This window comes from Methylophilus sp. 14 (assembly GCF_015354345.1).
Lineage (GTDB): Bacteria > Pseudomonadota > Gammaproteobacteria > Burkholderiales > Methylophilaceae > Methylophilus.
The window spans coordinates 115,344-226,908 of record NZ_JADKYS010000002.1; the positions used below are offsets into that span (position 1 = coordinate 115,344).

122 protein-coding genes, 1 tRNA gene and 1 other RNA gene (2 of these 124 only partly in view) are annotated in these 111,565 nt (G+C 50.3%); 79 read left to right on the forward strand and 45 right to left on the reverse strand.

Annotated features, from left to right (window positions below):
* From INP78_RS05650 to INP78_RS05660, 3 genes are all read left to right on the forward strand, one after another.
* Nucleotides 1–761: the 3' portion of a dicarboxylate/amino acid:cation symporter gene (locus tag INP78_RS05650; RefSeq protein WP_194741237.1), read on the forward strand. It extends 475 nt beyond the left edge of the window; only the last 761 of its 1,236 coding nucleotides appear in the window; the start codon falls outside the window, past its left edge; its stop codon occupies nt 759–761.
* A complete protein-coding gene (locus tag INP78_RS05655; protein WP_194741238.1) occupies nt 758–1,321 on the forward strand; it encodes a GNAT family N-acetyltransferase in 564 nt (187 codons plus the stop codon). Before INP78_RS05650 ends, INP78_RS05655 begins: the two co-directional genes overlap by 4 nt.
* A gap of 989 nt (nt 1,322–2,310) precedes the next feature.
* Nucleotides 2,311–3,252 (forward strand): DMT family transporter, encoded by a 942-nt coding sequence (locus INP78_RS05660; protein WP_194741239.1) that lies wholly within the window; start codon nt 2,311–2,313, stop codon nt 3,250–3,252.
* Here INP78_RS05660 and ampD read toward each other — a convergent pair.
* Nucleotides 3,249–3,809, reverse strand: coding sequence for a 1,6-anhydro-N-acetylmuramyl-L-alanine amidase AmpD (gene ampD, locus INP78_RS05665; RefSeq protein WP_194741240.1), 561 nt, complete (start codon nt 3,807–3,809; stop codon nt 3,249–3,251). The two genes, INP78_RS05660 and ampD, sit on opposite strands and share 4 nt — an antisense overlap.
* Before the next feature lie 126 nt (nt 3,810–3,935).
* Here ampD and INP78_RS05670 point away from each other — a divergent pair, with 126 nt between their 5' ends.
* Nucleotides 3,936–4,946, forward strand: coding sequence for a sodium:calcium antiporter (locus INP78_RS05670; RefSeq protein ID WP_194741241.1), 1,011 nt, complete (start codon nt 3,936–3,938; stop codon nt 4,944–4,946).
* A gap of 51 nt (nt 4,947–4,997) precedes the next feature.
* Here the strand turns inward: INP78_RS05670 and INP78_RS05675 are convergent, their stop codons facing one another.
* Nucleotides 4,998–6,497, reverse strand: a complete 1,500-nt coding sequence (locus INP78_RS05675) for a sigma-54 dependent transcriptional regulator (RefSeq protein WP_194741242.1) — start codon at nt 6,495–6,497, stop codon at nt 4,998–5,000.
* Complete coding sequence (locus INP78_RS05680; protein WP_194741243.1) at nt 6,498–8,102, reverse strand: nitrogen regulation protein NR(II); 1,605 nt, start codon at nt 8,100–8,102, stop codon at nt 6,498–6,500. It abuts the gene before it with no gap.
* Between the two features lie 285 nt (nt 8,103–8,387).
* Between INP78_RS05680 and INP78_RS05685 the strand changes: the two genes are divergently transcribed.
* The 3 genes from INP78_RS05685 (at nt 8,388) to INP78_RS05695 (ending at nt 9,908) form a co-directional block, all read left to right on the forward strand.
* Nucleotides 8,388–8,969 carry an RNA polymerase sigma factor gene (locus INP78_RS05685; RefSeq protein ID WP_194741244.1) on the forward strand — a complete coding sequence of 194 codons (582 nt, stop codon included), beginning with the start codon at nt 8,388–8,390 and terminating at the stop codon, nt 8,967–8,969.
* A complete protein-coding gene (locus INP78_RS05690; RefSeq protein WP_194741245.1) occupies nt 8,966–9,337 on the forward strand; it encodes a DUF3619 family protein in 372 nt (123 codons plus the stop codon). Before INP78_RS05685 ends, INP78_RS05690 begins: the two co-directional genes overlap by 4 nt.
* A 73-nt stretch (nt 9,338–9,410) precedes the next feature.
* Nucleotides 9,411–9,908 (forward strand): DUF3106 domain-containing protein, encoded by a 498-nt coding sequence (locus tag INP78_RS05695; protein ID WP_194741713.1) that lies wholly within the window; start codon nt 9,411–9,413, stop codon nt 9,906–9,908.
* Nucleotides 9,909–10,003: 95 nt separating this feature from the next.
* Here INP78_RS05695 and pbpG read toward each other — a convergent pair whose 3' ends face one another.
* Nucleotides 10,004–11,080: a D-alanyl-D-alanine endopeptidase gene (gene pbpG / locus INP78_RS05700; RefSeq protein ID WP_194741246.1), complete on the reverse strand. Its 1,077-nt coding sequence runs from the start codon at nt 11,078–11,080 to the stop codon at nt 10,004–10,006.
* A gap of 214 nt (nt 11,081–11,294) precedes the next feature.
* Here pbpG and INP78_RS05705 point away from each other — a divergent pair, with 214 nt between their 5' ends.
* Nucleotides 11,295–11,666: a glycine cleavage system protein H gene (locus tag INP78_RS05705; protein ID WP_194741247.1), complete on the forward strand. Its 372-nt coding sequence runs from the start codon at nt 11,295–11,297 to the stop codon at nt 11,664–11,666.
* Between the two features lie 20 nt (nt 11,667–11,686).
* Here INP78_RS05705 and INP78_RS05710 read toward each other — a convergent pair whose 3' ends face one another.
* Nucleotides 11,687–11,893, reverse strand: a complete 207-nt coding sequence (locus INP78_RS05710) for a hypothetical protein (RefSeq protein ID WP_194741248.1) — start codon at nt 11,891–11,893, stop codon at nt 11,687–11,689.
* 129 nt (nt 11,894–12,022) lie between these two features.
* On the opposite strand from INP78_RS05710, the gene INP78_RS05715 reads away from it, so the two are divergent.
* From INP78_RS05715 to yegQ, 8 genes are all read left to right on the forward strand, one after another.
* A complete protein-coding gene (locus INP78_RS05715; protein WP_194741249.1) occupies nt 12,023–12,289 on the forward strand; it encodes an FmdB family zinc ribbon protein in 267 nt (88 codons plus the stop codon).
* A 12-nt stretch (nt 12,290–12,301) separates the two neighbouring features.
* Nucleotides 12,302–12,901, forward strand: a complete 600-nt coding sequence (locus tag INP78_RS05720) for a DUF502 domain-containing protein (RefSeq protein ID WP_194741250.1) — start codon at nt 12,302–12,304, stop codon at nt 12,899–12,901.
* Between the two features lie 32 nt (nt 12,902–12,933).
* Complete coding sequence (gene aspS, locus INP78_RS05725; protein WP_194741251.1) at nt 12,934–14,724, forward strand: aspartate--tRNA ligase; 1,791 nt, start codon at nt 12,934–12,936, stop codon at nt 14,722–14,724.
* A 112-nt stretch (nt 14,725–14,836) separates the two neighbouring features.
* Nucleotides 14,837–15,364: an adenine phosphoribosyltransferase gene (locus tag INP78_RS05730; protein WP_194741714.1), complete on the forward strand. Its 528-nt coding sequence runs from the start codon at nt 14,837–14,839 to the stop codon at nt 15,362–15,364.
* 68 nt (nt 15,365–15,432) lie between these two features.
* Complete coding sequence (locus INP78_RS05735) at nt 15,433–15,864, forward strand: VOC family protein (RefSeq protein ID WP_194741252.1); 432 nt, start codon at nt 15,433–15,435, stop codon at nt 15,862–15,864.
* A gap of 96 nt (nt 15,865–15,960) precedes the next feature.
* Nucleotides 15,961–16,752: a quinoprotein dehydrogenase-associated SoxYZ-like carrier gene (locus INP78_RS05740; protein ID WP_194741253.1), complete on the forward strand. Its 792-nt coding sequence runs from the start codon at nt 15,961–15,963 to the stop codon at nt 16,750–16,752.
* A gap of 103 nt (nt 16,753–16,855) precedes the next feature.
* Nucleotides 16,856–17,275 (forward strand): secondary thiamine-phosphate synthase enzyme YjbQ, encoded by a 420-nt coding sequence (locus tag INP78_RS05745; RefSeq protein WP_024930884.1) that lies wholly within the window; start codon nt 16,856–16,858, stop codon nt 17,273–17,275.
* Nucleotides 17,276–17,281: 6 nt separating this feature from the next.
* Nucleotides 17,282–18,628, forward strand: a complete 1,347-nt coding sequence (gene yegQ, locus INP78_RS05750) for a tRNA 5-hydroxyuridine modification protein YegQ (protein WP_194741254.1) — start codon at nt 17,282–17,284, stop codon at nt 18,626–18,628.
* A gap of 52 nt (nt 18,629–18,680) precedes the next feature.
* Here yegQ and INP78_RS05755 read toward each other — a convergent pair whose 3' ends face one another.
* Complete coding sequence (locus INP78_RS05755) at nt 18,681–19,112, reverse strand: CBS domain-containing protein (protein ID WP_194741255.1); 432 nt, start codon at nt 19,110–19,112, stop codon at nt 18,681–18,683.
* A 124-nt stretch (nt 19,113–19,236) separates the two neighbouring features.
* On the opposite strand from INP78_RS05755, the gene INP78_RS05760 reads away from it, so the two are divergent.
* The 22 genes from INP78_RS05760 (at nt 19,237) to xerD (ending at nt 34,873) form a co-directional block, all read left to right on the forward strand.
* Nucleotides 19,237–19,755: a MarR family winged helix-turn-helix transcriptional regulator gene (locus INP78_RS05760; protein WP_194741256.1), complete on the forward strand. Its 519-nt coding sequence runs from the start codon at nt 19,237–19,239 to the stop codon at nt 19,753–19,755.
* Between the two features lie 23 nt (nt 19,756–19,778).
* Nucleotides 19,779–20,156 (forward strand): nuclear transport factor 2 family protein, encoded by a 378-nt coding sequence (locus INP78_RS05765; RefSeq protein ID WP_194741257.1) that lies wholly within the window; start codon nt 19,779–19,781, stop codon nt 20,154–20,156.
* Between the two features lie 36 nt (nt 20,157–20,192).
* Nucleotides 20,193–21,095, forward strand: a complete 903-nt coding sequence (locus INP78_RS05770) for a DMT family transporter (RefSeq protein ID WP_194741258.1) — start codon at nt 20,193–20,195, stop codon at nt 21,093–21,095.
* 143 nt (nt 21,096–21,238) lie between these two features.
* Entirely contained in the window at nt 21,239–21,967 is a 729-nt protein-coding gene (locus INP78_RS05775) for a YebC/PmpR family DNA-binding transcriptional regulator (RefSeq protein WP_194741259.1), read from the forward strand.
* A 41-nt stretch (nt 21,968–22,008) separates the two neighbouring features.
* On the forward strand, nt 22,009–22,569 hold the full coding sequence (gene ruvC / locus INP78_RS05780) for a crossover junction endodeoxyribonuclease RuvC (protein WP_194741260.1): 561 nt from the start codon (nt 22,009–22,011) through the stop codon (nt 22,567–22,569).
* Nucleotides 22,566–23,141, forward strand: coding sequence for a Holliday junction branch migration protein RuvA (gene ruvA, locus INP78_RS05785; RefSeq protein WP_194741261.1), 576 nt, complete (start codon nt 22,566–22,568; stop codon nt 23,139–23,141). The genes ruvC and ruvA overlap by 4 nt, the downstream gene beginning before the upstream one ends.
* Nucleotides 23,142–23,280: 139 nt before the next feature.
* Complete coding sequence (gene ruvB / locus INP78_RS05790) at nt 23,281–24,327, forward strand: Holliday junction branch migration DNA helicase RuvB (protein ID WP_194741262.1); 1,047 nt, start codon at nt 23,281–23,283, stop codon at nt 24,325–24,327.
* A gap of 1 nt (nt 24,328) precedes the next feature.
* Nucleotides 24,329–24,724, forward strand: a complete 396-nt coding sequence (gene ybgC / locus INP78_RS05795) for a tol-pal system-associated acyl-CoA thioesterase (protein WP_194741263.1) — start codon at nt 24,329–24,331, stop codon at nt 24,722–24,724.
* Nucleotides 24,721–25,395 (forward strand): protein TolQ, encoded by a 675-nt coding sequence (gene tolQ / locus INP78_RS05800; protein WP_194741264.1) that lies wholly within the window; start codon nt 24,721–24,723, stop codon nt 25,393–25,395. Before ybgC ends, tolQ begins: the two co-directional genes overlap by 4 nt.
* An 11-nt stretch (nt 25,396–25,406) precedes the next feature.
* Nucleotides 25,407–25,799, forward strand: coding sequence for a biopolymer transporter ExbD (locus INP78_RS05805; protein WP_194741265.1), 393 nt, complete (start codon nt 25,407–25,409; stop codon nt 25,797–25,799).
* 21 nt (nt 25,800–25,820) lie between these two features.
* A complete protein-coding gene (gene tolA, locus INP78_RS05810) occupies nt 25,821–26,651 on the forward strand; it encodes a cell envelope integrity protein TolA (RefSeq protein ID WP_194741266.1) in 831 nt (276 codons plus the stop codon).
* A 58-nt stretch (nt 26,652–26,709) separates the two neighbouring features.
* Nucleotides 26,710–28,044, forward strand: a complete 1,335-nt coding sequence (tolB, locus tag INP78_RS05815; protein WP_194741267.1) for a Tol-Pal system beta propeller repeat protein TolB — start codon at nt 26,710–26,712, stop codon at nt 28,042–28,044.
* A 46-nt stretch (nt 28,045–28,090) separates the two neighbouring features.
* Nucleotides 28,091–28,645 (forward strand): peptidoglycan-associated lipoprotein Pal, encoded by a 555-nt coding sequence (gene pal, locus INP78_RS05820; protein ID WP_194741268.1) that lies wholly within the window; start codon nt 28,091–28,093, stop codon nt 28,643–28,645.
* Nucleotides 28,632–29,495 (forward strand): YbgF trimerization domain-containing protein, encoded by an 864-nt coding sequence (locus tag INP78_RS05825; protein WP_194741269.1) that lies wholly within the window; start codon nt 28,632–28,634, stop codon nt 29,493–29,495. Before pal ends, INP78_RS05825 begins: the two co-directional genes overlap by 14 nt.
* An 84-nt stretch (nt 29,496–29,579) precedes the next feature.
* A complete protein-coding gene (gene queE / locus INP78_RS05830; RefSeq protein WP_194741270.1) occupies nt 29,580–30,221 on the forward strand; it encodes a 7-carboxy-7-deazaguanine synthase QueE in 642 nt (213 codons plus the stop codon).
* Nucleotides 30,222–30,223: 2 nt separating this feature from the next.
* Nucleotides 30,224–30,925 carry a 7-cyano-7-deazaguanine synthase QueC gene (gene queC, locus INP78_RS05835; protein ID WP_194741271.1) on the forward strand — a complete coding sequence of 234 codons (702 nt, stop codon included), beginning with the start codon at nt 30,224–30,226 and terminating at the stop codon, nt 30,923–30,925.
* Between the two features lie 81 nt (nt 30,926–31,006).
* Nucleotides 31,007–31,459 carry a 30S ribosomal protein S16 gene (gene rpsP, locus INP78_RS05840; RefSeq protein WP_194741272.1) on the forward strand — a complete coding sequence of 151 codons (453 nt, stop codon included), beginning with the start codon at nt 31,007–31,009 and terminating at the stop codon, nt 31,457–31,459.
* Nucleotides 31,460–31,496: 37 nt separating this feature from the next.
* Nucleotides 31,497–32,033 (forward strand): ribosome maturation factor RimM, encoded by a 537-nt coding sequence (gene rimM / locus INP78_RS05845; RefSeq protein ID WP_228522695.1) that lies wholly within the window; start codon nt 31,497–31,499, stop codon nt 32,031–32,033.
* Between the two features lie 17 nt (nt 32,034–32,050).
* Nucleotides 32,051–32,791 carry a tRNA (guanosine(37)-N1)-methyltransferase TrmD gene (gene trmD, locus INP78_RS05850; protein WP_228522748.1) on the forward strand — a complete coding sequence of 247 codons (741 nt, stop codon included), beginning with the start codon at nt 32,051–32,053 and terminating at the stop codon, nt 32,789–32,791.
* 168 nt (nt 32,792–32,959) lie between these two features.
* Nucleotides 32,960–33,349: a 50S ribosomal protein L19 gene (rplS, locus tag INP78_RS05855; protein ID WP_194741275.1), complete on the forward strand. Its 390-nt coding sequence runs from the start codon at nt 32,960–32,962 to the stop codon at nt 33,347–33,349.
* Nucleotides 33,350–33,407: 58 nt separating this feature from the next.
* On the forward strand, nt 33,408–33,929 hold the full coding sequence (locus INP78_RS05860; protein WP_228522696.1) for a methylated-DNA--[protein]-cysteine S-methyltransferase: 522 nt from the start codon (nt 33,408–33,410) through the stop codon (nt 33,927–33,929).
* 8 nt (nt 33,930–33,937) lie between these two features.
* Nucleotides 33,938–34,873 carry a site-specific tyrosine recombinase XerD gene (gene xerD / locus INP78_RS05865; RefSeq protein ID WP_194741276.1) on the forward strand — a complete coding sequence of 312 codons (936 nt, stop codon included), beginning with the start codon at nt 33,938–33,940 and terminating at the stop codon, nt 34,871–34,873.
* A gap of 706 nt (nt 34,874–35,579) precedes the next feature.
* Here xerD and folB read toward each other — a convergent pair.
* A complete protein-coding gene (gene folB, locus INP78_RS05870) occupies nt 35,580–35,930 on the reverse strand; it encodes a dihydroneopterin aldolase (protein ID WP_194741277.1) in 351 nt (116 codons plus the stop codon).
* Between the two features lie 114 nt (nt 35,931–36,044).
* On the opposite strand from folB, the gene plsY reads away from it, so the two are divergent.
* Nucleotides 36,045–36,656: a glycerol-3-phosphate 1-O-acyltransferase PlsY gene (plsY, locus tag INP78_RS05875; RefSeq protein ID WP_194741278.1), complete on the forward strand. Its 612-nt coding sequence runs from the start codon at nt 36,045–36,047 to the stop codon at nt 36,654–36,656.
* Nucleotides 36,657–36,759: 103 nt separating this feature from the next.
* On the opposite strand, the gene tsaD is transcribed toward plsY, so the two are convergent.
* Entirely contained in the window at nt 36,760–37,779 is a 1,020-nt protein-coding gene (tsaD, locus tag INP78_RS05880) for a tRNA (adenosine(37)-N6)-threonylcarbamoyltransferase complex transferase subunit TsaD (RefSeq protein ID WP_194741279.1), read from the reverse strand.
* A 148-nt stretch (nt 37,780–37,927) separates the two neighbouring features.
* Here tsaD and rpsU point away from each other — a divergent pair, with 148 nt between their 5' ends.
* From rpsU to INP78_RS05915, 7 genes are all read left to right on the forward strand, one after another.
* Nucleotides 37,928–38,140 carry a 30S ribosomal protein S21 gene (gene rpsU / locus INP78_RS05885; protein WP_018987466.1) on the forward strand — a complete coding sequence of 71 codons (213 nt, stop codon included), beginning with the start codon at nt 37,928–37,930 and terminating at the stop codon, nt 38,138–38,140.
* Nucleotides 38,141–38,269: 129 nt separating this feature from the next.
* Nucleotides 38,270–38,713: a GatB/YqeY domain-containing protein gene (locus tag INP78_RS05890; protein WP_194741280.1), complete on the forward strand. Its 444-nt coding sequence runs from the start codon at nt 38,270–38,272 to the stop codon at nt 38,711–38,713.
* Nucleotides 38,714–38,791: 78 nt separating this feature from the next.
* On the forward strand, nt 38,792–40,531 hold the full coding sequence (dnaG, locus tag INP78_RS05895) for a DNA primase (RefSeq protein ID WP_194741281.1): 1,740 nt from the start codon (nt 38,792–38,794) through the stop codon (nt 40,529–40,531).
* Between the two features lie 151 nt (nt 40,532–40,682).
* Nucleotides 40,683–42,632 carry an RNA polymerase sigma factor RpoD gene (gene rpoD, locus INP78_RS05900; protein ID WP_194741282.1) on the forward strand — a complete coding sequence of 650 codons (1,950 nt, stop codon included), beginning with the start codon at nt 40,683–40,685 and terminating at the stop codon, nt 42,630–42,632.
* Between the two features lie 20 nt (nt 42,633–42,652).
* Nucleotides 42,653–42,731: transfer RNA gene (locus tag INP78_RS05905), tRNA-Ile, on the forward strand.
* A gap of 95 nt (nt 42,732–42,826) precedes the next feature.
* On the forward strand, nt 42,827–43,285 hold the full coding sequence (locus INP78_RS05910) for a hypothetical protein (protein ID WP_194741283.1): 459 nt from the start codon (nt 42,827–42,829) through the stop codon (nt 43,283–43,285).
* 60 nt (nt 43,286–43,345) lie between these two features.
* Complete coding sequence (locus INP78_RS05915; protein WP_194741284.1) at nt 43,346–43,978, forward strand: hypothetical protein; 633 nt, start codon at nt 43,346–43,348, stop codon at nt 43,976–43,978.
* 158 nt (nt 43,979–44,136) lie between these two features.
* Here the strand turns inward: INP78_RS05915 and INP78_RS05920 are convergent, their stop codons facing one another.
* Nucleotides 44,137–44,469, reverse strand: coding sequence for a hypothetical protein (locus INP78_RS05920; protein WP_194741285.1), 333 nt, complete (start codon nt 44,467–44,469; stop codon nt 44,137–44,139).
* A gap of 209 nt (nt 44,470–44,678) precedes the next feature.
* On the opposite strand from INP78_RS05920, the gene INP78_RS05925 reads away from it, so the two are divergent.
* Both INP78_RS05925 and INP78_RS05930 read left to right on the forward strand, forming a co-directional pair.
* Complete coding sequence (locus tag INP78_RS05925; protein WP_194741286.1) at nt 44,679–45,020, forward strand: hypothetical protein; 342 nt, start codon at nt 44,679–44,681, stop codon at nt 45,018–45,020.
* A 401-nt stretch (nt 45,021–45,421) separates the two neighbouring features.
* Complete coding sequence (locus INP78_RS05930) at nt 45,422–46,090, forward strand: hypothetical protein (RefSeq protein WP_194741287.1); 669 nt, start codon at nt 45,422–45,424, stop codon at nt 46,088–46,090.
* 235 nt (nt 46,091–46,325) lie between these two features.
* Here INP78_RS05930 and INP78_RS05935 read toward each other — a convergent pair whose 3' ends face one another.
* The 6 genes from INP78_RS05935 to INP78_RS05960 all read right to left on the reverse strand — a co-directional run bounded on the left by INP78_RS05935 (nt 46,326) and on the right by INP78_RS05960 (nt 49,776).
* Entirely contained in the window at nt 46,326–46,730 is a 405-nt protein-coding gene (locus INP78_RS05935; protein ID WP_194741288.1) for a hypothetical protein, read from the reverse strand.
* Nucleotides 46,731–46,916: 186 nt separating this feature from the next.
* Nucleotides 46,917–47,348, reverse strand: coding sequence for a lysozyme inhibitor LprI family protein (locus INP78_RS05940; RefSeq protein ID WP_194741289.1), 432 nt, complete (start codon nt 47,346–47,348; stop codon nt 46,917–46,919).
* 102 nt (nt 47,349–47,450) lie between these two features.
* Entirely contained in the window at nt 47,451–47,996 is a 546-nt protein-coding gene (locus INP78_RS05945) for a cytochrome b (protein WP_194741290.1), read from the reverse strand.
* Nucleotides 47,997–48,187: 191 nt separating this feature from the next.
* Nucleotides 48,188–48,721, reverse strand: coding sequence for a cytochrome b (locus tag INP78_RS05950; protein ID WP_194741291.1), 534 nt, complete (start codon nt 48,719–48,721; stop codon nt 48,188–48,190).
* Between the two features lie 42 nt (nt 48,722–48,763).
* Nucleotides 48,764–49,174, reverse strand: a complete 411-nt coding sequence (locus tag INP78_RS05955; protein WP_194741292.1) for a hypothetical protein — start codon at nt 49,172–49,174, stop codon at nt 48,764–48,766.
* Between the two features lie 266 nt (nt 49,175–49,440).
* Nucleotides 49,441–49,776: a hypothetical protein gene (locus tag INP78_RS05960; protein ID WP_194741293.1), complete on the reverse strand. Its 336-nt coding sequence runs from the start codon at nt 49,774–49,776 to the stop codon at nt 49,441–49,443.
* Nucleotides 49,777–49,900: 124 nt separating this feature from the next.
* On the opposite strand from INP78_RS05960, the gene INP78_RS05965 reads away from it, so the two are divergent.
* Both INP78_RS05965 and rnk read left to right on the forward strand, forming a co-directional pair.
* The gene (locus tag INP78_RS05965; protein ID WP_194741294.1) at nt 49,901–50,806 is read left to right on the forward strand and encodes a LysR family transcriptional regulator; all 906 of its coding nucleotides are present in this window, start codon (nt 49,901–49,903) and stop codon (nt 50,804–50,806) included.
* A gap of 152 nt (nt 50,807–50,958) precedes the next feature.
* Entirely contained in the window at nt 50,959–51,318 is a 360-nt protein-coding gene (rnk, locus tag INP78_RS05970) for a nucleoside diphosphate kinase regulator (RefSeq protein ID WP_194741295.1), read from the forward strand.
* 201 nt (nt 51,319–51,519) lie between these two features.
* Here rnk and INP78_RS05975 read toward each other — a convergent pair whose 3' ends face one another.
* Nucleotides 51,520–52,158: a hypothetical protein gene (locus INP78_RS05975; protein WP_228522697.1), complete on the reverse strand. Its 639-nt coding sequence runs from the start codon at nt 52,156–52,158 to the stop codon at nt 51,520–51,522.
* A gap of 225 nt (nt 52,159–52,383) precedes the next feature.
* Here INP78_RS05975 and INP78_RS05980 point away from each other — a divergent pair, with 225 nt between their 5' ends.
* The gene (locus tag INP78_RS05980) at nt 52,384–52,725 is read left to right on the forward strand and encodes a PilZ domain-containing protein (protein ID WP_194741297.1); all 342 of its coding nucleotides are present in this window, start codon (nt 52,384–52,386) and stop codon (nt 52,723–52,725) included.
* A gap of 91 nt (nt 52,726–52,816) precedes the next feature.
* Here INP78_RS05980 and INP78_RS05985 read toward each other — a convergent pair whose 3' ends face one another.
* Nucleotides 52,817–53,020, reverse strand: coding sequence for a hypothetical protein (locus tag INP78_RS05985; RefSeq protein ID WP_194741298.1), 204 nt, complete (start codon nt 53,018–53,020; stop codon nt 52,817–52,819).
* Between the two features lie 255 nt (nt 53,021–53,275).
* The gene (locus INP78_RS05990) at nt 53,276–53,680 is read right to left on the reverse strand and encodes a helix-turn-helix domain-containing protein (RefSeq protein ID WP_194741299.1); all 405 of its coding nucleotides are present in this window, start codon (nt 53,678–53,680) and stop codon (nt 53,276–53,278) included.
* A gap of 82 nt (nt 53,681–53,762) precedes the next feature.
* Here INP78_RS05990 and INP78_RS05995 point away from each other — a divergent pair, with 82 nt between their 5' ends.
* Genes INP78_RS05995 through INP78_RS06005 form a run of 3 tightly spaced genes read left to right on the forward strand, consistent with a single transcriptional unit; the run spans nt 53,763 to nt 55,094 of the window.
* On the forward strand, nt 53,763–54,251 hold the full coding sequence (locus INP78_RS05995; RefSeq protein ID WP_194741300.1) for a DUF2938 family protein: 489 nt from the start codon (nt 53,763–53,765) through the stop codon (nt 54,249–54,251).
* Between the two features lie 13 nt (nt 54,252–54,264).
* On the forward strand, nt 54,265–54,504 hold the full coding sequence (locus tag INP78_RS06000; RefSeq protein WP_194741301.1) for a DUF2798 domain-containing protein: 240 nt from the start codon (nt 54,265–54,267) through the stop codon (nt 54,502–54,504).
* Nucleotides 54,505–54,539: 35 nt separating this feature from the next.
* Nucleotides 54,540–55,094 carry a pyridoxamine 5'-phosphate oxidase family protein gene (locus INP78_RS06005; protein WP_194741302.1) on the forward strand — a complete coding sequence of 185 codons (555 nt, stop codon included), beginning with the start codon at nt 54,540–54,542 and terminating at the stop codon, nt 55,092–55,094.
* Between the two features lie 3 nt (nt 55,095–55,097).
* On the opposite strand, the gene INP78_RS06010 is transcribed toward INP78_RS06005, so the two are convergent.
* Both INP78_RS06010 and INP78_RS06015 read right to left on the reverse strand, forming a co-directional pair.
* The gene (locus tag INP78_RS06010; protein ID WP_194741303.1) at nt 55,098–55,433 is read right to left on the reverse strand and encodes a multidrug efflux SMR transporter; all 336 of its coding nucleotides are present in this window, start codon (nt 55,431–55,433) and stop codon (nt 55,098–55,100) included.
* A 16-nt stretch (nt 55,434–55,449) separates the two neighbouring features.
* The gene (locus INP78_RS06015) at nt 55,450–55,719 is read right to left on the reverse strand and encodes a hypothetical protein (protein ID WP_194741304.1); all 270 of its coding nucleotides are present in this window, start codon (nt 55,717–55,719) and stop codon (nt 55,450–55,452) included.
* A gap of 207 nt (nt 55,720–55,926) precedes the next feature.
* On the opposite strand from INP78_RS06015, the gene INP78_RS06020 reads away from it, so the two are divergent.
* Together INP78_RS06020 and INP78_RS06025 are read left to right on the forward strand one after the other, a co-directional pair.
* Nucleotides 55,927–56,376 carry a hypothetical protein gene (locus tag INP78_RS06020; protein WP_194741305.1) on the forward strand — a complete coding sequence of 150 codons (450 nt, stop codon included), beginning with the start codon at nt 55,927–55,929 and terminating at the stop codon, nt 56,374–56,376.
* Nucleotides 56,377–56,514: 138 nt separating this feature from the next.
* Nucleotides 56,515–57,306, forward strand: coding sequence for a hypothetical protein (locus tag INP78_RS06025; protein ID WP_228522698.1), 792 nt, complete (start codon nt 56,515–56,517; stop codon nt 57,304–57,306).
* 66 nt (nt 57,307–57,372) lie between these two features.
* On the opposite strand, the gene INP78_RS06030 is transcribed toward INP78_RS06025, so the two are convergent.
* Entirely contained in the window at nt 57,373–59,562 is a 2,190-nt protein-coding gene (locus INP78_RS06030; RefSeq protein WP_194741306.1) for an EAL domain-containing protein, read from the reverse strand.
* Between the two features lie 536 nt (nt 59,563–60,098).
* On the opposite strand from INP78_RS06030, the gene INP78_RS06035 reads away from it, so the two are divergent.
* Nucleotides 60,099–60,554, forward strand: a complete 456-nt coding sequence (locus tag INP78_RS06035; protein WP_194741307.1) for a hypothetical protein — start codon at nt 60,099–60,101, stop codon at nt 60,552–60,554.
* Nucleotides 60,555–60,667: 113 nt separating this feature from the next.
* Here INP78_RS06035 and INP78_RS06040 read toward each other — a convergent pair whose 3' ends face one another.
* Nucleotides 60,668–62,263 carry an EAL domain-containing protein gene (locus INP78_RS06040; RefSeq protein ID WP_194741308.1) on the reverse strand — a complete coding sequence of 532 codons (1,596 nt, stop codon included), beginning with the start codon at nt 62,261–62,263 and terminating at the stop codon, nt 60,668–60,670.
* Nucleotides 62,264–62,810: 547 nt separating this feature from the next.
* Here INP78_RS06040 and INP78_RS06045 point away from each other — a divergent pair.
* From INP78_RS06045 to INP78_RS06070, 6 genes are all read left to right on the forward strand, one after another.
* Nucleotides 62,811–62,975, forward strand: a complete 165-nt coding sequence (locus INP78_RS06045; protein ID WP_194741309.1) for a DUF3309 domain-containing protein — start codon at nt 62,811–62,813, stop codon at nt 62,973–62,975.
* Nucleotides 62,976–63,122: 147 nt separating this feature from the next.
* Nucleotides 63,123–64,481, forward strand: a complete 1,359-nt coding sequence (locus INP78_RS06050; protein ID WP_228522699.1) for a diguanylate cyclase — start codon at nt 63,123–63,125, stop codon at nt 64,479–64,481.
* Between the two features lie 89 nt (nt 64,482–64,570).
* Nucleotides 64,571–65,329, forward strand: a complete 759-nt coding sequence (locus tag INP78_RS06055) for a hypothetical protein (protein ID WP_228522700.1) — start codon at nt 64,571–64,573, stop codon at nt 65,327–65,329.
* Nucleotides 65,330–65,446: 117 nt separating this feature from the next.
* Nucleotides 65,447–66,106 (forward strand): pyridoxamine 5'-phosphate oxidase family protein, encoded by a 660-nt coding sequence (locus INP78_RS06060; protein ID WP_194741310.1) that lies wholly within the window; start codon nt 65,447–65,449, stop codon nt 66,104–66,106.
* A gap of 198 nt (nt 66,107–66,304) precedes the next feature.
* Entirely contained in the window at nt 66,305–68,953 is a 2,649-nt protein-coding gene (locus INP78_RS06065; RefSeq protein ID WP_194741311.1) for an EAL domain-containing protein, read from the forward strand.
* Nucleotides 68,954–69,078: 125 nt separating this feature from the next.
* Nucleotides 69,079–70,005, forward strand: a complete 927-nt coding sequence (locus INP78_RS06070) for a choice-of-anchor A family protein (RefSeq protein ID WP_228522701.1) — start codon at nt 69,079–69,081, stop codon at nt 70,003–70,005.
* Between the two features lie 65 nt (nt 70,006–70,070).
* On the opposite strand, the gene INP78_RS06075 is transcribed toward INP78_RS06070, so the two are convergent.
* From INP78_RS06075 to pip, 7 genes are all read right to left on the reverse strand, one after another.
* Entirely contained in the window at nt 70,071–71,534 is a 1,464-nt protein-coding gene (locus tag INP78_RS06075) for a porin (RefSeq protein WP_194741312.1), read from the reverse strand.
* 193 nt (nt 71,535–71,727) lie between these two features.
* Nucleotides 71,728–72,987, reverse strand: coding sequence for an OmpP1/FadL family transporter (locus tag INP78_RS06080; RefSeq protein ID WP_194741313.1), 1,260 nt, complete (start codon nt 72,985–72,987; stop codon nt 71,728–71,730).
* A gap of 97 nt (nt 72,988–73,084) precedes the next feature.
* Nucleotides 73,085–75,160 (reverse strand): EAL domain-containing protein, encoded by a 2,076-nt coding sequence (locus INP78_RS06085; protein WP_194741314.1) that lies wholly within the window; start codon nt 75,158–75,160, stop codon nt 73,085–73,087.
* 6 nt (nt 75,161–75,166) lie between these two features.
* Entirely contained in the window at nt 75,167–75,694 is a 528-nt protein-coding gene (locus INP78_RS06090) for a YfiR family protein (RefSeq protein WP_194741315.1), read from the reverse strand.
* Between the two features lie 266 nt (nt 75,695–75,960).
* Nucleotides 75,961–77,466 (reverse strand): tetratricopeptide repeat protein, encoded by a 1,506-nt coding sequence (locus INP78_RS06095; RefSeq protein WP_194741316.1) that lies wholly within the window; start codon nt 77,464–77,466, stop codon nt 75,961–75,963.
* Nucleotides 77,467–77,611: 145 nt separating this feature from the next.
* The gene (locus tag INP78_RS06100; protein WP_228522702.1) at nt 77,612–78,877 is read right to left on the reverse strand and encodes a YhjD/YihY/BrkB family envelope integrity protein; all 1,266 of its coding nucleotides are present in this window, start codon (nt 78,875–78,877) and stop codon (nt 77,612–77,614) included.
* Nucleotides 78,878–78,904: 27 nt separating this feature from the next.
* The gene (pip, locus tag INP78_RS06105) at nt 78,905–79,855 is read right to left on the reverse strand and encodes a prolyl aminopeptidase (protein ID WP_194741317.1); all 951 of its coding nucleotides are present in this window, start codon (nt 79,853–79,855) and stop codon (nt 78,905–78,907) included.
* A gap of 305 nt (nt 79,856–80,160) precedes the next feature.
* Between pip and INP78_RS06110 the strand changes: the two genes are divergently transcribed.
* The 5 genes from INP78_RS06110 (at nt 80,161) to INP78_RS06130 (ending at nt 85,912) form a co-directional block, all read left to right on the forward strand.
* Complete coding sequence (locus INP78_RS06110) at nt 80,161–82,026, forward strand: PQQ-dependent dehydrogenase, methanol/ethanol family (protein WP_194741318.1); 1,866 nt, start codon at nt 80,161–80,163, stop codon at nt 82,024–82,026.
* Between the two features lie 244 nt (nt 82,027–82,270).
* Nucleotides 82,271–83,149: a quinoprotein dehydrogenase-associated putative ABC transporter substrate-binding protein gene (locus INP78_RS06115; RefSeq protein ID WP_194741319.1), complete on the forward strand. Its 879-nt coding sequence runs from the start codon at nt 82,271–82,273 to the stop codon at nt 83,147–83,149.
* A gap of 226 nt (nt 83,150–83,375) precedes the next feature.
* Nucleotides 83,376–83,858 carry a cytochrome c gene (locus INP78_RS06120; RefSeq protein ID WP_194741320.1) on the forward strand — a complete coding sequence of 161 codons (483 nt, stop codon included), beginning with the start codon at nt 83,376–83,378 and terminating at the stop codon, nt 83,856–83,858.
* Between the two features lie 150 nt (nt 83,859–84,008).
* On the forward strand, nt 84,009–84,512 hold the full coding sequence (locus tag INP78_RS06125; protein ID WP_194741720.1) for a cytochrome c: 504 nt from the start codon (nt 84,009–84,011) through the stop codon (nt 84,510–84,512).
* A 68-nt stretch (nt 84,513–84,580) separates the two neighbouring features.
* Nucleotides 84,581–85,912, forward strand: coding sequence for an NAD(P)/FAD-dependent oxidoreductase (locus INP78_RS06130; protein WP_194741321.1), 1,332 nt, complete (start codon nt 84,581–84,583; stop codon nt 85,910–85,912).
* A gap of 57 nt (nt 85,913–85,969) precedes the next feature.
* Here the strand turns inward: INP78_RS06130 and lplT are convergent, their stop codons facing one another.
* From lplT to moaA, 8 genes are all read right to left on the reverse strand, one after another.
* Nucleotides 85,970–87,136 carry a lysophospholipid transporter LplT gene (gene lplT, locus INP78_RS06135; RefSeq protein ID WP_194741721.1) on the reverse strand — a complete coding sequence of 389 codons (1,167 nt, stop codon included), beginning with the start codon at nt 87,134–87,136 and terminating at the stop codon, nt 85,970–85,972.
* 20 nt (nt 87,137–87,156) lie between these two features.
* Nucleotides 87,157–88,551 carry a PhoH family protein gene (locus tag INP78_RS06140; RefSeq protein WP_194741322.1) on the reverse strand — a complete coding sequence of 465 codons (1,395 nt, stop codon included), beginning with the start codon at nt 88,549–88,551 and terminating at the stop codon, nt 87,157–87,159.
* Nucleotides 88,552–88,563: 12 nt separating this feature from the next.
* Nucleotides 88,564–89,025, reverse strand: coding sequence for a peroxiredoxin (locus INP78_RS06145; RefSeq protein WP_194741722.1), 462 nt, complete (start codon nt 89,023–89,025; stop codon nt 88,564–88,566).
* A gap of 70 nt (nt 89,026–89,095) precedes the next feature.
* Nucleotides 89,096–90,577, reverse strand: a complete 1,482-nt coding sequence (locus INP78_RS06150) for a HAMP domain-containing sensor histidine kinase (protein WP_194741323.1) — start codon at nt 90,575–90,577, stop codon at nt 89,096–89,098.
* 2 nt (nt 90,578–90,579) lie between these two features.
* On the reverse strand, nt 90,580–91,368 hold the full coding sequence (locus INP78_RS06155; protein WP_194741324.1) for a TonB family protein: 789 nt from the start codon (nt 91,366–91,368) through the stop codon (nt 90,580–90,582).
* An 87-nt stretch (nt 91,369–91,455) separates the two neighbouring features.
* Complete coding sequence (gene glp / locus INP78_RS06160; RefSeq protein WP_194741723.1) at nt 91,456–92,721, reverse strand: gephyrin-like molybdotransferase Glp; 1,266 nt, start codon at nt 92,719–92,721, stop codon at nt 91,456–91,458.
* Nucleotides 92,714–93,310, reverse strand: coding sequence for a molybdenum cofactor guanylyltransferase MobA (gene mobA, locus INP78_RS06165; protein ID WP_194741325.1), 597 nt, complete (start codon nt 93,308–93,310; stop codon nt 92,714–92,716). The genes glp and mobA overlap by 8 nt, the downstream gene beginning before the upstream one ends.
* Entirely contained in the window at nt 93,310–94,320 is a 1,011-nt protein-coding gene (gene moaA / locus INP78_RS06170; protein WP_194741326.1) for a GTP 3',8-cyclase MoaA, read from the reverse strand. Before moaA ends, mobA begins: the two co-directional genes overlap by 1 nt.
* A gap of 130 nt (nt 94,321–94,450) precedes the next feature.
* Here moaA and INP78_RS06175 point away from each other — a divergent pair, with 130 nt between their 5' ends.
* The 5 genes from INP78_RS06175 to INP78_RS06195 are packed head-to-tail and all read left to right on the forward strand — an operon-like array spanning nt 94,451 to nt 100,591.
* Complete coding sequence (locus tag INP78_RS06175) at nt 94,451–94,930, forward strand: formate dehydrogenase subunit gamma (RefSeq protein WP_194741327.1); 480 nt, start codon at nt 94,451–94,453, stop codon at nt 94,928–94,930.
* Nucleotides 94,923–96,488: an NADH-quinone oxidoreductase subunit NuoF gene (locus INP78_RS06180; protein ID WP_194741328.1), complete on the forward strand. Its 1,566-nt coding sequence runs from the start codon at nt 94,923–94,925 to the stop codon at nt 96,486–96,488. Before INP78_RS06175 ends, INP78_RS06180 begins: the two co-directional genes overlap by 8 nt.
* Before the next feature lie 20 nt (nt 96,489–96,508).
* On the forward strand, nt 96,509–99,430 hold the full coding sequence (gene fdhF, locus INP78_RS06185) for a formate dehydrogenase subunit alpha (protein WP_194741329.1): 2,922 nt from the start codon (nt 96,509–96,511) through the stop codon (nt 99,428–99,430).
* Nucleotides 99,431–99,445: 15 nt separating this feature from the next.
* A complete protein-coding gene (gene fdhD / locus INP78_RS06190) occupies nt 99,446–100,357 on the forward strand; it encodes a formate dehydrogenase accessory sulfurtransferase FdhD (protein ID WP_194741724.1) in 912 nt (303 codons plus the stop codon).
* Between the two features lie 15 nt (nt 100,358–100,372).
* On the forward strand, nt 100,373–100,591 hold the full coding sequence (locus INP78_RS06195; RefSeq protein WP_019883512.1) for a formate dehydrogenase subunit delta: 219 nt from the start codon (nt 100,373–100,375) through the stop codon (nt 100,589–100,591).
* A gap of 70 nt (nt 100,592–100,661) precedes the next feature.
* Here INP78_RS06195 and INP78_RS06200 read toward each other — a convergent pair whose 3' ends face one another.
* The 4 genes from INP78_RS06200 to trxA form a co-directional block, all read right to left on the reverse strand.
* A complete protein-coding gene (locus INP78_RS06200; RefSeq protein WP_194741330.1) occupies nt 100,662–102,359 on the reverse strand; it encodes a glycosyltransferase family 39 protein in 1,698 nt (565 codons plus the stop codon).
* Between the two features lie 119 nt (nt 102,360–102,478).
* Nucleotides 102,479–102,679, reverse strand: coding sequence for a 50S ribosomal protein L31 (gene rpmE, locus INP78_RS06205; RefSeq protein WP_019883509.1), 201 nt, complete (start codon nt 102,677–102,679; stop codon nt 102,479–102,481).
* Between the two features lie 104 nt (nt 102,680–102,783).
* Nucleotides 102,784–104,043, reverse strand: coding sequence for a transcription termination factor Rho (gene rho, locus INP78_RS06210; protein WP_194741331.1), 1,260 nt, complete (start codon nt 104,041–104,043; stop codon nt 102,784–102,786).
* A gap of 80 nt (nt 104,044–104,123) precedes the next feature.
* A complete protein-coding gene (trxA, locus tag INP78_RS06215) occupies nt 104,124–104,450 on the reverse strand; it encodes a thioredoxin TrxA (RefSeq protein WP_194741332.1) in 327 nt (108 codons plus the stop codon).
* Nucleotides 104,451–104,653: 203 nt separating this feature from the next.
* On the opposite strand from trxA, the gene INP78_RS06220 reads away from it, so the two are divergent.
* Nucleotides 104,654–105,157, forward strand: a complete 504-nt coding sequence (locus INP78_RS06220) for a TlpA disulfide reductase family protein (protein WP_228522703.1) — start codon at nt 104,654–104,656, stop codon at nt 105,155–105,157.
* A 9-nt stretch (nt 105,158–105,166) separates the two neighbouring features.
* Here the strand turns inward: INP78_RS06220 and INP78_RS06225 are convergent, their stop codons facing one another.
* The 3 genes from INP78_RS06225 to INP78_RS06235 form a co-directional block, all read right to left on the reverse strand.
* Nucleotides 105,167–105,454 (reverse strand): DUF3579 domain-containing protein, encoded by a 288-nt coding sequence (locus INP78_RS06225; protein WP_019883505.1) that lies wholly within the window; start codon nt 105,452–105,454, stop codon nt 105,167–105,169.
* Nucleotides 105,455–105,483: 29 nt separating this feature from the next.
* A complete protein-coding gene (locus INP78_RS06230) occupies nt 105,484–106,068 on the reverse strand; it encodes a BON domain-containing protein (protein ID WP_194741334.1) in 585 nt (194 codons plus the stop codon).
* Between the two features lie 75 nt (nt 106,069–106,143).
* Entirely contained in the window at nt 106,144–106,500 is a 357-nt protein-coding gene (locus tag INP78_RS06235; protein ID WP_194741335.1) for a YraN family protein, read from the reverse strand.
* Nucleotides 106,501–106,595: 95 nt separating this feature from the next.
* Between INP78_RS06235 and rsmI the strand changes: the two genes are divergently transcribed.
* Genes rsmI through INP78_RS06250 form a run of 3 tightly spaced genes read left to right on the forward strand, consistent with a single transcriptional unit; the run spans nt 106,596 to nt 109,023 of the window.
* Nucleotides 106,596–107,456, forward strand: coding sequence for a 16S rRNA (cytidine(1402)-2'-O)-methyltransferase (gene rsmI / locus INP78_RS06240; protein WP_194741336.1), 861 nt, complete (start codon nt 106,596–106,598; stop codon nt 107,454–107,456).
* 11 nt (nt 107,457–107,467) lie between these two features.
* The gene (gene pyrC / locus INP78_RS06245; RefSeq protein WP_194741337.1) at nt 107,468–108,502 is read left to right on the forward strand and encodes a dihydroorotase; all 1,035 of its coding nucleotides are present in this window, start codon (nt 107,468–107,470) and stop codon (nt 108,500–108,502) included.
* Nucleotides 108,503–108,528: 26 nt separating this feature from the next.
* A complete protein-coding gene (locus INP78_RS06250) occupies nt 108,529–109,023 on the forward strand; it encodes a BON domain-containing protein (protein WP_194741338.1) in 495 nt (164 codons plus the stop codon).
* Here INP78_RS06250 and ung read toward each other — a convergent pair whose 3' ends face one another.
* Nucleotides 109,024–109,710 carry a uracil-DNA glycosylase gene (gene ung / locus INP78_RS06255; RefSeq protein WP_194741339.1) on the reverse strand — a complete coding sequence of 229 codons (687 nt, stop codon included), beginning with the start codon at nt 109,708–109,710 and terminating at the stop codon, nt 109,024–109,026.
* 66 nt (nt 109,711–109,776) lie between these two features.
* Between ung and rnpB the strand changes: the two genes are divergently transcribed.
* Nucleotides 109,777–110,141: RNase P RNA component class A (rnpB, locus tag INP78_RS06260), an RNA gene on the forward strand.
* 170 nt (nt 110,142–110,311) lie between these two features.
* Nucleotides 110,312–111,565, forward strand: partial view of a diguanylate cyclase gene (locus INP78_RS06265; protein WP_194741340.1) — the 5' portion only. 372 nt of this gene lie beyond the right edge of the window; only the first 1,254 of its 1,626 coding nucleotides appear in the window; it begins with the start codon at nt 110,312–110,314; the stop codon falls past the right edge of the window.

Genomic DNA, 111,565 nt, shown 5'->3' on the forward strand with positions numbered 1-111,565 from the left:
TGCTGGGCATTGCGTTAGTGGTGTCTGCCGAGCGTTATCCGCATTTGCTTGCCGTGTTTGAGGAAGGCATGGCGGTGGCGATGCAAATGATTAACTGGATCATGCGCCTGGCACCGTTCGGCATTGCGGCCTTGCTGTTTAAACTGGTCGCCACGCAAGACGTGAGTTTGTTTGCGAACTTGGCCAAATTTATGCTGGTAGTCACAGGCACGACCTTGTTGCACGGCATGGTCGTGTTGCCCCTGTTGCTGTTTCTGCTCACCGGCAAGCGCCCGTGGTGGTTTCTGCGGCAAGCCAAAGAGGCATTGTTAACTGCGTTCGCCACCAGTTCGAGTAACGCCACCATGCCGGTGACCATGCGCTGCACCACGCAGAATATGCAAGTCAAACCCGAGATTGCCGGTTTTGTGGTGCCATTAGGGGCCACCGTGAATATGGATGGCACCGCATTATACGAAGCTGCCGCCGCCCTGTTTGTGGCACAGCTGGCAGGCATAGAGTTGTCACTCGGCCAGCAACTGGTGGTGTGCTTTACCACCATGATTGCCGCCATGGGCGCGCCCGGCATCCCCAGTGCGGGCATGGTGACCATGGTCATGGTCTTGCAAAGCGTCGGTTTGCCCGCTGAGGCGATTGCCATTTTGCTGCCGATAGACCGTTTGCTGGATACCGTGCGTACCGCAGTCAATGTCGAAGGTGACATGATAGGCAGCCTGGTAGTACAGCACCGCATAGAAAAATTAGCAAAACAAACGTCATGACTGAATTAATCATCAGACCTGCCCAGGTGCAAGATGCCGATGCGATTGCGGCGCTGGTCAATCGTGCTTATCGCGGCGACAGTAGTCGGGCAGGCTGGACCACAGAGGCAGACTTGCTCGATGGCAAACGCACGACCACAGAGGCAGACTTGCTCGATGGCAAACGCACGACCATAGAGAATGTCTTGGCATTGTTAAATCGTCAGGATGTGTTGATCCTCACTGGCTGGGTCGCGGAAATGCTGATGGTCACGCTCTGTGCTGAATGGCATGCGGAAGAACAGGTCGCGCATCTAGGCATGATTGCGGTAGAGCCCACGGCACAAAACCAGGGTTATGGGAAAAAGATGATTCTGGCGGCGGAGCAGTTAGCGGTTGAGCGCTGGGGAGTGCGTGCCAGTCAAATGGCTGTGGTCAGTGTACGGGAAACACTGATTGCTTTTTACCAACGCTTGGGCTATCAGGCTACGGGAGAGTTAAAGCCCTTTCCGCACCTGCCGGAGATGTGGCAGGCGAAGGTGGAAAATATGCAGTTGATGACCTTACAAAAGGACTTGTGATTCAAGTCGTGTTGTTGATTTAAGTTGTGAAGGTCATTCTTTTTGCTTCTCGCCCATATTCATTCACTCTGCGTCATTCCGGCGTAGGCCGGAATCCAGGCAAGGTGAGATAGCCGTAAAAAGTTGTTCTTTAGGTTATTCGTTGTAGGGTGGGCAATTATGCCCACGCGGTTGTGGATGTTTGTTAGTTTTTTTCGCTTTTACAGCGAGTTACTTTTCTTTGCTTGCACAAAGAATAAGTAACCAAAAGAAAGTGCACCCCAGCTTCCGCTTGTTCCCTGCGTTGCTCGTCAAAATAAGCGGTCACGAAACTCAACCTTGTAGCTCACACAGAACGTGAGCTACTGCGGGATTCGGACAGTCGCTCCCTTTTTCCTTATTTTGCCTGCGCTACTCGGCGCGTCAGATGGGGACCCCGAACACCATGCGACTGCCACCGCTCCTAAATTAAACAAAGAAGAAAAAAAGAATCTAGTTTTTAACCGTCCAAACTGTGGTGTCGCTACTTAAATGAGAATAATCCCATCCCATCACGCTGAGTAGCGGAAACAAAATAAGAGTAGAGGGAGCGACTGTCTGAGCTCCGCAACAAGCCACGAAGTGTGTGGCTTGTCAGGGCGAGTTTCGTGACCGCTTATTTTGTTGAGCAACGCAAGGGAGCCGCAGGCCGTGATGGCTGGGTGCCCTCTTTTTGGTTACTTTTTTGGGGCAAGCAAAAAAAGTAACTCGCCAATAAGGCGAAAAAGAGTGTTTGATTAGACGAACGCAAATAACGCCCTTGACCATTCTCCCAAACCCACGTAAATTCGATAACCTTATGAACAAGCAATTCCTCCAATCTACTGTTGTGGTGATGAACCGAAAGGCATTGTGGCTAGTCGCCACATCATGCTGCGGTTGCTGCTTGTCGTAATTTTTATGCAACCGCGGGCTCTCCGCGGTTGATCTTGTAATCCCTTCCCGGTGAGCCCCATTGATTTAGGGCTCCTATGAAAGACTATTCCCATCCTTATTACGGTGCCATGCTGGTGCTGCTATCGTCCGTGGCTTTTTCGTCAAAAGCGATTATGGTCAAGCTGGCGTACGTCTATCACATTGATACCGAAACCTTGATCGCTTTGCGTATGGCATTCGCCATTCCGTTTTTTGCTGGACTGGGTTGGTGGACGATGCGTCAGGGTGTGCCTATGGATATGACTGGTAAAGACTGGCTGGCCCTATTGCTGCTGGCGGTGGTTGGTGGTTATGGTTCTATGTGGCTGAACTTTGAAGGGTTGCGCTATGTGTCGGCCGGGTTGGAGCGGGTAATTCTGTTTCTCTACCCAACGCTGGTGGTGGCCATGAGTGCGTTATTTCTCAAACACGCTATTACGCGTCGCGAGTGGTTTGCCATGGTGACCAGTTATGCCGGGGTAGTGCTGGTGGTCTGCCATGATGTGGAATTGGCAGGGCTGGATTCCGCGGACACGCTCTATGGCGCATGGCTGGTATTGCTGAGTGCGATTGTGTATGCGGGGTATTTGCTGGTGAGCGGGCAATTGATTCCTAAATTGGGTGCCAGCCGGTTTACTGCGATGACCATGAGTCTGGCCGCGCTTGCCAGTGCGGCCCATTTTGGTGCCAGTGGTTCGTTTGACCAGGTGACTGCGCTGCCAAACGCGGTGTATGTGCTGGCTTTTTTAATGGCGCTGATTGCAACGGTATTGCCTTCGGTATTGATGAATCTGGGTATACACCAGCTTGGTAGCCGCAAGGCGGCCTTGATTAGTGCGATTGGGCCGGTAGCGATGATTGTGCTGGCTTATCTGTTTCTGGGGGAGTCACTGTCCTGGATACAGGTGATGGGTACTGCGCTGGTGCTGGTCGGGGTGATGGCTGTGAGTCTGGAAAAACCGCCGCGCGCGCCTGAAGCAGTCGATGCCGACGCTTAATCTGTTGATCGTGAGATGCGTTGCCAATCAAAGAATGGGCCGGGGTCAGTTTTGCGCCCCGGTGCAATCTCTGAGTGGCCGACAATATGCTGGATGGCATAACGTTGCCGCAAGGCATGGATCAGCGCCTGTAAGGTGACGTATTGCGCATCTTCAAACGCTTCTATGTCACTACCTTCTAACTCAATGCCGACTGAAAAGTCATTGCAGCGTTCGCGGCCCTGCCATTGGGAGAGTCCGGCATGCCAGGCGCGCTGGTTACAACTGACAAATTGTAATAACTCACCTGTGCGGCGAATCAAAAAATGTGATGAGACCTTGAGGTGCGCAATCTCGGCATAATAGGGGTGTGCTTGCGGGTCTAGCTGATTGGTGAATAGCTGCATAATGCCCTGGCCACCATACTGGTTGGGCGGCAGGCTGATATTGTGGATCACAATCATGTCCACTTCGGCCGGTGGCGGTCGTTCATCCTGATTGGGTGACAATAGGTATTGGGCTGGGCTGGCAAGGCCAGCGGTATCAATGTGGATAGCAGAAGCAGGTGTGTGCGACATGCGAACATTGTAGGTGAATTTGGGCGAATTGCGTTATGATTCCGCCCGCGTGTACACGTTTGTCATGCACATGCTGGCCAGGCGGTGGCCGCATGCGAGATTGATTGCCGCCAGACAGGAACAGTCATGGTTTTTTTACAATTATTGCTAATGTTGCTGCTGATTTTGGTGGCAGCTGAGGTCTTCACCAATGCCCTAGAGCATTTAGGCGAAAAGCTCGGTATTTCCGAAGGCGTCACCGGTTCTATTTTTGCGGCAGTGGGCACGGCCTTGCCGGAAACGCTGGTGCCCTTGCTGGCGATTTTCTCCTATACCTCATCGACCGGCGACAGCCATGCTGGACATGATATTGGTGTTGGGGCCATTTTGGGTGCACCACTGATGCTAGCGACACTGTCTATCAGCTTGATGGCACTCTCTGTACTGAAGCGTCGCGGCGCGCATGGGCATATTCGTCCCGAGCGTACCGGCCTGATTCGTGATCTCAACTTCTTTATCCTGGCCTTTATTTTTGCCACCATCGCCATGTTTATTCCGCACACCGAGGCATTGGTGCGCTACGGTATCAGCATCCTGATGATTCTGACCTATTTTGTGTATGTGCTGATGACGATTAAAGCCTCCAAAGGCCTAGTTGAAGAAGGCCATGCGACTGAAGCTGAAGACGTCATGATGCTATCCAGGCTCGGCTTGCCGACCAATATGGCGACCATTGTGCTGCAATTGCTGATTGGCCTGGGCCTGTTAATTGCAGGCGCCAAAGGCTTTATCAACGAGGTAGAAACCGCGGCGGCGATTTTAGGTGTGTCAGCTTTGCTGCTGTCTTTGCTGATTATTCCGATTGCGACTGAGCTACCAGAAAAAGTGAACAGCATTTTGTGGATACGCAAAGGTAAAGATACCCTGGCGTTTGGCAATATCACAGGCGCCATGGTGTTTCAGGGCACACTGTTACCAGCCATTGGCATTATGCTGACTGACTGGGCCCCAAGACAGGAAGTTGCGTTAGGCATATTGATCACCTTGCTGGCAGCCATTTGGGTGCGTTACCGCATCGCCAAAGGTGGCTTACTGGTGTGGCATTTGCTGGTAAATGGATTGTTTTACCTGGCGTATCTGGCGATTGTATTGAGCTAGATCTAGGGTGCTAAAAAGGGCGACTTGTAGTCGCCCTTTTTATTGTCTGTCTTATTCGTCGTCGCCTTCGGTGTCATCCAGGTCGGCATCCTGTTCTTTTGACAAGCCCAGTTTGGACAAGCGATAGCGCAGGGTACGGAAGCTGATGCCTAATAATTTAGCCGCCGCCGTTTTGTTGTTATTGGTTTTTTCCAGGGCCTGCAAAATAGTGCGTTTTTCAATATCTTCCAGGTAGTCAGACAGGCTGATATCCATAGGCAACATGGTACCGCCTGGCGTTGCCTGGGCCGTTGGCTGGCTCTCGCGTGGTGGTGTGGCAGCGAGAATGGCTGGGATTGGCTGGCTGGGTTGTTCCAGACTGGGGGCATTCCATGGCAGCACTGGCTTGTCGCTCAGGCTGGCAGGCATCTCCTCCAGAGACAGGTCTTCCACCGTAATCGTGACACCGTCACATAAGGCCAGCGCACGTTCCAGCATGTTTTCCAGTTCGCGCACATTGCCATGAAAAGGCAGTTGTTGAATATAGACCTTGGCTTCATCTGCAATGCCAGGAATGCCGATGCCCTGCATCAGGCACAATTTGCCTAGCAAGCGTTCAGTCAGCTCGGGGATATCTTCTGGCCGCTCGCGCAGCGCGGGCATTTTGAGTTGAATCACATTCAGGCGGTAATATAAGTCCTGGCGGAACTCGCCTTTTTCCATCATGGCATTCAGGTTTTTGTGGGTGGCGGAAATAATGCGTACATCTACCGCTTCCTCACTAGTGCTGCCGACCACGCGTACTTTTTTCTCCTGGATCGCACGCAACAGTTTTACCTGCATGGCTAGTGGCAAGTCTGCGACCTCATCGAGAAACAGCGTGCCGCCGTTGGCCGCCTGGAACAGGCCTAGCGTATCCTGGATGGCACCGGTAAAGGAGCCTTTTTTATAGCCAAAGAATTCGCTTTCCATCAGGTTTTCCGGGATCGCCCCGCAGTTCACGGCAATAAAAGACTGGTCCTTGCGCGAGCTATTGAGGTGAATCAGCCTGGCGGCCAGTTCTTTACCGCTGCCGGACTCGCCACTGATATACACCGGCGCCTGGCTGCGCGCCAGCTTGGCAATCATGGTACGTACGTAACCCATGGCAGGTGACGCGCCAATCAGGTCTACCGTGTTAGCGCCTTGAGATTCTTTTTGAGACGACAGCTTGAGCGCCGACTCTACCAGTGGCCGTAACTGCTTGAGGGAGATTGGTTTGGTGATGTAGTCATAGGCCCCCGCTTTTAAGGCGGAGACGGCATTTTCTGCGCTGCCATAAGCGGTAATCACCGCGACTGGCAGGCCAGGAAATTGCGCATTGATATATTGCACCAGCTCAAGCCCCAGGCCATCAGGCAGTCGCATATCGGTCAGGCAGAGGTCGTAGCTAAACGAATTCAGCATGTGTTTTGCGTCGGTGACCGAGCTGGCACTTTCTGCCTGTATGCCCATGCGTTCCAGGGTCAGTACGACCAGTTCCCGGATATCGGTCTCATCATCGACCACCAGGCAGCGATAAGAATTTGCCATTTAAACGATTGCCTTTTTAACTGTCAGTGAAAATTGCGTGCCATTGGCACTGCTGATGTAATTGAGTTTTGCGCCGTTGGCTTCGGCCAGCTCACGGGCGATAAATAAACCCAGGCCGGTGCCGGTTTTTTCTGTGGTCATGAATGGCTCGAACAAATGCGGCTGAATTTTCGGATCTATGCCGCTACCATCATCCTTGATGGTGATATGAATAAACTGGCCGCTTTTGTCGCCCAACACTTTCAGTTGCAGGCTCTTGGCGTGCTGCTGGCTATGCCGCCAGCCGTTCTTACATAAGTTCCATAAAATCTGGTTGATATGCCTGCGGTCGAAAACGATAGTACTCTCTTTGGCAGGCAGGTCTAGCGTAAAGTGAGCCAGGTCTATCTTTTCTACAGCACCAAACTGCTGGTAGAACTCTTGCACAAAATGGTTGATATTGAGTTGTTCCTGATTGGTGCGGTCACGGCGGTTGAGCTCTAGCACGTCCTTGATAATCTGATCCAGTCGCTGCACGTTATCAGAAATGATCTGCAGCATGCGCTGTGTGCCGGGCTGCTGGGTGTCTTCCTGCATGAGTTGCGTTGCATGGCTGATCGCGCTGAGCGGGTTGCGGATTTCATGTGCGATATTGGCCGTCAGTCTGCCCAGTGCGGCGAGCTTGACCTGGTGCGCCTGGGTTTGGATTTGTGACCAGTCTTCAATGAAGATCACCACACCGTTATCAATATTCTCAGAAATAGCATGAAAGCGGATGCCCAAGTCGCGGTTGTTAATACTCAGTTTGATGGCATCGGCGGCAGTCAGTTTGCTGGCGGGCGAAGACTGTAGCAGTTGTATCACTGCCGGCATGAGTTGTGCCAGCGGTGTGCGTAGTTGCACGGCTGCCTGCATCATGTCTTCTTCCAGCCCGAGCAGGTTGCAGGCCTGCTGGTTATAGTGCTTGAGTTGCTGATGCTGATCTATGACCAGCACGCCGTTAGGCATTTCCTGCGTAATCAGTGCATTGGTTTTGGCCAGATATTCAATATCCTGGCCGCGTTGTGTTGCCAGGGTTTCACTCGTTTGCATGCGTGCGGTCAGCGTTTGCGCCAACCAGGCCGTCGCGAAGCAGCTCAATGACAACAAGACGGCATTGCTGTAGTCATTGAGCGGCAGGTTGCGGTGAATCACCTGGAAGGTGTTTTCCAGCAAAATACCTATGGTGGCAATGGCGGCATAAAACAGGGCGAAGCGTCCGTCACTGATCAGCCCGGCAAAGATAATATTAATAATCAGTAGCAGCCCGATGCCGCTTTGGTTGCCAGGTAAAAAGTGCATCATGCCGACGATAAACACAATATCCAGGCTGGTTTGGACTTTTAATGCCAGGCCACGTTTGCATTGTAGTGACTCGAAACTGACGCTGACGGCGATGGCATACAAGAAGAATATCAGCAGCAGCCAGAACGAAAATGAAGGCTCGGTAGGGGCATTCCTGAAGTAAGGCCAAAGCTGGCTGCCAAACAGCATGCCTGAAGCGCCGAGGCGGAAGAGGCTGTAAAGCCGCAGGTGCTGGCTGTCTGGTGTTCTGTCTGTGGTTGGTGCGAGGGTGTCTGCAGGCATCAGGCTGACTCCGCAAAGGCGTGGCTGATGGCGTGGAAACGGCATGGATACAATGAATCAAGCAGGGGCATTGTTATTTTCGTCGTCATTAAGGAGTGTGCGTACTTTCGCTGCTATCGGCCTTATTCTAACAGTAAATAAATTTAAAACTGATATACTCGCAAGCGACAGGGAGATAAAACGGTGCATATTTCTGTGATGACATCTCATAATTCACAACAATATCGCGAAAAAAGCACGTGCGTCAGTGGCAAACACTGGTGATCTCGGGGAAGAGGATTTGTAGTGGCGAGTGCGCAAGAAATATCGGATTTTTTACGTCAGGTTGAAAAGCGGGCGTTCAGGCAAACTGCTTATGCAGTGCGTGATGACCATGTTGCGCTGGATATTGTGCAAGATGCCATGCTGAAACTGGCCGATAAATATGCCAGTAAACCTGTTGAAGAATACCCTATGTTGTTCCAGCGTATCCTGCAAAATACCATGCGGGATTATTGGCGCCGGCAGAAAGTACGCAACCTATGGACCACGCTGTTTTCGTCTTTTGGCCAGTCTGAGGACGAAGATTATGATCCACTGGAAACCATCGAGGTTGAAAGTGCAGACAGCAACCCCGCCGATCAACTGGAGCGGTCGCAAATCATGGCCCTGATCGAAAAGGCATTGGCAAAATTACCTTTACGTCAACGAGAAGCATTCGTGCTGCGTTATTGGGAAGAGTTGGATGTTGCTGAAACGGCATCGGTCATGGGTTGTTCAGAAGGAAGTGTCAAAACGCATTGCTCGAGAGCGGTCAGTGCGTTATCTACATTGTTAGAGCAAGCCGGGATCGGAACCCGCAAGTTACAAAAAGGAGTGAAGCCATGAGGAAACAACGTCATCTAGAAGACGACTTGCCTACCCCTCTGCGCGAAGGTGTTGAGTGGCTGAAGCAAGATGATCGCCCTTTGTCGGCTGAGGTGGAGGCGCGCCTGGCTGATGCGCGACAGGCGGCATTGCAGCAGTTCGCCAAATCAAGCCAGTCTGGGCATGCCTGGGCCGATGCGCTGTCCTGGGCCTCTTTTGGCCACCCGCGCATGGCTGGTATGGCCGCCTTGTCTGTATTTTTTGCGGTTGGCCTATTTGTCCTTTCAGCCAGCCATAACGATGATGCCATGCTGCTGAGCGATGATTTGCCGGTCGAGGCCTTTGTTGATAGCGGATTTGACGCCTGGCAATATTCAGAAAATATTTAAGTGGCCAGGCTGGATACAAGCAAATGCTGGGTGTGATGAAAAGAATAATGTGTTAATGGAACAATGAGAAATGATGCGAAATCATTCTGTGTTATTAGGGTGGGTGGTGTGGTTGATGTGTGCGCCAGTCAATGTGAATGCGGCTGATGATGAGTCCGGTCAGCGCTGGCTCGCCATGGCGGATATCGGTGCGATCAAGAATGATTTGTCCCCTGCTGATCCTGCGGCCAATGTGACTTGGTCACAGCTGACTGACCAGCAGCGCGCTGTGTTATCACCGCTGGGAGGTGAGTGGGATACCTTACGCCCATGGCAGCGTGAGAAGATGCTGGATATTGCCAAAGAGTACCCCAAAATGGATGCGCAAAAGCAGCAGCGTATTCAGCATCAGTTGGTGAAATGGAGCCGTATGACGCCGTATGAGCGTGAAAATGCGCGCAAGCGTTATCAGCAGTTCCAGAATTTAAGCCCTGAGAAAAAAGAAGTGCTGCGCAAGCAGTGGAAAGAGCATAAGCAAAAAGCGGCGATCACTGAGGGTTATGATCCTGAGTTTGATGGCGCTGAACATTAGCCTGATTGTTTTAGAGCCTGATTGTTTGGTGATCGGAATCGGATAATAAAAAACCCGCGAATATCGCGGGTTTTTTATTTGAATCTATGCAGTGATTAGTTGGCTTCGTCGCCCAGTGTTTTGCTCATTGAGAGGCCTGTCAGCACAATGCCACCCTCGTTTTGTGAGCTCAGGGTGCTGTAGTTATGCTCCATCCATTTTTTAATGCGTCTGGCATCGCCGATACGGGTCAGTTTGCCCACGGAGTCCAGCAATACCAGGATTAATGGTTCGCCTGCGATCGTGGCTTGCATGACCAGGCAGCGGCCAGCTTCACTGATATAGCCGGTTTTGGAGAGGCCGATTTCCCAGCTGCTGTTCGTGCTCTCACGCACCAATGCATTGGTGTTGTGGAAGTGTATCGGTTGGCGTCTGCTGCCCACATTCAAATCGTAGTCGGAGGTGGTGGTGATTTGACGAATCAGCGGATATTGATAAGCCGCGTGTACCATCTTGGCCAGGTCCATGGCCGTGGATACATTGTTGCTGGTCAGGCCGGTAGAGTCTTCAAAATGGGTATTCATCATGCCCAGGCTGGCTGCTTTGGCATTCATGTCCTGAATAAAGCGTGCTTTGCCGCCCGGGTAATTGGTAGCCAATGCCGAAGCAGCGCGGTTTTCTGAGGCGATCAAGGCCAGGTTCAGCATGTCTTCGCGCGTCATGGTAGTGCCCACTGGCAGGCGTGAAGAAGTCCCTTTCAGGTAATCCACGTCCATGTCGGTAATCGATACCTGGTCATTCAGGTTTAACTTTGCATCCAGCACGACCATGGCCGTCATCAATTTGGTGACTGACGCGATGGGTGTCGGCGTATCCAGGTTTTTGGAGTAGATGATTTCGTGCGTGTTCTGGTTCATCACCAAGGCTTTGGTGGAGGCGATGGATAAATTGCCATTGCTACCAGACTTGCCCTGGAATGAATCAAACATTTCTGCATCAATCGCAGGCCTGGCTGATTTTCTGGCATGCGCATGGAGTTTAACCGGGCGCATGGATTTGGTTTTTTCTGGGTTGACACGATATTGTGAAGATCGCGTGCTGTATTTTTTACTTTTGGCCGCAGAAACGGTCTGTTTTTTAGAAGGTGACTTTGCTATGGCTTGACCCGCAGGTGCGAAAGCGATGGAACACATTAGCAACACTTTAAGACAATGCTTGAAAAAACTCATAATCAACCTTCCGAAAACCCGATTCATTATTGCCCAGTTATTATTCAGAGTCAATCACTTATCGCAATTTTTTAGTGTAAAAAATTAAACAGTTTTTTGGCCGGTCTGAATAAGTTTTGGTGCGTTTCGCAGACTGTGGCACAATAATTATCCACTAAACTTTTGATTTTTAAATCATATGTCAGCAGGCTTGAAATACTTCTTTTCTAAAGACCACACTTGGGCGGCGCAGGCCGAAGACGGTGCATGGTTGGTTGGGGTTACCGATTACGCGCAGAATATGCTGGGTGATGTGGTTTTTGTGGATCCGCCAAAAGTGGGCCAATCCGTGCAGCAATTCAGTGTCTGCGGCTTGATTGAATCCGTTAAAACCGGTTCAGATATTTATGCGCCGCTGACAGGCGTGGTTCAAGCGGTCAATGAAGAGGCACTCTCTTCGCCGGAAAAGATCAACGACCATCCCTATGCCACCTGGATATTCAGGCTGGCGCCAGATGCGAGTGGTGTGGCGTCTTTGCTGGATCAGGCTGCTTACGACGCGCAGCTCTAAAAGCCATTGCGGCCCTTATTTCAGTTTTTTGATTTTGAGTGTCGTCTGATTTTGAGTGTCGGCTCGGCGTATAGCAAATCTGCCAGGTGTAAGGTCACCATTTTGTTGGATGGTGTCTGACTGTTAAATGTCAGCATGGTGTGATGGATGTTGAGGTCACGGCTGGCGAATCCTAGAAAAAACAGCATGGTCAGCATAAATGGTAGTTTGAGTGAGAGTTGTTGCATGTCGTGCTCCTTAAAGTCTTTTCAATTCAAATACATCGCTGTGCTTTTGGTGATTTGTAACGCGAATCAGGTATAATTTGCGCTTGGTGAAATTTTTCCAGCAAGTTGCCCTTCAGGTTGTGTTAACAAATGCCTATCTACGATTTTCAATGTACAGCGTGTGGTTACCAGCAAGAGCTGATGCGTAAGGTATCTGCGCCCTCTGTGGAGGCGTGCCCCAAGTGCGCGCAAGAGACCTTTAGCAAACAGGTGTCTGCCCCTAATTTTCAGTTGAGCGGTAGTGGCTGGTATGCCACTGACTTCAAAAACGGTCAGCCTGCCTCCAGCGCTAAACCTGCCGAATCTGCCAGCACAGAGAGTGCTGCCAAGTGCAACCCAGGCTGTGCCTGCCATTAAAAAACAAGACGCATGAAAAAATATTTCATTACAGGTTTGCTGGTGCTGGTCCCACTGTTTATTACGGTGTGGGTGCTTAAAACTTTAGTACAAACGCTGGACCAGAGTTTGCTGTTGCTGCCAGTGGCCTGGCGTCCAGAAGCCTTGCTTGGCGTTGATATCCCGGGCTTTGGCGTCATCTTGACCGTGGCAATTGTGCTGGCGACCGGACTGGTGGCGACCAATATTTTCGGCCAGCAGTTGATTGAGTTGTGGGAAGGCTTGCTGATCCGCGTGCCGGTGGTGAAATCCATTTACTCCAGCGTCAAGCAAGTCTCTGACACCCTGTTTTCTGATTCCGGCAATGCTTTCCGCCAGGCACTGTTGATCGAGTATCCGCGTCAAGGCTCATGGACCATTGCCTTTTTAACTGGCACCCCGGGTGGCGATGTCGCCAATCACTTGCAAGGCGAGTATGTCAGTGTCTATGTGCCGACCACACCTAACCCGACGTCAGGTTTCTTTCTGATGTTGCCCAAGTCCGATGTCGTGGAGCTCGACATGAGCGTCGATCAGGCCTTGAAATACATCATCAGCATGGGTACAGTGGCGCCCTTGCCTAAACATCATTAACCGCAACACCACTTTAACTTTATAAAATTATTATGATGCGTACACATTATTGCGGTCACTTGAACCGCGAACATATTGGACAAACCGTGACACTGTGTGGCTGGGCCCATCGTCGTCGCGACCACGGGGGCGTGATTTTTATTGATTTGCGTGATCGCGAAGGTCTGGCGCAAATTGTGATTGACCCGGATACCAAAGACGCATTTGCGATTGCTGAAACCGTTCGCAGCGAGTTTGTGTTGCGCGTGGTCTGTAAAGTGCGTGCGCGTCCTGAAGGCACCGTGAATGCTAACTTGCCAACTGGCGAAGTCGAGATGCTGGCGACTGAAATTGAAGTGCTGAATGCTTCATTGACGCCACCATTTATGCTGGATGACGACAACCTGACCGAGACCGTGCGTCTGGAACATCGTTATATCGACCTGCGTCGTCCTGCCATGCAGAAAAACCTGATGTTGCGCTACAAAGTGGCTAAAAACCTGCGTGACTACCTGGATGACAACGGCTTTATCGAAGTGGAAACACCGATGCTGACACGCTCTACACCAGAAGGTGCGCGTGACTATCTGGTGCCATCCCGTGTGCACCACGGTATGTTCTTCGCCTTGCCACAATCTCCGCAATTGTTTAAACAGTTGCTGATGGTGTCCGGTTTTGATCGTTATTTCCAGATCACCAAATGCTTCCGTGACGAAGATTTGCGCGCGGACCGTCAGCCAGAATTCACCCAGGTCGATATTGAAACATCGTTCCTGGAAGAAAATGAAATCATGGACATCGTCGAAGAGATGATTCGCCGCATGCTGAAGAAAATTCAGGATGTCGACTTGCCGGCCAAATTCCCACGCATGCCTTTCGCTGAAGCCATGAACCGCTACGGTTCAGACAAGCCAGACATGCGCGTGACACTGGAAATCACAGAGCTCAGCGATGTGATGAAAGATGTCGATTTCAAAGTGTTTGCCGGTGCGGCCAATATGGCGGGTGGCCGCGTGGCTGCGATCCGCGTGCCTAACGGTGCGGCTATTAGCCGTTCAGAGATTGATGCTTACACTGAGTTTGTCAAAATTTACGGTGCCAAAGGTCTGGCGTATATCAAGATCAACGACATCACCAAACTGAACGAAGAAGGCCTGCAAAGCCCAATCGTGAAGAATATTCACGTCAATGCGCTGCAAGCGATTATTGAGCGCACGGGCGCACAAAATGGCGACATCGTGTTCTTCGGTGCCGATAAAGCCAAAATCGTTAACGAAGCGCTGGGTGCCTTGCGTACCAAAGTCGGTCACGAAAAAGGCCATGTCGATGGTCGTCAGTGGGCGCCATTGTGGGTGGTGGATTTCCCGATGTTTGAACATGATGAAGAGGCTGACCGCTGGGTCGCCTTGCATCACCCGTTCACCGCACCTAAAGATGGCCATGAAGATTTGCTGGTCAGCAATCCTGGCGCATGCTTGTCTAAAGCTTATGACATGGTGCTCAACGGTTGGGAAGTGGGCGGCGGTTCAGTGCGTATCCACAAACAAGACATTCAGTCCAAAGTGTTTGATGCACTGAAAATCAGCAAGGAAGAAGCGCAAGAGAAGTTTGGCTTCTTGCTGGATGCGCTGCAGTACGGCGCGCCTCCGCACGGCGGCCTGGCTTTTGGTCTGGACCGTTTGGTGACCCTGATGACCGGTGCCGAGTCTATCCGTGACGTGATCGCTTTCCCGAAAACCCAGCGTGCGCAATGTCTGATGACCAATGCGCCAAACGAGGTGGACGAGAAACAACTGCGCGACTTGCATATCCGCGTGCGTCAGCAAAACGTCGCTGGCAACTAAGCCGATCGGCCTCGGTGACCAGCATGGGTGACCGGCCAGTGCAGGGAAACAAAGCGCGTCTACCAGGGGTAGGCGCGTTTTTTATTGGAGTGAATGCCTGAGGTGGCGCATGATGGATATCCGCAGTTATATACGCACCATTGCAGATTACCCTAAAGCGGGGATCCAGTTTCGTGATATCACGACCTTGCTCAAGGATGCGGCTGCTTTTAATGCCACGATTGATGCCCTGGCGCTGCATTATGCTGATCTCGCCCTGGATAAGGTGGTTGGTATTGAGGCGCGTGGTTTTGTGATTGGTGCGGCTTTGGCGAGCAAGCTGGGACTGGGCTTTGTGCCAGTACGCAAGCCTGGCAAGTTGCCTGGCGCGGCCATTTCACAAAGCTATGCGCTGGAGTATGGTGAAGATGCATTAGACATCCACTTGGATGCTATTGCTGCAGGCGAACATATTTTGCTGATAGATGACTTGATCGCAACTGGTGGTACGGCCCTGGCAGCGGTTGCGCTGATCCGCCAACTGGGTGGTGTGGTAGAACATGCTGGTTTCGTCATTGACTTGCCAGACTTGGGCGGTTTGCAACATTTGCAGGCAAATGGCGTCCAACCCTTTGCCCTGTGTCAATTTGAAGGCCATTAGTTTTTGTACTATATTGCGCAGATTGTTTGCACACACTTTTTATACGGCACTCATTAGATTGGAAAATCATGCCATTGACAGGAATTGATCATGTCAACTTTCGCACAGACCGCGACACCATGCATCTGTTGCGCGACTTTTATTGTGACGTGTTGGGCTTGACGGTCGGTAAACGCGTGGCGAGTACCACTTATGGCTACTGGCTGTATATAGGCAAACAGGCCGTGGTGCACCTGGCAGAATACAAAACTGCCGAGCCGCCACAGCTGCATGTGCATGGCACTTATGATCATGTGTCATTTAACTGTAATGACATGGCAGCCATGGAGGCCAATCTGCAGGCACGGGGCGTGACTTACACCACGCGCATCCTCGCCAATGGTATCCGCCAGATTAATATGCGTGACCCGGCGGGCAATGGCGTGGAGCTGAATTTTGCTGAATATGCCGACCCAAACTACGAAATGCGGCCTTCCGGTGACCCAAGCAAGCTGGCTTGAGTCTGTGTGTGATGCGCATCACATATTGTCGTTGGGCTTTCGTTAGACAATTATTTTCATGCAAATTAAATCAATGATTAAAGATGGGGGAAGATCATGAAAAATAGATGGATGATGACAGTAGTCGGGCTGTTGGCCTTGGGTGTGAGTGGCCTGGCGCAGGCAGAAGCCGACCCTAAATTATGGGCGGTGGTCAAAGAAGCCTTTTTTCCCAAGCGTGATATTCAGGAAGTCGATTTCCTGAAAATTGAAGCACCCCGCCGCGCTGAAAGCGGTGCCCAGGTGCCGGTGACGCTGATTTATGACAAGGCCGCCGCCAATGGCGTCGCGCTTAAAAAACTCTATGTGATTGTCGATGCCAACCCGATTCAACTGGCTTCAACTTATCACTTAACCGACATGCTCAACGGCTTTCAAATGGCCACCCGTATCCGCCAGGAAACGGATTCTTTTGTCAGGTTGATTGGTGAAACTGCCGATGGCAAGTTGTATATGGGCAAGCGTGAAATTCGCGCCGCGGGTGGCTGTGGCGGCACCGTGGACAATAATGAAGCTGAAGTGCGCGCAGCCGCAGGCAAAATCAAGTTAAATGTGGATGCGCCCAAGTTTGGTGAGCCGGCCACGGCGACGTTTAATATCCGCCATGTCATGCGTACCGGCTTGCAGCGCGACCTGGTCTCGCAAGGCTATGTCCCTGCGTTTTATATCAACAAAACAACGTTTACCTACAACGGCAAAGAAGTGATGACCGTCGATGTGGGGGTAGGGACTAGCGAAGATCCTTATATGAAATTTAGCTTTGTGCCGGACGCACCGGGCAAGCTGGAAGTAGTCGCCACGGATAATGAAGGGAAAACCTTTACGCAAAGTCTGGATGTACACAGCTAGCAAAAAATGAGACAGCCAGGCCTCTTCGGAGGCCTTTTTTGTTTTATGGCAAATGACTTTTTCGGCAAGGTGCTAAAATAACCGCTTTGGGGAAAGGGACAAAATGAAAAGTTTTCGTAAAGAGTTGTGGTTTAACATTTCGGCGCGTATGGACTTTAAAAACATTACGCAGGATGTGGTGGCGTGCGTGCGTGAAAGCGGTGTGAGAGAAGGTCTGGTGCTGATCAATGCCATGCATATTTCCGCCAGCGTGTTTATTAATGACGACGAGCGTGGCCTGCACCATGACTACAAAGTGTGGCTAGAGAAACTGGCGCCGCATGAGCCAGTGAGTGGTTATCGCCACAATGATACCGGCGAGGATAATGCCGACGCGCACATCAAGCGCCAGATTATGGGCCGCGAAGTGGTGGTGGCCATTACCGAAGGCCAACTGGATTTCGGTCCGTGGGAACAGATTTTTTACGGTGAGTTTGACGGCCGCCGTAATAAGCGTGTGTTGGTGAAAATTATCGGTGAATAAAGAGTGATGAAGTGTCCTGAGTTATTAGCCCCGGCGGGTGACCTGGACCGCATGCGTACGGCATTTGATTATGGTGCGGATGCGGTATATGCGGGCCAGCCGCGTTACAGCCTGCGGGTGCGTGAAAATGATTTTTCGATGCAGAATCTGGCCATTGGTATTCAGGAGGCGCATGCGCGCGGCAAAAAGTTTTTTGTCGCCAGCAATATTTCTCCGCACAATGCCAAGGTAAAAACCTATATGCGCGATATGGCGCCGGTGATCGAGATGCAGCCGGATGCCCTGATTATGGCCGACCCTGGCCTGATCATGATGGTGCGCGAGCAATGGCCAGAAATGCCTATCCATTTATCTGTCCAGGCCAATGCGGTCAATTACGCCTCGGTGAAGTTCTGGCAGCGCATGGGGCTAACGCGGGTGATTTTGTCGCGCGAATTGTCCCTCGATGAAATTGCTGAAATCCGCCAGGAATGCCCAGACATGGAACTTGAAGTGTTTGTGCACGGCGCTTTGTGCATTGCCTATTCTGGTCGCTGCCTGCTGTCTGGCTACTTTAATTCGCGTGACCCCAATCAAGGCACCTGTACCAACAGTTGCCGCTGGGATTACAAAGTGCATGATGCGCAGCCAGATGCGGCAGGCGTCATTCGTTTGCAAGAATTTGACTTTCAGGCGGAAATGGAGAAATCCAGCCTGTCGTCTTGTGGCTCCTTGCCACGCCATCCGGCGGCCGATCAGGTCTATTTGATTGAGGAAAAAGGCCGTCCCGGTGAGTTGCTGCCGATGATGGAAGACGAGCACGGCACTTACATCATGAACAGCAAAGACCTGCGCGCAATTGAGCATGTGGAAAAGCTGATTGCACTGGGCGTGGACTCACTCAAAATTGAAGGCCGTACCAAGTCCCGTTACTACGTGGCCCGTACCAGCCAGAATTACCGCCAGGCAATTGATGATGCCGTGGCCGGGCGCCCGTTTGACTGGCGCTTGCTGCGGGAGTTGGAGAACCTGGCGAACCGTGGTTACACCGATGGTTTTTATCAGCGCCACCATACCGCCGAGCATCAGAATTACGTGCAGGGGCATTCCAGTGCAAACCGCAGCCTGTATGTGGGCGATGTAGTGGAGTATGACGCCGAGCGCGGGCTGGCTTCAATTGAGGCACGCAATAAATTTGCCGTGGGCGACAAGTTGCAACTCATCCATCCTAGCGGTAATCGCGATATTGTGGTGGAGCAGTTGTTTGATAAGCGCGGCGAGCCGGTACAACAGGCAGCGGGCAGTGGTCACTTTGTAAAGTTGCCTATTGCCGCGGCTGCGCTGAATAATGCGATGGTCGCCAGATACTTATAAGACGGCTTCAGCGATTGAAAAGGGGAGCTTGGCTCCCCTTTTTCTATAGATGCTAGCTATGGATATAGCTTTCCAGTTGCTTGATCAGTTCCTGCTGGTAACTGATGGTTTCCTTGAGAATGTCGCCGATAGACAGCATGCCCAGCATTTTGCCATTGTCTAGCACCGGTAAGTGGCGGATGCGTTTATCCAGCATGGTACTCATGGCTGATTCCACCAGTTCTGTTGGTTTGCCAGTGATGACCTTGTGCGTCATCACATCACTGATGGGGGTGTTTTTTGAGGATCTGCCCTTTAGGATGACTTCTCGCGCATAGTCGCGTTCCGAGAAAATGCCGACCAGTTCGCCGTCCTTAATCACGGCCAGCGCACCAATTTTATATTCCGCCAGAATGACGAGTGCGTCATAAACAGGGCGGTTGGGCGCTATGCTGATCATCCCCTGATGTGTTTTCTGATTGAGTACTTGTTGAAGAGTCTTCATCACTGCCTCCTTTCATTTTCACGGATTAATAATATACACCTATGTTGTGAGTAGTAACATATTTGTTTCACTCGTCTGTATTTGTCTTGACATAATTAGCTAGCTAACTATAATGAGGCTAATTATGTTGCAACTTAGAGATCTCCCTACCCAAGAAGTCCTGCAGCGGTTTGCCCAACGGTACCCCGCCGCGGATGTGACTGCTATTGCCAGCTTTTTAATGCTGCTGCGTGTGGCGACGGATTTGTCGGTGGCGCTTGATGCTTGCCTGAGCAAGCATGATTTGCTGCAAGGGCGTTGGTGGGTGCTGATTTTACTCATGCGCGAAACCGACCTGACCTCGACGCCATCGGTGCTGGCAGAAAAACTGGGTGTGACGCGTGCCACGATGACGGGGTTGCTCGACGGCCTGGAACAGGGCGGTCTGGTGCAGCGTATCTCGGTGCCCGAAGACCGGCGTAGCGTGAAAATCAAGCTCACCGCAGCGGGCCAGGCCAAGCTGGATGCCGTGATGCCGGATTACTACACGCGCTTACGGTTATGCATGCAAGGCTTAAGTGAGCAGCAACGCAATGATTTGCAAGCCATTTTAGGCGTGATAGACCACGGGATGTCCGCCTGGGATTTTAATCAGTCAATTTAGTTTTTTAATGAAGGAGTTTCACCATGGCAACTGTTGTAGATACTTTAATCGCATTGAACCAGCAATTTGACGCCGCATTTAACAGCAAAAACGCGCAGGCGATTGCAGCTTTGTATGCTGCTGATGCGATTGTGATGCCAGCACCTGCTGGTGCCGTTGTCAAAGGCCGCCAAGCGGTGGCTGAGTTCTTTGGTGGCTTGATTCAAGCTGGCGTGATTGAACATGCATTAACCATGAAAGAAGCCATTGTGACTGACACGCTGGCAACGCAAACGGGCAACTGGGCTGCTGCTTTGATTGGCGAAGATGGCGCTAAGCAGCAATTTGGCGGCAATGTGCAAGTGGTATTCCAGAAACAAGCTGATGGCCAATGGTTGGCAGTGACACATATCTGGAATTAACACACACGCAACATACCTCTTTGGAACACAGGGCTTATGGATCAACTCATTAAACAACGTTCGCAAGCGCTGACCGCGCTGCTGGTACTCACCATCATCTGGGGTTATAACTGGGTGGTGATGAAGAGCGCGCTGCAATATGCCGGGCCGTTCCAGTTCGCGGCCATGCGTACGTTTTTTGGTGCGCTGGTGTTGTTCCTGGTGTTGTATGTGACGCGCCGTCCTATGGGGCTCACTGAGTTCCCAACCATGCTGCTACTGGGCATTTTGCAAAACGTTGGTTTTACAGGGGTGCTGATGTGGGCGCTGGTAGAAGGCGGCGCAGGCAAAACGGCGGTGCTGACCTATACCATGCCGTTCTGGACGCTATTATTTGCCTGGCCGATGCTGGGTGAACGTGTACACGGTTGGCAATGGCTGGCGGTGATCGCTGCGGTGCTGGGCATGCTGTTTATTTTTGACCCGCTGCATATCCGTGCCGATAGTTTTAGCATGTTGCTGGCGGTGTTGTCTGGCGTGTCATGGGCGCTGTCTGCCATTATGACCAAGCAGTTGCACAGGCGTCATCCGAGGCTGGATTTGATCAACCTGACGGCGTGGCCGATGTTGCTGGGCTCGTTGCCTATGGTGCTGATTGCCTGGCTGGTGCCTGCACCGCCGATAGACTGGTCGCCGTACCTGATCGGTGCCGTGTTGTTTAACGTCGTGTTGTGTGGTGCGCTGGCCTGGTTGTTGTGGCTGTTTGCCTTGCAACGGCTGCCTGCTGGGGTGGCCAGCATGGCGTCTATGTTGGCGCCAGTGATTGGTGTGATTGCGGCGTGGATACAGTTGAACGAAGTGCCGGACCATCTGGAAATGACCGGCATGGCGTTGATTATCTTTTCACTCAGCCTGATCTCTATTCTCATGATGCGGCCCGGTTACGGCAAGAGCCAGTAATCCAACGCGAGTGTTTAATGAAGGCCTGACAATGTCAGGCCTTTTTTGTTGTGCGCGACGGTCGCTTGGCGATCAGGTGGCTGTGGTAAAATCAGCGGGTTAAATTACCTCAACAACGTTGTTAAAAAATACAAGGAAGCACTATGGCTGGGCATAGTAAATGGGCCAATATTCAGCATCGTAAAGGCCGTCAGGACGCCAAACGCGGCAAAATCTTCACCAAACTGATTAAAGAAATCACGGTTTCCGCACGCATGGGCGGCGGTGATACGGCCATGAACCCTCGTTTGCGTGCGGCAGTCGCGGCAGCAAAAGAAGAAAACATGCCGTCAGACAATATCACGCGCGCGATTAAAAAAGGCACGGGTGAACTGGAAGGCGTGAATTACGAAGAAATCCGTTATGAAGGTTATGGCATCAATGGCGCCGCCATCATTATTGATTGTCTGACAGACAACCGCCAGCGCGCAGTGATGGATGTGCGTCACGCGTTAACCAAGCACGGCGGCAATTTGGGTACTGACGGCAGCGTGGCGTTTATGTTCAAACACTGTGGTCAACTGGTGTTTGAGCCCGGCGTCTCAGAAGATGCAGTGATGGAAGTGGCGCTGGAAGCAGGCGCAGAAGATGTGATTACTGACGACGATGGCAGTATTGAAGTGGTGACTGCACCGGGTGACTTTGTGACTGTTAAGGAAGCACTGGAAGCCGCTGGGCTCAAAGCGGTGATGGCGCAAGTGACCATGAAATCACTCAATGAAGTGGTGTTCACCGGCGATGATGCGGTCAAAATGCAGAAAATCCTCGATATGCTGGAAGACCTGGATGACGTGCAGGATGTGTACACCTCTGCTGTGATTGAAGAGGCGTAATTGATGCTGTTTGCTGCTGGCATGCGGTCAAAAGACGTCTGATGGCGGTACAACGCATTTTAGGCATAGACCCCGGTTTGAGAATCACCGGCTTTGGGGTGATTGAAGCGGTGGATGGCAAGTTGTCTTATGTCACCAGCGGCGTGATTAAAACGGCTGCGGCTAAGAAAAGTGCAGAGGGCGAGCCGGAAAAAGAAGCCTTGCCTGAGCGGCTTAAAGTGATTCTGGATGGCTTGTTTGAAGTGATTGCGACTTACCAGCCGACGCAAGTGGCGATTGAAAAAGTGTTCGTCAACGTCAACCCGCAGTCGACCTTATTGCTAGGCCAGGCGCGTGGCGCCGCCATTTCAGCGGCGGTGATCCGTCAATTGTCAGTGGCGGAATATACGGCATTGCAAGTCAAACAGTCGGTGGTTGGCAATGGCCATGCGCAAAAAGAGCAGGTGCAAGAGATGGTTAAACGCTTACTCAAATTGCCTGCAACGCCCAGCCCGGATTCGGCGGATGCATTGGCGTGTGCCATCTGTCATGCGCATGGCGGCCAGGGTTTGGGCGCATTGGCCACGACCGGATTTAGAGTCAGAAATGGAAGATTAGTATGATTGCGCGTTTGCAGGGAAAATTGCTGGAAAAGTCACCGCCTTTGATCGTGATTGACTGCAATGGCGTCGGTTATGAAGTGGAGGTGCCCATGAGCACCTTTTATAACCTGCCCGAGCTCGGGCAGCCCGTGCAGGTGTTAACCCACATGGTGGTGCGCGAAGATGCGCAATTGCTGTATGGATTTGGCAGCGAGCAGGAAAAAAACACTTTCAAGCAATTGCTTAAAGTGAATGGCATAGGCGCCAAATCTGCGTTGTCTATCCTTAGTGGCGTCAGCGTCAATGATTTAATGCTGGCGGTGAGCCAGCAAGAGGTGCCCATGCTCACGCGCATTCCCGGCATTGGCAAAAAAACTGCCGAGCGCTTGTTGCTGGAGTTGAAAGATAAGTTTGTGGTGACCGGTTCTACCTCGGCGCAACCGGCTGCCAAGGCCGCCACTGATGATATCCTCAATGCGCTGGTGGCATTGGGTTACAACGAGCGTGAAGCGTCTGCGACCGTCAAATTGCTGGAGCCTGGGGTCAGCGTCAGTGATGGCATCCGCCAGGCCTTGAAGTATCTGGCCAAGTGAGACATCACGCGTATGCGCCATGGTCTGTAATAGTCAAACGCCGCATGGTATCATCACAAAAAATAACTTACTTCTTTAGTGACCGGCAATGAGGCTTTGCGTTGACTAAATTTGCTTTGCACTTCATTACCGACCACCCATGATTGAAACCGATAGACTCGTCGCTCCTGCCACTGCCAGCGTCCAAGAAGAAGCGCTGGAACGTGCCTTGCGCCCCAAAGTGCTGGATGAGTATGTGGGGCAGGAAAAAGCACGTGGTCAACTCGAGATTTTCATCAATGCCGCGCGTGGCCGCCAAGAGGCGTTAGACCATGTGCTGTTGTTCGGCCCACCTGGCTTAGGTAAAACCACGCTTGCCCATATTATTGCCAAAGAAATGGGTGTCAACCTGCGCATGACTTCCGGCCCGGTGCTGGAACGCGCGGGCGATTTGGCTGCCCTGCTGACCAATCTTGAACCCAACGATGTGCTGTTTATTGACGAAATCCACCGTTTAAGTCCGGTGGTCGAAGAGATTTTGTACCCGGCCATGGAAGATTACCGACTGGACATCATGATCGGTGAAGGTCCGGCTGCGCGCAGTGTGCGCCTGGATCTGCCACCGTTTACGCTGGTCGGTGCCACTACGCGTGCCGGGATGCTCACCAATCCCTTACGTGACCGCTTTGGCATCGTCGCGCGCCTGGAGTTTTACAGCCATGACGAGTTAGCCAAGATTGTCAGCCGTTCTGCCAGCTTGCTTGAAGTCGAAATGCAGCAAGCGGGTGCCTCTGAGATTGCCCGTCGCGCCCGTGGCACGCCACGTATTGCTAACCGCTTGCTGCGCCGCGTGCGTGATTACGCGCAAGTGAAATCCGATGGCGTGGTGACGGACAAAGTGGCGGATGCCGCACTGAAAATGCTCGATGTCGACCAGCAAGGGTTGGATGTGATGGACCGCAAATTGCTGCAAGCAGTGGTGGAAAAATTTGGTGGCGGTCCTGTTGGCCTGGATAACCTGGCGGCGGCGATTGGCGAAGAGCGCGACACGATAGAAGATGTGCTGGAACCTTATTTGATTCAGCAGGGCTATCTCATGCGTACGCCGCGCGGTCGTGTTGCGACGCTGATGACCTACCAGCATTTTGGCCTCAAAGCCCCTGCCAGCATGGTGTCTGGCGAGTTGTGGCAAGAAGCCGGGCAGTAATATGTTTGTGTTCCCGGTGCGTGTGTATTATGAAGATACCGATGCGGGTGGCGTGGTCTATCACAGCCGTTACCTGAACTTTATGGAGCGCGCGCGGACAGAATGGTTGCGGGCTGCGGGCTTTGTCCAGAGCGCATTAAAAGACCAAGAGCAGGTGTTGTTTGTGGTGCATAGCATGCAACTGCAATTTAAAAAACCAGCCAGGCTGGATGACCAGTTACAGGTAGTGTCTCGCTTGATGGAGATGAAGCGAGGCAGTTTTAGCTGCCAGCAGCAGATTCTGTGTGGCGAAACGATGTTAATAGAGGCGCAGGTCAAGGTGGCCTGCGTGGATGCGGATTCATTTAAACCAACGGGTATTCCGGCCCGACTCAAAATTGCACTGGAGTCTTCATGAATGTAGCGAACGATATGTCGATTTTTACCCTGGTGAGTGGGGCCAGTTTGCCAGTTCAACTGGTCATGCTGATCCTGCTGCTGACCTCGCTGGTCTCCTGGTGGTATATCTTCATTAAAGTGTTTTCATTAAAGGCCGCCAATGAAAACGTTGACCAGTTTGAAGCCCAGTTCTGGTCCGGCGGTGATCTCAACGAGTTGTATGAGCGCATTACTGCAGGCAGAAAAACGCCACAAGGCATGGCCAGTATTTTTCAGGCCGGCCTGAAAGAATTTATTCGCTACAAACAGCAAAAAGATACCGAAGTGAGTGACGTGATGGAGGCCACCCGCCGCGCCATGCGTGCCGCTTACAACCGTGAGCTGGATTATCTGGATTCGCATTTGCCGTTCCTGGCTTCAGTTGGTTCTGTCAGCCCTTACATCGGTTTGTTCGGCACCGTGTGGGGCATTATGAACGCGTTCCGTGGCTTGTCTAACGTGGCGCAAGCCACTTTGAGCCAGGTCGCACCTGGCATTGCCGAGGCGCTGGTGGCCACTGCGATTGGCCTGTTTGCAGCGATTCCGGCGGTGATTGCCTACAACCGCTTTGCGGCGGGCGTAGACCGCTTGTCTGTGCGCTACGAGAGCTTTATCGAAGAATTTACCAACATTTTGCAACGTAGAGCCTGATCGGAGCCGCCATGAGCAGAACGCGTAAACGGCGCATGATGAACCAGATTAATGTCGTGCCTTATATTGACGTCACGCTGGTATTGTTGGTGATTTTTATGGTGACCGCGCCCATGACCAACCCTGGCATGGTCGAGTTGCCCAAGGTTGGGCAGGCGCTCAAGCAAAGTGGCGACCCGATTGTCATCACCGTGCAAAAAGAAGGCACCGTGCTCATGGAGGGCAAGGAAATGCAGCGTGACGATATGCTGGCATTGATCCGCCAACGCCTGGCTGAGGCACAAAAGCCGGTGGTGGTGTCTGCCGACAAAAATACACCTTATGGTGAAGTGGTGTCGGTGATGGACTTGCTGAAACAGGCGCAGGTTAATCAGGTGGGCTTGTTGTTTCAGAACGAGAAGTAAGTAGTCAGTGATTTAAAACAGATGAAAATCGCATTGTCTCCACAAGATCAGGTCATACGCAAACGCGCAGCGGTGTTGTCTGTGCTCATGCATGTGCTGCTATTCCTGGGCATGATCTTTATGGTCGACTGGAAAGCGGTGCACGTGAGTCCTAGCGTGATGGAAGCCACATTATGGGACAGTTTGCCCAGCAAACAGCCCTCCAAAGCGCTGACTAAACCTGTGGAACCACCGCCTCCGCCGCCACCACCTGAGCCTAAGCCAGAACCCAAACCACCTGAGCCTAAGCCGCCGGAAAAAGCACCGCCGCCGGAGCCGCAAGTCAAACAGGCGGAACAAGAGGCCGACATTGCACTCAAAAAACGGGAAGATGAGAAAAAACGCCTGTTAGAAGAAGAGAAAAAGAAAGAACTTGAGCAGAAAAAGCAGGAAGAAAAGCTGAAAAAAATTCAGGAAGCGCTGCGCAAGCAAGAGGAAGAAGACAAGCTGAAGAAAATCCAGGACGCCCTGCGTCAACAGGATATGGATGCACAGCAGTCAGCCGCTGCGGCAGCGGTTGACCCTTCTGTGCTCAACTACTATATGGGGCTGATGAGCCGTAAAATTCGCAATAATGTGAACTCTGGCTTGTGTCCAGTGACCAACCCAGAACTATTGGTTGACATACAAATGACCAATTCGGGTGATATATCTGGCATGCCCAAGCTGGTTAAAGGGTCTGGCGATGCCGTGTGTGATGATGCGGTCATCCGTGCCATTCTTGCGGCAAAACCGTTTGATATGCCCGACGATCCGGCTGCGCGCAAGAGGATGGTGGATCAGATACGTTTGAAGTTCAGGCCGCGTAGCTAATACAGCCATGACGGTGAACACGCTTTTCGTTATAATTCTTGTCTATAAGCAAACCAAAATGAATAAAACTGTGACCATGCAAAACTTCAAAAATGGTTTGATCCATTTTTTGTCTCAAACAATCGGTGCTGGCGTACTGCTCTGGATGTTTGCGCTTCCCGCCCAGGCTGCCCTCGAACTTGAGATCAGTGGCGGTAGCGCGATCCAGATTCCGGTCGCGATTTTGCCTATGGCTGAATCCGGCGCGACGTCATCCGGCAGCCGTTTGCATGAAATCATCAGCAATGACCTGCGCGGCAGCGGCATGTTCCGCATTATCAATACCAGCGGCATGCCTGCCTTGCCAACCAGCGCCTCACAAATTAAATATACCGACTGGACCGCACTCAAAGCACAAGGCCTGAGCCTGGGCGAGGTGCAGCAGGTGGGTGGTAATTTGAAAGTGTCTGTACAAGTGATGGATGTGTTGCGCCAGACCGCCTTGTTGCAACTGACTTACACTGTTTCCCCTAGCCAATACCGCCATGTGGCACACCTGATTGCCGACCAGATCTATGAAAAGTTTACCGGCCAGCCAGGGGCGTTTTCGACACGTATCGCCTACGTGACCAAGGTAGGGAAACGTTTCACCTTGCAGATCGCAGATTACGATGGCTTTAATGCGCAAACGCTGGTGTCCTCCAATGAGCCGATTATTTCCCCAGCCTGGTCGCCAGATGGCAGCAAAATGGCGTATGTCTCGTTTGAGAAAAAGAAGCCGATTGTATTTGTGCAATCGCTGTATACCGGCGAACGCAAAATAGTGGCCAATTTTAAAGGTAATAACAGTGCGCCAGCCTGGTCGCCAGATGGCAGCAAATTGGCCGTGGTGCTGACGTATGGGGCTAACTCGCAGATTTATACCATTTCTGCCGATGGCTCCAATTTGCAGCAAGTGACCAAGAGCAGCTCCATTGATACTGAGCCTGCCTTCTCACCTGATGGCCAATCGATTTATTTCAGTTCTGACCGTGGTGGACGCCCACAGATTTATAAAGTGCCCGCGTCAGGCGGCTCTGCCTCTCGTGTGACATTTGAAGGTAGTTATAATGTGAGTCCGCGCTTTTCACCAGATGGCAAATACCTGACCTATATCCGCAATGACGGCGGTGCGTTCAAGGTGGCGGTGCAGGATTTGGGCACTGGTGATGTGAAGGTGCTGAGCACCGGCTCGCAAGATGAATCGCCCAGCTTTGCCCCTAATTCGCGTACCATTATGTACGCAACCCGTGTTGGCGGCAAAGGTACGCTGGCGACCGTCACTGTTGATGGTTTGGTCCGACAGCGCTTGTCCGAAGCGGGCGGAGATATTCGTGAACCTGCCTGGGGACCTGCTCAAGCAGCGCCCAAGTAGGCTATCCGTGGTCAATCTATTTAGTCACTCATTTTAAGGAGAAAGTATGAACAAGACAATTTGGACAGTTGCAGCACTTGCATTGGTGTTGACTGCTTGTAAAAGCACCCCGATGAACCCAGCTAAAGTGGAAGACTCCAGCGTGACTCGCCCGATGACGAACTCACAAGGCAAATCAGGCGCTGACAGCTCTGCCAGCACCGACAAAATCAACATCAAAACTGTCGACGTTGACACTAGCAAAGATGAGTTGAGCGCTGCTGAGTTGGCAAAACGTCAAGTATTCTTTGACTATGACAGCGATGCGATTCGTGAAGAGTACAAAGCACTGGTGGCTAACCACGCTAAATACCTGGTGGCTCACCCGCAAACTAAAGTGGTGCTGCAAGGCAACACCGATGAGCGCGGTACACACGAGTACAACCTGGCATTGGGCCAACGCCGTTCAGTCGCTGTTAAAAATGCGCTGAATGTGTTGGGCGTAAGTGATAGCCAAATCGAAACAGTTAGCTACGGTGAAGAGCGTTCCAAGCAAAACTGCGCAGATGACGGTTGCTTCCAGCAAGACCGTCGCGTAGACATCGTCTATGCAGGTCAGTAATTTGCGGCTCTCTGCTGCTTTGATCGCCTTGGGGCTGGCTGTTTCATCGGCCAGCCAGGCGGCTTTGTTTGATGACACCGAGGCCAGAAAACGGATTCTCGAGCTGGAAAACAGGCAAACATCTGATCATGATGCGCAACAAAAAGCCATCACTGACCTGACGCGTACCCAGCAATCGCTGGACCGGCGTGTGCAAAGCCTGGAAGCCCTGATTAATGGTAAGGGCTTGCTGGATATGCAAAACCAGCTGGAACAGATCAGGCAAGATGTGGCGCAGCTCAAGGGCGACCTTGAGGTGGTAACTCACCAGCTGGAAGATATGCGTACCAAGCAAAGTGCTTCATACACTGACCTTGATACACGTGTACGCAAGCTGGAAACGCTGGCGCAGTCTGTGACCAGTGGTCAAATGCCGGTGTCCTCTGCTAACGGTAACGGTAGTGGTGATGCCAAGCCTGACGTTTCACAGCAGGAATCGAGTGCCTTTGCTGAGGCGGAGTCTTTAAACCAGGCAGGTAAGTACAAAGAGGCATTTAATGCTTATGATGCTTTTTTGAAAAACCACGCGGCGAGCAAGCTGGCACCTGATGCACTGTATGGCATGGGTTACACCCAGTTTGCATTGAAGAGCTACAAATCGTCTGCTGCGACGCAGCAGAAGTTTTTGGATAGCTATGCTACACATGCGTTGGCGCCCAATGCCATGCTCAATCTAGCGAACAGCCAGATTCAGTTGGGGCAGATTCCGGCCGCCAAAAAGACCTTGAAGGACTTGATTGCGGCTTATCCCTCAGCTGAGGTGACGCCAAGTGCGCAAAAACGTTTGAAGGTGCTGGAAAGTATCAAATAGCAGATTTTCGTTATTGAAATTACTTTATTTCGGCGATAATAGCGGGCAGATAGCAATATCTGCCCGTTTATTTTTTGCATCCCCATGACCACACTCAGAATTTTCGAGATTTTCTATTCCTTGCAGGGCGAAAGCTCACGCGTTGGCCTGCCTACCATTTTTATCCGTCTGACCGGTTGCCCACTACGCTGTGGCTATTGTGATACCGAATACGCGTTTAAAGGCGGCAGCAATATGACGCTGGATGAGATCATGCAGCAGATTGCTGCTTACGGCACACCTTATGTCTGTGTGACCGGTGGCGAGCCATTGGCACAAAAGCCATGCATCGAATTGTTGACCCGCTTGAGTGATGCCGGTTACCAGGTGTCACTGGAGACCAGTGGCGCCATGGATATTGCACCCGTCGACCAGCGCGTCAAAGTGGTGATGGACATTAAAACGCCCGGCTCGGGTGAGGTTGAAAAAAACCGCTGGGAAAACCTGCCACTGCTGAAAGCGGGAGACGAAGTGAAGTGGGTGATTTGTAGTCGCGAAGATTTTGACTGGGCCAAGCAGATGTTAGAAACGCGGCCGTTTCCTGCACACTGCGACCAGTTGTTTTCACCGAGTTTTCATGATGTGAGTGGCGAAACACTGGCCAGCTGGATTTTGCAGGACCACCTCAAGGTGCGTATGCAATTGCAATTGCACAAAATCCTCTGGGGCGAGAAACAAGGAGTTTAAGTTTGCTTGCAACACAAAAACCAAAAGCCGTTATTTTGCTCTCTGGCGGGCTGGATTCCAGTACCGTGCTGGCAATTGCTAAATCCCAAGGCTATGACTGCTACTGCCTGAGTCTGGACTACCACCAGCGCCATAATGTGGAGTTGTTGGCGGCGCAACGCGTGGCGACTGCGCTGGGAGCGACCGAGCATAAAACCGTGCAACTGGATTTGTCGCTGTTTGGCGGCTCTGCGCTCACTGACAGCAGTATCGCTGTGCCCGAGCAGGAATCGCAAGGTATTCCCGTGACGTATGTGCCTGCGCGCAACACTATTATGCTATCTCTGGCATTGGCCTGGGCCGAGGTGTTGCAGGCACGTGATATTTTTATCGGCGTCAATGCGCTGGATTATTCAGGTTACCCGGATTGCCGTGGTGAATATGTCAAAGCTTTCCAGCAAATGGCTAACCTGGCAACCAAGGCCGCGGTAGAAGGACAGACCATCACCGTGCATGCACCATTGATTGATATGACCAAGGCGGATATTATTCGCAGCGGCCATGCGCTGGGGCTAGATTACGGGTTAACCGTCTCTTGCTACCAGGCCAATCAGCAGGGCGCTGCCTGTGGTGTATGTGACTCCTGCCGTTTCCGCAAGGCAGGGTTCGCCCAAGCCGGGGTAGTTGATCCTACACCGTATGTAGGCACATCTTCTGGTGCGTGAAAAACACTTGCCATGCTTTGATAATATCAAGTATAATCCGCGCCTTTCTGCAAAGAAATTCAATTTTAAGAGAACAAGATTATGGTCGTTATTCGTTTATCACGTGGTGGCTCCAAAAAGAACCCGTTTTACAGCGTAGTTGTGGCAGAGTCCCGCAACCGTCGTGACGGTCGTTTTATCGAGCGCGTTGGTTTCTACAATCCATCTGCACGCGCTGGCGCTGAAGGCTTGCGTATCGATGAAGCACGTACACGATACTGGGTGGACAACGGTGCACAACTGTCTGACACCGTGGCTCGTTTGGTAAAATTCCACGCTAAAGGCGCTGAAGGTATGGCTGCTGTTAAAGCTAAAGAAGTTGCCAAGGCCGAAGCTGCTAAAGAAAAAGCAATCGCTGAAGCTGCTGCTAAAGTGAAAGCTGAAGCTGACGCCGCTGCTGCAGAAGCTGCCGCTAAAGCCAAAGCAGATGCTGAAGCTGAAGCTGCTGCCGCTGCGGAAGCCGCTGCTGCTGCTGAAACACCAGCTGCTGAGTAATTGTTTCCGCGCCTGAGTTTATATGGCGTCTGAGAACATGGTCGTAATGGGGCGCATCGTCGCCCCATATGGCGTTTATGGCTGGGTCAAAGTGGTGCCGGACACCGAATACCTCGATGGCTTGCTGGATTACGATGCCTGGTGGGTAGGTAAAGCTCCTGACTGGCGTGAAGTCACGGTTGAGCAAGCCAAGCTGCATAATGATGTATTGCTGATCAAGCTGGCGGGTGTTGCTGATCGCGATGCTGCGTTTAGCCTCAAGGGGCAACAAATTGCGGTGCCGCGTGAGTCGTTGCCTGAGCCTGAAGACGGTGAGTATTACTGGTCTGACTTGATTGGGCTGAGTGTGACCAACACTGAAGGTGTGGCATTTGGCAACATCACGCAAGTGTTTGAAACCGGCGCCAATGACGTGATTGTGGTGCGTGAAGCGCAACCGACCAGTGTCAAGGGCAAAGACGGTAAGCTGCGCGAAGAATATCGTGAACGCTTGATTCCGTTTACCAGCGATGCCGTGCCAGAGGTGAATATAAAAGCTGGGACGGTGCTGGTGGATTGGGATGCTGATTTTTAAAGAAAGCGCAGCTCATGATGCAGATTGAAGTCATCAGTTTGTTTCCTGAGATGTTTGCAGCACTGACTGAATATGGCATTACCAGCCGTGCCAGACAGCGTGGGTTGTATCAGTTAACACTGACCAATCCTCGGCAATATACGCAGGACGTGCATCATACGGTGGATGACAGGCCTTATGGTGGTGGTCCCGGCATGGTGATGCTGGCAGAGCCGTTGGCTGCTGCCATTGGTGATGCCAAAGCGCGTTTGCAGGCGCAAGGGATTGCGCCCAGGGTGGTGCATTTATCACCGCGTGGCAAACCGCTGACGCACGAGAAAGTGTTGCAGCTCAAAGAATGTCAGGGGCTGGTGTTGTTAGCCAGTCGCTATGAAGGCGTAGACCAGCGTGTGCTGGATACACTGGTGGATGAAGAAGTCTCCATTGGTGACTATGTGTTAAGTGGTGGTGAGTTGCCCGCCATGGTGTTGCTGGATGCGATTATTCGGCAATTACCAGGTGCGTTGGGGGATGCCGATTCGGCGCAGGAAGATTCATTTGTGAATGGCCTGCTCGATTATCCGCACTACACGCGCCCGGAAGAATTTGCAGGATTAAAGGTGCCCGAAGTATTACTCTCCGGGCATCATGAAAAGATTAGACAATGGCGATTACAGCAATCGCTACTGCTAACCAGGGCAAAACGCCCTGATTTATTGGCCGCAAGGCCGTTGACGAAAGAAGAGGCTAGGCTACTCAAAGAGTGCCAAGGCAATTGAGTCAAGAGCGAGCGTGATTGGATACAAGGCGCGCGGCGCGCAAACACCGGAATGTACTGGAGTACATGAGGATGTTGAGCACCGTGCAACGCAGTAGACGGCACGCGTAGTCTTGAATAAATGGTCTTGGGAGTAGGAACGAGCTCTTTACAATTAAAAGGAACCGATATGGCAGACATTATCAAAATGTTAGAGCAAGAAGAAATTGCTCGTTTAAACAAAACCATCCCTAGCTTTGCGCCAGGCGACACCGTGATCGTTGGTGTAAACGTGGTTGAAGGTACACGTAAACGTGTGCAGGCTTACGAAGGCGTAGTCATCGCTATCCGTAACCGTGGCCTGAACTCCTCATTTATCGTGCGTAAAATCTCTTCAGGCGAAGGCGTTGAGCGTACATTCCAGACTTACTCTCCACAAATCGCTTCTATCGAAGTGAAACGCCGTGGTGATGTTCGCCGCGCTAAACTGTACTACTTGCGTGAGCGTTCAGGTAAATCTGCACGTATTAAAGAAAAATTGGTTGCTCGCGAGAAAGACATCGCTGCAAACAACGCTTAATTTAAACGTTGCACAAAAAAGCCCTTCATCAGAAGGGCTTTTTTATTGTCATGGCACATTGACGCTGGTTGCAGCCGGGGCGAGATTACAGTTTAATACGCTCATGAAGAGCCTTGATGATGAACTTGATGCCTTGGTCCCGGCGCCTTTTGGCTTCGTTGGCGTGCGTTGCGATGAGCTGGGGGAAACGTTGCAGTTTTTATTGCATGCCTTACCAGTCAGGCCTAAGCCTCATCAACGTGCGCAAGCCGTGGCTAACCAGGTAGCCGCTTACCTCGAGCATCCAGACCACGTTTGGCAGCCGATAGTCTCGCAGCGCGGCACGCCGTTCCAGCAACGTGTCTGGCAAGCCATGCGCGAGATTCCCGTGGGTGAAACGCGCACCTATAGCCAGTTAGCCGCTGCCGTACGGTCTGGTCCGCGTGCAGTCGCTAATGCCTGTGGCGCCAATCCCTTACCTTTGTTTAATCCTTGCCACCGTATTGTCGCCAGCAACGGCCTGGGTGGCTTTATGCAAGGCATAGACGGCGGCCTGGAAATCAAACGCTGGTTGTTGGCACACGAGCAGCGACGCAAGTAAGTGATCAGATGCGGCAAAAAAAGAATTCTTTAGTGGCAGCGCCAGATTCGCCCCAGCCGGTCACGTTTCCTGAAATCGATACCTTTATCGACCAGCTTTGGCTGGAGGATGGCTTGTCAGCCAATACCTTATCCAGCTATCGCAATGATTTAAAGGGGTTTGCCGAGTGGTGCGGCCAACAGGCGCTGACCTTGTGGCAAGTGCAGTCACAGCATGTGCAAGCCTATTTGGCCCACCGTTTTCCATTGGTAAAAGTGCGTAGTATCAACCGCCTGATTGCCACGCTGCGCCGTTTTTATCGCTATGCCTTGCTGGCAAATCTCATCAAGCAAGATCCGACGCTGCATATTGAAGCGCCCAAGATGCCGAAATCACTACCCAAAACACTGAGTGAGTCGCAGGTGGAAGACTTACTGCATGCACCGGATGTGAATACACCGTTGGGCTTGCGCGACCGTGCCATGCTGGAGTTGTTATATGCCAGCGGCTTGCGTGTCTCGGAGTTGGTGAATGTGAGTATTGCTGAAGTCAGCACGCAAGATGGCGTGGTACGTGTTACTGGTAAGGGTAGTAAAACGCGCTTGGTGCCCATGGGGCAAGAGGCGGCGGAATGGATAGACCGCTATTTGGCGAATGCCAGGCCGGAGATATTGAAAGGCAGCTTGAGCGACTCTGTGTTCGTCACCACACGCGGCGCGGCCATGACGCGGCATGCGTTCTGGCATATTATCCAGCGCTATGCTTTGCAGGCGGGCATTTCACAACATATTAGCCCGCATGTGTTGCGCCATGCGTTTGCCACGCATTTATTGAATCACGGCGCAGATTTGCGCGTGGTGCAGATGCTGCTTGGGCATGCGGATATTTCTACGACGCAGATTTATACGCATGTGGCCAGGGAGCGGTTGCAGCAGTTGCATAAGGTGCATCATCCTAGAGGGTGATTTTTGGGGTTCGTCATTCCGGCGTCTGCTGGAATCCCAGCGTGGTGAGATTGCAATAAAAGGTTATTCTTTAAATTCGTTGTCTTACTCGTAGGGTGGGCATGGTTGCCCACGCGGTTGTGGATGTTTGTTAGTTTTTTTCGCTTTTACAGCGAGTTACTTTTCTTTGCTTGCACAAAGAATAAGTAACCAAAAGAAAGTGCACCCCAGCTTCCGCTTGTTCCCTGCGTTGCTCGTCAAAATAAGCGGTCACGAAACTCAACCTTGTAGCTCACACAGAACGTGAGCTACTGCGGGATTCGAACAGTCGCTCCCTTCCTCCTTATTTTGCCTGCGCTACTCGGCGCGTCAGATGGGGACCCCGAACACCATGCGACTGCAACCGTTGATGATTATAAGAAAAGAATTGTTTTTTTAAACTATCCAAACTTCGCCAATGTGAGTTTTGCGAGAATAATCCCATTCCATCACGCTGAGTAGCGGAGACAAAATAAGAGTAGAGGGAGCGACTGTCTGAGCTCCGCGGCAGCTTGCGTAGTGTGCAAGCTGCTAGGGCGAGTTTCGTGACCGGCTTATTTTGTTGAGCAACGCAAGGGAGCCTTTAGGCCGTGATGGCTGGGTGCCCTCTTTTTGGTTACTTTTTTGGGGCAAGCAAAAAAAGTAACTCGCCCACAAGGCGAAAAGCTTTTCAGTAACGTCCCAGTCGTTATGTCGTACGGTAAATCTGAATGCCCAAAGCCTTCAACCCTGGCAATATCCCCGGTTTACTCACTTTCAACTTCACATTCTGCGCTTTAAACTCCAGCAAAATCAGCTGGCAGACATGCTCGCCTAATGCTTCAACAAGTTTAAAACTGTGTTCTGCCAGGGTTTCCCGAATGCGCGCCGCCACTTGTCCATAATCAATGGTGTCTTCAATGGCGTCGCTTTGGCAGGCCTTGCTAAAGTCATAACCAATTTCAATATCCAGAATCACGGTCTGCGCGACCGCGCGCTCCCAGTCGGGTACGCCGAGGTTGGTTTGTACTTTTACTTGTTCGAGAAAGATAATATCCATCAGCGCTGTTCCTTGTTCTTATTTCCGCATAGGCCGGAATCCAGTATGATTCGGCATCATACAACATCGTGCAGTGGCTGGCGTAAGCGACTGCATTTCAGTGGAATTTAAAGCATGAACGAAATTGGGTTTGATATTGAGGCGCTGGTGTGGGTGGTAGCGGCTTATTTGATTGGGTCGATTGCCTTTGGCATTATCATCAGCAAGCTATATCGCTTGCCTGACCCGCGCACGGTGGGGAGCGGTAATATTGGTGCGACCAATGTCGCGCGTAGCGGTAAAAAATCTGCTGCGATTTTGACTTTGCTGGGCGATGCGTTTAAAGGCTGGTTGCCGACATGGTTGGCGTTACAAGCCGGCATGCTGATGGACGTGGTCGCGCTGGTCGGTTTGGCAGTATTTATCGGCCATTTGTACCCGATTTATCACAAGTTTAAAGGCGGTAAAGGGGTTGCTACTGCGCTGGGTGTGATGATCGCTTTTTCCGGCTGGCTGGCATTGAGTGTGGTGGTGGTTTGGCTGGCGGTGTTTTTAATCAGCCGCATTTCTTCTCTCTCTGCCTTGGTGGCTGCCGTACTGGCTCCCGTGATTGCCTGGCAGTTTTTGTCGCCGTACCCCGTGTATGTGGCGGTCGTTGTCGTGATGACAGCGTTTTTAATTATTCGTCATCAATCCAATATTGAAAAATTGCTGGCAGGCACTGAGACGCGCTTTGGAAAGAAATAGTTAACCGCAGATGAGGTGGGTTGTTTTGCGGTTTTTAGAAGATTTTATCGGCGTGCATCCGCGTTCATCGGCGGAAAAAGAAGTTTAGTCTTTTGAGTATCTACTAAGGCGCTTGTAACTCTGCCAAGTCCCAGCGTGGGCGGATGCTGAAGCTGTAATCTTGTTTTACTGCCTGCATGGCGTGCAGGCGCATGGCACCGGCAAACGCAATCATGGCGCCGTTGTCGGTGCAAAATTCCAGCCGTGGATAACTGACGCTGATGCCGCGTTTGCTGGCTGCTTCATTTAGCCGGGTGCGCAAACGCTTGTTGGCGCCGACACCACCGGAAACGACCAGTCGATTCAGTTTGGTCTGCTTGAGGGCTTTAAGGCATTTATGCACCAGGATCTCGGTGACTGACTCCTGAAATTCCCAGGCAATATCTTTGACGGTTTCATCATCCATGTGTGGCTGGTTATTAACCAGGGTGAGCACAGCGGTTTTCAGGCCACTAAAGCTAAAATTCAAATCTTTGCTGTTGAGCATGGGGCGCGGCAACTCAAAATGTGGTTTGCCCTGGTCTGCCAATTTAGAGACGGCCGGACCACCAGGGTAACCTAGCCCTAATAATTTGGCGGTTTTATCAAACGCTTCGCCAGCCGCGTCATCCAGGGTGTCGCCTAATAACTCGTATTGGCCTATGCCGTCTACACGCATGAGTTGGCTGTGGCCACCCGAAACCAGCAAGGCGACAAACGGGAACGCAGGTGGATTTTCCTCCAGCATAGGTGCCAGCAAATGACCTTCAAGATGATGGACGCCTATAGAAGGCACATTCAGTGCCATCGCCAGTGATTGTGCGATGCTGGTGCCAACCAGCAGGGCGCCAGCCAGGCCGGGGCCTTGGGTATAGGCAATGCCTTCGATCTCTTGCAGGGTTTTATCGGCCTCAGCTAACACCTGTTGCGTGAGTGGGAGTGCACGGCGGATATGGTCGCGCGAGGCGAGCTCTGGCACCACGCCGCCGTAAGCGGCATGCATGTCGATTTGTGAGTGCAGCGCGTGCGCCAGCAGGCCGCGGCGCGTGTCATACAGCGCGACCCCGGTTTCATCACAAGAAGATTCAATGCCTAATACCAACATATGTGTTTGCTCGCAGACAATATTTTGCGGAAATGATTGATAAATCCAAATAAGCGCGATAGAATACGCGGTTTTCAGTGCTGCATCAATCCGCAAGCACTAAATCGACTAACAAGTTACCAACCATTTTTGAAGGATAGGGATTTACATGACCGCTATTCGTGTGAAAGAGAACGAACCGTTTGACGTTGCAATGCGCCGCTTCAAGCGTTTGATTGAAAAAACCGGTTTGTTGAACGACTTGCGTGCACGCGAGTTCTACGAGAAGCCAACTTGGGAACGTAAACGTAAAGCGGCTGCTGCGGTTAAACGTCAGTACCGTCGTCTGCGCAACCAACAGTTGCCAACAAAACTCTACTAATTTTTAGTGGGTGTGAATGGTTAACCACGTGTTGGTTAACCGATGATGCGAAGGTTGTGGATTTCCGCAACCTTTAGCTATTTATACGGCCTACATTTGAGCCCCGTTTATCCAGATAAAGATCATTCTATGAGCCTGAAAGCACAAATCTCCGAAGACATGAAAACCGCCATGCGTGCCAAAGACATGCAAAAGCTGGGTGTGATTCGTTTGTTGCAAGCTGCGATCAAGCAGCGCGAAGTCGATGAGCGTATTGAGTTGGATGATGATGCTGTGATTGCTGCGATTGAGAAAATGCTCAAGCAGCGCCGTGATTCGATTGCTGCCTTTGAAGGCGCTAATCGTCACGACCTGGCAGATCAGGAAAAGTTTGAAGTGACTGTGTTGCAGGCCTACCTGCCAGCGCAATTGTCTGAGGACGAAATCAACGCCATCATCGCCAAAGTAGTGGCCGAGACTGGTGCTGCAGGTGCCAAGGATATGGGTAAAGTAGTGGGTGCGGTGAAGCCGCTGGTGGCAGGTAAGGCCGATATGGCTAAAGTATCTGGCCTGATTAAAGCTGCTTTAGGTTAATCTGTACTTGATCGCATGAACCAAGGGGCGCATTTGGCGCCCTTTGTTTTTTAGTGCGCATAAGCGATACTTGCATCTATGATCCCCGAAAGTTTTATTCAAGAGCTGCTGAATCGTGTAGATATTGTCGAAGTCATCGACAAGGCTGTGCCGCTGAAAAAAGCCGGGGCCAATTACTCGGCCTGTTGTCCGTTTCATAACGAAAAATCCCCCAGTTTTACCGTCAGCCCAACCAAGCAGTTTTATCATTGTTTTGGCTGTGGCGCACATGGCTCGGCCTTGAGCTTTTTGATGGAATATAACGGCCTCAGTTTTGTCGAGGCGATTCATGATCTGGCCAAGCAGATTGGCATGATCGTACCGCAAGAGCAGCGCGACCCGAATCAACCGGCGCCACCGTCCAAGGCCGTGTTGTTGAGTTTGCAAGAAACCTTGCAGCAGGCGGCCAATTATTACAAAGCCGAGTTAAAAAAGTCACCGCGCGCGATTGATTACCTGAAAAACCGCGGTTTAAGCGGGCAGGTGGCTGCCAAGTTCCAGGTGGGCTATGCTCCGGCTGGCTGGCAAAATCTGCAAACGGTGTTTCCGCAATATGATGCTGAGGCGCTCGAAACCGCCGGGCTGGTGGTGCAGAACGAGCAAGGGCGGCGTTATGACCGCTTTCGTGACCGTATTATTTTCCCTATCCATAACCAAAAAGGCGAAGTGATTGGCTTTGGCGGGCGGGTGATTAACCCTGAGGACAGCCCCAAATATTACAACTCGCCAGAAACGCCGCTGTTTCAAAAAGGCCATGAGTTATATGGCTTGTTTATGGCGCGCCGCGCGATTCGCGATGCGGGTCGCGTGCTGGTGGTTGAAGGATATATGGATGTAGTGGCGTTGGCGCAATATGGCATTGAATATGCCGTGGCTGCGCTGGGCACGGCGACGACGCCGTTTCATATCGCCAAGCTGATGCGGCAAACCGATGAGATTGTCTTCAGCTTCGATGGCGACAAAGCCGGGCGTACTGCCGCCTGGCGCGCAGTGATGAATGCCTTGCCCGCGATTAAAGATGGCCTCAAGTTGCGCTTTTTATTTTTGCCTGCCGAGCATGACCCCGACAGTTTTGTGCGTGAGTTTGGTAAAGAGGCGTTTGAGGCTGAAATGGATAAAGCCATGCCGTTGTCGCAATACATCATTCAGCATTTGAGCGAGCATAACCCGATGGCCTCGCAAGAGGATAAATTACAGTTTTTGAATGATGCTGAACCTATCCTCAAGCAGATCCAGGCGCCGCGTTATGCCATGCTGCTGCGTAAAAAAGTGGCCGAGATGACCGGGCTGGCTGGCGGTGAAATGCAGCGCATGCTCAAGTTACCTGATCCAGTTAAAACCAAAGAAAAAGCCGTGCGCCAGCGCTCGCGCACGCCATTATCGCTCTATGTGCGCCTGGCCCTGATGTTGCTCATGCGGCCGCAATGGGCCAAGCCTGAGTTGATGGCTGAGATTGTTGGTGAGGGCGATGAAGAGCAGATGTTGCGCGTGGTGGTGAGGGCTGCCATCGCCAAGCCGGAATCGCGGCCAGTCGTCCTGCTGCAAATGATCGCCCCCTATATTTCTGAAGTCTTGCGACACCAATTGCAGCGCGAGTTGTCTTTATTGGACGAAACGCTGGACTTCACGCTTGAATTTGAAGGGGCCTGTACCCAATTATCAGACATGGCGCTCATCGCGCGTGAAAAGTCCCTGTTGGGGCGGCTGACTGAAAAGCCATTTTCTACGCTGTCGGATGCTGAGCGTGAGGCCTTGCGGCAGTTAACCAGCAAGCGCTAGTCGGCACTATTCCCTAAAAACCGTGTGGGCATGCTTAAAAAACGTGCAAAAATCTGGTAAAATAAAGGGTTTCCCGTAATGTTAAATCGAGTGATGTGCCAGCAGTCGTCGCCAGCACTCGGCATCAATCATTTTAGAGGTGGAATCGGCCATGGCCAGACCCAAAGCAGATAAAAGTTTAGACAAAGAACTCGGAATTAACGAAGTCGAAACACACAAAGACCCCGCCACCCAGGCAATGGATGCCGAGGCACGCCGTACCCGCCTGAAAACCCTGATTGTTCTGGGTAAAGAACGTGGCTACCTGACCTACGCCGAAATTAACGACCACCTGCCGGACGATGTACAAGACTCCGAGCAGATCGAGAGCATTATTGGCATGATCAACGACATGGGTATCCAGGTCTATGAAGAAGCGCCGGATGCCGAAGTGTTGCTGATGTCTGATGCGCCACCAGCAGTGACTGACGAAGATGCAGCAGAAGAAGCTGAGCAAGCCCTGGCCACGGTAGACTCCGAGTTCGGCCGCACGACAGACCCAGTGCGTATGTATATGCGCGAAATGGGGACGGTAGACCTGTTGACACGTGAAGGCGAAATCGAGATCGCCAAACGTATCGAAGATGGTCTCAAACACATGGTGCAGGCGATTGCCGCCTGTCCAACCACCATCGCCCAGTTGCTGGAGATGGTCGATAAAGTTGAAAAAGACGAGATGAGCGTCGATGAACTGGTAGACGGTTTGATCGATAGCGACCTCGGCTTGGATGACGCCTTGGCCGTGGCTGACGCTGAAGAAGAGGAAGCGGCTGACGAAGAAGAGGATGAAGACGACGAAGATGGCGATGCCAAAGCATCTGCCTTGTCCGCTGAAGCGCTGGCCAGACTCAAAGACGAGGTGTTGTCACGTTTCGCAGTCATTCGCGCGGCTAACACGCAAATGAACAGCATCCGCGAAGCCAAAGGCACCAATGATGCAGAATACAAAACCCTGCATCAACAAGTGCTGGACGAACTGACTGCGTTCCGCTTCTCAGCCAAGCAAGTAGAAGCCTTGTGTGACCAGGTGCGTAACATGGTCGAAGAAGTGCGCACGCATGAACGCAAAATCATGGATTTCTGCGTGGAAAAAGCAGGCATGCCGCGTCAGCAATTCATCAAGAGCTTTGTCGGCAACGAAATCAACCTGGAATGGTTGGATGGCGAACTGGCAGGTAATCCAGCGTACGCCGAGCGTTTGAGCCGTTTCAGACACTCTATCCTTGACCAGCAAGAGCGCCTGCAAAACCTGCAAAACCGTGTGGGCTTGCCAATCAAAGAGCTGCGTGAAATCAACAAACAAATGACCACCGGTGAAGCCCGTGCCCGTCGCGCCAAACGCGAAATGATCGAGGCCAACCTGCGTCTGGTGATTTCTATCGCTAAAAAATACACCAATCGTGGCTTGCAGTTCCTCGACCTGATCCAGGAAGGCAACATCGGCCTGATGAAAGCCGTGGATAAGTTTGAATACCGCCGTGGTTACAAGTTTTCTACCTATGCAACATGGTGGATTCGCCAGGCCATCACGCGTTCGATCGCCGACCAGGCACGTACCATCCGTATCCCGGTACACATGATCGAAACCATCAACAAGATGAACCGTATCAGCCGCCAGATTCTGCAAGAAACCGGCCTCGAACCTGATCCGGCCACCCTGGCTGAAAAAATGGAAATGCCGGAAGAAAAAATCCGCAAAATCCTCAAAATCAGCAAAGAGCCGATCTCAATGGAAACGCCGATTGGTGACGACGAAGACTCCCATTTGGGCGACTTTATCGAAGACAACACCACACTGGCGCCTATGGACGCAGCGGTTTACGCCAGCCTGCGCGACGCTACCAGTGAAGTGCTGGAGTCGCTGACCCCGCGCGAAGCAAAAGTGCTGCGTATGCGTTTTGGTATCGAAATGAACACCGACCACACCCTCGAAGAAGTGGGCAAACAGTTTGACGTTACGCGTGAGCGTATCCGTCAGATTGAAGCAAAAGCACTGCGTAAACTGCGCCACCCAACGCGCTCCGAACGCCTGCGCAGCTTCTTAGAAAACGGACAAGATTAGTTTATAATCGAACGCTTTTCGGCCCCTTAGCTCATGCTTGGTTAGAGCAGCGGACTCATAATCCGTTGGTGCTGTGTTCGACTCACAGAGGGGCCACCATTTATAGAGAGACTCAAGGTTAACGCCTTGGGTCTTTTTTGTTTTTGGGTGCTAATATATAACTGATTTACTAACCTTGAATAGTTGACCGAGCCATGGAGAAATCAAGTATTAAATGTAAATGTGCAACACTAAATACTGTCGTCTTAGGTAAAACATCAAAATTACCCACAAAATATGCAGAATTTATTGCTTCAAAGCCACATCCTGAAGGATTTAAAATACTCCCGACTGGTGGTTCTTTCATCTCACTTTTTCGATGCGAGGTCTGTTCTCAGCATTGGCAAGCTGACGGAATGCAAGGGCGCATTAAACAACTTATAAGCTGGCCTTTGGTGTGTATAAAAGTTTCCGACTCAACAAATTGGAAAACCTTCAATGATTATTCTCTCAGGCAGCAACATTTTCCGGAAATTGTTAATGACGTTACTAGATTTCGAAGATGTGCAACAGAAAAATGTAATTCTCTTCCTGTCAAAGGCCTACATTATTGCGCAAACTGCGCCTGCTTAAATCGCTCAAAAGGTATTGCACTTCTACCTATTGATGAATGAAACCAAGACATGAGTGAGCGATCTGCACTCTCTAAACTAATGAAGATTAAATAGTCAAATATGAAAAAAATCTATCTTTTTGCAGTCATCGCAACATTCATGCTCAGTGGTTGTGCAACTGCATGGGTGGCTGGAGGAACAACATCCAGTGACCGTCTTGTATATGAAGATACGATAGTGGCAATGGGTGAAACTAAGAAAAACAAAAACCTGGTTCTGCTTGGTGAAAAGAAAACCTATTTGATTACATACGGCGGGGAGAGACTCTCCGTCTTAGCCAACCTTGATCCCGAAAAGATAACTATAGATAATGATAAGGTAATTACTCTCGTTCTGACAAAAGAAGGTTTTTCGACGGAATTAAGTGTTAAATATTCACCTGAAGCTTACTCTGAGCAAGAGAATAAGCTACTGACTTCAAAAGAGTATTATAAGAAAGCCTATCCTGATCGCCCCGGAAGCTTCTACACGGCAAGTGTCTCTATCAGAGGTCAGGTTTTTGATAAAAGTGACAAAGACTTGGCGGCATACAAGTTGAGGCAGGGGCGTAAGATCAGGGTTGAATCTGTAACTTCAGATGCAAGTCCAAGACCGGATAAGTTCGTTACCGTGCCTATGGCAATAGCATTTGACGTTGTTACGTCACCTCTTCAATTGTTTATATTTTCTCTCCCTCAGAGTTCTAGCGAGTAGATGCCCGGAATCTGCTGCCTAACCTGACGCATAGTCATACGCCTTGAGCCACAGGCCAACAAACGGGGGCTGGCTGATACGACGGTGATCCTGAATGAGATCGTTGGCCGTTATGTTGGCTTGGTGTGTGAGCTGGGGTTTATTCAGATTTGACGCTGCTAGCCGTTTGTATCTGACTCACTGATGGGTAACAGTATTTCTTCAAACGCTTGCCATGTAGAAGCAAGTTTGATTGCAACATCTGGTTTCATTCCTATGAGTGGTAGGTAAACAATCTCATTGGTTGGCGAAATTGCATACATTTCCCCTCCACAGTTTGTCGCAAAGCCAAAATAACCTAGAGCATAGATAGGGAGTTGATATTCTTCATTAAATTTTACCAATTCATTTTCTGGCCAGAATTCACAGATATATGGCGAAACTTCAAGCTCGCAAACTAAGGGCTTGTTCGATGAGTAGTAATCAAGAAGCTCTTTGGATGGATTAGGCATAGTCAACGAATTCTTAACGTATGTTTTATTCTAGCGTAACTTAAAATTTACTACATTAAAATGTCAATAAATCCGACTCACAGAGGGGCCACCATTTATAAAGAGACTCAAGGTTAACGCCTTGGGTCTTTTTTGTTTTGAGGTGAGGTAAACTGGTCGATATAAAAAGTAATTAGGCAGTCAATTTCTAATAATAAGGCTAGCAAGTTATGGGAAATAAGATCACTCGAATTGGAAAGATTATTATGCTTATTTGCCCTTTGATTGTTTTAATCGGGGTGAGTGCATGGATGTTTATGCCTGGGTGTCAAGCTGGTAGTATCGGACCTGCTTCAGGATGCATCCTGCTTGGTGTTAATCTAAATTGGTTTATCAATTTAACAATTTTGGCATTTATGGGAGCATTCTTATTTGTCCCACTTGGCCTAGTTATTTGGATTGTTGGAGTATTTCTATCACCTAAACGTGCGACTTTAAGCCAAGAGGCTACCGATAAGAATTATAGTTTGCGGGCGTTAGAGGCTGAAAGTAATAAAAAGCCAGAGAAATAAGAAGGAAGTCATACGGAGTTATCTAATTTAATTATTTGCTACGTAATACTCGGTCAATCATTGCTGTAAAAAAATCCTAACCCACCCCGAAACTCACCTACTCGCAGCCTCAAACCCTGGCCATAGCCGCCCGCTTCAGCCCACATCCTACCAATAGCCGCACGTCTTGAGCCATAGGCAGGCAAATAGGAGCTGGCTGATACGACGTCCCGGCTGAGATCGTTGGCCGTTATGTTGGCTTGGTGTAGGAAGTCAGATTTGTCCAGGCGGAAGGGATTAGCATTGATATTCAGATTCGATTGTTAGGTGGGCAGTTCTAGATGAGACTTTAGGTTAACGCCTTGAGTCTTTTTTGTTTTGGAGTGAGTTAAACTGGAGAGTGTAAATTAAAAAAGTGTTCAATGAGTAAAAGTGACTATGATTCAAATCTTATGCTTAGACTACATCACATTATTGTTTTTCTTATCCTTCTAATTTCACCACTGATTGCTCTTTCGAGTGATAACTGGTGTTCATCAGATGGAGCAAATGGCCCATATAAATTCGAATGGAAGCCCAATAATCCAAAGGGAGCATCAGAGGGCACTTTGAAAATTACTGAACGCTCAACAGGTAAGATCTTCCAAGAAGTCTCAGGGTATGTAAGCGAAGAGAATTGGAGTCCGGATTTCTCTGATTTGAATTTTGATGGATGTCCGGATATAGGATGGATAGAGTTTAATGCTAGAGCATCAGCCAACGTAATCCTGCTTTATGATCGAGCCAAACAACGATTTGAGCACTCGGTGCTTTTATCAGAGCTCTTAGAGCCTACCGTTATAAGTAAAAAGAACAAATGTCTGCAATCTACAATGGCAGGTAGAGGTAGTTCTGGAGGTAATGAAATTCATTGCTGGCGTGGTAATAAGTTAGTTCATGTTGAATCAACTTATTGGGATTGGAATGAAAAGAAAGAATGCCAAGAGACTGTGGTTGAGCGATTAAAAAAGGGAAAGCTAAGAAAAGTATCTGTTAAGTGCGAGAAAATTGAACAAGATGATTCTGTTTGGCAAGGAATGTATAAAAGATGAAAGCTAAACTGCATCTAATTCACCACTAGTTGCACATCTTGAACAATAGCCATGCAATCAGGAGCTGGCTGATACGACGGTAATCCCGGCGAGATCGTTGGCCGTTATATTGGCTTGGTGTGGGGAGTGGGATTTGTACAGGCGGAAGCTGCTTGACGCTATTATCAGGCTCGAATGTTAGGTGGGCAGTTAAATAAGAGAGACTTGAGGTTAACGCCTTGGGTCTTTTTTGTTTTTAAGAAGATTTCTCTTTATTTAGATATTGAGGCAATTGTGGGGAAGTGATTTCATTTTTCTTAATATGAATATCTAGCTCATACCCATTTTCTATGTAGCCAGCATTGAAGTGTAATTTTCTGCCTGAATCAAAACTTACATCTATTATGAAGTTTCCTTCACCCATTGGGAAGTATTTCACATTAATGCTTTTACCATTTTGAGGTGGGGGGACTATTAAATTGCCTGATATCTGACTTTCAAAATGCAACTCCAAGTTTTGAGGGGTTTCGCCTGATAAGTTTTTAATGTGGATAGAAACTGGCAAGGTGTAAAAGTAGAATATGCCATATAGGCAATAAGTTATCTTGATCACAATTGCAATTGATGCCGCTATGAGGGAGAGCTTCAAGACTTTTGTCATTAATCTTGCCTATGATTATCAATTGGTAAGTAAATTTAAGTATCTCAGCTTTTCATCATTTCGACTATGGTTGAGCTTTTGAACTATTAGTAACTGGCTGATAGACGGTTACTCGACTGAGTTGTTGGCCGTGATGTCGACTTGGCGTAGAAGTTGGAATTTATCTAGACGGGGGATAGTAAAAGATTAATTCTCAAACTCTTGTTCATATTTAAGCAGATCTAAAGCTCGAGATCGAACTAGTTGCATCCCTAAGTTTGTACCTGAAAGTTGATGAATGGTACCTTGTTGGGTTGAAACGATTTCTAATATTGTATTACCTTCAGCATCTCTATATTTAAGCCATTGCTGTTGTGATTTACGCAAGGCTGCCTGTTGTTTTGGACTCAGCCTTTTCATCAACCGTTGATATACAACATTCAATTCGTTATCCCATTTAATCCGTGCTTGATTGGTAAGGTCACGCATATCGGCAGTAGAGACAACTGACTCATTGGCCATTTTTGCTTCATACCACGCATCTATTGGATGTTGAGTAGGTTTTATATCAACATCTGCATGCGTTGTTGCTGATAAGAAAGCAAAGACCGCAGCAAGTAAGAACTTTAATAAATTCATATTCGTTACTAATCCTTTTGTCGGTCGGTCTATGATCTGTTGCCCAAATGGCTAAATATTAGATCAGTTTAGCGCACTTATCTCTTAGAAGTGCCCGGTTTTTCAACCCCTGCCAAGCATTCTCAATAAGGTCAAGTCGCGGTCTAAAAAGTGGTGTTTTACTGCGCCTAAAATATGCAGGCTGATTGCAATGACCAACACATATCCCACGCTGGTATGTGTGATATCGCCAACCTGAGACAAAAACTCGTTGTAAGGAATGGCTTCACCATTGGCAGCATGCTGTCCTGCAACAAGCTCCCATCCAAACATACTTACGCCATGTCCGCTAAAGGATGAAAGCATAAAGCCGGAAACGGGCATCAAAATGGACCCAATGATCAAAACCCAATGAGTCATATGTGCCATGAATTGTTCTATTTTGGGGTATTGCCTGACGGGTGTTGGCCAGCCATTGATGAATCGCCACCAGGCTCTTAGCAGTACAAAGATGGCAATCAATACACCAATGCTTTTGTGAATCGGATAGAGTGCAAATACTTCAAAATTCTTCATGTATAGGCCCAAACAGGTGAGGCCTATGATCGTCAATCCAACGATCCAATGTAGGAAGATTGTTACGCGACTGAACTTACGGGCTGAATCCATCAAAATCTCTCTTATTTATTACCGACTAACACACGGTGACCGCTGTCATTTTATGATCATTTAAAGCAATAAATAACCACTGTGAGTTGGTCAGACTGTCTCAAGTGAGTTGACAATGATGTGATAGATGTCCCAATGAATCTGGGCGCTACATTAAAACCAGAATCCCATCCCGCTAAAAGTATTTCTATTTATGCATGGTCCTCTATCAGGCCAAAAATTTGATGGTAGATGGCGGCGCTAATGTGGACAGCGAATAAGGGGTAAATCATCACCGACATTAAGTAGTGCAAGCCTAATATGGTTTGGTGAATGGGATGGGGTTTTTCGAGTAAAGCCGGTAATTCAAAGACATCGAAAAAGTGAAAGGTGTCACCGCTTGTGAGCAGCATCAATAGGCCTAAAAAGCATTGAGTAATGATGATGATGTATATGGATCGGTGCAGCGAAATAGCCAGCAGTTTTTGCCAGGGTTGGATGCTGTAAGAATGAATGGGGTTGGGGTTCAGGTGTCGCCATCTGAGCCTGGCCAGCATTAATATTAATAACAGCATGCCAAGGGAGGCATGTTGGGAGATCAATGCCAGCTTTTCAGGTATGGAAGTTTGCTCTGTGAGCTGGCTAGCCACCACGATGATGGTTAATAGCATTGCAACACTGCTCCAGTGCAAAACTCTGGCGATCAACCCATATTGTGTTGGCGAGTTTTTGAGATGAATGCTCATTGTGGCGGGCCCTTCAGATGATTGTTTTGCGCCAGAGAGCATTTATTTGAGGGAGTATCTGAGCGTTTTAATGGCGGCCATGCCAAACCCAAACGTGGTTAACGATAGGGTTGTGTAAAGGAACACAATATATGGCAATGAATGGATTTTGGGGGCAATTGCCAACACCAGGAATGCCGTTGGGTTGCCTATGGAGCCGAGTGCCATCGGCCAGAGGACAAACTTAGGCAAGGGGATTTTTGATGCGTAAAAACCTAATAACAACATGGTCATCATCAAGTAGTCCAAGTGGCCGGACAATAGGTTTTCTGTGCTGGTAAATAGATTGAGCATGTAAGGAATTTTCATGCCGCGGGTCATTACCAGGCACCAGGCCAGGACCAGTCCCGCAAGTAATGTAATACAGGCTGTTCTCAGTAAGATGACATTGCCAGCATGTTTATCTTGATTCATTTTTCATTTCCCCTAACCGTCTTTGTTTTAATTAAGCGTCGCTTTTAAGCCACCTGACCTGGCGTCATTCAAAACCCTTATAGGATGATATTGGTTAAAATAAGGCAGACAGGTCTGTTCACAGTGTATAAATTTTTTTTGGCTTATGCAAGGGGGCTGTATCGAAGGCTATTTTGATGGTGAACGCTGAGTATGTGATATTCGATCAATGGTGGGATAGGTAAAGAGGGGCCGCTATTGCTCCTCATGCTATGTTGAAATGACATTCACCGCATTTCATAAGTATCGCGATGGGAGAGGGCGATGGAGGGGGAGGCCGCGCCCAGGAGGATGGCTAGGGCGTGATATAAATAAGGCACAAACGTAATGGCAGCGAGGGCTGGCGTTAAATCGAACACAAAGGCCACAGAAGGGATGAGCACCAGCCAATGTTTGCCGATGATGGTGCCTCTGAGCAGGCAGATTGCCCATATCCCCACCATAGACAAAGCATACAGTAGTGAGTTGTTTGCGATCATGCCGGCGTCAGCCAAATAGGTTGGCAAAGCCAGGACAAGATAAGTCATGATGAATAATCTGGTATTGGAAAAGGCTTTATACATGGCTCAGGATCCTTGCTTATGCTTCATTTGAGAGTGCATTCAAGTCGTATGGTATACATTTCTGTGGATAAAATTAGTCCTTCAGATTGCATATAACTGTTTCTTATTGGGATACAATCAGAGCATGTATGATTTGAACCTAATGATCATTTTTGCCCATGTGGTTAATGAGCAAAGTTTTTCGGCGGCCTCCAGGAAGCTGGGTATGACCAAGTCGTCGGTGAGCAAGGCGGTTGCCAAGCTAGAGCATGCGCTGGGTGCGAGCTTGTTGAATCGTAGTACCCGGCATCTCAGCCTGACCGAAATTGGCGCCAGCTTTTATGACTATTGCACGCGCATCCGTGATGAAGCCGAAGAAGCGCAGCAAATGATTGAAAGCCTGAATGCGCAGCCCAGAGGCGTGCTCAAAGTGGCTGCCTCCGTGGCTTTTGGCACCTTGCATGTTGCGCCTGCCATTGCTGAGTTTATGGATAGATACCCGCAGTTGGAAATCGACATGACGATTACTGACCGCTTGGTGGATGTGACTGAAGAAGGTTACGACGTCGTGATTGCGATCACCAGGGATTTGCCGCAAAGTCTGGTGGCCAGAAAGCTGGCGCCGATCCGCAGAAACCTGTGCGCAACGCCCAAATACTTTGAGCGTCATGGCATCCCGGTCGTCCCGCAAGAGTTAGTTCATCACAATTGTCTCGACTACATTCACTCTGGCGACAAAGGCCTGTGGCGCTTTAATGGGCCTGAAGGCGAGGTCACGGTGAATGTCTCTGGCAGATTGCGGATCAATGACGATGAAGCATTATCGCAAGTAGTGTTGGGCGGCTTTGGTTTAGCGCTATTGCCTACCTTTATTATTGGTAAAGACCTGCAGGCCAAGCGCCTAAAATCGGTGTTGTCTGAATACATCCCTGTCGAGCAACACGTCTACGCATTGTATTTACCCAAGCGTAACCTGCCGTTGAAAACCCGTGTTTTCATCGACTATCTGTCTGAACGATTTGGTGCAGAACCTTATTGGGATAAAGGCTAGCGCGTCAGGTTGCCACTGTCAGGTTGCAAAGTCATTGTAGCTCGATTGGAAACAGTTATATTCTATTAAACAGGCTTATTTTTTCCATCCGTCCCGATTATTCTGTCGGCTTGCCCTTCAGGGATGATTAGCATTTGGTATGGTTGGGAAATATGGAATCTGAAAACTTAATATTGTCGGATCAAGACTACGCACGCTTATCCATGCTTGCAAATGATGAGTTGTTACGGGATGAGTTAGGCAGGGCGGTGGTCGTTGCTGCGGATCAGGTGCCTGAGGATGTGGTGAGAATGCACTCCCGCGTGATTTACCTGGATAAAAGCAACGATTTAAAAAGGGAAGTGGAGTTATGTTTTCCTGACGAGGCCGATTTGAAACAGGGCAAGATTTCTGTATTTTCACCGGTGGGAACTGCTTTGCTTGGGTTAAAAGTCGGCCAAGAAATTGATTGGCCATTTCCTAATGGGGAGTCGCGGCGCTTGCAGGTGATGAACGTGATGCATGCGCCTTAGGCCTTATTCCCGACATTCTTGGGAAAAACTCCCATATGCAAAACGGTTAGCTGGCCTCATGATGGAGTCAAGGGCATGTTTTGCCACTAGGACCGGTTAAATTAGGGTGACTTATTTTAAACGGGGTAAGCATTCCCTACCCGCATTTGATTAACTGCATATTGATCTCAATGCAAAAGGCATCTCCTCCGAGGTGCCTTTTTACTTTTCTAGCTTATGTGCGCCTGTGCATTTGTCTTTGTAGGCGGCTAGCGTATTGTTAAAAGTCTTTTTCCGTTCATTAAACGCACTGGTTTTGGCGTTAATCTGATCCAGCTGGTTTTTTAAGTCTTGCAGGCTGCCATTGAATTGCTGTTGCTTGGCTTTTAATTGCTGTGCTTTTTCAGTGAGCGCGGATGAGTCGGCATTAAATTGCAGCGTGTCTTTATTAAATTGGTCGACTTGTTGATTGATTTTTTTGGCTGTCTCGGCATCTACTTTCTGGCGTGTCTGCGCGGAGAGTGCTTGCTTTCTTTTGGCGAGCGCGTCATTGCGTGCGTTCATGTCTACAATGTCTGCCTGCACGCCGTTTGCCTCTTTTTCTAGCGCTAACCTTGCATTTTGGTTGGCTTGAACGAGATTTTCGGCGTTGAGTACTTCGTCGTTCATGCGCTTGGTTTCAAGTTGAAAACTGTCAAATTGCTGTCGGATTGTGGTATCCGTGCTCATGCATTGCTCCAACTCATCAAACGTAATGGCTGGCATGTCTTGCGAGTCTTTTGCCCACAGGTGATAAATGCCAGGCAATCTGATCGTCGTTGCTTGAGGTGTTTCTTCGGCCGCTAAACTGGCGTTTGCCATGATGAACATTGCACAAAGGGTGACAGGTAAAAGGAAATTCATTTTTATTTTCGATTGAGCGTGTGATTTAAGTATATGACGAGTCTCGATACTTTAATGCATTATTAATGTATTTGTTATGGCGGGATAGGATGCGTAAAGTTGATTTACTTGACCAGTTAATTCAAACTTTTTAACAGGCGCCTGTCATATAATGCCGGGCAGTTAAGTATGCAGCATTAGCCCATGTCTTCCAGTAGTTTGCACAATACCTCAATAGACAAGAATCGTCGCTCGTGGCACAAAAGATCGCAGTTGGTCGATAGCGCAGGCGATAAATATATCGTGTTCACACACGATATCTCTCTGATGGGAATGAGTCTTTTCGCTGACAAGCAATATAAACCAGGGCAGATATGTAATATCGATGTGCCGGTATTTGTCGGGTCCGCTTTGCGTAATTACCGGTTTAATTGCCGGGTGATTTTTTCATCATTGTGTGGCATGAAGGGGTTTAGAACCAATCTGGAGTTTCTGGATGTGCCCGCAGAAAATAGAAGCTTGATTCAGTCCGTGATGGCGAGATAGCCTGCATCAGCTCAGTTTAAAAACGCTATGGATAAAAAAGACTCAAGGAGAACGCCTTGGGTCTTTTTTGTTTTGGTCTAGAGCATATGGCTTACTTTTGACCTGAGCGCTCTTTTTCATATTCTTCATAGGTTTTCGTATTGAGTCTTTCCAGGCAAGCGTCGACCTCACTGGCGGGCTGACCGCGGCAGTTGTTTCTTGCCCCTTCTTTGACGCCTTCGTACCAGGCTTTATTGGTACAAGCGGAGGTGGTGATGACAAGAATAATCAGTAGTAGCCATGGGTTGATGCGCATGTAAGTGTCTCTCTCCGTATGAATAGCGAGTGTTCGGGGTGGATAAGGTTGAGTGTATAGCGAACATGCCTCACTTTCCTACATCCGTTTTATTCTTAATGTCAGTTGGCTGTGATGCTATCAGGCCAATAAACGATGGGATGCCCTGATTTTAATCAGCTTGAGTTAGCCATTATCAATCAATCGCTTATGGCATTCACCCACAGAAGACCGTACATTTTATCCACAGAGAATGTGGATAGCCAGCACGATGGTTCATGAATGCCGGCTGTTTAGCCTGCCCTGTATTGCCGCTTTCATGAGCCGCCTGAAAGTGGGGCATTCCAGATGGGATGGCGCCTTGCAAGTGGCGGCGTGCTTCAGACTATCACTCATGATGCTCAATCGCTTGATTGTCTCGTCTATCTGGTCGGCTTTGGCCAGCAATTGATGTCTGTCTACTTGAAAATGTTGACCTTTACCGAACATGGCGCTGATTTCTGCCAGTGTAAAGTTGGCACATTTGGCGAGCGAGATCAGTGCCAGTTGGTCAAGAATGCTTGCTGGGAAAGTTCTTTGTAGCCCATGTCTGCCTAGCGATTGAATCAGACCAATCTCTTCGTAATATCGCAGCGTGGATGCGGCAATGCCGGTTTTCTTCACGACTTCAGAAATGTTCATAAATCGCTTGACCTCAAGTTAACTTGAACTTGTATAGTGCTTTACACAATGTGCATGCGTCAAGAAAAGGAGCGATAGGAATATGCAGATCACCATTGTATTGAATGGCGTTTTACTGGGGGTGGTGGCAACCGCGTTGTTTGATGGCTGGTTGTGGTTGCAGAAACAGCTGGGGGGCAGAGCACTCAATTTTGCCTATCTTGGCCGCTGGGTCGGGCATTTCACACAGATGAAATTCGTGCATGCCAATATCGGGCAAGCCCCGGCATTGGCCAATGAATGGGGCATCGGGGTGGTGGCGCATTATGCGATTGGCATATTGATCGCCGGGCTGTTACTGCTGGGGTATGGAGATCAGTGGTTGCGCGAACCGGAGATTGGCGCTGCGCTGGTGGTGGGGATGCTGACGGTGGTTTTTCCGCTGTTGATCATGCAGCCAGGCATGGGCGGCGGCCTGGCATTTCGCAAGACGCCGCAGCCAATGATGAACTGCCTCAGAAGCCTGTTTAACCATAGCATATTTGGCGTGTGCCTGTTTTTGGCCGCTGAGATGCTCAAACTGGTGCGCTAACTAAAACGGAGAGATGAATATGCGTTATAAACTACCACGCAAATATATGCAGCTTGTATTTGCTTTTTATATGTCGGCGGTCATGGCCTTACTAATGTGCATGGTGATTGTTGCCATTAATACAGGTGTCGGTGGACATTATTTCATCAGAGTCATCCAAGCCTATGCACTGGCGATGCCAACGGCATTTGTTTTTCTGCAATTGGTGAGGCCGCTCGTTGTCAGGCTGGTGAATGCAACGGTAGCAGGCTGATCATATAATATGGGCAGATGATATCGGGAGTGGTCATGGGTAAGCAGTTTCAAGCATTAAGTACGGCACATATGCAGTTTATCGCCGAACAGAAAGTGTTTTTTGTTGGCACTGCAGTGGATCAGGGGCGAGTCAATATTTCACCTAAAGGCATGAACAGCTTGAAAGTGGTTTCGCCGCAGCAGGTGATGTGGTTGAACGTGACCGGCAGCGGTAATGAAACAGCCGCTCATGTGCAACAGAATGCCAGAATGACGATGATGTTTATGGCCTTGTCAGGGGACCCCTTAATTCTGCGTTTATACGGCCAGGCCAACGTCATCCACAAGCATGACCCGGCGTGGCAGACATTAATTGGCCAGTTTGACCCTTTGCCAGGCGCGCGGCAGATATTTGAGTTGAATATTGAGCTGGTGCAAACCTCTTGTGGCATGTCTGTGCCCTACATGGATTATGTCGGAGAGCGGGAGCAGCTCAACCATTGGGCAGCGGCGAAAGGTGAGGCCGGGATTGAGGCCTACTGGCAGGCAAGAAATCACACCAGTATTGATGGGTTGCCTACCTACATTAACGGCAAAGAGGGCGATTGAGCCTTAGTGTGCAACCGCTTTTGAGAATACATTCATGATAATCACCCCGGCCAGGATGAGCGCGATGCCAATCAGGGCCGGGGTATCCAGCGCCTGGCCAAAAAATATCCACCCAACCAGGGCTAATAGCACGATGCCCAGGCCTGCCCACACCGCGTAAGCAATGCCGATGGGGATCTCTTTTAATACCAGCGATAAAAAGTAAAACGACAAACCATAACCGACCACGACGATGACGGACGGGATGACTTTGGTAAACCCTGCGCTGGCTTTGAGTGACGAGGTCGCAGTCACTTCACTGAGAATCGCTGCGAACAAAAACAACCAATACTTAAGCATCTACTGTTTTCCTCCATTATTTCTTTGGGGCTGCAGATTTTTTCCAGCCGCCATTTTGTTTCCAGGCACCTGTTTTTTTCAAGGTAAAAGTACCGCAGGTGATCAGGTACAAAATCGCCGAAAAGATATTCAGGACAGGCACCATGCTCCTGAAAGCCAGGAAAAATGCCTTGCTCAAGGCGTGCCTCGGTGTATCAAACTCACAGTTCCTGAACTCAATTAAACCACCTATCGCTGAGATAAACAGCGGTACTAGATAAAATGCAGACAGAACGTTGAAGTCCATGGTTTTCCTCGTGCAGATGTGGCTGTGTGACCTTTATTATAAAACGAGAGCGAGGATGGCGGCATAGGCGCATCGCCTCCAGAGGGGATGTCGTGTCCGATAATTCCTACAACAGATTCAGCGTGAGTGGGATAGGGCGTGACTGGGCAGTGCGGCATGATGGCATATGTATTGATTTGACCAAAATCTAAAACCGGGAGGCTGCTCATGAAAAAATCCAATCCAGTGCCAAATGCATCAACATTGCAAGGTACATCAAGACAAGGTGCAACCAGCGTCATGTCTTTGATCGCGATCACGGCGGGCACAGTATCTGCTGCGCTGGTGATTATGTTTATCGGATTTTTTATGACAGTCGTTTCGATTGGATCCAGCGCACCAAGTGACATGCATGCTGCACATTTGACTGACTCCGTGGTTGCAAGCCAGGTACTGGTGGCCGATGCGTCGCTGGGCAAGGCCGCGCGTGCCGCTAAGCCAGCGCACAAAGCGGAAAAAGGACATTTTATGGATGCCTTGCTGCGGGAGGATGCGCATAGCCCTTCTGCCGCGGCAGCCCAAGGATATGGACAGCCAGCCGCAAAAGCGACGCGTATTTTTGCTAACCCGATGTCCATGCAGTTTGTATCAGAGAAATCCCGTGTAACCAGAATTTAACGGCCTGCTTCAAACAGGCTAGATACATGAAGCCCGAAATACATGAATTCAGTACGAATTCTTGAATCTTGGGCAGTTTTAGTGCATTGTTCGACATTGAGCAGAAGATTGGTATCAACACACCATATAACAGAATTTATGAGAAATATGCTTCATCCTGGAAACACACATGCTAGCCGCGCCTCGGCGCCATGGTTGGCGGGAGATGAAAAACGCTCCGTGAAGTCGCCAAGTTGCGAGCGCGGTTCGGTCGATATTGGCAAAGTCAATGTCATATTGATCGGTTTGATCGTGGTCATTCTATTTGGCTTACTATCCAAGGAAGAAGGCAATACCGCCCTTTCACGCCAGGAAATGCGCATACAGACGCAGATTGCATCAGAGGCTGGCCCTGAGCTGGATGTGTCTGATGTGACGGCTGAAGCGTCGGCCACTACCAGCGGAGTGCAAGATGAGGCAGCGGCGGCCCCTGTGGCCCCGGCAAAATCTGTGTCCAAGCCGGGCAGCAAAAAATCTAAAAAAACTGACAGCAGTGAACTTGAACCGGCTCAGGCCCCAGTGGTGGAGATGCATGCCAGTCAGGCACTACCGGTGGCCGAGCCTGTGCAGCAAAAAGAAACCTCCAGAAAAATGCTGGTTTTTAATATCTGGAGTGTGTCTGAGCTGCGATTAAGAAGTGCTTATACGAACGTGATGAACGACAGCTCTATCCCGGCTTCACAGCTGGAGGCCAGGAAAAAAGATTATTTGAATTTTGTGAATCACCGGGCCAAAAAGTGCGGTGAACTCGACAATAAATTTGCCGGTAATATCAACACCGTTGAACGGCTGACTTTTAGCAAAGGTGACGTCGATATTCTGGAATGTCACGCTGCCGAAAATAATAGCGAGCTGGATAAATTACACGCCTCTCGCGAGCAGAGTTTCTAGCCGTTAAGGCATGTCGTTTTGTGATGAAAAGACGCCAGCTTCAGGCGTCTTTTTTATTTTATGGGTTTATAAATCACCCAGGTCGGATGGCCGCGCCCGGTAATAGCCTTGTGAGTACTGGCAGCCCATCTCCTTCAGCATATTCTCCTGCGCCAGTGTTTCAACGCCTTCGGCAATAAGTTTGATATTCAGCTGCTTACCCATGAAGATAATGGTTTTGCATAAAGCCTGGTCATTCAGGTTGGTCGTAATATGCTTGATAAACGATTTATCAATTTTGACGTAATCAATCTTGAATTTGTTGAGGTAGGCCAACGACGAGTAACCGGTGCCAAAGTCATCAATCGCCAGTTTGATGCCGTGCTCATGAATGCTGTTGAGCGTTTCAATCACATTGCCTGAAGGCTCTAACAGCAGCCCTTCAGTGATTTCAAAACAAAAGTGGTCACCAGAAATGCTGCGGGCGGCCAGGTTGGAGAGAAAGTGATGAATGGGCGCTGGTTGCGAAAATTGCAAAGGCGAAATGTTAATGCAGATTTCTACCTGGCCAAAACGCTGGCTAATCTGCTCGAAGTCGCGGATTGTTTGCTGGAATACCCACTCGCCAAGCTCAATGATATAACCGTTTTCTTCTGCGATGTTGATAAACACTTCCGGAGGAATGGCGCCAAATTCGGGATGTTGCCAGCGTAATAGCGCTTCTAGCTTGTCGCAGCGTAAATCATTCAAATGGAAGATCGGCTGGTATTGCAGGTGCAACTGGTTTTTTTGCACGGCGTAGCGCAATTCATTACTCAGCAGTGTTCTTCTGGTAAAGGCATCGTGCATGCCTTCATTAAACAAAATAAACTTGTTCTTGCCCGTGCGCTTGGCCTGGTAAAGCGCCTGGTCCGCGAACATGATGAGTTCTTCCGCCTGCAGACTATGGTCTGGAAACAGCGAGACACCAATGCTGATCGAAGCCACAAAAGATTTGTGCTGGATATCAAATGGCGGGGCCATGGCTGCAATCAATTGCGCGCAGAGGTCGCGCAGTTTCTCTTCGCTGGCCTCCTGCTGGATCACAATCAGAAACTCATCTCCGCCAAACCTGGCCGTGAAGTTGGGGGGTAAGATGATGGACTGGATACGCGCAGCCACTTTAATCAGCACTTCATCACCCACGGCATGGCCCGCCGTATCATTAATTTCCTTGAAGTTGTCCAAGTCGATAATCATGATCCCCATTCTGGTTGAACGATGAGTGGAGATTTGCAAGGCCTGATGCAGCTCGTTTTTGAGCTGAAACCGGTTAGGCAGGCTGGTTAGAAAGTCATGGTTGGCCTGAAACCAGATCTGATGCTGTGCAGCGAGCGCCTGTGTTTTGTTGGTCCTGTATTGTTTCAATAACTGAATCAGCAACAGCGCGGCAAAAAAAGCGAGCGCCGACACCAGGTATGGGGTGAGCGGATTGTCCGGGTTTCTGCGCCAGGTTTCCAGGATGTCAGGCGGGTTGGTGCCTATGTGCAAAGTGGCTTTGTTTAAAATGCTTTGCAGCACGGGATCGGCATGATTGGCTGCCATAAACACGGTGCTGGTGATCGGCGTCATGCCACTTTTCCGGATGGATTTTATCCTGTGAAAGTCCAGGTGGTAATCCAGCACCAGTTCATTCCCTACGTAAGCATCGATCAGGCCCGCGTCTAGGTACTCAAACGCCTCATCCGCAATATCCACCAGTTTTATCTTGATCCCTGGCACGGTTGCCTTTAGCTTCTGGGCGAGCGGGCCGCCTCTGAATACCGCTACGGTCTGGTTGGCAAGCTGGCTGAGTGTGATCTCCCTTTGGTAGAGGTCGTGATGCGCTGCGACATAAATCGCATTGGGAGTGTCCAGGTAGGGGCTGGAGAGCAGGCTGAATCCTGCAGGCATGTGATTGCCGCGGATCCCGGTAATCACGGAGACCTCCTCTACAGAAAGGTCATCATGGTAGTCAACAATGGTAAATTTCAAGCCGGTTAACTGGCTGATTTTTTGTAGGTATTGAATCGAGACGCCTTTGTGTTTCTGGCTCTCTAACTGGAATTCAATCGGCATCCAGCCGTTTCTGACAGCGACACGCACCACTGGATGCTGCTTAATCCAAAGGCGTTCCTGTGCTGAAAATTGCAATGGCTGCAGTGTTTCTGCTGCCTGCGGATTGCCAGGTTTTATCTCTTGCGCGGATAACTGCCAGGCAATACATACTCCGATGAGGCAGGTGATATATTTGATCATACCGATATTGCCTATGGTTGAACGCTGCAACCATATTCGCCTTTCCCTCAATATTCTATCTATTTTATGTAAATTAAATTGTATGCGGTAGCTAGATCGTGGAAAGTCAGGATCAGCGACTAATTTATGCGGGTGTTAACTGTTTTTAGTCAGTTGTTTTGCTGGCTGGCTTGGTCTGCAGGCAATTAATATTTATATAAATTAGTTTTATAGGGGATGTCAATAAAGTTTGCAAATTTTCTTAAAAAGTGTAATAAATGACCTTGATAAAGCAGCATTGCTACGCGTAGGCGCTGTAAAAGTGTCTCAGCTGAGTCCTCTCTTGCATCTATCCGTTAGTCATTGAGTAACCTGTGCCAAGGCAATTCGACCGGCATGGCTGGATTTTCTTGACACTGGTGATGGTCAATTTGAGGGCGCTGGATGCCTTGTGGCGACCGCTATCAGACAAAAAAACTGCTGTCAGGTGATGAGTGACATTTGACTGCTGGCTGTGCGAATTTGAAATCATGTGAGCAGGGATGGGAGTCCGGTGAATGAAGCGTTTAGGTGTATTAATGGCAGTGTTGGGTATGCTGTCAGGTTGTTCCGTCAACATGGTGAAACTGGGCGTCTATCAAAACAAAGCGCAATTGATCGGTTTGGATGGCACGGTCTATCCTGGCAATATCCTGATTAATGATATTAGCAATGATGGTGATATCGAGTTTGAAGCGTCCCCTTATGGCAAACTGAACGGCAAGTGGACAGCGACCAGCACGGTAGCCGCGACCGCTAAGCCCGTTTCTGCGGATGGGCAGGCTGAGGCGGTGGTGCGCCGCGCTTATGCAGGCAAGAGCTTTTTGCTTGCCAACCAGAAGGCGGTGCTTAATTGCGACTTTAAAGTGAATATTGAAGGTGATGGCTTGCTGGGCAGCGTGTTTGTGATTGGGGATGGTGTGTGCGTGGATGACCAGAAACGCAGTATTCCTATCCAGTTTTTCAAGTCTTGATCTTGCATGCCTGTCGCCACAAGCTGGACGACAATGGCCCGCTCATGGCGGGCTTTTTCTCGTCTTGGTTTTTCTGAGATGGTTAGTCCTGGCTGCCCGGTGTGAGTGCTTGCTTATGTTGTATGCTTTTCCAGGTAGCTATAAAACTCTTTACGCTTGAGGGATTTTGAAAACAGCCAGCCTTGTACGTATTTGACACCGCGCGCTTGCAGAATGTCTGCTTGCGCTGCGGTTTCCACGCCTTCGGCAACCATATCCAGGGTCAGTGTTTTAGCCATTTCTATAATATGAAAAGCGACATGGCTGGTCACTGCATCGGTACCGACAGAGTCGACAAAGGTTTTGTCAATTTTGAGGTAATCCAGCTGAAATTTGGTCAGGTAGGATAAGCTGGAATAGCCAGTGCCAAAATCATCAATGGCCACGCGTACGCCACAATCACGGATATTTTTGATGGTGGTCAGCGCTTCTTCATCGTCGAGAAAACCACGCTCGGTCACTTCTATCAGGATTTGCTTGCCTTGGGCGTCCGTGGTTTTGATCAACTGTTGAATCAGTGCTAAGAGCGCTCCTGACCGGATGTCATGTGAGGAGATATTGATGCCGACATGAAAGTCAGGGTGCGTATTCAAGGCACTACGCATATCTCTGGCAACCAGTTCAAACACCCGTTGTGTAATCTGGCAAATGACGCCGGAGGCTTCTGCGGCAGGAATAAACGTATCTGGGCTGATGATTGTATTGTCTGCTGTTTTCCATCGGATCAAGGCTTCGGCGCCAACGCAGGTATTGCTATGCAAATGCATGATCGGTTGGTATTCCAGGTAAAACTCATGGTTTGCCAGCGCCCGCAGAATGGCTGATTTTGTGGAGTATCTGGTGCGCTGCATATACACAAACAGGCCCCCTAGTAGCAAGCCGACAATCAGCGCCAGTGGAATCAGGATCTGGATAAATGCCACAATATCGTCATTGATATCTTTGAGCGGCGTGGCGGCGACCACGGCGGTCGAGTTCAGCTTGTTGGGCGCAATATAGACCAGCATATGACGCTCTTTGTCGATAAAAGTAAGTACTTGCTCTCCGTTATAACGCTGTATCCAGGATGGATTGATCTCACCCCTGGCGGTATATAGCCGACGCGATGCTATGCCAAAAACACCCATGGAAGTTTCGCTGTTTCCCAAGGCCTGCAGTGCATGGCTGGGTACAAACATCACCGCCCAGCCTGATTTTTCCAGCATCACCAGATGGTGGTCCTGCCAGTCAGCGATTTTAATATTGGTCCAAACCCGCGTGCCATCAGCTTCAGTCCGGATGGGTGCACCCAGTGTCATGCCATCGAAAACCTCTGAAATCGACGAGCAGACGATGCGGTTATCACGAACATGGGCCACGGCTTGCAGGAAAATTCCACTGACGTTGAATTCCTGCATTTTCTGGATATGTGCTGGCAGGCAGGCATCATTTTCGGCCACGCTAGAAAAGTGCTGCACGATCTCGGTGAATTGCGCGCGCGTTGTACTCATGCGCATCAACACGCCATTGGTCATTTCACGCAGGTGTTTGGTTTCTTTTGAGATGACCTGCTTCTGGGCGATCATTAAAGATAAGAAAATGGAGATAAACGCGGTAGCAATAATCAGCAGGGCAGTCACTCCCGTCACAATGTGCTTATTCCACCAGCCTTTCTTTAATACACCATCCATTGATACCTCCTTCCTATCGTCAGTTTTATCACTATCTCGGGTTAGCACAGCGCGGCCAGTATCACTGGCCGACGAGCATCAGGGGATAGGCGTCTGTAACCTGGAGGTCATGGGGGATGTATGGCGTGTAAGAGTGATAAGCATCATATTTTTCGTTAGTATTATTGAGTATCGATCTTGATGTATCTCGCCATGTTGGACATGGCGTATCTACATCGTCTTCCACTACAGGGTGATCGGCAGGTAAGGGCCGATTTGTAGTGTTTTTAGCCATGGCATGTTAATTTTTTTATTGTTAACGCGAGAATAGCAGTTACGCCGATTAAATTCATTGTTGCTTATCGTGGTGAATAATGCCGGGCAGACAGCTATCGCGCATGGTTTGTGTGTTGCCAGGCTTCGTATGGGGGCCTGTCCGATGATTCCTACAGCAAATTCAGTCTAAGGCGCATCGTATTTTTGACTGACTGACGGCATGATGAAATTGACCTGTGCTTTATCCACGGATTGATTGCCCGTCACTAGATGATTGTGGGAGGAGAATGACATGCTTGGAACACTGCTCATTGTGTTGGTCGCCCTTGCTTTAATTCACGTTTTGCGTACGGGCCTGTCTCCGGTCAATGGGCGTGTAGACCCGGGGCGGGCATTGAGTGTGCTGGTGGCCGTGCTGATTATTCTGGCCTTTGCGATTGGTTTTGTAGATTTGTAGTGGGCCGCTCTATGGTATTTTGTTGGTCATCACACTTCTTGCGACATTTAGTATCGCGTGAAGTATTCTGACAATTAAACAGTAAATAGGTTGTTCTTTGGTTGAAAGGAAACGAGTTGTCTGGCGTAACATTTCAAACAGACCTCATTGCGAACTGAGCCAGTGCCACGAAAATTAAGTCAAACCATCAAAAGTCAGTTGATTGCTGTGTTAGCGACCATGCTGGCTTTTCTGTTCTGGCATTTCTTGCTGGACTACCAGCGCCAGAAAAGTGAGAGTGAAGCCTACATCGAAGCGGCTGCTTACGGCAGCCTGTTGCGTGCCGAGTTAGACCGCGAGTTAAATTCCCTGCTGTTTATTTCTAACGGCTTATCCAGCTTTATCAAGGTTTACCGCAATGAACTTGAGCCGGACAAGGTGCAGGCGATTCTGACAGACCTGTGGTCGAATGCGCGGCATGTGAGAAATATTGCCGTGGCGGTCGAGTATAAGCTCACCTATGTGTATCCCGAACAAAGCAATCAAAAGCTCATAGGCATAGACTATCGTGATGTGGCGTCACAATGGCCCAAGGTCAAACTGGCGATTGATTCCAGGGAAGGGGTGCTGGATGGGCCGATCGAGTTGATACAAGGCGGTAACGGTATGATTTACCGTTTTCCAATTTTTGTCGACGACCATTACTGGGGCATGATGTCGACCGTGATTGATACACATAGTTTTTTGCAGTCCGCTTTCAAGGATGTGCAGAATCCACAGTTTGCTTTTGCGATCCGGACCGCCGATCGCAAAAGCGTGTTCCATGGTGATGCGGCGTTATTTGAGCAAAAAAATATATTTATCCAGCAAAGCAGTGTCCCCAATGGCAAGTGGGAGTGGGCGATAGAAAATAAAAGGATTCATAACCTGCCTGGTCCTGGCTTGGGGTTGCTGCTAAGTGTGGTGCTGAGTCTAGCCGTGGGGGCCTTGGCTTATTTTTTCGCCCAGGAACGTTATTATTTGTCTGAAGGTGCTCTCATGGATAGCCTGACCGGTTTGCCGAATCGTCGGCTACTGGACAGCCGCCTGAATTATGCCCACTCTGAAGCCAAGCGTGATCGTAAACGATTCGGCTTGATGGCGTTGGATGTTGACCATTTTAAAGCGATTAATGACCAGTATGGCCATGATGTGGGTGATGAAGTCATCAAGGCGGTTGCCGCCAGACTGAAATCCAATATCCGCGATATGGATACGGTCAGCCGCCTCGGTGGTGACGAATTTGTTATTGTGGTGAAAGACCAGTTGTCCGAACAGGGGCTGGTGAAAGTGGCGACCAAGCTGCTGGATATTTTTAATGTCCCCATGGTCATCAATGGCCATGAAATCCAGGTGCATTTGAGCCTGGGATTGACCCTGTTTGACCACGCCTCTGAAGTCACCTTAAAGCAGTTGCTGAAGCAGGCGGATATGGCGCTCTACCAGGCAAAACGCGCAGGTAGAAATACCTACAGCGTCTGGAAGTAACTAGCGTCGATTCAACGCTTGATTACATCGGACGTTCACGCCCGCATCTGGCGTGGTAGTATGGTGTTTTTATTGATGTAAATATATTAATGAAATGCACTGATGTTCTGTTGGTCGCCAGCCTGGTGGCCTGTTCGCCGCTTTACGCCTCCGATATCAAGCTTGAACCACGCTTTGCCGAGCCTGATGCTGCGCATAGTACGCGGCTGTCTCGCATTCCGGAGCCCATGGTCTACGACCTGGTGCGTCCTTTGGGCGTCAGGCAGGGCGAAATGGAAATCAATGCGCTGGGCGACTATAACCCCTATACCGGCGATATTAATTGGGCACCTGAGTTAGAGTACGGCCTGGCAGATGACCTGGCGATTGAAATCGAGCTGCCGTTTGAGAATGCCAGCCATGAACGGTATAAAGTGGCGATTCAGCAAACATTGAACATTGATGAAGCGCAAGGCATGGCCAATGGTTGGCAGGCATTTGTCGACGTCAATAAGCATACTAAAGCCGTGTCTGCCGATGCGACGTATATTCATGCCTTGAAATGGGCGGACCAATGGTCGTCGTTGAGTATGCTGGGTCTGCGTGTGCACGACATCAACCGCAGTGCCCAAGTGGATTATTTGTTGAATAACACGGTTTTCTATGACGTCTCGTCACGGCTGACCTTGGGCCTGGAGCTGAACCAGGAAGTCAGTAGTGGCGGCACCTGGCGCTACCGGCTGACGCCGCAGCTGCATTATGATGCCAGCCAGTCTTACACGGTGCAGTTGGGCACCGCCTGGTCTACACTGGATCATCCGGATAAAACGCAACGTTTGTGGAGTTTCCGGTTAATCCGGGTGTTTTAATGACAGTCCTGCCTGAAGCTCCTACAATAGCGCCGTCTGAGGTGAGTTTTAACGCTGCGTCCAGTATCTTGGCAAGGACTGGCAACGCACATTATTCATGATTCTGGAGGGGGTAATATGAGTCGTTTGTTTGGAGAAACGCATCGCAAGGTGCAGGATGAGCAAGGGACCAGGAAACTGGCTGACCGCATTGAGGAAATCGCCTGCAAGACGGAGATTGATGACGATGCCAAAGGATTTATTGAATCGCTGGATATGTTTTTCCTGTCTACGGTGGATCATAACGGACGACCAACCGTCTCATATAAAGGGGGCTTTACTGGTTTTGTGCGCGTGATTGATGACAAAACACTCATTTTTCCGATCTACAACGGTAATGGTATGCAGCTTTCGGTGGGCAATATGGTCGAGAATGCAGATATTGGCATGTTGTTTATGTCTTTTGAGCGCCCGCACCGCATACGCTTGCAAGGAGTGAGCCAGGTATCCACAGACCCTGCGCTGCTGGCTTTGTACCAGGAGGCTGAATTTGTGGTCAAAGTGACGTTGTCCGAGCTGTGGCAGAACTGCCCGCGCTATATTCACCGCTATACACGAGACAGTGCTTCACGCTATGTGCCCAGTGCCCAATGTAAAACGCCTTTGGCTGAGTGGAAACGGTTGGAGTTTGTGCAGGATGTGATTTCTGAAGAGGATGCCCAAAAGGCCCAGGCGGCTGGTTTTATCCAGGTAGAAGACTGGATCGCGAAAATCAAAGCCGGCGCACCAGATGTGTAGCATCCGCTGCATCTTCTCTTAACAACGGTTCAGCAAGGCGTTCAGGATTTTACTGGCGCCTTTTTTGATTGGAATTCGCGTGCATCTGTGTCCGTTGAACGTACTGTAAAAGACAATTGTCGTAAATGTTTGTATTATTCTGTCGATAATACCCATCACCATTTTTTGACCAATTGCAGGGTGTACACCTCATTACCCATGAATAACTTTGCAGCCAGGCCTGCACGGCGCGATGTCTATCGCGTTCTGTCTTGGTTTTGCCGCTTGCTCTGTTGCGTCTTGCTGGGCGCAGGCATCGTCGCGTCTACGGTATGGGCAGAAGACAATGCCATCACCGTGATCAGTGACGATAATTATCCGCCTTATTTGTTCAAAGACGCCAATGGCAATACGGTGGGTATCGTGGCTGATTACTGGAAGCTGTGGGAGCAACGGACCGGCGTCAAGGTGACGCTGCTCTCAACGGCTTGGGAGCAGGCGCAGCAGCAATTGTTAAGCGGACATGCTGATGTGATTGAAATGATTTTCCGCAACCCTGAGCGAGAGCAGACTTATACGTTTACCCCGGCTTATGCCACTGTTCCGGTGGGCATCTATGTGCATGAGAGTCTGAGTGGATTAGTGGCGCCAGGCGGGCTGAGCGGATTCACCGTCGGGGTGCAGAAAGGGGATGGCTGCATCTTCAGGCTCAAAGAAGCTGGTGTGAAGTCGTTCCGGCTGTATAACAATTATGAAGAGATTATTCAGGCGACCCTAAACGGCCAGGTCAAAATCGTCTGCATGGACGATTATCCTGCCAGCTACTATTTGTACCGCATGGATGCTGATAGCCAGATTCTGCGTGCCTTTACGCTGTATCAGGGACAGTTCCATCGCGCAGTCAAAAAGGGCAATACGCAGATGCTTGAACTCATTGCGCGTGGCACGGATGCCATTAGCCCAACAGACATGGCGGCCCTGGAGGCTAAGTGGAAAGGTCGTCGTTTGCAGCGTGACGTGACCAGCAGGCAGGTGAAGATTGTGCTGGGGCTGATCCTGGTTGTGGCTGTGACGCTGGTGTTGCTTATTTTTATGTTGCGCATTGCCGTCAAAAGAAAAACGGCTGAAATTCAAAGCAAGCGGCAGGAGCTCGAGCTCGAGCGTATGCGGCTCACCGATATTATTGATGCGACCCGCGCAGGCACCTGGGAGTGGGAGATGCAAACCGGCACGCTGCAGTTGAATCGGCGGTGGGCTGAGATACTCGGTTATACGCTGGAGGAGTTAAGCCCGCATAATCTCGAAACCGCCAGGCGATTGACGCATCCTGATGACTGGCAAGCCTCCATGGCGTTAGTGAATCGTCACTTGCAAGGGGAGATTGCATTTTACGAATGTGATATCCGTATGCGTCATAAAAATGGGGATTGGGTCTGGATTGTGGACCGTGGTCGTTTGATCTCACGTACGCCGTCCGGTGAGCCTGCCATGATGCGCGGGACGCATATCGACATTACAGATAAAAAACAAGCCGACGCCGCGATCTGGCAGCAAGCCAATTATGACAGCCTGACCAAGCTGCCCAACCGGCACTATTTTCACCAGCAACTCAAAGAGGCCATCGCTGCGGCTGCCCTCGCACAACAACATTTAACCCTGCTGTTGCTCGATTTGGATCGCTTTAAAGAGGTCAATGACAGCCTGGGTCACAGGCATGGCGACGAACTGTTGATAGAGGTTGGGCAGCGTCTCTTGCGCGCTGCCTCGGTGCCGGCAACGGTGGCTAGACTGGGCGGAGATGAGTTTGCCATCATTGTCCCGGAAGGCCTGCGTGCTGACCTGCAAAGCTTGTGCAATCAGCTGATGCAGGAAATTTCCAAGGCCTATATCCTCGGCGGTGAGCGCGTGTTCGTGACAGTCAGTATCGGCATCAGCCAATACCCTGAAGACGCATTGCATGCTGAAGAAATGATTCAGCATGCCGATCAGGCCATGTACGATGCCAAAAGCCGCGGCCGTAATAGTGTGCGTTTCTTCTCATTGGCCATCCGGGATGCGTTGTCACAACGCGTCAACCTTGCGCGCGATTTGCGCACTGCGCTGGAAAATAATGAGTTGCGTGACTACTACCAGCCTATCGTCAGTTTGCATGATGGCAAGATTATCAAGGCCGAAGCCCTGATGCGCTGGCAGCATCCAGAGCGCGGCCTGATTAGTCCTGCTTTGTTTATCCCGGTGGCAGAAGAGACGGGGGATATTTTGGCCATGGGCGACTGGATTTTCCATCAGGCCGCGCAGCGCGCCATACAATGGCAGCCATTGATGGGCGATGGCGATGACTTTGCTATCAGTGTCAATAAATCGCCGGTGCAGTTTGTTGAGCAATTCAATTTGCAGAATGACTGGGTACACGCTTTGCGTGTCATGGGCGTAGACGGTAAGCGTATCGTGGTGGAAATCACCGAAGGCTTGCTGCTTAATCCGGATCCGGTGGTCGAAGAGCGTTTGCTGCAATTTAGGGACATGGGCATCCAGGTCGCGATTGATGATTTCGGTACTGGCTACTCTTCGCTTTCCTATCTCAGCAAGTTTGATATTGATTACCTTAAAATTGACCAGTCATTCACGCGCAACCTTAACGCAGGTAATGAAAGTTATGTCTTGTGTGAGGCCATTATTGTCATGGCACATAAACTGGGCCTGAAGGTGATTGCCGAAGGCGTCGAAACCGCACTGCAGCGCGACTTGCTGATGGACATTCACTGCGATTATGCGCAGGGCTTTTTCTATTCGCCGCCCGTTCCGGCGGATGCTTTTGAGCAGATGCTGGTGCAGCAGTCACGGCAGGAGGCTGCCACTGCACGGTGAGGCCGCACGACAGTGATGTACCCGAGTGGGCTATTCGGTATCAGAGGTAAAACTGTTATAAGTCACTTATACCATCATAAAATATTATTTATGATAATCATTATTTGACTTTGAAAAGGTGCTGTATGAATTGGATGTGTAAAAGTGCAATCGTTGCAACACTGGCGATGCAAAGCATGGTGGCCTCTGCGGATGTGCTGGATTTCGGCGTTGCAGGCCAGTTTAATGTGTTTGTATTTGGGGATTTCACCAGCAGTAATAGTGACGTTGAGGGCGCAGTTGCCGTCGGCGGCAGTTTTAATGCCAGCAGCTACTCTGTCAATGAACTCAATAAAGCGGTGGCTGGTAATGCGCTGGTGGTGGCAAACAACCTGAGCTTTCAAAATGGCAGCGTGAAGAACGGTAATATTGATGTCGGTGGTAGCCGCACGACTTCAGGCTTTGGCTTTACCGGCAGTTATACCGACAGCGACCCGATCAATTTCGCCAATGAGCGTATTTATCTGCAAAACCTGTCTACCAGCCTCAACGCCCTGGCGAATACCGGTACCGCGACTTACAACTATAGTGGCTTGCAACTCACAGCCAGCAATAGTAGCTCTGTACAGATTTTTGATATTGATGGCAGTTTCTTCAACTCCAGAAACAATACAACATTCAGCGGCTTTTCTAACGGCCAGACCATTATCCTGAATATTTCCGGCAACGGCCTGACCTTCAATGGCGGCACCGGCACTGATTTCAGCGCGTATGGTTTCAACGTGGTGTATAACTTTTATGAAGCTACAGCCTTGAGCACTGGCTCTGGTGCAACTGGGACTATCCTGGCGCCATTGGCCAATATCACGGGCGGCTATACGGCGATTAACGGTAATGTGATTGCCAATAGCTGGAATACCAATACCCAGGTCAATGTAAAAGGCATGTTCAAACCGACAGAAATCACTGGCTTGGTGGTCACTCCAGTGCCTGAACCAGAAACCTATGGCATGTTGCTGGCTGGCTTGGCGTTTGTTGGTCTGTTGGCACGCAGACGTCAGTCTCTCGCCTGATTAGGTGACTGACAATAAAAAAGACTCAAGCGCATGCTTGAGTCTTTTTTGTTTCTACGCTTGCGTTAGAACTTCATACGCAAACCGGCACCGTAGCTGGTCACGTTAGTATAGTTCGAGGCGCTTGGGTATTTGTCACCTGAAAAGTGGTTGGTGGTATAAGCCAGATAAGTATCGAAACGTTTATTCAGCTTATAGTCCAGCATCGCCGTCCAGGTATCAATCTTGCCCTGTGAGTTGGTTGAAACAGTAGGGCCGTCAATGGCGTCCGCCTTGGTCAGGTAGTAACCAATCGAGGTGGTCAGGCCAGCCAGGGCAGGCACACGTTGTGCAAAGTCAAAGTTGGCACCCAGATAATACACATAGTTATCCTGTTTATAGCCTGGTTTCAATGCTGAGTTTGCTACGCCACCAAACACGGTTTGATCATAGATTGAGTGATAATCAATCGAACGTGAAGAGGATGGTTGTAATTGATACCATTCCGCACCACCAATGATTTTCAGGTCTTTGGTTGGCATCCATCTGCCGGTCAGTAATACCGCTTGAGTGTTATACAGCGACACTGCAATGGTGTCATTAGCCAAAGGATTGCCTGGCGCAGCCGTACCTGACTTCACTGAGTCGAAAAATCTATCGTAGGCCAACTGCACGCCGAATGAGCTGCTCTCGTAGCCCAGTTGTGTGGTGTAGCCATTGCCGTGCGAGGTGCCCGCTGAGTTGCCGAACTGGTTGATCACGGCATAATTGATTTTGTCATGGCTTTCCAGCTCGTAAGTGTTCGCGTACTTGATGGAGTTTTTCATGCGTGAGTTTTCAGACACGCCACCACCACCGCCCACGGTGCCGCTTTCACCCAGTGGTGAAAAGCTGTCGGCCTTACCGTTAGGATCATAAGTCACGGTGATTTCAAAGAACGGGTTGTATTGCGTACCATAAGTCAATTTACCCCATGAGCCAGCATCAATCCCTGCCCAGGCTTGGCGGGTAAACAACTCACCGTTCATGGAGGAGTTGGCGCTGACGCTGGAGTTGGCATTGGTACCGGAGTTATCGGCCAGGGTTTGTGCTGCATCATGCAATTTCATATCCAGCGTATTAAAACCCGCTTCGAGTTGGTAGATAAATTTAAAGTCGTGATCCCATGCTTGCAGCTTGGCGACCTCACCTTTAAAGCCCAGACGTGAACCTTGCCAGCCGCCATTCACCCAGTTAGTTCTGGATGTGGTTCTGGCTGTTTTTTTAGCACCGGAATAAGGATAAAAGTTGTTTGCTAACTCATAGTTCTCAGGCAGAGAGTGATTGATATGGGTCAGGCCAATATCCACCAAACCATAGACCTGGAAGTAAGAAGGATGATCACCCAAATCGAAATTGATGCGGAATGGATTATCATCAATCATGAAACGGGATACAAGAGAAGGGGATTCTTGTGAGGTTGTGCTGGCTTGGTCTGCTGCCTGGGCTGCGAATGCCTGGCTAATTGCCAGCGGCAGTAAAGCCAGTTTGAAAAAGTGCGCTATGGTCATCTTCTATCCTAAAAAGCGGTGTGTCGGTGTGTTTCAAGACAGGCATTTTCAAGGCGTTAGATGAAGATTAAATGACAAGCGGCTTACACGAAACTTACACGCTGAAATAAGTGCGGATAACAGGCGGGATGAATCAGCCGTGATGCCATCAGCAATCACGGCTGGAGAGAGGTATGGCTAGGCCCGGAGCGGCTTAGAACTGGTGTGTGAATTGCATGCTGAAGATGTCGGCACTGCCGTCATATTTACCGCTAACAAGACCTCTGCTCGGCACCAATGATGTTTGGTCATCATGAATCCTGGCTTCTTTGATAAAAAGATGCGCATAACCGACGTCAAATTTAGTCTGCGGACTATATTGCCAACTGGCGCCAAAAGAAAGCCAAATACGATCATTGCCAGGGATGCGGGGGGTTCTATGATTATTATCAATGGCTTCTTCATCATAAGCGACGCCGGTGCGCAGTTTGATGGTATCTGTGTAACGATAGTTGACCCCTACAGAGTAGCGCAGTGTGTTGTTCCAGTGCTCTTGGGTCGTGCCTACCGCTGTATTGGAGCCATTGTCACGCATAATGCTGAGTGACTTAAATTGGCTCCAGCGAGTCCAGGTTACGTCTGTCAGTAAGTCCCAACGATCATTCAGATGGCTAAAGCTGCTGAAAGAAAGTGTTTCTGGCAAGGTGAGGTCGGCAGTAATGTCTGTATTCAAGGTTCTGCCAGGAATAGCGTTTAATCCGGTAAAAGGTGAGCGCGCATCGCCTTTTAAATGTTGTTCTACTTTTGAGCGAAATGACAAACCTAATCGTGTGTCAGGGGTGACTTGATAAATCGCTCCCAAGTTGTACCCAAAACCCCAATCTTTGCCCTTATTGTTTATGGAGGATTCCGTCGCGCCTAAGTTAACTGCGCTGGTGAGTTCGGCTTGCGCCCACATGGCCGAAACGCCAAAGCCAAATGACCATTGGTCATTCAGTTTCCAGGCCAATGATGGATTAATATTGACTGTTTTCAGTTCTGATTTGATTGCCTGAAAGCGCCCCAGCCAGTTCTTGTCATACTCGGTTTTGAGGCCAAACGGCGTGCTGATGCCTAGGCCAAACTTGAGTTGTTCGTTGATATCTTGTTTATAAAACAGGTTAGGGATGGCAGCTAAGCTACCCAAATTCCCACCTTCTGGCCCAGTGGGTGTACTGTCCTTATTATCAAAATCACCATTGGTCTTGATTAAATGCAAGGCGCCGACGATCTGGCGTCCCTCCAGATAAGTCATGCCAGCTGGATTGAAGAAAATGGTGCTGGCATCTTCTGCGACGGCTGAAGCCCCTGCGTATGCATTGCCCAGGCCGCTTGCGCCTTGTTCAAACAGGGCAAAGCCCGCTGCTGTGCTGTTGAGGTGATAGCCTGACAGTGCCAGGCCGACCAGTAGGTAAGATGGTTTGAAACGTAACATGTGTTCCCCTGAACGCTCTCTGTGTGACTTGTTGTTATGTGTGTAATTACAATGCTACTTATCTAGGTTTTAAGTATCCAGGCTAACTTGATGAGTGTTAGCTTTCTGCCCCGGCAATTTTACGAAAAACAGTTGGAATGCTTTCTGGAAATTCGGCCATAAACGCTGTTGTCTGGCTGGCAGACAAGGCGGCACTAAATAAATAACCTTGTACATGATGGCAAAGTTTGTATTGCAAGTATTCAAACTGAATCGCACTTTCTACGCCTTCTGCGACGACTTTGAGGTTGAGGCTCACCGCCAGTGCAACCAGGGCATCCACAATAGCAATATCGACCTTGTCTTGCGGAATGCCAGCCGTAAATTGCTTGTCAATTTTGAGGATATCGACCGGCAATTGTTTCAGGTAGTTCATGGATGAGTGGCCGATGCCAAAATCATCAATGGCAATGCCTATGCCCAATTGCTTGAGTGAATAGAGAATTTGTTTGGCCGATTCAATGTTGCGCATGACCATGGACTCTGTGATTTCCAGGTTAAGCGTGCGTGGCGAGACCTGATAAAAATCCAGCGCATGGCGGATGGTGTCCGACAAGCTGTCATCATCCAACTGGCGCGAGGAAATATTCACGTTCATGAACAGGTCAGGGTCAAACATTTCTTGCCACATGGACAGTTGCTTGAGCGACTGGTGGATGACCCAGGCGCCTATGCTGATGATGAGTCCTGAGCCTTCTGCCAGGTTGATAAACTGGTCTGGCGTCAGCAAGCCTTTGCTTGGATGGCGCCATCTGAGTAGTGCCTCAAAACCGATGGTTTTCAGCAACTGGGTATGGATAATCGGCTGGTAATATAACTCCAGCTCCTGATTCTGCAAGGCAAAATGCAGCTCTTCACGCAGGTTGCGTAACTCCGAGGTGTTGGCCTCATCCGTTTCGCTATAAAAGCGGTAGGTATTACGCCCGGCATCTTTGGCCTGGTATAACGCCACGTCGGCATTCTTCATGACTTCGGTTTTGGAGTCAAAGCCGGGCCGCAGCTGTGCAATCCCAATACTGACCCCAATGTGGATTTCATGGTCATCGACGATAAACTGTGCAGAAATGGTTTGGATAATGCGTTTGCATACCTGCTCGATCAGATTGCGCGCAGGCGCATCCAGCAGGATGGCAAACTCATCTCCGCCCAGGCGGAAAATGGCATCTTCCTGTGACATATTGCCGCGCAACCTGTGCGCTACCTGCTGTAATAGCTTGTCGCCGGTGTTATGGCCAAAGGCATCGTTGACGATTTTGAAGCGGTCCAGGTCCAGCAGCAGCAGGTAAACGTGTTTGCGGTCATCCAGCGGGGCGGTGATCTTGCGCGTGATAGCTTCTTCAAACGCGTGACGGTTCAATAACTGGGTGTTTTTATCATAGTGTGCTAAAAACTGCAGTTTCTCTTCAATCACCTTGCGGTGTTCCAGTTCGGCTTGCAACCGGTCATCCCGTTGGCGGATGCTTTCCAGCATGTTGTTGATATCGTGGCTCAGCATGCCGATCTCGTCGGCGCTGGTCACTTTGATGCGCTGGTCGTAATGGTGATTGCGCGTGATCTTGCTGACGAAGCTTTGTAGCGCGTGAATCGGATCGACAATATTGCGGTTCAGTCGCCACATAATCAGGCAGCCTGCCAATGCCGCTGCCAGCACAGCAATGGCATTCGACCAGGCAAAGCCGATGAGTACATCGACAATTTGTTCCTGCTTGATGGTGGCATGCAGAGTGCCTACGGTTTTCTCATTAACGACAATCGGCGTCGAGACTTCCATGTCGCTAAAGTAGGGATACAGCCATTGCCAGCCTGCCGGGTTTTGCGGGTGCTCAGGATGCAGGCTTTGCAAGGGTTGTTGTTGCTGATTAAGAATGACGACGCTGCGGATATTCTGGTTATCTGTCAGCGGTTCCAGTGTTTTGGCGGCAGAACTCACCTCGCCAAACATCACAGCCGGGCCAATCGAGTTTGCCACTACATTCATTTGTACCAGAATGTCACGGATCAGGTGGGAGCGCAGGCTGTGGTAATGGCTGCCGAATGCAAAGACAATAAATACCAGCAGCATGCTCAATGTCATCACCAGCTCGGTGAGCAGTAGTTTGTGCGCAATCTTGAGGTGTGGAAGTAGTCTTAACATACACAATCAATTAACAATATTGGTCGCCAGTTTCATCAGTCGCGTGTCAAACACAATGCCTGCCTGTTTGGCCGATGTCAGGTGCAGTGCGAACTGGTAGCGTTTGTCCTGCTCGCTGATTTCTACATGGCCATACTCAGAAAACTTGTTGCCGTTATAGACAACGGTCAATACCGACTCTTTCTGGATGATCTGTTGTAATTCTAGCGGCTTTTGTGCGCCGTAGTCCTGAATATATAACAGATTACAGCGCTTGACGTCGGTTGGCGCTTTCACTGTGACCAAAAATATCTGTAAATTCTGTAATTTTTGCGATTCCAGTGCGGTAGCCTTCAAATGGCCGATGTCTTCTTCAAAGGCGCAAATAGCATAGGTGTCTTGTGGCTGGCGGTTGGGCATCTGGCTCAGCAGGGCCAGGTTGAACAGTAATTCACTCTTTGTTTCACGGGCTTGTTCAAGCCCCGCTTGCGACAGGCCGCTGGTGCCCAGGCCAAGCAAGGGGAGAAGCAAACAGGTCCGGCGCACTGAAATCATATTGGTCTGACTCCATCAGGGTTGGTTAGGATGACCTGAGACGAGGTGAACTGCGGCGCGATTTTTTTTGGGCGATTGCATCGGCAACCCCATGTTTCTATCCCAGTTTAACTTGGTTCTATCCCGGTTTAAATAGCGATTCCTCATCAAGTATCATACCTTGCGCCATGCAATCTACAATCAGCAATTTTGATAAATTCTGTATCAGTTTGATAAGCCAGGCATAGCCTTGTTGCGGCGGTTAAACGATGGGCGTGTACCTTGGCTTAATATTGGCTGCGGGCCGTTGGCAGGTGTGCGGCTGGTTTTAAATCAAAAGCCACACAAATGCGCTCTGCTTCGGCGTGAAAGGGAATTGTCCTGTGAAACAGCGACGATGGAAATAGCACAATATCACCTACGGCGGGCTTGATGTAGCGGGTGGGGAAGTTGTTGTGTAATTGCGGGTACTGGTCACCATGTGTGCCGTATTCGAAAGCACCTTCCTTGGGATCTGCAGTCTCGGGCATGGCCAGGTAAACCGCGCCACTGAGCCAGCCTATTTCATGGATATGGGCATCCAGGTGGCCGCCTTTCTGCATCTTCACGTACCAGGAGCTGGTGAACTCGAGCGCTTTAGGAAAATGGGAGATTAAGGCGCAGTTGGCCTGCTGGAATTGTGCCTGGTATTGCAGAAACTCACGTTTGACCAGCTCGCCCAGCGTCCTGAAGGCGGCTTCGGGACGTTTGAATAGATTGCCTGCAGATTGCTTGCCATTGGTTAGGCGCGCCTGTTTGCGCTCGGCAATATCGGCTTGCGCAATGTTGTCCAGCAGTTCTGTCAATAAAGCACTGCCGGGAGCCAGCTCAGGCAGGCTGCGGTGGTAAACAAACGACAGGCCATCCGGGCAAAACTGGTAAGGATCTGCCTCGCCGTGATTGAGGCTGTAGTGTGTGGACAAGGTGGCAATGAAGGGGGCGGTATGTGGCCCTTGCTTGATAATGTCGTCGCGTAACTGTTTGAACGCCTCGAATTTCTCGGCACGGTATAAACAATAAAGTACCCGGGATTGCCAGTCGTCCAATTGTGAAGCCTCGAAGTGAGGAATCGCTTCTTCGAACCGCTTGGCCAGGTATAAAAACTCGCCCATATTGTAATTGGCACCTGGGTGTTGCGGGTTGCGTTGCAGCGCCTGCTGGTAATGCTGCACTGCTTTGGTCATGTCGCCCTGGTCGCGCCAGGTTTCGCCGAGGTTGTTATAGGCATCGGTGTAATTGGGGAAGAGTGCGATGGCACGCTCATAACTCTGCACGGCGGCCTGCAGTTGTCCTTTGTCACGCAATGCCGTGCCCAGATTGAAATGGCCGCGCGCATCTTGTGGCTGGATGCGTAAACCCTGCTGGTAGCTGGCCATGGCTTCATCCAGTTTGCCCTGTTTTTGCAGTACCGTGCCCAGGTTGCCATGCGCCTCAAAAAATTGCGGATTCAGCGCGATGGCTTTGCGGTAAGCCTGTTCGGCGGCAGCCAGGGCGCCCAGTTGCGTTTGTACAATCGCGTAGTTAAACCACAGCTCTGCGGCTTGCGGGTTGAGTTGCAGGGCTGCTTCATAAGCTTGTGCCGCCTGCGGGTATTGCTGGGTTTGGTCCAGCGCCAGCGCCAGCAGGTGATGCAATACAAACTCTCGCGGGTGTTGCGCCGCTAATGGGCGTGCCCGTTGAATGACAGCAGCAAATTGTCCGTGATTCAGCTGTTGTATCAGCGTGTTGATCTCTTGCGAAAGTGGGAGTGCCATCGTGCGAAATTCCAAAGATAGTTACAATTTTGTAACACATCTTACAATTCTGCAATGCTTGTGTGACTTGATTTAGCGCAAAACGCTGCGGATCTATACTGTTGCCGGGCGGTTTATGCGGTGCTGGATGGCCCAAATGTATTTTTTACCTGCCATGATGAGAGAGTTGTTTTAACAGGCGCACGGCAATCTGTGGGTCTTCCTGTAGCAGGTTTTCCATGCTGTCGGCATAAATCTCAATCACGGATGCTTGCGGCGAGGCGACCACCGCACTGGCGGTCACCGGTTGCGCCGAGAACAAGGCAATGTCGCCAAAGAAATCGCCATATTGCAAGATGCGCAGGGTTTTTTCACTGCCGTCCGCTTGTTGTTGCGTTAAATGCAAGCTGCCTTCAACCACCATATAGTAGTGATGGCTGGCATCGCCCTCTTTCAGCACGTAGTGGCCTTGCATATAGGTCTTGCCGTATTTGCCCATCAATGCCTGTAAATAGTGCTGCTGGTTAGGAATATCTTCAAACAGGCCTTTCAGCAGCAGCACATCTTTTTGCCTCAGCGTGACCATTAACTCTATTCCTACCAAAAATACGGCAAAGTTAAGGTAAAGCCAACTGATGGAGACAAACATGGCTTTCATGCTGCCAAACACGGCGCCGAAATTTTTATTCACACTGAGAAACAAGCCGAAGGCCGGGCGCATTAGCATCCACAAGGTGGCTGTGAGCAGGGCGGATAACATCAAATGTCGCCAGTGCACATTGAGCGGGCAAAAGGTGTGGTAAAAACCGGCAATCAACAAAGTAGTTAAGGCGAGCGATAGCAGCGAGCCGACTACATTAATAGAGGCGGATGGCAAATGGTTGGCCAGGAACACAATGATGGATTCCAGCACAAACCCTGCCGCGGTGAACAGGAAGAAGACCAGCAATACGCCGAGCACGGCTAGCACATCGCGTAACTTCTTGTGCCAGAAAGAAGACACGTCGTTACGGCTGGCAATCAAGTGAAAGCTGGCGCGCATATGTGTCGCTAGCGGGGTGATGGTCCACAGCAATACCAAAAAGCCAACTACGCCCCAGGCGGCCTTGGTGCGCGTGTTTTCGTAGACCTCTACCATGATGCGCTGGCTGAATTCGGGCAGCAGATTACTGGTTAAAATGGCCAGTTTCACAATGGCATAATCAGACGAATACACCAGGTGGCTGATTAAAAAGAAAATCAGCACAATCAGCGGGATCAAGGCAAACAGTGCATAAAAAGACAGCGCGGCTGACAGCCCCATTAACCTGTGCCTGGCCACACCTTGCCAGGTCGTTTTTAGCACAAACAGCGGCGTGCAATAGCTATAGGCCAGTAATTGCTGCTTCAGGCCTTGCCACTGTGTTTGTAGTGTCGTCCATAACGTCGGCATACATCCCGCTTTCATTGCTGGTGATTGCTAGACGCTGAGTTGCTTGTATTGTTCCGTGGCATTCAGTAGGGCCTGGCAAGTGCCTGGCTCCATGGCCGAATGGCCGGCATCCGGCACCATCACCAATGTGGCATGTGGTAATACCTGGCTTAACTCCCAGGCGGTTTGTGGTGGGCAGACCATGTCATAACGACCCTGCACAATGGTCGTCGGGATGGATTGCAGTTGCTGCGCGGCCGCTTGTAACATTTGATCGCCATCGACAAAGCATAAATGCTGAATGTAATGAATCTGTACACGTGCACGCGCCAGCTCAACCGCGCCATTCACCTCGGCACTATCGGTTTTGGAGATCAGGCTCATAATGCTGGATTCAAACGCATTCCAGCGAATGGCCGCTGGAATGCTGATGGCCGTATCGCTGTGAAACACTTGAGTTGCATAGTAATCCAGGACATTTTCCTGATGGCTGGCTGGCACCACAGCCAGCAGTGTCTGCCAGGCTTCCGGGAAAAATAATGCGACCTGACCCAAAAACCAATCAATTTCATGCTGTCTGCTCAAGAAAATGCCGCGCAATGTCAGGCTGATCACGTGTTGCGGATGGTTGTTTGCGTAAGACAACGCCAGCGTGCTCCCCCATGAGCCGCCAAACACATGCCAGCGGTCAATGTTCAAATGCTGGCGTATCGCTTCTATATCTGCAACCAGGTCTTGCGTCGTATTGTCTGTGGTCTCACCTGCTGGCAGGCTGCGGCCACAGCCGCGTTGATCGAACAAAATAATGTGGTAATGCGCCGGGTCAAAAAAGCGTCTTTGTCCCGGATTGCAACCGCTGCCAGGGCCGCCATGCAAAAAAATAACGGGCACGCCGTGCGGGTTACCACATTGTTCAACATAGATTGAATGTAACAAATTGACGGCAATATGCGTATTTGTGAACGGCTGGCATTCGGGGTAGAGGCAGAATGTGCTCATGGATTGTTTTCTTAACTGTATGATTTTTAATGGTAATTTATTTTATTGCAAGCTTGCGGAAAATTCACAAGAAATATATAGAAATATTTGTAACTAATTTGTAACTAAACTGTTGCAATTGAAAACAAATTGTTCTATATTGCAATCCTCACATGCGGCAAGTGATAAATTCTAAGTGCAGTCAGGAGTTTTTCCCTTGTCTCTGGTGTGTATAGTGTGCGTTAAATTTGGTTGTGCTAATCCTGGTGTTGGCGAAATTTACGTGTACTTATATTAAACCCTTAGTATTAACTTTGGAGATCAATATGCAAGTTAACAAAATCAAATTGGCCTTGGGTCTGGTGGCAGCATTGCCTATGGTTGCTTTTGCAGCCGCTGACCAAGAAGCCGCAATGAAAGATGCCAATAACTGGGTTCATCCACGTGGTCAACATGACAACGCTGGTTACAGCTCATTGGCACAAATCAACAAAGGCAACGTTAAAAACCTGAAAGCTGCCTGGACATTCGCAACCGGTGTAAACCGTGGTCACGAAGGTTCTCCAGTGGTTGTGGGCAACATGATGTATGTTCACACAGCTTTCCCAAACAACGTGTACGCGTTGGATCTGAACGACAATCAAAAAATCGTTTGGTCCTATTTCCCTAAACAAGACCCAAGCGTTCAAGCAGTTCTGTGCTGTGACAACGTTTCTCGTGGTCTGGGCTACGGCGACGGTAAAATCTTCCTGCAACAAAACGACGGTATGTTGGTTGCTTTAGATGCAAAAACCGGTGCTAAAGTTTGGGATGTTAAAAACACTGATCCAAAAGTTGGTGCAACTAACACTAACGCGCCACACGTGATCAAAGACAAAGTATTGACCGGTTGCTCAGGTGCTGAGTTCGGCGTACGTTGCTTTATCGTTGCGTACAACATCAAAGATGGTTCTACTGCATGGAAAGCCTACTCAACAGGCCCAGACAGCGAAATCCTGCATGATGCTAATACCAACAAAGACAACCCACAGTACAACGCACTGTCTGTTTATCAAGACGTGAACGGTGGTAACAAACAAGGTGGTTCTTTCAAAAAGATTCCTAACGATCAACTGAAAGTTGGCGAAAAAGAATTGGGTACACGTACCTGGTTGAAACCACAAGCTGTTAAAGACGGCTGGCAACATGGTGGCGGTTCCGTATGGGGCTGGTGGCCATATGATGCACGTACAAACCTGGTTTACTACGGTTCAGGTAACCCATCCGTTTGGAACCCAGATGTACGTCCAGGCGACAACAAATGGTCCATGACTATCACTGCACGTGATCTGGATACTGGTGTGGCTCGTTGGGCAATGCAAATGACACCACACGATGAGTGGGACTACGACGGTATTAACGAAGTAATCCTGTTCGACAAAGGTGGCAAAACATACGCATGGCACCATGACCGTAACGGTTTCATCTACACATGGCAAGCTGGTAACGGTACATTGGTTGCTGCTGAAAAAGTACACCCATTCGTTAACTGGGCTAACAACGTAGACCTGAAAACAGGTGTGCCAGATAAATTGGCATCTGCTTCTACTCACCAAGACTACAACGCTAAGGGTGTTTGCCCAGCTGCTTTGGGTACTAAAGACCAACAGCCTGCTGCTTACTCACCAAAAACTGGTTTGATGTACACACCATTGAACCACGTATGTATGACTTACGAGCCAGTTGAGTCTAAATACGTTGCTGGTCAACCATGGGTTGGTGCGACATTGACTATGTTTGCTGGTCCTGACGGCGTAATGGGTGGCTTCGGCGCTTATGATCCAATGACCAACAAAAAAGTGTGGTACAACAAAGAGAAATTCTCTGCATGGGGCGGTGCTCTGACTACAGCTTCTAACATCGTGTTCTACGGTACTTTGGATCGTTGGTTCAAAGCTGTTGATGCACAAAACGGTAAAGAACTGTGGAAATTCCAAGTTGGTTCCGGCGTGATTGGTAACGCATTCACATACGGTAACAAGGGTAAACAATACGTTGGCGTACTGTCCGGTATCGGCGGTTGGGCTGGTGTTGCGATGAACTTGGGTATGACCAACGACACAGACGCACTGGGTGCTGCTGGTGGTTACAAAGAGTTGACCAAGTACAACGCTGCTCCTGGCGGCGGTGCACTGAACGTTTTCTCACTGTAATTTGAGCTAGACTTAAGTTACACGTAGTAATACGTTGACTCCTCAACACCCTGCTTCGGCAGGGTGTTTTTTTTCATGAATATCATGATTCAAAATTATGAATCAACAATTAAATAGACTATCTCAACAAATGCGTACGTATTCGCGATAAGATTGCTGCGTTTGTCGTGATTTAATCGAACTTTTACCGGTGAACAAGTTCAAAAAACGACAGGAAACAATCACAAATAAGGATGAAGTTAAAATGAGAACTACATGGAATATACTGGGTGCGTTTGCGATGATGGTAGCCACACAAAGTGTGGTGTTGGCTGAAGAAATTGAAATCCCTTCTATCAACCCGGATGAAGGCCGCATTGGTGAAGTGCGCCGTGTCGCGGATGAGTCTGAGTTTAAAGTGTGCTCAGACCCTGACAATATGCCTTACTCCAACATTAAACTGGAAGGCTTTGAAGATAAAATTGCCAAGGTGCTGGCAGATGACCTTGGTAAAAAGCTGACCTTTCAGTACGCTTATAATCGACAGGGCTTTTTACGCAATACGATTAATGCCATGCGCTGTGATGTCATCATTGGTATGACTTCCGATTTTGACGGCTTGCGTACCTCTAAACCTTATTATCGCTCAGGCCATGTGTTTGTCTGGCGTAAAGACAGTAACTACGATATCAGCAACTGGGACTCTCCAGACTTGAAAAAAGGCATTATTGGCATTGTAGGTCAGAGTCCTGCCACCATTCCTTTGAATGATCACAATTTAATGACCAATGCGCGCCCTTACCGTATGCAGCGTGACCTGAATTTGCCAACCAGTTTTATGATTGATGATCTGGTGAAAGGTGATATTGATGTCGCCATTATGTGGGGCCCGATTGCAGGTTATTATGCCAAGCAATCTAAAGTGCCATTGGAAGTGCGCATGATTCCAGAGTACAACAAGGTCAACCTCAAAGGTAAGGAGTACTGGAACATCTCCGTGGCGGTGCGTATGAAAGACAAAGATCGTATTAAGATGATCAATGAGGCGCTGGAGCGCAATAAAGACAAGATTGATGCGATCCTGAAAGATTACGGTATTCCAACTGTACCGGTGGTTGAAGGCGACAGTGTGTATAAAAAATAACACTCATGGTGAAAAAGTTTTAAAAACAGGCAGTTGCTAATGACAAGGTAAAAGAAACACAGTAGAATCGTGGCCTTGTTTTGAGATGGCTCAGTGAATTATTCTGTAATTTAATTCGGAAATATTCGTCAACCGTTTCTGGAACGATTCGTTAAATGAGCATACGTTAATATTGGTTGGGTCTTGATGTTAACGTCGCTCATTTTGTTTAGGATTAGGAGAAAACATGTTAGGCAACACATTTAAATCAGCATTGTTGATTTCCTTGATGGCTTTTGCCACAGGTGCGATGGCTGATATCACTTTTTCAGCTACTCAAGACGGCTCAACCCTCAACATCGACAAAGCAATGTTCGATACAGATGCTTCAAAAGAGTTTTTAGCGACTGGTAAAAACCCTTACATCGGTAACGAAGAAGCCATTAAAAAAGGCAAAAAAATCTTCAATCTGTACTCTTGCGTTGCCTGTCACGGTGGTAAAGGTGAAGGCGCTGTAGGTCCAGGCTTGATCGGTGCAAACTTCCGTTATGCGAAAAACGCAACTAACAAAGGGATGTTTGAAACAATCTGGCACGGTACTAACGGTGGTATGGGTGCTAAAGGCTTTGGCTTGATGGCTCCAGATGATGGTATCAAACCAGACGAACTGCTGAAAGTGATTGCTTTCATTCGTAGCAATAGCAACGTAGGCATGACAGGTAACGAATAATTCGTTACGAATAAAAACGGTCACTGAGGTGACCGTTTTTTGTTTTTGTGGCACAATAAATGCAGTCGGTTTCATTATAAAAAACAATTAAAAACCGTTTTATTTCAAAGAACATGGATCTTAGGAAAGATGGGGGTAATCATGAGAAGTATGCTTTTAACAACGCTGCTTGCCGCAATGTTGGCAGCCTGTAATAACGGTGGCCAATCTGGTGCGGCAGCGGATGCCGGCGGTGGTGATATCAAGGCGATTCAGTTTGTGACAACACAAGATGGTCAGCCGATGGAAATTGACCAGAAAATGTTTGATACACCAGCCGCAAAAGAATTTTTGGCGACGGGTAAAAACCCTTATATCGGCAACGAAGAGGCCATTAAAGAAGGTAAGAAAAGATTTAACCTGTTCTCTTGTGTGGCTTGCCACGGTGGTCATGGAGAAGGGGCCGTTGGTCCAGGCTTGATTGGTGAGAATTTCCGCTATGCCAAGAATGCGACTAACAAAGGCATGTTCGAAACCATTTGGCATGGTACCAATGGTGGGATGGGGGCCAAAGGATTTGGCTTGATGGCGCCGGATGATGGTTTGAAACCGGATGACGTGTTGAAAGTCATCGCCTTTATTCGTAGTCATGCCAAAATCACTGGTAACGAATAACGGTATAATTGAGATGTTGTGCGCGCTTGGCAGTACGGCAGGCGCGCTTTTTTATTGAAGGATTAAGCGTGAGCGTAACAGACGAAAATGATTTGCACCATGTCATCATTGTGGGTGGTGGTGCTGGTGGCCTGGAGTTGGCAACCAAACTGGGCGATTCTCTGGGTAAAAAGAAAAAGGCCAGAATTACGCTGATTGATGCTACCAGAACCCATGTATGGAAGCCATTGCTGCATGAGATTGCAGCGGGCAGCATGGACCCTGATCGTCATGAGCTGGAGTATCTGGCACAAGCGCACTGGCATCATTTCAAGTTCCGTCTGGGCCGCATGGATGGCCTGAACCGTAGCACACGTGAAGTGCTGCTGGCGCCCGTGCATGATGAAGATGGTAACGAGATTATTGCACGTCGTTCCTTCAAGTACGATACCTTGATTATTGCCGTCGGTAGTACGACCAATGACTTTGGGATCAAGGGTGCACGCGAGTTCTCAATTGCGCTGGACACCCAGTCACAAGCACAGAAGTTCCACCGTTATCTGCACAATGCCCTGTTGCGTGCACAAACGCAGCCTGAGCCACTCAAACCAGGTCAACTGGAAGTGGCGATTGTGGGTGCAGGTGCCACCGGGGTTGAGCTGGCTGCAGAATTGCATAATACGACGCGTGAATTGGCGGCGTATGGCCTGGATAAGATTGACGCGGACCGCGATGTGAAAATCTCGCTGATCGAAGCCAGTGACCGCATTTTGCCTGCGTTACCGCCTAAATTGTCCTATGCCGTAGACGTTGAGTTGCGTAAGCTGCGTGTCAATGTGTTTACCGGGGAACGTGTGACTGAGGTGTCGTCCAAAGGCATTACGACGCACAGTGGTCGTACCATTCCCGCTGAATTGGTGGTGTGGGCTGCAGGCATTAAGGCGCCAGATTTCCTGAAGGATATTGATGGCCTGGAAACTAACCGTATCAACCAGTTGGTGGTGAATCAGCACTTGCAAACCACACGTGACGAGAACATTTTCGCCTTTGGTGACTGTGCAGCTTGCCCATGGTTGGGACACGATACAACCGTGCCACCACGCGCACAAGCTGCGCACCAGCAGTCTTCGTTGCTGGTTAAAACGGTTAAGGCACGTGTGGCTGGTAAAGCACAGTTGCCAGAGTTCCACTATACCGATTACGGTTCATTGGTGAACCTGGGTAAATACTCTACCGTTGGTAGCCTGATGGGCGCTGTCGCCGGTGGCAGCATGTATATTCAGGGCCTGTTTGCACGCGTGATGTATCGTTCGTTGTACAAAATGCACTTGATGGCCTTGCACGGCATCATGGCGGTGATTGTGCATACGATTGGACGCATTATCTCCAGACGTACTGAGCCGCATGTGAAACTGCACTAAGTGATGGCAATAAAAAAGGCGCTTCAAGCGCCTTTTTTATTGGGAGTGTGTTTAAGATTATTGCTGAATTTGTTTGCGGTAAACCAGGGTAATCAAAGACATGCTCACGATGATGAATACACCAAAAATAGCCACAATCGTGTTGATCTCGAGCTTCGCACCGACCATCCAGGTGTAGGCACCCAGCAATAACAAGATACCGATGTTCTCGTTAAAGTTTTGCACGGCGATCGAGTGTCCTGCGCCAAGCAAATGATGCCCTCTATGCTGTAACAACGAGTTAAGCGGTACCAGGAAATAACCTGACAGTACACCAATCACAAACAGCAGAATACCCGCCAGTATGGGGCTGTGGATCACCATCATGCTGATGACCAGGATGCCCATATAGATGCCGGCGGGCAGTACTTTTACCGCGTTCTCAAGCTCTACATAGCGTGAGGCCACGATTGAGCCCACCGCGATACCCACCGCCAGGATGGCGATCAAATAGGTGGCTTGCTGCTGTGAGAATCCCAGCCTGACATCTGCCCATTGCAATACTACAAACTGCAGGGTGGCGCCTGCTCCCCAGAAAAGCGTGGTCACGGCCAGCGAGACTTGCCCTTGCGGATCTTTCCATAGCGTAATAAAGGCGTGCCAGAAGTCCTTGAGCAAGAAACGCAGCGTTTTTTGCTCAACCTTGTGGTCAATCGGCACCTTGGGGATGTAATAGTTAAAGCCTGCCGCCAGCAAATATAGCAGCATGATGCAGGCAATGCCGATATAGGGATTGTTGATGGAGAGCGTGGAGCCGAGAACCGGGCCGAGGATGATGGCGGTCACGGTGGTGCCTTCCATCCAGGCGTTGGCCTTGATCAGCAGTTTTGACGGCAGCATCTCGGTCAGGATGCCGTATTTTGCCGGAGAGTAGGCAGCCGCGCCGACGCCGACAATGGCATAAGCATACAGGGGCGGGACGCCGACCAACGCCATTAAACAGCCGATAAACTTCAGGCCGTTACTTAGGAACATCACGCGACCTTTGGGCAGTGCATCGGCAAATGGGCCGACAAAAGGCGCCAGCACAATATAGGAAATGACAAAGAACTCCCGCAGCAGCGGTTCGTGCCAGCTTGGTGCGTTCAGCTGGGCCAGCAGCGCAATGGCTGCAAACAGGAGTGCATTGTCGGCGATTGCCGATAAAAACTGGGCAATCAGTAAGGTGTAAAAGCCTTTAACCATCACATTCAAGCAGACTGCGTCTACAGGACCTCGGCTGCAAAATCTGCCAGGCGTGAGCGTTCGCCACGCACCAGGGTGATATGGCCATTATGCGACCAGTTCTTGAAGCGATCGACCACATACGTCAGGCCTGAGCTACCCTCGGTCAGGTAGGGGGTATCGATCTGCGCGATGTTGCCTAAACAAACGACTTTGGTGCCTGGGCCTGCGCGTGTAATCAAGGTCTTCATTTGTTTGGGTGTAAGGTTTTGCGCTTCATCAATAATTAAAAACTTGTTGAGGAAGGTGCGGCCGCGCATAAAGTTCAGTGACTTGATTTTAATGCGTGTGCGGATTAAGTCCTGGGTCGCTGCGCGTCCCCACTCGCCCACATCCTCATCCGTTTTATTCAACACATCCAGGTTATCTTCCAGCGCGCCCATCCATGGCGCCATTTTCTCTTCTTCAGTGCCTGGCAAAAAGCCGATGTCTTCACCGACCGGCACGGTGACGCGCGTCATGATGATTTCCGAGTAGCGCTTTTTATCCAGTGTTTGTGTCAGCGCGGCAGCCAGTGTCAGCAGGGTTTTACCAGTACCCGCCTGGCCGAGCAACGTGACAAAATCAATGTCAGGATCCATCAGCAAGTTCAAGGCAAAGTTCTGCTCACGGTTACGTGCCGTAATGCCCCACACGCTGTGTTTGGGGTTCTGGTGATCATGCACCACTTCCAGCACGGCGGAATTATCTTCTATTTTGCGTACGATGGCATGGAACGGTTTGTTATATTCATAAAACACAAATTCGTTCACCAGCAGGGATTTGACAACTGGGCCGCTGATTTTATAAAACATGCGTCCTGACTCTTGCCAGGAGTCCATGTCCTTGCTGTGTGTTTCCCAAAAGTCTTCCGGCAGTTCGCGCAGGCCGGTGTACAGCATGTCGCTGTCTTCCAGCACCTTGTCATTGAAGTAGTCTTCAGATGGCACGCCCATGGCACGGGCTTTAATGCGGATATTGATATCCTTGCTGACCAGGATGACGTTGCGTTTGGCAAACTGTTTTTTCAGGGACAGGGCGACGCTGATGATCTGGTTATCCGCCTTGCTGCCTGCCAGGCCCGGCAGGTCCGTTGGCACATGTTCCATCTGGAAAAACAGCTTGCCGGTCAGGTGGCGATTGCCCTGAATGCCCAGTGGACAGCCTTCTTCCAGTTTGTCGGTATCTATGCTGCCGATGATTTCTTCCAGAAAGCGGCTGGCCTGACGGGCATTGCGGGCGACTTCAGTCAGCCCTTTTTTGTTGTTGTCTAGTTCCTCCAGTGTCACCATTGGCAAATAGACATCGTGCTCTTCAAATCTGAACAGCGACGACGGGTCGTGCATCAGAACGTTGGTATCAAGAACAAACAGCTTGGTGTGTGGAGCACGGGCCATAGAAAATCACTTTTATGAGTGGGAAGACTGAATGCTGGCATATACCTCAGCGGCATGACCATCCACTTTGACACCACGCCATTCACGGACAATGATGCCTTGTGGATTGACCAGGAATGTACTGCGTTCAATGCCACGTACCTGTTTTCCGTACATGTTTTTCATTTTAATGACGTTGAATGCCTGACAGGCGATTTCTTCACTGTCAGAAATCAGCTCAAATGGAAACGTGTACTTGGCTTTGAAATTTTCGTGTGATTTCAGGCTGTCGCGTGAAATGCCAAAGACCACGGCATTGGCTGCAGCAAACTGTTCATGCATATCGCGAAACTGCATGCCTTGGGTCGTACAGCCGGGCGTGGCGTCTTTGGGGTAAAAATAGAGAACGAGAAACTTACCTAAATAGTCTTTGCTATTAAATTGCAGGCCGGAGGTGGCCGGTAAGGAGAGTTCTGGAACAGGTGAATTCAACATAGTAGTCATGACAATCACTTAATCACATTGTTGATAAAAATACAAAATTAAGCAAGCACAAAAACGCAAATTACTGCGGTAATGTAATGGTGATGCGGGTGCCTGCCCCTGCTTTGCTGTCAAAGGTCATGGCGCCGCCAAGTTCTTCGCAAACCTTAAAGGCAAACGGGATGCCCAGGCCAGTGCCAAAGCGTTTGGTGGTTGGCCCTGGGGTTAATGCATGTGGGTCTGGTTTAAACGGCATGCCAGGCCCCTGATCCGTGATGACCAGGGTCAGCAGGTTGTTCGCCAATCCACATTGAAGATGAATCTCCTCGCCTTTTGGTGAGGCTTCCGAAGCGTTTAGAAGCAGGTTGTACAGCATTTGTTCCAGCAAGTGTTCATCCGTCAGCACTAAACGTTTGATGACCGCGCTATTTTCAATCACCCTGATCTGTTTTTCATCCAGTTTGGGCTGCAAGGTTGAGATCGCGCCCTGCACAATAGATGAAAGCAATAACTGGTTGAGCATGGGCTTGATCGGGTGCAGATAAGACAGCAGGCTGCCTGTCCAACGCTCCAGCCTGTCCACTGTGTGGATAATGCCTTGAATTGACTCTAATGTGTCTTTGTCTAGCAGCGGGTCATCAATCACTTGTGCGGTGGCGCGTATGCTGGCCAGCGGATTACGGATATTATGCGCCAGCATGGGCACCAGCAGGCCGAGCGCTGCCTGCTTTTCACTTTTAACCAGCGCATCGCGGCTGGCGGCCAGGTCTTCGGCCATTTTATTAATTTCTCTCGACAGCACCGCTAACTCTTCTGCGCCAGCCTCAGGTACCTGATGGATCAGGTTGCCAGTACTGATGGCATTGGTGGCCTGCATGATGTCATTAATGGGTCGCACGATAGAGTCTTTGAGGATGCGACGTGAATATACAATCAGAATACAGGCCAGCAACAACGGCAGAGAAAGCACGGCAATCGAGTTGCTTCTGGCATCGTCCAGCCGATGTTTGATTTCGCCCTGTTTGATCATGAGCAAGAGCTCGGCACGCTTGGAGACCTCTTCATAATGCCTGAAAATGCCGGTTTCAATGTCCTGGTAGATGGATTTTTGCGCTTTGCGATCCGGGTTGTTTTGGTAGCGGTAAAACAGGGCGGGTGCTTCATTGACCAGGCTGCGGTATTTACGCTCAATCTCCATCAGCGCTTCACGTTCTTCCTGGTCGATGGCAATTTTCTGCAGGCGATCCAGATGTTCCAGAATGGCAGAGGTATATTGATTGTATTCGTATAACGCATTTTCTTCCTGTAGAAAAAACGCATCGAACAATTCTTTGGTTTGGCGGTAGAGATCGCCGCGAACCAGATAAATTTCCTGAATCACAAAATTAATCCGTTGTGATTGCTTGGAGGCCTTGTCCCACAGATAAATGCCATAAGCACCACTGGCCACAGCGAGGACTATGAGGGCAATAAAGTACAAGTCATGAAACAGCAGCAGTAGCCTGAGCGGCTTGTCGTGGGCACTTTGAGCAGATGCCGCAGATGATGAGCGCTTGAACAGCATCGCTAGTTACTGACCAGTTTGAAACTGACCGGGACATTGGTGGATTTTAACCTGCCACGCAAAATATCGTTAAACAGCGATTTTAGCTGCGATTTGGTGACCGTGGCGATGGCGGCATCATCCAGCGCCTTGTTGCCACTGGATTCGATGACTTCGATGCTGATCACATTGCCATGGTCATCAAAGGTAATGTGCAGATTGGTGACCCCTTCAATCCCGCGGTCCATGGCGATCCTGGGGTAGCGCAGATTTTTTTGGATTTCACGCTGGGCTGCGGCTTTAAATGCATTGCGCGCCGCTTCAATATCGCCCTCACTCGGGCCGCTAGGCTTGGCTGGTTCTGCTGGCGGCGCTGGCGGAGCGGGGGGCACAACTACCTCGGGTTTGGCTTCACTGGCCGATGGTTTAGCTGCAATCACCGGGGGCGCTGGGGACTCAACGACCGGGTGAGGTGATTCTGTCGCGTGCTCAGGCTTTTGCGGCACGACGGGCTTGGGTTCCAGCGGTTTTTGTTCTATGGGCCTGGGCTCAGCTTTTGGCTGAACAGGTTGCTGCTTGGGGGGCTGTGGTGTTGGTGGGGCTGGCTCCGGCGGCGTTGGCGCAGGCACGGTGACGGCGGGAGGCTCTTCTTTCACCAGTTCAATCTGGATTTCCTGCTTTTTTGGTGGCGGCAGGTCGTAGTCAGGTTTGGGGAGCGTAAACATGATCGCAGCATGTATCAGCAGCGATGCGATCAGGCACCACTCTATGACATGATTGAACTGTTTAGACTCTTTTAACACGGCTTGCACGCCAACACCTTTATGATTAACGCCCACTGCGAGCCGACACTATAAGCTATTTTTTATGATTCATGCCAGCGTGCGCAGAAGGTGAGGTTAGCAAATACCGCTAAATGGTTGTACTTCAACCAATGTGCCAGCGGCCAGTGCGCTGGTTTTGTCATCCAGCACAATAAAGCAATTGGCCTGGCTCATGCTGCTCAAAATCCCCGAGCCTTGCTCGCCGGTGGTTTTCACTTTCCAGGCGTCACCTTCTTTGAATAAGATGCCACGCTGGAACTCAGTCCGCCCCGGGGCCTTTTTAATCGGGCTGACACACTCGACCTTGAAGCAGGGTTGTGCCAGTGTATTCGTTCCCATCAGGTGTTTGAGCGCCGTTTGGACAAACTGGTAAAAGGTCACCATGGTAGAGACCGGGTTGCCGGGTAAGCCAAAATAATGCGCCTGGCCGATTTTGCCATAGGCCAGCGGGCGGCCCGGTTTCATATTGATTTTCCAGAATAAAACCTGGCCGTGTGTGGCCAGCAGTTGTTTCATAAAGTCAGCCTCGCCTACCGAAACGCCGCCACTGGTAATCACCACGTCATGTTCTGCTGCCGCTGCTAGCAAGGTTTTTTCAAGCGCAGCGGGGTCATCGGCGACATTGCCCAGATCATGCATGTCTACACCCAAGGCTTGTAACATGCCCCACAGGCTATAGCGGTTGCTGTCGTAAATCTGGCCAGTCTGCAATGGCTGCCCCACACTGACCAGCTCATCGCCGGTGCTGAAAAAAGCCACTTTCAGGCGGCGGTAGACTTGAATCTCGGCAATGCCTAACGATGCGAGCAGGCCCATGTCTGCCGGTTGTATTTGGTGGCCGCGCGCCAGCACGGTTTGCCCGGTGGCGATGTCTTCACCAGTCAGGCGGATATTAGCTCCCAGTGCCGGGATTTTGAGCAGGCTGACACTTTCGCCCTCAACCGCGGTATGTTCCTGCATGACGACGGTATCCACACCGGCTGGAATCACTGCGCCGGTCATGATTTTGACGCAAGCGCCTGCCGGTAACTCACCTGTAAATGGATTGCCCGCAAATGCGGTGCCGATGATTTTCAACGGTTGCGTGGCTTCTGCATGTCTAAAAGCAAAGCCGTCCATGGCCGAGTTGTCGTGCCCTGGCACATTCATGCCTGAGGTCACCGAAGTTGATAATATGCGTCCCAGCGCGTGCCTGATGTGAGTGGTCTCGGTGTCTTGGACCGGCGACAAGAATTGCTGGATATACTGGCGCGCTTGCGTCACCGACATGGCATTCGGGTCATAGTCATCTGCGCAGGAAGGATTGCTGGCCAGTTGTTGCAAAAGGGCTTGGTTAGTCATGATGGCTGGGGTGATGGTTGATGTTAGTAAATGCTTGCTCATCTTCAAAGCTCACAAATACGTGGGGGTGCTGCGCTTGCCAGGCGCTGACTTTGCGCTGGCCTTGTGCCAGGAATGCATCAAGGTCTGCGCTTAATTGTCGTGGCATTAGGCAAAATACCGGATGCGTGGCACCGTCGCTGCGTGCAATAGCCAGCATGGTGAGGGTGTTGTTAATCGCCGCGGCGTCACGGATTGCATGGCACAGCCGACTCACCAAATCCAGTGGCAGCAATGGTGAGTCGCAAGGGACGCTGAGTATCCAGTCTGTGGTGGCGTGATGCATGCCTGCTTGCATGCCAGCCAGCGGGCCGTCAAAATGGTCGTTGGCATCTGTGATCACCGGCACGCCAAACTGCTGGTATTGTTCCAGATGGCGGTTTGCATTGATGATGACATGATCCACTTGTGGTTGTATGCGCTCCAGCACATGCGCGACCATAGGTTTATGCGGCTCATTGGGCTTGTCTTGATAATTGACCAGGCCTTTGTCAGCACCGCCCATGCGCATGCCGCGCCCACCGGCCAGTATCACTGCGGTAATCTGCATTAACCACCCGTATGCGACATAAAGCGCACGACCGCCGGTGCCGCACGCCTTAAATCAAAGTCGTGCCCTTCGGGTTTGATGCGCATACCATGCAAAATAGCATCGACCAAAGGCTGGTCGTCGTCAGGATGCGCGCGCAGGAGTGGCAGCAAATTGACTTGATGGTCTTGCCCCAGGCACAGGAAGAGTTCGCCCTGGCAGGTGATGCGCACGCGGTTGCAGCTCTCACAGAAATTATGGCTGTGGGGTGAGATAAAGCCAATTCTGGTTCGCGCGCCATTGACCTGCCAATAACGCGCAGGACCGCCTGTCCTGTGCGTGCTAGGCGTGAGTGAGAACTTACTTTTTAGCAAGGCGAGTGTTTCGGTATTGCTGACACAGCTTTGTTCGCGGTTATGATCGACAGCGCCTAGCGGCATCTCTTCAATAAAGCTGATGTCGACCTGTTTTTCAATCGCAAAGTTCACCAGGGCTTCGGCTTCATCGTCGTTGATGCCACGCATCAGCACCGTATTGATCTTAATATTGTCAAAGCCTGCAGACCTGGCTGCATCCAACCCGGTGAGCACTTTTGATAATTCGCCCACGCGGGTGATGGTTTTAAAACGGTGTTCTTGCAGGCTGTCGATAGAGATATTGATGCGTTTGACGCCTGCCGTTTTCAGTGCCACGGCATATTTATCCAGTTGGCTGCCATTGGTGGTGAGTACGCACTCATCCAGCCCTGGCAAATGGCCGATTTCTTCGAACAGCCACATGGCGTTTTTGCGTACCAAAGGTTCACCACCGGTAATGCGAACTTTACGCACGCCCATACGGACAAATAGTTTAACGAGGCGTGCACATTCTTCCAGTGACAACACGGCATCGCGCGGCAGGAAAGTCATGTCTTCTGCCATGCAGTATTGGCAACGGAAATCACAACGATCAGTGATCGACAGGCGAATATAGTCCACCCGCCGACCAAACTGGTCGATCAATTGTGAAGGAATGTTCGCAATGGTTTGCATGACGGTATCAAGGTCTAAAAGTAATTCGTATTTTATGCCCTTTTTAGGCTTTCACAAGGCATAAATAGAGGATATGATTCGAGGGTGATGGAATGTAACTAAATTGTAACTAGTTAAATGTGAGGTCGGTTTGGATAACACATTAAGCCATAAGCAACACGCGCAAATTCAGGCGCATATTCAAGCACACCAGCATGTGCCTGGCGGGCTGATGCCTTTGTTGCATGCGATTCAGGACGATATCGGCTATGTGCCGGAAACCGTTTATCCGGAGATCGCCAAAGCCCTGGCCCTGTCGGTGGCCGAGGTGCATGGTGTCGTCTCTTTTTACCATCATTTCCGTACGCATCCCATCGGCAAGCATGTGCTGCAAATCTGTCGCGCTGAGTCTTGTCAATCCATGGGGTCTGCCAATCTCGAAGCTGATTTGAAAGCAAAGTTAGGCGTGGATTACCATCAAACCACTGCCGACGGTAACGTGACCTTATTGCCGGTGTATTGTCTGGGCAACTGTGGCTGTTCGCCAGCCGTCATGCTCGATGATGAAGTCTATGGACGCATGAGTGCCGAAAAAGTCGCTGATTTAATCACCGAGGTGTGCCATGGTTAAAATCTATGTGCCAATTGACTCGACCGCGCTGTCATTGGGGGCTGAACGCACCGCGAAAAAAATCATGCAAGAGGCGCAGGCGCGCGGTATCGAAATCACGCTGGTGCGTAACGGTTCACGCGGCTTGTTCTGGCTGGAACCGCTGGTGGAAGTTGAAACGGCGCAAGGTCGTGTCGCCTTTGGCCCGGTGCAGCCCTCCGATGTGGCTGGCTTGTTTGATGCAGAGTTTACCCAAGCGCAAGCTGATCAAGCCAAAGCGCATCCCTTGTATCTTGGCTTGACCGATGAACTGGCCTGGCTGAAAAAACAGCAACGTTTAACCTTCGCCCGCGTCGGCATCACTGACCCGCTTTCACTCGAAGATTATCTGGCGCATGACGGTTACCAAGGCCTTAAAAATGCTTTGGCCATGTCCGGCACCGATATTGTTAAAGCGGTGACCGACTCAGGGTTGCGTGGTCGTGGCGGCGCTGCTTTCCCGACCGGTATCAAGTGGAATACCGTACTCAACGCACCGGCTGAGCAGAAGTATGTGGTGTGTAACGCCGATGAAGGCGATTCCGGCACCTATTCTGACCGCATGATCATGGAAGATGATCCTTTTGTGTTGATTGAGGGCATGACCATTGCCGGGATTGCAGTGGGGGCGACGCAAGGCTATATCTATTTGCGCAGCGAGTATCCGCATGCGCTGAAAACACTCAACGAAGCCATCCGTAAAGCCAACCTGGCAGGCTATTTGGGCGACAATATCCAAGGCTCTGGCCACACTTTTCATCTGGAGGTACGTCGTGCTGCGGGCGCTTATGTGTGTGGTGAAGAAACCTCCTTGCTGGAAAGTCTGGAAGGTAAGCGCGGTCTGGTGCGCTTTAAACCACCATTGCCTGCGATTGAAGGCTTGTTTGGCAAACCGACCATTGTCAATAATGTGATTTCCCTGGCGACCGTGCCGATTATCCTGGACAAGGGCGCGCAATATTATGCTGATTACGGCATGGGCCGTTCGCGCGGCACGCTGCCTATCCAGTTGGCAGGCAATTTAAAACAGACTGGCCTGGTCGAGTTGGCATTTGGGGCGACCTTGCGCGAGCTACTGTATGACTATGGCGGTGGTTCTGCATCCGGGCGTCCGATTCGTGCCGTGCAAGTGGGCGGCCCATTAGGGGCTTACCTGCCGGAGAGCCAGTTTGATACGCCGCTGGATTACGAAGCATTCACCAAGATTTGGGCCGTACTCGGCCATGGCGGCATTGTGGCGTTTGATGACAGTGTCGATATGGCCAAAATGGCGCGCTACGCCTTTGAGTTTTGTGCCGTTGAAAGTTGCGGCAAATGCACGCCGTGCCGCATTGGTTCGACGCGCGGCGTTGAGGTGATGGACAAGATTGTGCTGGGTAAAAATCACCCGCAAAATGTGCAGTTACTGCGCGATTTGTCCGACACCATGCTCAATGGTTCTTTGTGCGCACTAGGCGGCATGACGCCTTACCCGGTGCTCAGTGCCTTGAATCATTTCCCTGAAGATTTTGGTCTAAGTAATAAAGAAGCTGCTGCCTAAGGGCAGCAAAGGATGACGTTATGGATGACATCAAATATACCTCTGCACAGCCGCAAGTCCCTAAGTACAATGCGGATACCGATTACGGCACGCCCAAGTCTGACAGCACCACCATGGTGACGTTGAACATAGACGGTATAGACGTGACCGTGCCTGACGGCACTTCTATCATGCATGCCGCGCAACTGGGCGGTGTGACTGTGCCCAAACTGTGTGCGACGGACTCATTGGAGCCGTTTGGCTCCTGTCGTTTGTGTCTGGTCGAGATTGAAGGCCGCCGTGGCTATCCGGCCTCCTGTACTACACCGGTGGCGCCAGGGCTCAAGGTCAAAACACAAACGCCTAAACTGGCCGATGTGCGCCGTGGCGTGATGGAGTTGTATATTTCTGATCACCCACTGGATTGTCTGACCTGTGCTGCCAATGGCGATTGCGAGCTGCAAGACATGGCGGGCGCGGTGGGGCTGCGCGAAGTACGTTATGGTTATGACGGTGAAAACCACCTCGGCCAGGCGAAAGACGAGTCTAATCCTTATTTCACCTTTGATGCGTCCAAATGTATTGTGTGCTCGCGCTGTGTACGCGCCTGTGAAGAAACCCAAGGCACATTCGCCCTGACGATTCAGGGCCGTGGCTTTGACAGCAAGGTCTCTGCCGGTGGCAAAGATTTCCTTGAGTCCGAGTGTGTGTCTTGCGGTGCCTGTGTGCAAGCCTGTCCGACCGCGACCTTGATGGAAAAAACCGTGATTGAAGCCGGTACGCCGGAGCACAAAATCACCACCACGTGTGCGTATTGTGGCGTGGGTTGCAGTTTTGATGCCGAAATGAAAGGCGAGCAGGTTGTGCGTATGACACCGAGTAAAGAAGGTGGCGCCAACCATGGTCATAGTTGTGTAAAGGGCCGTTTTGCCTGGGGATATGCTACCCATGCTGACCGTATCATCACGCCTATGATCCGTAAAAGTATTCATGACCCCTGGCAAAAAGTGGGTTGGGATGAGGCGTTTAATTATGCTGCCAGCGAAATCCAGCGCATTCAAGCCAAATATGGCAAAGCGTCCGTGGGCGGTATTACCTCAAGCCGCTGTACCAATGAAGAGGTATATGTCACACAAAAGCTGATTCGTGCGGTGTTTGGCACTAACAACGTAGATACTTGCGCCCGGGTTTGCCATAGCCCGACCGGTTATGGCTTGAAGCAAACCCTGGGGGAATCTGCCGGTACGCAAACGTTTGATTCCGTGATGAAGTCTGATGTTATTTTCGTGATGGGGGCAAACCCTACCGATGGTCACCCTGTTTTTGGCTCCCTCATGAAACGCCGTCTGCGTGAAGGTGCCAAGCTGATCGTGGTCGACCCGCGTGAAATTGACCTGGTGTCTAATTCAGCGCATGTGCGTGCCGATTACCATTTGAAGCTGCGTCCTGGCACCAATGTGGCCATGATCTCTGCCATTGCCCATGTGATTGTGACTGAGGGGTTGGTGCAGGAAGACTTTGTCAAAACGCGTTGTGAGTGGGATTCTTTCGTCGCCTGGCGTGACTTTGTCGCCAAGCCGGAAAACTCTCCTGAAGCACTGGAAAAAGAGTTGGGCGTGCCAGCGCAAGCGGTACGCGAAGCTGCACGCTTGTATGCCACCGGCGGCAACGCTGCCATTTACTACGGCTTGGGTGTCACTGAGCACAGCCAGGGCTCTACCACCGTGATGGGGATTGCCAACCTTGCCATGGCGACGGCCAACATTGGCCGCGAAGGCGTGGGTGTTAACCCGTTACGCGGCCAAAACAACGTGCAAGGTTCTTGTGATATGGGTTCCATGCCGCATGAATTCCCAGGCTACCGCCATGTGTCTGATGACGCGACGCGCGCGCAGTTTGAGCAGGCCTGGGGTGTGAAATTAAGTGCCGACCCTGGTTTGCGTATTCCTAATATGCTGGACCTGGCGGCTGAAGGCAGTTTCAAAGCCGTGTATTGTGTCGGTGAAGATATTGCCCAGTCAGACCCAGATACCCAGCACGTGACACATGCACTGGAAAGTATGGAGTGCGTGATTGTGCAGGACTTGTTCCTCAACGAAACCGCCAAGTTTGCCCATGTGTTCTTCCCTGGCGCTTCTTTCCTTGAGAAAAATGGTACCTTTACCAATGCCGAACGCCGGATTTCACCCGTGCGTAAAGTGATGACGCCTAAGAATGGTCTCAGAGACCATGGTAATCATGAGGCTGGGATGGAAGACTGGGAAATTACAGCTAAATTCTCAGAAGCGTTGGGTTACCCTATGCATTATGCGCATGCCAGCGAAATCATGGACGAGATTGCGGCACTGACACCGACCTTCACCGGTGTCAGCTTCAAAAAACTCGATGAACTGGGCAGTATCCAATGGCCATGTAATGAGGAAGCACCGACAGGCACGCCGACCATGCATGTCGATGAATTTGTGCGCGGTAAGGGCAAGTTCTTTATTACCCAATATGTGCCGACCACTGAGCGCGTGAACCTGAAATATCCGTTGATCCTCACCACTGGTCGTATCTTGTCGCAATACAATGTGGGCGCACAAACCCGCCGTACCCAAAACGTGGCCTGGCATCATGAGGATGTGATTGAAATCCATCCGCACGATGCTGAAGACCGTGGCATTGCAGAAGGCGATTGGGTTGGGATTAGCAGCCGTGCAGGTCAAACCGTATTGCGTGCCAAGATTACCGAGCGTGTGCAGCCTGGTGTGGTCTATACCACCTTCCATCATCCAGAATCAGGCGCGAATGTGATTACCACCGACAACTCAGACTGGGCAACCAATTGCCCTGAATACAAAGTCACAGCTGTACAAGTGTCCAAGGTGAATCAGTTATCTGATTGGCAGCAACATTACCGTGCATTTAGTGACACGCAAGTTGAATTGTCGGGAATGGATCCGAATACAGTTGTTTCTTGATGGCAGTTGAACTTGATGACCGTTGAAGTGGATGTGAAGGATTGTCCGTTGCCTGTGAGTGACGAGTGGCCGCCGATGGCCGCCGAGCAGGCAGTGAGTACACTGACGGTGACCCGTTGGCGCCAGGGCCAGTCATCTGGTTTGCTGGATGCCGTGGCAGAAGAAGTGCCAATTGCGCTGGTGTATAACGGCATTTCGCATGTGGTGATGCTGGCGACACCGGCTGACCTTGAGGATTTTGCCTATGGTTTTTCGTTTACTGAGGGCATTATCACGCATCGTAGCCAGATTTACGGCGTGGATGCCCAAGCCTTGTTTCATGCGAATGGACAATTGCAAGGCATAGAGTTACATATTGAATTGGCGACCGAGCAGTTTGCAGCGCTCAAGGCGCAGCGCCGCAATTTGACCGGGCGCACTGGCTGTGGTTTGTGTGGTGCCGAGAGTTTGCAACAAGTGTTTAAACAGCCCAAGTCAGCGACCAGTCCGTTGGTGACGGTGTCATCGTCAGCCATTGATGCAGCGCTGCTGGGGTTGAAATCACAGCAACGATTGCAGCAACTGACGGGTGCTACCCACGCCAGTGCGATTGCAGATGCCAGTGGGCGGGTGGTATGCGTGCGCGAGGATGTCGGCAGGCATAATGCACTGGATAAGCTGATTGGCAGCTTGTTGCGGCAGGGATGTGATTTTTCAACGTTTTGGGCCCAGCACTGGGTGTTAACCACCAGCCGGGCCAGTTACGAAATGGTGCAAAAAGTGGCGATGTGTGGCGGGCAGACATTGATTGCCCTGTCTGCGCCCACCGCACTGGCTGTCAATCTGGCGCAGGAGTATGGATTTTTGCTGGTTGGCTTTGCCAAAATCGGGCAGTGCGTGGTGTATAGCGGCGCTTTGTCAGAAACTGACGCATGTGCGTCTTGCTAGAAAGAGTGTAAGCCTATGGAAGTGGAAAAACTAATCAAAATGGCCAACCAGATTGGCGACTTTTTCGAGGCGAATCCAGATGTGGAAGAGGCCAAGCTGGAGATTGCCAGCCACCTTAAAAAATTCTGGAATTCAGTGATGATTAAATCGCTGGTTGCGCATGTGCAGCAACATCAAGGGCAGGGGCTGCATCCGCGGGTGATTGCGGCTATTCAGCAACACGTACAGGCATAAACGTTTTCAGCATGTGCCCATCACATGATGGGCGCTAGACAAACAGTACTGCCGAACCCCTACAGCGCTTTTAATGGCGTTGCAATAACCTGAAGGATTCCCGGTTCTGGCGGGTTTGCTCACCTTCCCAAATCACTCGCCATTCATCCCCTGGTAGTACATGACGCTTACCTGGCTGGTCTTCAATCAGGTATAAATCACATTGCGTAGACTTGGCTTGTTCGTGGTCTCTTGGAGGTATGACCGCATGCAGGTGTATGCCCGCATGATAGTGCAGCAAGTCCTCTTGCGACGCGCCGATATTTTGTGCGTGGATGCAGTTGTAATGCGCTGGCAAGTGTTTGCGTAGGTCTTCAAACAGCGGCTGGTAGGTACGTGCGGCTTCTATCATTGGTAGCCACAAGCTCATGAATACCGTCCAGGCACAAGTCATGCCGATGGCCCAGTTGGTAGCGCTGGAGCGGTTGGAATGCTTGGCGCGCAACACGATGGATAGCCAAATGAGCGTTACCGCAACGGCAATTGCACCATAAAGCAGGCTGAAGCTGATGGTTTCCAGCCCCGACAAGTAACTCAGGCGCTGATAAAGCTTCACTGGCGAGCCGTTGAGCATGGCCCACCAGCCTAGCCAGGCGATGGCAATTAAAATGCCAAACAAAATCAGGCCAAACCAGTTTAAAGCACCGGCGGCGCCGCGTTTCAGTGTTTCTATGCTGCCCGCAGCCAGCACGGTTAATGGCACTAGCAGCGGCAGTGCGCTGACCTCGCTGCGGTCACTCATGAAGCCGATCAAGATAAAAGCGATGCCGAAGAAAATCAGACCCAATTGAAAGCGGTAGGTACTGAGCACTGATTGCCTGAAGCGCCAAACGCCCCACATGGCAAACGGCAAGGCTGGCCAGGCATACCAGGCCAGCGTCCTTAAAAAGTAGCCATGATTGCCAGGCAACTGGAATTGCCATTGCGATTGCCACCAGGCATGCCACAGGCCGGGCGCCCATTGCTGGCATAGCCAGCACCATAAGCAGATGCCGGGCATGGCCAGTAAGGTGCCCGCCAGCATGGCCCGGTAGGTGGGTTTGTGTTGACGAATGGCGGGCACGAGCAGCAGGCCAAGCACAGACAATATAATGGTGAGTGCAGGGACGACACCGCCTGCCAGAAAGGCTGTTAATAGGCCGGTGCATAGCAACCACATGGCGCGTATTGGTTTGCGCATCACCAGTGCCAGCGCGTAAAAAGCCATGGTGATGCCGCTGAGCGCAGCGACGGCAGGCATCATGGTGTGGGCACTGACGACCAGCCCCAGGCAGCCGATAAAAATAAAATTGGTTTGACGACCTACGCCCAGGTTCCATAATTCACGACCACTGAGCCCGGTCATGATCAGGGTGACCAGCATCCAGAGGCCTACGCTGAGCCTGGCGGCATCATGCGTTGGCAGCAAAGGTGAGAGTAAATGGGCAAAACCGGTGGCTGCCCAGTAAAACAAAGGCGGTGTTTCCAGCAAGGGATGTCCGGCTGAGACCGGGGCAATCCAGTCGCCTTGCGTCCAGCTGGCAGCAGACAGGAATGGGTGGTCGATCAGGGTTTGAATGATGCTGGCAGATTGCGATTCAAATGGCTTCCATGGCGAGTGGCCGATTAATCCGACGCATAGCCAGATGGCGCATAGCAAAATCAGCAGATGCGTTTTTGCGCGCTCGCCGACCTTGGCGCGCGGAGTGGCCATGTTTTCTTGCCAGTCGTGATCAATGTAAAACTGCATGGGTGAGTTGTGGGTCGCTGGATAAACGCATTCTCAGAGTGTGATATTACCCCTGAAATGCCTAGCTATAAAAACAAAAAAGGCAGCCATGCTGCCTTTCTGGACCATATTCGCCGAAATTACATGCCGTATTTTTGGCGGAATTTCTCAACGCGACCAGCAGTATCCACGATCTTCTGTTTGCCAGTGTAGAACGGGTGGCATTGTGAACATACTTCAATGTTCAGGTCTTTGCCTGTGGTTGAACGGGTTTGGAATTTGTTGCCACAGCTACATGTGACGTTGATTTCCGGGTAATTTGGGTGAATATCAGCTTTCATGCTTTCTCTCTAATCTTTAAGCAGTTGCAGTAAACGCGCGATTATCTATGATTTTTATTGATTTATCAATAGCTGGGTGATAAATAATTGCGTCCAGGACAGTATTAGCCGCGACGCATACTGTCGAAGAAGTCGTTGTTGCTCTTGGTTGCCTTGATCTTGTCGAGTAAGAACTCCATCGCCTCGAGGTCGTCCATTGGGTAGAGCAGTTTGCGCAATACCCAGATTTTTTGCAGCACGTCTTTGTCCAACAGCAGCTCTTCGCGGCGAGTGCCAGATTTGTTGACGTTGATGGCTGGGTAGGTACGTTTCTCGGCCATACGTCTATCCAGATGGATTTCCATGTTGCCGGTACCTTTAAATTCTTCGTAAATCACGTCATCCATACGCGAGCCGGTATCCACCAGCGCGGTGGCGATAATCGTCAGTGAACCGCCTTCTTCCACGTTACGGGCGGCACCAAAGAAACGCTTGGGTTTTTGCAGGGCGTTAGCATCCACACCACCAGTCAATACCTTGCCGGATGATGGGATCACCGTGTTGTAAGCACGTGCCAGGCGCGTAATCGAATCCAGCAGGATCACCACGTCTTTTTTGTGCTCTACCAGGCGCTTGGCTTTCTCCAGTACCATTTCAGCCACTTGTACGTGACGGGTCGCTGGCTCATCAAACGTGGATGCCACGACTTCACCACGTACGGAGCGTGTCATTTCTGTCACTTCTTCCGGGCGCTCGTCAATCAGCAGTACGATCATGATACAGTCAGGGTGATTGGCGGTAATCGCATGCGCAATATTCTGCAGCATGACGGTTTTACCGCTTTTCGGGCTGGCCACCAGCAGTGCGCGCTGACCTTTACCAATTGGCGCAATCATGTCGATGACGCGGCTGGTAATGTTCTCTTCGCCACGGATTTCACGTTCAAGGGTCAGTGGTACGGTTGGAAACAGCGGTGTCAGGTTTTCAAACAGGATCTTGTGCTTGGTGTTCTCAGGCGCTTCGTTGTTGACGCTATCCACTTTCACCAGGGCAAAGTAGCGCTCGCCATCTTTAGGCGTGCGGATTTCACCTTGAATACTGTCACCCGTATGCAGGTTGAAGCGGCGGATTTGCGACGGCGACACGTAAATGTCGTCCGGGCCAGCCAGGTATGACGTATCTGGGGAGCGCAAAAAGCCGAACCCATCTGGCAATACTTCCAGCGTGCCGTCGCCAAAAATGCTGTCGCCTTTTTTTGCCTTGTTTTTCAGGATGGCAAAAATAAGGTCTTGCTTGCGCATGCGGCTAGCATTCTCAATATCATTGGCAATGGCCATTTCGACCAGTTCGGTCACGGGGAGATGTTTAAGGTCGGATAAGTGCATGAGTAACTCGCTAGACTGAGAAACGTCGGAGTGATTGAAAAGAAAACCCGGTTTCGCAGACTGGAAACCGGGTGGATAGATTAAATGTTGCTGTCAATAAATGCGCTGAGTTGTGACTTGGACAGCGCACCGACTTTAGTCGCTTCTACGTTGCCATTTTTGAACAACATCAGGGTAGGAATACCACGAATACCGTATTTTGGCGGTGTATTTTGGTTATCATCAATGTTCAGTTTAGCCACTTTCAGGCGACCAGCGTATTCTTTGCTGATATCGTCCAGGATAGGTGCAATCATCTTACAAGGACCACACCACTCTGCCCAGTAATCAACCAGGACCGGGACCGGGGATTGCAATACTTCTTGTTCAAAGCTGGCGTCGCTTAAATGGGTAATGTTATCGCTCATTATTGCCTCGTAAGAATGGTGGAGAATTTAAATCAAATCGTAGATGGATTTAAACAGAAATTTTTTGAAAGTGTGGCTAAAAATTGTTTGAATTAGTAATTTGCTGAAAGATGAAATTACCAAACGAGATAACAACTAGTATAGCAACAGTTTTCCAGCATAATCAAGTTTTTCCTTCTACGTTATTCAATATGGGGCGTATTTTGACTAAAAACAAGGGGTCTGGCCTGCGGTCAAGGTTGTTCATGGTCATTGTGGCCTGGGTGTTGACGAGCACGATTTGGGCAGCGGCGCCGGTAGCAGGCTGGACGATGCATGATATGGCAGGTCATGTACATCAGTTGTCACAGTATTCGGGGCGTTGGGTGGTAGTCAATTACTGGGCGCCATGGTGTCCGCCTTGCCTGGAGGAAATGCCTGAACTGGTGACTTTTTATGATGCGCATGCCAAAGCGGGCGTGGTGGTGCTAGGCGTGGCTGTGCAATACGAATCCGTGCAAAGCGTGAAAAAGTATGCCGATGATATGCTGATTTCTTATCCGATCGTGCTGGGGGAGGCGCAAAAAATTGCGATACCACCCCCGGAGGTGTTGCCGACGACCTATATTTATGCGCCGGATGGCTCGCTTTATAAAGTAAAACGCGGCGCCTTAAGCAGGCAGTGGTTGGAAAACCTGCTTAAGGAGGCCGCGTCTGCGCCTAAATAAGGTTTAAAATTAAATAGTGACCGCTTCGCCAGCTGGATTGATCACGCTGAGCTGGTTCTCTTTGGCAAATTGAATCAGTTGCTCAAAACCGGCTGGATTGACGTCTTTCAGTTTCATGTCCACAGACAGGCTGCGCACGTTATTCACCAGCTTTGGCTTCAGATAGGGCGAGTAGCGCAATTTTTTGTCATCGCCAAACGTGGCGTAGGTGCTGCACATACGGTCCACCCAGTCGCTGGGGCGAAAAGGCTTTCCAGCCAATGTAATGCCCTGAATAATGATTTCCTGATTTTCCATTCAAATTCCTTGAGAACGAAGTTAATAATTTAGTTGGTGTATTCGAAAACCTTGACGACTTTAGTCACGCCTTCTGTGGTTCTGGCGATTTCCACGGCGTCATTGGCTTCTTTTTCAGAGACGATGCCCATCAGGTAAACCACGCTTGCTTCGGTGACAACTTTTACCACGTTGGCCGGGAACAGGTTTTCACTGACAAAGCGTGCTTTTACTTTGGTGGTTAAATAAGTGTCATTGCTGCGGTCGCCAATCGATGAAGCGGGACCTACCGTCAACCCGTTGTGGATGTTGCGCACATTGGAGATTTCACGTGTGAGTGTTTCTGCTTGTGTCAGTTGGCCTGCGTTGGGCACTTCGCCAGACAGCAGCACAATACGGTTGTAGCTGGTGACATTGATGTGTGAGGCCTTATCCATATATTGAGACAGGCGTTTCAGTGTTTTCAGTTCGATATTTTCATCTTCGACATAAATGCCTGAAGTACGGCGATCTGCTGCCATCGCGCCACCAGCGGCTGCGCCGCCCACCACTGCTGGAAAGCAGCCACTCAATTGGGTGCTGATTAATAACAAAGCAATAGCCGAGGCTTTTCTGGTGAAAATGTGTTGAGTCATGAAACTTCCTTGATCTACGAGAAAAACTAAAGATGTTGGGTGTGACAGCGGATGATAAATAAAATTCTACGCTTTTTATGTGTCGATTGCATTACGAATCCAGTTGGGTGACTGGTAATGAGTGTTGTCGAACAGGATGGCATCGAAGCGACAGGGGCAATTGAGGTCGTGGTGTTGCAGGTAATACTGGGCGGCACGTATCAGTTTTTGTTGCTTGCGCTGGTCTATGCTGTCAGCTGCGCTGGCGAATGCCTGGTTGCTGCGTAAACGCACTTCGATAAACACCAATGTGACGCCATCGCGCATGATAAGGTCGATTTCGCCATGGCGACAACTGTAGTTTTGTGCCACCAGTGACAAGCCTTGCTGTTGCAGAAAGCGCACAGCGGCACTTTCTGCAGCCAAACCCTGATTGTTTTGATTCAGTTTCATGATGCGTTGTCGGCTACTCGCTCTCGCCAGTCTGCGAAATAATACTCTACGCAATAATACTTAGCGAAACCAGTGTGATGACATAAAATGCCAGCATGAACGAAATCGGTACATTATATGTGGTGGCGACTCCTATCGGTAACCTGGAGGATATTACCCAGCGCGCCCTGGACACTTTGCAACAGGTCGATGCCATTGCCGCTGAAGATACGCGGCATAGCGTTGGTTTGCTGCGGCATTTTGGCATTAGCAAGCCATTGCTGGCAGTGCATGAGCATAATGAGCAGCAGTCTGCACAGGGCTTGATTAAGCGTTTATTGGCGGGTGAGTCGATTGCGTTGATTACGGATGCCGGTACGCCAGCAGTCAGTGACCCCGGTGCCGTGGTGGTGCAGGCGGTGCGACAGGCAGGCATCAAAATCGTGCCGGTGCCTGGGGTGAGTGCGGTGATTACCGCGTTGTCGGCGGCGGGTATCACCCAGTCAGGCTTTTATTTTGAGGGGTTTTTGCCTGCCAGTGGCTCACAGCGCCGCAAGCGTTTGCAAGTGCTTAAAGCGATCCCGTCTACGCTGGTGTTTTACGAGGCACCGCACCGTATTGTTGAATGCGTGCAAGACTTGCATGATGTGTTGGGCGGTGGTCGACAACTGACGTTGGCACGCGAGCTGACCAAAACCTTTGAGACCATCCATACCTGCCCCTTGACAGGCGCGGTAGACTGGTTAAAAGCTGATTTAAATCAGCAGCGTGGTGAGTTTGTGGTGCTGGTGCATCCAGACACGCAGGAAAAAGCCGAAGGCCTGGATGAGGAAACATTAAGAGTCTTGCAACGATTGTTGCAAGAGTTGCCGCTCAAGCAGGCTGTGGCATTGGCGACCGATATTACCGGCCACAAGAAAAACGAATTATATGATGCAGCGCTTGCACTCAAGGCTGCGCATTCCAGTGAAACATAAAGGTAGCGATAATGAGTACTGAAATCACCCTGACCCGTCCTGACGACTGGCATTTGCACCTCAGAGATGGTGCAGGTCTGCAGTCGGTGTTACCGGACACCGCCAAACAATTTGCGCGTGCAATCGTCATGCCGAATTTACGGCCACCGGTGACTACCGCGGAACTGGCGATGGCGTATTACCAACGTATCAAGCAAGCCTTGCCCGCCGGGCTCAGCTTTGAGCCGTTGATGACCTTGTATTTAACCGACAATACGCCCGCGCAGGAAATTGCAGCCGCCCGCGCCAGTGGTGTGGTGCAGGCGGTGAAGTTGTATCCCGCTGGCGCGACCACCAACAGTGACTCTGGTGTGACCAGTTTGCATAAATGTGCTGTTGCATTGGCCGAGATGGAAAAACAAGGCATGCCTTTGCTGATTCACGGTGAAGTGACAGATGGCGATGTAGATGTGTTCGACCGTGAGAAAGTGTTTATCGAGCGTCATTTGCAGCCGCTGTTAAAAGATTTTCCTGGACTTAAAGTGGTGTTCGAACATATCACGACCAAAGATGCGGCGGAGTTTGTGGCCGCTGGCCCGGCCAATCTGGCGGCAACGATTACTGCGCACCATTTGCTGATGAACCGTAATGCCATGTTCACTGGCGGTATCCGCCCACATCATTATTGTTTGCCGGTGCTCAAGCGCGAAACACATCGTGAGGCCTTGGTGAAAGCGGCGATTTCCGGATCCAGCAAGTTTTTCCTGGGCACGGACAGTGCGCCGCATCCAAAATCGGCTAAAGAAGCCAGTTGTGGTTGCGCGGGCATGTATACCGCCCACGCGGCGATTGAGTTGTATGCTGAAGCCTTTGAAGAGGCGGGTGCGCTGGATAAACTGGAAGGCTTTGCCAGCTTTTATGGCGCAGACTTTTACGGTTTGCCGCGCAACACTGATACAGTGACCTTGCGCAAAGAAAGCTGGCTGGTGCCGGAGAGCATTCCGTTTGCCGATGATGTGCTGGTGCCATTGCGCGCCGGTCAAACGATTGCATGGAAGTTGGTGTAACACTTTAAAGCATTGGAGAATAAGCGATGAACAACACATGGTTGGTTGCAGTATTCGGTGTCATGTTAAGTACTCAGGCTTTTGCGGTCACGATTGATGAGATGCATGGTGAGCAAGCGCCGTATGCGCAAGCGTTTAAAGCACTTGATAGTGATGGCAATGGCAAGCTGTCCAAAAAGGAGGCCACTAAAGATAAAGACATCAAAAATGCTTTTTCCAAGGCGGACAAAAACCATAATGGCAGCCTGGATCAAGACGAGTTTGCCGCTTATAAATCCAAGGTGGATGGTGCGGAAAATAAACAGGCCGCGGCGGATAGTGCCATCACCGCCAAAATCAAATCCAAATACCTGGTGGAGAAGAATCTCAGCAGTTTCAAAATCAGTGTGGAAACCAAAGACAATACGGTGATTCTGAGCGGTTTTGTCGATAGTGCCGAACAAAAGGCGCGCGCTGAAAAGATTGCCACCAGTGTGGATGGTGTGAAGTCGGTCAAAAACGCCCTGGTGGTTAAACCTTAATTAAAGCTGCCAGTGAATGGGCGCCTGCCCGCGTGAAGCCAGGTAGTCATTAATCTGCGAAAACTGGCGAGTACCAAAAAAACCACGGTGCGCTGACAATGGCGACGGGTGTACGGATTTAAGAACAAGATGTTTATTGGGGTCGATCACGGCCCCTTTTTTTTGCGCATAACTTCCCCACAGCACAAACACCAGGCCTTCGCGCTGCGCGTTGAGTGCGGCAATGGCGGCGTCGGTGAAGGTTTCCCAGCCGCGGTTCTGGTGCGAGCCTGCATTTGCCATTTGCACGGTCAGGGTGGCGTTCAATAGCAATACGCCCTGGTCTGCCCAGGGCGTTAAATCACCACTGCCGCTCATGCGGATGTTGAGGTCCGCTTGAATCTCTTTAAAAATATTCATCAGTGATGGTGGCAATGCCACGCCAGCCTGCACCGAGAAACTCAAGCCATGCGCCTGTCCGGGGCCGTGGTAAGGGTCCTGGCCGATAATCACTACGCGCACTTTGTCGAAAGGGGTGTGATTAAACGCATTGAAAATCAGGTGGCCTGGCGGAAAAATGGTTTTGCCTGCGCTTTTTTCCTGTTGCAAGAATGCTTTGAGCGAATGCATATAAGGCTTGTCAAACTCTGCGCCAAGCACGGCTTGCCAGGAAGGGTCTAATTGGCCAGGTTTTTCTTGTGTGGTCATGGTGGGTCAATCAATAAAGACGTTGCACATTATAGGGTGTTACGGTCGACGTGGTAAAATGGCATTGAAGCCAACCAGACAGTCGCCGCCTGTGTAAACGGGGGGAGGAAAGTCCGGGCTGCACAGAGCGGGATGACGGCTAACGGCCGTACGCTGAAAGCTGGTAACAGTATAAGGTGAGGAATAGGGCCACAGAGACGAGTCGGTTCGACCAGTGAGCAACTTGTTGCGAACTTGCGTCGAAACGGGTGAAACGCGGTAACCTCCATCTGCAGCAATATCAAATAGGCTGGCACTTTACGCAAGTAATAAGGCGTGGCTCGCGCTGCCAGCGGGTAGATAGCTTGAGCGTGTGAGCAATTGCACGCCTAGATGAATGACTGTCGCCACGCAAGTGGATACAGAACCCGGCTTACCGGTTGGCTTTACTTTCTCTCACCTCAAAGTCTTTGCCAGAGGCTGCTTGCCAAACTTGAATCAGCTGGCGCATGTTGCCTCGAACATTTGCGTGGTTCGGGTTGGCGGGCAGTTGCGCTGGGCGATGGCGTGACTTTCTTGTATAGTTGCTGCGTTTAATAGCTAAATAAGCGGTGACTTTATCATGGGGATGTTGAGTAGCTTGGGCAGGGTGTTGGTGGCGGTCATGATCGCTTTGCTGTCCGTTGGCTTGGTGCAAGCCTCCCCTCAGTCTATAGAGGGTGATTGGTCTCTTGTGCACCCGTATGACGGCGCGCAAAGCCACCAGCAATTTCTTGCTGATCCGCTGCATAAAAAATACTCCCCCGTTGACGCGGTCAGCCTGACAGGCGGCCATTATCTTTATAGTGCCTCTTTTGACATCAACAAGCAGCAGGCGTACGTTTTTGATTTCAAGAATACCAGCACCATAGAATATTTCCGGCATCAGGTGTATGACCAGCAAGGGCGTGAAGTGGCGCGCCTCGAGGGCGGCATTGGTCGTCACATAGAGAATCCTTTTTTCTTGCGGCATGGCCGCAGTGTCAGTTTGGCGCCAGGCAAATACGTCCTGGCCACGCAAGTGATTTCTACCAATTACCTGGCAATTCCTGAGCCTTATCTGCAAGACCAGGCAAGTTATATGCAAGCGATCAAGCGTGGCAATGCCCTGACGCTGTTTGCCCTGGGCATCTTTTGTGGGCTGGGCATCTATTATGCGGTGCTCGCGACGAGTCGTAATCGTAGTGTGGAAGCCATGTATGCCATTTTTATTGCCGGTAATTTTATTTACAACAGTGCGGCGCTGCTTGTCCTCTCGGACTTGTTCAATTTGCACGCCATCTATTGGGTGTCGATGCCTGTGCTGGTGTCCAGCATGGCTTACATGTTGTTTGTGATACATCTGCTGGAAATCAATCGTTATCAGCACAGGCGGCTTTATTACACCGGCGTGGCCATTCTAGTGGTAATGGGGGTGTTTCTGTTGCTGGCAATGGCCTACCCCAATTGGGCATTGCAGCTTTGCCGCTATGAGGTTGGACTGTTTTTATGTTTCGGACTGGCCGCGGCAATCCGGCTCAGCCAACGCAACAATCCAACCGCCAAACGCTATTTCATCGCGATTAGCCTGTTTTTTGTCTGTGGCATTGTTACCATTAGCCTCAGCAAGCTGCATGAGCAATTTGATTTGTATATCGAACATCTGGGGCTGCTGAGTGTTGCCATTGAGGTGGTGTTGCTGGCATTGGTGCTTTCCTTTCAGTTCTCCCAATTGCGTAAAGAAAAAGAAGAGGCCCTGGAGGCGCTGGGTATGACAGAGAAGGTGGCGAATTCGGATGCCTTAACCAGCCTGCCGAATCGCTATGCTTTTGTCAAAGCGCTGGAGCAGATGCCCATG

Excerpts from the sequence above, each read along its gene's own strand:
- INP78_RS06115 (WP_194741319.1), top strand. The coding sequence starts at position 82,271 with ATGAGAACTACATGGAATATACTGGGTGCGTTTGCGATGATGGTAGCC.
- INP78_RS06120 (WP_194741320.1), top strand. The coding sequence starts at position 83,376 with ATGTTAGGCAACACATTTAAATCAGCATTGTTGATTTCCTTGATGGCT.
- ruvB (WP_194741262.1), top strand. The coding sequence starts at position 23,281 with ATGATTGAAACCGATAGACTCGTCGCTCCTGCCACTGCCAGCGTCCAA.
- ampD (WP_194741240.1), bottom strand. The coding sequence starts at position 3,809 with ATGTCGCACACACCTGCTTCTGCTATCCACATTGATACCGCTGGCCTT.
- dnaG (WP_194741281.1), top strand. The coding sequence starts at position 38,792 with ATGATCCCCGAAAGTTTTATTCAAGAGCTGCTGAATCGTGTAGATATT.
- trmD (WP_228522748.1), top strand. The coding sequence starts at position 32,051 with ATGCAGATTGAAGTCATCAGTTTGTTTCCTGAGATGTTTGCAGCACTG.
- INP78_RS05735 (WP_194741252.1), top strand. The coding sequence starts at position 15,433 with ATGCCATTGACAGGAATTGATCATGTCAACTTTCGCACAGACCGCGAC.
- rpsP (WP_194741272.1), top strand. The coding sequence starts at position 31,007 with ATGGTCGTTATTCGTTTATCACGTGGTGGCTCCAAAAAGAACCCGTTT.
- INP78_RS06070 (WP_228522701.1), top strand. The coding sequence starts at position 69,079 with ATGAATTGGATGTGTAAAAGTGCAATCGTTGCAACACTGGCGATGCAA.
- INP78_RS06225 (WP_019883505.1), bottom strand. The coding sequence starts at position 105,454 with ATGGAAAATCAGGAAATCATTATTCAGGGCATTACATTGGCTGGAAAG.
- yegQ (WP_194741254.1), top strand. The coding sequence starts at position 17,282 with ATGAAGTGTCCTGAGTTATTAGCCCCGGCGGGTGACCTGGACCGCATG.
- aspS (WP_194741251.1), top strand. The coding sequence starts at position 12,934 with ATGATGCGTACACATTATTGCGGTCACTTGAACCGCGAACATATTGGA.
- INP78_RS05710 (WP_194741248.1), bottom strand. The coding sequence starts at position 11,893 with ATGCAACAACTCTCACTCAAACTACCATTTATGCTGACCATGCTGTTT.
- INP78_RS05945 (WP_194741290.1), bottom strand. The coding sequence starts at position 47,996 with ATGGATTCAGCCCGTAAGTTCAGTCGCGTAACAATCTTCCTACATTGG.
- INP78_RS05670 (WP_194741241.1), top strand. The coding sequence starts at position 3,936 with ATGGTTTTTTTACAATTATTGCTAATGTTGCTGCTGATTTTGGTGGCA.
- INP78_RS05980 (WP_194741297.1), top strand. The coding sequence starts at position 52,384 with ATGTCTTCCAGTAGTTTGCACAATACCTCAATAGACAAGAATCGTCGC.
- INP78_RS06230 (WP_194741334.1), bottom strand. The coding sequence starts at position 106,068 with ATGACTCAACACATTTTCACCAGAAAAGCCTCGGCTATTGCTTTGTTA.
- INP78_RS05965 (WP_194741294.1), top strand. The coding sequence starts at position 49,901 with ATGTATGATTTGAACCTAATGATCATTTTTGCCCATGTGGTTAATGAG.
- rimM (WP_228522695.1), top strand. The coding sequence starts at position 31,497 with ATGGTCGTAATGGGGCGCATCGTCGCCCCATATGGCGTTTATGGCTGG.
- INP78_RS06075 (WP_194741312.1), bottom strand. The coding sequence starts at position 71,534 with ATGACCATAGCGCACTTTTTCAAACTGGCTTTACTGCCGCTGGCAATT.
- INP78_RS05925 (WP_194741286.1), top strand. The coding sequence starts at position 44,679 with ATGGGAAATAAGATCACTCGAATTGGAAAGATTATTATGCTTATTTGC.
- INP78_RS05730 (WP_194741714.1), top strand. The coding sequence starts at position 14,837 with ATGGATATCCGCAGTTATATACGCACCATTGCAGATTACCCTAAAGCG.
- INP78_RS05985 (WP_194741298.1), bottom strand. The coding sequence starts at position 53,020 with ATGCGCATCAACCCATGGCTACTACTGATTATTCTTGTCATCACCACC.
- pyrC (WP_194741337.1), top strand. The coding sequence starts at position 107,468 with ATGAGTACTGAAATCACCCTGACCCGTCCTGACGACTGGCATTTGCAC.
- INP78_RS05975 (WP_228522697.1), bottom strand. The coding sequence starts at position 52,158 with ATGGCAAACGCCAGTTTAGCGGCCGAAGAAACACCTCAAGCAACGACG.
- INP78_RS06140 (WP_194741322.1), bottom strand. The coding sequence starts at position 88,551 with ATGGCCCGTGCTCCACACACCAAGCTGTTTGTTCTTGATACCAACGTT.
- rnk (WP_194741295.1), top strand. The coding sequence starts at position 50,959 with ATGGAATCTGAAAACTTAATATTGTCGGATCAAGACTACGCACGCTTA.
- INP78_RS06095 (WP_194741316.1), bottom strand. The coding sequence starts at position 77,466 with ATGGCACTCCCACTTTCGCAAGAGATCAACACGCTGATACAACAGCTG.
- INP78_RS05765 (WP_194741257.1), top strand. The coding sequence starts at position 19,779 with ATGGCAACTGTTGTAGATACTTTAATCGCATTGAACCAGCAATTTGAC.
- INP78_RS06100 (WP_228522702.1), bottom strand. The coding sequence starts at position 78,877 with ATGCCGACGTTATGGACGACACTACAAACACAGTGGCAAGGCCTGAAG.
- INP78_RS05920 (WP_194741285.1), bottom strand. The coding sequence starts at position 44,469 with ATGCCTAATCCATCCAAAGAGCTTCTTGATTACTACTCATCGAACAAG.
- INP78_RS05955 (WP_194741292.1), bottom strand. The coding sequence starts at position 49,174 with ATGAATCAAGATAAACATGCTGGCAATGTCATCTTACTGAGAACAGCC.
- rplS (WP_194741275.1), top strand. The coding sequence starts at position 32,960 with ATGGCAGACATTATCAAAATGTTAGAGCAAGAAGAAATTGCTCGTTTA.
- trxA (WP_194741332.1), bottom strand. The coding sequence starts at position 104,450 with ATGAGCGATAACATTACCCATTTAAGCGACGCCAGCTTTGAACAAGAA.
- rsmI (WP_194741336.1), top strand. The coding sequence starts at position 106,596 with ATGAACGAAATCGGTACATTATATGTGGTGGCGACTCCTATCGGTAAC.
- INP78_RS05655 (WP_194741238.1), top strand. The coding sequence starts at position 758 with ATGACTGAATTAATCATCAGACCTGCCCAGGTGCAAGATGCCGATGCG.
- folB (WP_194741277.1), bottom strand. The coding sequence starts at position 35,930 with ATGGATATTATCTTTCTCGAACAAGTAAAAGTACAAACCAACCTCGGC.
- INP78_RS06195 (WP_019883512.1), top strand. The coding sequence starts at position 100,373 with ATGGAAGTGGAAAAACTAATCAAAATGGCCAACCAGATTGGCGACTTT.
- INP78_RS05990 (WP_194741299.1), bottom strand. The coding sequence starts at position 53,680 with ATGAACATTTCTGAAGTCGTGAAGAAAACCGGCATTGCCGCATCCACG.
- INP78_RS05805 (WP_194741265.1), top strand. The coding sequence starts at position 25,407 with ATGAGCAGAACGCGTAAACGGCGCATGATGAACCAGATTAATGTCGTG.
- INP78_RS05995 (WP_194741300.1), top strand. The coding sequence starts at position 53,763 with ATGCAGATCACCATTGTATTGAATGGCGTTTTACTGGGGGTGGTGGCA.
- ruvC (WP_194741260.1), top strand. The coding sequence starts at position 22,009 with ATGGCGGTACAACGCATTTTAGGCATAGACCCCGGTTTGAGAATCACC.
- INP78_RS05950 (WP_194741291.1), bottom strand. The coding sequence starts at position 48,721 with ATGAGCATTCATCTCAAAAACTCGCCAACACAATATGGGTTGATCGCC.
- INP78_RS06080 (WP_194741313.1), bottom strand. The coding sequence starts at position 72,987 with ATGTTACGTTTCAAACCATCTTACCTACTGGTCGGCCTGGCACTGTCA.
- ruvA (WP_194741261.1), top strand. The coding sequence starts at position 22,566 with ATGATTGCGCGTTTGCAGGGAAAATTGCTGGAAAAGTCACCGCCTTTG.
- INP78_RS05960 (WP_194741293.1), bottom strand. The coding sequence starts at position 49,776 with ATGTATAAAGCCTTTTCCAATACCAGATTATTCATCATGACTTATCTT.
- fdhF (WP_194741329.1), top strand. The coding sequence starts at position 96,509 with ATGGATGACATCAAATATACCTCTGCACAGCCGCAAGTCCCTAAGTAC.
- INP78_RS05930 (WP_194741287.1), top strand. The coding sequence starts at position 45,422 with ATGAGTAAAAGTGACTATGATTCAAATCTTATGCTTAGACTACATCAC.
- INP78_RS06235 (WP_194741335.1), bottom strand. The coding sequence starts at position 106,500 with ATGAAACTGAATCAAAACAATCAGGGTTTGGCTGCAGAAAGTGCCGCT.
- INP78_RS05755 (WP_194741255.1), bottom strand. The coding sequence starts at position 19,112 with ATGAAGACTCTTCAACAAGTACTCAATCAGAAAACACATCAGGGGATG.
- tolB (WP_194741267.1), top strand. The coding sequence starts at position 26,710 with ATGAATAAAACTGTGACCATGCAAAACTTCAAAAATGGTTTGATCCAT.
- tolA (WP_194741266.1), top strand. The coding sequence starts at position 25,821 with ATGAAAATCGCATTGTCTCCACAAGATCAGGTCATACGCAAACGCGCA.
- INP78_RS06090 (WP_194741315.1), bottom strand. The coding sequence starts at position 75,694 with ATGATTTCAGTGCGCCGGACCTGTTTGCTTCTCCCCTTGCTTGGCCTG.
- INP78_RS05720 (WP_194741250.1), top strand. The coding sequence starts at position 12,302 with ATGAAAAAATATTTCATTACAGGTTTGCTGGTGCTGGTCCCACTGTTT.
- tolQ (WP_194741264.1), top strand. The coding sequence starts at position 24,721 with ATGAATGTAGCGAACGATATGTCGATTTTTACCCTGGTGAGTGGGGCC.
- pal (WP_194741268.1), top strand. The coding sequence starts at position 28,091 with ATGAACAAGACAATTTGGACAGTTGCAGCACTTGCATTGGTGTTGACT.
- INP78_RS06250 (WP_194741338.1), top strand. The coding sequence starts at position 108,529 with ATGAACAACACATGGTTGGTTGCAGTATTCGGTGTCATGTTAAGTACT.
- rpmE (WP_019883509.1), bottom strand. The coding sequence starts at position 102,679 with ATGAAAGCTGATATTCACCCAAATTACCCGGAAATCAACGTCACATGT.
- ung (WP_194741339.1), bottom strand. The coding sequence starts at position 109,710 with ATGACCACACAAGAAAAACCTGGCCAATTAGACCCTTCCTGGCAAGCC.
- INP78_RS06000 (WP_194741301.1), top strand. The coding sequence starts at position 54,265 with ATGAATATGCGTTATAAACTACCACGCAAATATATGCAGCTTGTATTT.
- INP78_RS06040 (WP_194741308.1), bottom strand. The coding sequence starts at position 62,263 with ATGGATGGTGTATTAAAGAAAGGCTGGTGGAATAAGCACATTGTGACG.
- INP78_RS05680 (WP_194741243.1), bottom strand. The coding sequence starts at position 8,102 with ATGCCTGCAGACACCCTCGCACCAACCACAGACAGAACACCAGACAGC.
- INP78_RS05740 (WP_194741253.1), top strand. The coding sequence starts at position 15,961 with ATGAAAAATAGATGGATGATGACAGTAGTCGGGCTGTTGGCCTTGGGT.
- rpsU (WP_018987466.1), top strand. The coding sequence starts at position 37,928 with ATGACCGCTATTCGTGTGAAAGAGAACGAACCGTTTGACGTTGCAATG.
- plsY (WP_194741278.1), top strand. The coding sequence starts at position 36,045 with ATGAACGAAATTGGGTTTGATATTGAGGCGCTGGTGTGGGTGGTAGCG.
- INP78_RS05910 (WP_194741283.1), top strand. The coding sequence starts at position 42,827 with ATGGAGAAATCAAGTATTAAATGTAAATGTGCAACACTAAATACTGTC.
- INP78_RS06035 (WP_194741307.1), top strand. The coding sequence starts at position 60,099 with ATGAAGCGTTTAGGTGTATTAATGGCAGTGTTGGGTATGCTGTCAGGT.
- INP78_RS05660 (WP_194741239.1), top strand. The coding sequence starts at position 2,311 with ATGAAAGACTATTCCCATCCTTATTACGGTGCCATGCTGGTGCTGCTA.
- queE (WP_194741270.1), top strand. The coding sequence starts at position 29,580 with ATGACCACACTCAGAATTTTCGAGATTTTCTATTCCTTGCAGGGCGAA.
- INP78_RS06085 (WP_194741314.1), bottom strand. The coding sequence starts at position 75,160 with ATGTTAAGACTACTTCCACACCTCAAGATTGCGCACAAACTACTGCTC.
- INP78_RS06045 (WP_194741309.1), top strand. The coding sequence starts at position 62,811 with ATGCTTGGAACACTGCTCATTGTGTTGGTCGCCCTTGCTTTAATTCAC.
- fdhD (WP_194741724.1), top strand. The coding sequence starts at position 99,446 with ATGACCGTTGAAGTGGATGTGAAGGATTGTCCGTTGCCTGTGAGTGAC.
- lplT (WP_194741721.1), bottom strand. The coding sequence starts at position 87,136 with ATGGTTAAAGGCTTTTACACCTTACTGATTGCCCAGTTTTTATCGGCA.
- INP78_RS05935 (WP_194741288.1), bottom strand. The coding sequence starts at position 46,730 with ATGACAAAAGTCTTGAAGCTCTCCCTCATAGCGGCATCAATTGCAATT.
- pip (WP_194741317.1), bottom strand. The coding sequence starts at position 79,855 with ATGAGCACATTCTGCCTCTACCCCGAATGCCAGCCGTTCACAAATACG.
- rpoD (WP_194741282.1), top strand. The coding sequence starts at position 40,683 with ATGGCCAGACCCAAAGCAGATAAAAGTTTAGACAAAGAACTCGGAATT.
- INP78_RS06145 (WP_194741722.1), bottom strand. The coding sequence starts at position 89,025 with ATGTTGAATTCACCTGTTCCAGAACTCTCCTTACCGGCCACCTCCGGC.
- INP78_RS05770 (WP_194741258.1), top strand. The coding sequence starts at position 20,193 with ATGGATCAACTCATTAAACAACGTTCGCAAGCGCTGACCGCGCTGCTG.
- INP78_RS05915 (WP_194741284.1), top strand. The coding sequence starts at position 43,346 with ATGAAAAAAATCTATCTTTTTGCAGTCATCGCAACATTCATGCTCAGT.
- INP78_RS06010 (WP_194741303.1), bottom strand. The coding sequence starts at position 55,433 with ATGCTTAAGTATTGGTTGTTTTTGTTCGCAGCGATTCTCAGTGAAGTG.
- INP78_RS06060 (WP_194741310.1), top strand. The coding sequence starts at position 65,447 with ATGAGTCGTTTGTTTGGAGAAACGCATCGCAAGGTGCAGGATGAGCAA.
- INP78_RS06005 (WP_194741302.1), top strand. The coding sequence starts at position 54,540 with ATGGGTAAGCAGTTTCAAGCATTAAGTACGGCACATATGCAGTTTATC.
- INP78_RS06065 (WP_194741311.1), top strand. The coding sequence starts at position 66,305 with ATGAATAACTTTGCAGCCAGGCCTGCACGGCGCGATGTCTATCGCGTT.
- INP78_RS06150 (WP_194741323.1), bottom strand. The coding sequence starts at position 90,577 with ATGCTGTTCAAGCGCTCATCATCTGCGGCATCTGCTCAAAGTGCCCAC.
- INP78_RS06180 (WP_194741328.1), top strand. The coding sequence starts at position 94,923 with ATGGTTAAAATCTATGTGCCAATTGACTCGACCGCGCTGTCATTGGGG.
- moaA (WP_194741326.1), bottom strand. The coding sequence starts at position 94,320 with ATGCAAACCATTGCGAACATTCCTTCACAATTGATCGACCAGTTTGGT.
- INP78_RS06200 (WP_194741330.1), bottom strand. The coding sequence starts at position 102,359 with ATGCAGTTTTACATTGATCACGACTGGCAAGAAAACATGGCCACTCCG.
- INP78_RS05825 (WP_194741269.1), top strand. The coding sequence starts at position 28,632 with ATGCAGGTCAGTAATTTGCGGCTCTCTGCTGCTTTGATCGCCTTGGGG.
- INP78_RS06025 (WP_228522698.1), top strand. The coding sequence starts at position 56,515 with ATGAGAAATATGCTTCATCCTGGAAACACACATGCTAGCCGCGCCTCG.
- INP78_RS06110 (WP_194741318.1), top strand. The coding sequence starts at position 80,161 with ATGCAAGTTAACAAAATCAAATTGGCCTTGGGTCTGGTGGCAGCATTG.
- glp (WP_194741723.1), bottom strand. The coding sequence starts at position 92,721 with ATGACTAACCAAGCCCTTTTGCAACAACTGGCCAGCAATCCTTCCTGC.
- ybgC (WP_194741263.1), top strand. The coding sequence starts at position 24,329 with ATGTTTGTGTTCCCGGTGCGTGTGTATTATGAAGATACCGATGCGGGT.
- tsaD (WP_194741279.1), bottom strand. The coding sequence starts at position 37,779 with ATGTTGGTATTAGGCATTGAATCTTCTTGTGATGAAACCGGGGTCGCG.
- pbpG (WP_194741246.1), bottom strand. The coding sequence starts at position 11,080 with ATGTGTTCCATCGCTTTCGCACCTGCGGGTCAAGCCATAGCAAAGTCA.
- INP78_RS05675 (WP_194741242.1), bottom strand. The coding sequence starts at position 6,497 with ATGGCAAATTCTTATCGCTGCCTGGTGGTCGATGATGAGACCGATATC.
- xerD (WP_194741276.1), top strand. The coding sequence starts at position 33,938 with ATGCGGCAAAAAAAGAATTCTTTAGTGGCAGCGCCAGATTCGCCCCAG.
- INP78_RS05775 (WP_194741259.1), top strand. The coding sequence starts at position 21,239 with ATGGCTGGGCATAGTAAATGGGCCAATATTCAGCATCGTAAAGGCCGT.
- INP78_RS05705 (WP_194741247.1), top strand. The coding sequence starts at position 11,295 with ATGTCAGCAGGCTTGAAATACTTCTTTTCTAAAGACCACACTTGGGCG.
- INP78_RS05890 (WP_194741280.1), top strand. The coding sequence starts at position 38,270 with ATGAGCCTGAAAGCACAAATCTCCGAAGACATGAAAACCGCCATGCGT.
- rho (WP_194741331.1), bottom strand. The coding sequence starts at position 104,043 with ATGCACTTATCCGACCTTAAACATCTCCCCGTGACCGAACTGGTCGAA.
- INP78_RS05695 (WP_194741713.1), top strand. The coding sequence starts at position 9,411 with ATGCGAAATCATTCTGTGTTATTAGGGTGGGTGGTGTGGTTGATGTGT.
- INP78_RS06020 (WP_194741305.1), top strand. The coding sequence starts at position 55,927 with ATGAAAAAATCCAATCCAGTGCCAAATGCATCAACATTGCAAGGTACA.
- INP78_RS05940 (WP_194741289.1), bottom strand. The coding sequence starts at position 47,348 with ATGAATTTATTAAAGTTCTTACTTGCTGCGGTCTTTGCTTTCTTATCA.
- INP78_RS05690 (WP_194741245.1), top strand. The coding sequence starts at position 8,966 with ATGAGGAAACAACGTCATCTAGAAGACGACTTGCCTACCCCTCTGCGC.
- INP78_RS06125 (WP_194741720.1), top strand. The coding sequence starts at position 84,009 with ATGCTTTTAACAACGCTGCTTGCCGCAATGTTGGCAGCCTGTAATAAC.
- INP78_RS06055 (WP_228522700.1), top strand. The coding sequence starts at position 64,571 with ATGAAATGCACTGATGTTCTGTTGGTCGCCAGCCTGGTGGCCTGTTCG.
- INP78_RS06015 (WP_194741304.1), bottom strand. The coding sequence starts at position 55,719 with ATGGACTTCAACGTTCTGTCTGCATTTTATCTAGTACCGCTGTTTATC.
- INP78_RS06030 (WP_194741306.1), bottom strand. The coding sequence starts at position 59,562 with ATGATCAAATATATCACCTGCCTCATCGGAGTATGTATTGCCTGGCAG.
- INP78_RS05745 (WP_024930884.1), top strand. The coding sequence starts at position 16,856 with ATGAAAAGTTTTCGTAAAGAGTTGTGGTTTAACATTTCGGCGCGTATG.
- INP78_RS05760 (WP_194741256.1), top strand. The coding sequence starts at position 19,237 with ATGTTGCAACTTAGAGATCTCCCTACCCAAGAAGTCCTGCAGCGGTTT.
- mobA (WP_194741325.1), bottom strand. The coding sequence starts at position 93,310 with ATGCAGATTACCGCAGTGATACTGGCCGGTGGGCGCGGCATGCGCATG.
- INP78_RS05715 (WP_194741249.1), top strand. The coding sequence starts at position 12,023 with ATGCCTATCTACGATTTTCAATGTACAGCGTGTGGTTACCAGCAAGAG.